This is a genomic window from Nostoc sp. (assembly GCF_036917635.1).
Classification (GTDB): Bacteria; Cyanobacteriota; Cyanobacteriia; order Cyanobacteriales; family Nostocaceae; genus Nostoc.
Map to the genome: position 1 here is coordinate 115344 of NZ_JBALCW010000098.1, position 112971 is coordinate 228314.

At 41.2% G+C, this 112971-nt stretch carries 92 protein-coding genes, 1 other RNA gene and 4 pseudogenes (1 of these 97 cut by a window edge); 48 read left to right on the forward strand and 49 right to left on the reverse strand.

Annotated features, from left to right (window positions below):
- Together V7K32_RS23980 and V7K32_RS23985 are read left to right on the forward strand one after the other, a co-directional pair.
- On the forward strand, positions 1 to 301 hold the 3' portion of the coding sequence (locus V7K32_RS23980) for a Uma2 family endonuclease (protein WP_334996637.1). The gene continues 263 nt to the left of window position 1, outside the view; only the last 301 of its 564 coding nucleotides appear in the window; its start codon lies beyond the left edge, outside the window; its stop codon occupies positions 299 to 301.
- A 163-nt stretch (positions 302 to 464) separates the two neighbouring features.
- Positions 465 to 923, forward strand: a complete 459-nt coding sequence (locus V7K32_RS23985; protein ID WP_334996639.1) for a cobalamin biosynthesis protein — start codon at positions 465 to 467, stop codon at positions 921 to 923.
- A gap of 81 nt (positions 924 to 1004) precedes the next feature.
- Here the strand turns inward: V7K32_RS23985 and V7K32_RS23990 are convergent, their stop codons facing one another.
- From V7K32_RS23990 to V7K32_RS24030, 9 genes are all read right to left on the reverse strand, one after another.
- Complete coding sequence (locus tag V7K32_RS23990; RefSeq protein ID WP_334996641.1) at positions 1005 to 1358, reverse strand: phage holin family protein; 354 nt, start codon at positions 1356 to 1358, stop codon at positions 1005 to 1007.
- A gap of 29 nt (positions 1359 to 1387) precedes the next feature.
- Entirely contained in the window at positions 1388 to 1510 is a 123-nt protein-coding gene (locus V7K32_RS23995) for a hypothetical protein (protein WP_334996643.1), read from the reverse strand.
- A gap of 213 nt (positions 1511 to 1723) precedes the next feature.
- Positions 1724 to 2743 carry a peptidoglycan-binding domain-containing protein gene (locus V7K32_RS24000; protein ID WP_334996645.1) on the reverse strand — a complete coding sequence of 340 codons (1020 nt, stop codon included), beginning with the start codon at positions 2741 to 2743 and terminating at the stop codon, positions 1724 to 1726.
- Positions 2744 to 2832: 89 nt separating this feature from the next.
- The gene (locus tag V7K32_RS24005) at positions 2833 to 4104 is read right to left on the reverse strand and encodes a M16 family metallopeptidase (RefSeq protein WP_334996810.1); all 1272 of its coding nucleotides are present in this window, start codon (positions 4102 to 4104) and stop codon (positions 2833 to 2835) included.
- 189 nt (positions 4105 to 4293) lie between these two features.
- Positions 4294 to 5559 carry a M16 family metallopeptidase gene (locus V7K32_RS24010; RefSeq protein WP_334996647.1) on the reverse strand — a complete coding sequence of 422 codons (1266 nt, stop codon included), beginning with the start codon at positions 5557 to 5559 and terminating at the stop codon, positions 4294 to 4296.
- Between the two features lie 356 nt (positions 5560 to 5915).
- Positions 5916 to 6099: non-coding RNA, 6S RNA (gene ssrS / locus V7K32_RS24015), on the reverse strand.
- 61 nt (positions 6100 to 6160) lie between these two features.
- Positions 6161 to 7348 carry a 5-(carboxyamino)imidazole ribonucleotide synthase gene (locus tag V7K32_RS24020; protein ID WP_334996649.1) on the reverse strand — a complete coding sequence of 396 codons (1188 nt, stop codon included), beginning with the start codon at positions 7346 to 7348 and terminating at the stop codon, positions 6161 to 6163.
- A complete protein-coding gene (locus tag V7K32_RS24025; protein WP_334996812.1) occupies positions 7345 to 7836 on the reverse strand; it encodes a pentapeptide repeat-containing protein in 492 nt (163 codons plus the stop codon). The genes V7K32_RS24020 and V7K32_RS24025 overlap by 4 nt, the downstream gene beginning before the upstream one ends.
- A gap of 497 nt (positions 7837 to 8333) precedes the next feature.
- Complete coding sequence (locus V7K32_RS24030; protein ID WP_334883482.1) at positions 8334 to 8486, reverse strand: lmo0937 family membrane protein; 153 nt, start codon at positions 8484 to 8486, stop codon at positions 8334 to 8336.
- A 523-nt stretch (positions 8487 to 9009) separates the two neighbouring features.
- On the opposite strand from V7K32_RS24030, the gene V7K32_RS24035 reads away from it, so the two are divergent.
- The 6 genes from V7K32_RS24035 (at position 9010) to V7K32_RS24060 (ending at position 15936) form a co-directional block, all read left to right on the forward strand.
- Positions 9010 to 9333, forward strand: a complete 324-nt coding sequence (locus tag V7K32_RS24035) for a hypothetical protein (RefSeq protein WP_229462178.1) — start codon at positions 9010 to 9012, stop codon at positions 9331 to 9333.
- Positions 9334 to 9518: 185 nt separating this feature from the next.
- Positions 9519 to 11549, forward strand: coding sequence for a DNA cytosine methyltransferase (locus V7K32_RS24040; RefSeq protein WP_334996651.1), 2031 nt, complete (start codon positions 9519 to 9521; stop codon positions 11547 to 11549).
- Between the two features lie 7 nt (positions 11550 to 11556).
- The gene (locus V7K32_RS24045; RefSeq protein WP_334996653.1) at positions 11557 to 12867 is read left to right on the forward strand and encodes a hypothetical protein; all 1311 of its coding nucleotides are present in this window, start codon (positions 11557 to 11559) and stop codon (positions 12865 to 12867) included.
- 223 nt (positions 12868 to 13090) lie between these two features.
- Positions 13091 to 15145 (forward strand): FAD-dependent oxidoreductase, encoded by a 2055-nt coding sequence (locus tag V7K32_RS24050; RefSeq protein ID WP_334996655.1) that lies wholly within the window; start codon positions 13091 to 13093, stop codon positions 15143 to 15145.
- A gap of 135 nt (positions 15146 to 15280) precedes the next feature.
- The gene (gene clpS / locus V7K32_RS24055; RefSeq protein WP_334996657.1) at positions 15281 to 15607 is read left to right on the forward strand and encodes an ATP-dependent Clp protease adapter ClpS; all 327 of its coding nucleotides are present in this window, start codon (positions 15281 to 15283) and stop codon (positions 15605 to 15607) included.
- A gap of 5 nt (positions 15608 to 15612) precedes the next feature.
- Positions 15613 to 15936, forward strand: a complete 324-nt coding sequence (locus tag V7K32_RS24060) for a DUF2103 domain-containing protein (RefSeq protein ID WP_334996659.1) — start codon at positions 15613 to 15615, stop codon at positions 15934 to 15936.
- 27 nt (positions 15937 to 15963) lie between these two features.
- Here the strand turns inward: V7K32_RS24060 and V7K32_RS24065 are convergent, their stop codons facing one another.
- Positions 15964 to 16284 carry a hypothetical protein gene (locus tag V7K32_RS24065; RefSeq protein ID WP_334996661.1) on the reverse strand — a complete coding sequence of 107 codons (321 nt, stop codon included), beginning with the start codon at positions 16282 to 16284 and terminating at the stop codon, positions 15964 to 15966.
- Between the two features lie 565 nt (positions 16285 to 16849).
- Positions 16850 to 17335 (reverse strand): molybdenum cofactor biosynthesis protein MoaE, encoded by a 486-nt coding sequence (locus tag V7K32_RS24070; RefSeq protein WP_334996663.1) that lies wholly within the window; start codon positions 17333 to 17335, stop codon positions 16850 to 16852.
- A 277-nt stretch (positions 17336 to 17612) separates the two neighbouring features.
- On the opposite strand from V7K32_RS24070, the gene V7K32_RS24075 reads away from it, so the two are divergent.
- On the forward strand, positions 17613 to 17975 hold the full coding sequence (locus V7K32_RS24075) for a response regulator (protein ID WP_334996665.1): 363 nt from the start codon (positions 17613 to 17615) through the stop codon (positions 17973 to 17975).
- 25 nt (positions 17976 to 18000) lie between these two features.
- Here the strand turns inward: V7K32_RS24075 and V7K32_RS24080 are convergent, their stop codons facing one another.
- Both V7K32_RS24080 and V7K32_RS24085 read right to left on the reverse strand, forming a co-directional pair.
- Positions 18001 to 18429 carry a KTSC domain-containing protein gene (locus tag V7K32_RS24080; protein WP_334996667.1) on the reverse strand — a complete coding sequence of 143 codons (429 nt, stop codon included), beginning with the start codon at positions 18427 to 18429 and terminating at the stop codon, positions 18001 to 18003.
- A 215-nt stretch (positions 18430 to 18644) separates the two neighbouring features.
- Complete coding sequence (locus V7K32_RS24085; protein ID WP_334996669.1) at positions 18645 to 19499, reverse strand: class I SAM-dependent methyltransferase; 855 nt, start codon at positions 19497 to 19499, stop codon at positions 18645 to 18647.
- A gap of 74 nt (positions 19500 to 19573) precedes the next feature.
- Here V7K32_RS24085 and V7K32_RS24090 point away from each other — a divergent pair, with 74 nt between their 5' ends.
- Positions 19574 to 19912, forward strand: a complete 339-nt coding sequence (locus V7K32_RS24090; RefSeq protein WP_334996671.1) for a cupin domain-containing protein — start codon at positions 19574 to 19576, stop codon at positions 19910 to 19912.
- An 82-nt stretch (positions 19913 to 19994) separates the two neighbouring features.
- Here V7K32_RS24090 and V7K32_RS24095 read toward each other — a convergent pair whose 3' ends face one another.
- A complete protein-coding gene (locus V7K32_RS24095; RefSeq protein ID WP_334996673.1) occupies positions 19995 to 21617 on the reverse strand; it encodes a 2-isopropylmalate synthase in 1623 nt (540 codons plus the stop codon).
- Positions 21618 to 21694: 77 nt separating this feature from the next.
- Between V7K32_RS24095 and V7K32_RS24100 the strand changes: the two genes are divergently transcribed.
- The gene (locus V7K32_RS24100; protein ID WP_334996675.1) at positions 21695 to 22375 is read left to right on the forward strand and encodes a GntR family transcriptional regulator; all 681 of its coding nucleotides are present in this window, start codon (positions 21695 to 21697) and stop codon (positions 22373 to 22375) included.
- Between the two features lie 90 nt (positions 22376 to 22465).
- Complete coding sequence (locus V7K32_RS24105; RefSeq protein WP_334996677.1) at positions 22466 to 22909, forward strand: (2Fe-2S) ferredoxin domain-containing protein; 444 nt, start codon at positions 22466 to 22468, stop codon at positions 22907 to 22909.
- Between the two features lie 280 nt (positions 22910 to 23189).
- Here V7K32_RS24105 and V7K32_RS24110 read toward each other — a convergent pair whose 3' ends face one another.
- A complete protein-coding gene (locus V7K32_RS24110; protein WP_334996679.1) occupies positions 23190 to 23726 on the reverse strand; it encodes a nucleotidyltransferase family protein in 537 nt (178 codons plus the stop codon).
- Between the two features lie 688 nt (positions 23727 to 24414).
- Here V7K32_RS24110 and cobO point away from each other — a divergent pair.
- Entirely contained in the window at positions 24415 to 25092 is a 678-nt protein-coding gene (gene cobO / locus V7K32_RS24115) for a cob(I)yrinic acid a,c-diamide adenosyltransferase (protein WP_334883461.1), read from the forward strand.
- An 8-nt stretch (positions 25093 to 25100) separates the two neighbouring features.
- On the opposite strand, the gene V7K32_RS24120 is transcribed toward cobO, so the two are convergent.
- The gene (locus V7K32_RS24120) at positions 25101 to 25802 is read right to left on the reverse strand and encodes a hypothetical protein (RefSeq protein ID WP_334996681.1); all 702 of its coding nucleotides are present in this window, start codon (positions 25800 to 25802) and stop codon (positions 25101 to 25103) included.
- Between the two features lie 834 nt (positions 25803 to 26636).
- Between V7K32_RS24120 and V7K32_RS24125 the strand changes: the two genes are divergently transcribed.
- Both V7K32_RS24125 and V7K32_RS24130 read left to right on the forward strand, forming a co-directional pair.
- Complete coding sequence (locus V7K32_RS24125; RefSeq protein ID WP_334996683.1) at positions 26637 to 27932, forward strand: ATP-binding protein; 1296 nt, start codon at positions 26637 to 26639, stop codon at positions 27930 to 27932.
- Positions 27933 to 28371: 439 nt separating this feature from the next.
- A complete protein-coding gene (locus tag V7K32_RS24130; RefSeq protein ID WP_442938800.1) occupies positions 28372 to 29298 on the forward strand; it encodes a tetratricopeptide repeat protein in 927 nt (308 codons plus the stop codon).
- Between the two features lie 653 nt (positions 29299 to 29951).
- On the opposite strand, the gene V7K32_RS24135 is transcribed toward V7K32_RS24130, so the two are convergent.
- The 3 genes from V7K32_RS24135 to V7K32_RS24145 all read right to left on the reverse strand — a co-directional run bounded on the left by V7K32_RS24135 (position 29952) and on the right by V7K32_RS24145 (position 34097).
- Positions 29952 to 30935, reverse strand: coding sequence for an RNA polymerase sigma factor, RpoD/SigA family (locus V7K32_RS24135; RefSeq protein ID WP_334996687.1), 984 nt, complete (start codon positions 30933 to 30935; stop codon positions 29952 to 29954).
- 547 nt (positions 30936 to 31482) lie between these two features.
- Positions 31483 to 33225 (reverse strand): ATP-binding protein, encoded by a 1743-nt coding sequence (locus tag V7K32_RS24140; protein ID WP_334996689.1) that lies wholly within the window; start codon positions 33223 to 33225, stop codon positions 31483 to 31485.
- Positions 33226 to 33302: 77 nt separating this feature from the next.
- Complete coding sequence (locus V7K32_RS24145) at positions 33303 to 34097, reverse strand: glutathione S-transferase family protein (RefSeq protein WP_334996691.1); 795 nt, start codon at positions 34095 to 34097, stop codon at positions 33303 to 33305.
- A gap of 726 nt (positions 34098 to 34823) precedes the next feature.
- Here V7K32_RS24145 and V7K32_RS24150 point away from each other — a divergent pair.
- Complete coding sequence (locus tag V7K32_RS24150; RefSeq protein WP_334996693.1) at positions 34824 to 35681, forward strand: fasciclin domain-containing protein; 858 nt, start codon at positions 34824 to 34826, stop codon at positions 35679 to 35681.
- A 271-nt stretch (positions 35682 to 35952) separates the two neighbouring features.
- On the opposite strand, the gene hemL is transcribed toward V7K32_RS24150, so the two are convergent.
- Positions 35953 to 37251 (reverse strand): glutamate-1-semialdehyde 2,1-aminomutase, encoded by a 1299-nt coding sequence (hemL, locus tag V7K32_RS24155; protein ID WP_334996695.1) that lies wholly within the window; start codon positions 37249 to 37251, stop codon positions 35953 to 35955.
- A gap of 217 nt (positions 37252 to 37468) precedes the next feature.
- Between hemL and V7K32_RS24160 the strand changes: the two are divergent.
- Positions 37469 to 37655: pseudogene (locus tag V7K32_RS24160) on the forward strand (ChaB family protein).
- A 100-nt stretch (positions 37656 to 37755) separates the two neighbouring features.
- Positions 37756 to 38406 carry a bifunctional phosphoribosyl-AMP cyclohydrolase/phosphoribosyl-ATP diphosphatase HisIE gene (hisIE, locus tag V7K32_RS24165; protein WP_334996697.1) on the forward strand — a complete coding sequence of 217 codons (651 nt, stop codon included), beginning with the start codon at positions 37756 to 37758 and terminating at the stop codon, positions 38404 to 38406.
- 30 nt (positions 38407 to 38436) lie between these two features.
- Here hisIE and V7K32_RS24170 read toward each other — a convergent pair whose 3' ends face one another.
- The gene (locus V7K32_RS24170; protein WP_334996699.1) at positions 38437 to 39693 is read right to left on the reverse strand and encodes an MDR family MFS transporter; all 1257 of its coding nucleotides are present in this window, start codon (positions 39691 to 39693) and stop codon (positions 38437 to 38439) included.
- A 488-nt stretch (positions 39694 to 40181) separates the two neighbouring features.
- Here V7K32_RS24170 and V7K32_RS24175 point away from each other — a divergent pair.
- Positions 40182 to 40373 (forward strand): annotated as a pseudogene (locus V7K32_RS24175) (DUF2811 domain-containing protein); the annotation flags it as partial.
- A gap of 373 nt (positions 40374 to 40746) precedes the next feature.
- Here V7K32_RS24175 and V7K32_RS24180 read toward each other — a convergent pair.
- On the reverse strand, positions 40747 to 41466 hold the full coding sequence (locus V7K32_RS24180; protein WP_069071980.1) for a response regulator transcription factor: 720 nt from the start codon (positions 41464 to 41466) through the stop codon (positions 40747 to 40749).
- Positions 41467 to 42112: 646 nt separating this feature from the next.
- Here V7K32_RS24180 and V7K32_RS24185 point away from each other — a divergent pair.
- Entirely contained in the window at positions 42113 to 42739 is a 627-nt protein-coding gene (locus V7K32_RS24185) for a CPP1-like family protein (RefSeq protein ID WP_334996701.1), read from the forward strand.
- 296 nt (positions 42740 to 43035) lie between these two features.
- Here V7K32_RS24185 and V7K32_RS24190 read toward each other — a convergent pair whose 3' ends face one another.
- From V7K32_RS24190 to V7K32_RS24255, 14 genes and pseudogenes are all read right to left on the reverse strand, one after another.
- Positions 43036 to 43716 (reverse strand): HAD family hydrolase, encoded by a 681-nt coding sequence (locus V7K32_RS24190; RefSeq protein WP_334996704.1) that lies wholly within the window; start codon positions 43714 to 43716, stop codon positions 43036 to 43038.
- A gap of 72 nt (positions 43717 to 43788) precedes the next feature.
- Positions 43789 to 44874 carry a 4-hydroxyphenylpyruvate dioxygenase gene (gene hppD, locus V7K32_RS24195; RefSeq protein WP_334996706.1) on the reverse strand — a complete coding sequence of 362 codons (1086 nt, stop codon included), beginning with the start codon at positions 44872 to 44874 and terminating at the stop codon, positions 43789 to 43791.
- A 106-nt stretch (positions 44875 to 44980) separates the two neighbouring features.
- Positions 44981 to 45685 (reverse strand): SDR family oxidoreductase, encoded by a 705-nt coding sequence (locus V7K32_RS24200; protein WP_334996708.1) that lies wholly within the window; start codon positions 45683 to 45685, stop codon positions 44981 to 44983.
- 210 nt (positions 45686 to 45895) lie between these two features.
- Positions 45896 to 46294: a hypothetical protein gene (locus tag V7K32_RS24205; RefSeq protein ID WP_334996710.1), complete on the reverse strand. Its 399-nt coding sequence runs from the start codon at positions 46292 to 46294 to the stop codon at positions 45896 to 45898.
- Positions 46295 to 46339: 45 nt separating this feature from the next.
- Positions 46340 to 47179: an IS1/IS1595 family N-terminal zinc-binding domain-containing protein gene (locus V7K32_RS24210; RefSeq protein WP_334996712.1), complete on the reverse strand. Its 840-nt coding sequence runs from the start codon at positions 47177 to 47179 to the stop codon at positions 46340 to 46342.
- A gap of 100 nt (positions 47180 to 47279) precedes the next feature.
- Positions 47280 to 48059: a phosphate ABC transporter ATP-binding protein gene (locus V7K32_RS24215; RefSeq protein ID WP_334996714.1), complete on the reverse strand. Its 780-nt coding sequence runs from the start codon at positions 48057 to 48059 to the stop codon at positions 47280 to 47282.
- 203 nt (positions 48060 to 48262) lie between these two features.
- Complete coding sequence (gene pstB / locus V7K32_RS24220; protein ID WP_334883423.1) at positions 48263 to 49042, reverse strand: phosphate ABC transporter ATP-binding protein PstB; 780 nt, start codon at positions 49040 to 49042, stop codon at positions 48263 to 48265.
- Positions 49043 to 49160: 118 nt separating this feature from the next.
- Positions 49161 to 50042, reverse strand: coding sequence for a phosphate ABC transporter permease PstA (pstA, locus tag V7K32_RS24225; protein WP_334996716.1), 882 nt, complete (start codon positions 50040 to 50042; stop codon positions 49161 to 49163).
- 62 nt (positions 50043 to 50104) lie between these two features.
- Positions 50105 to 51106 carry a phosphate ABC transporter permease subunit PstC gene (gene pstC, locus V7K32_RS24230; RefSeq protein WP_334996718.1) on the reverse strand — a complete coding sequence of 334 codons (1002 nt, stop codon included), beginning with the start codon at positions 51104 to 51106 and terminating at the stop codon, positions 50105 to 50107.
- 382 nt (positions 51107 to 51488) lie between these two features.
- A pseudogene (gene pstS, locus V7K32_RS24235) lies at positions 51489 to 52533 on the reverse strand (phosphate ABC transporter substrate-binding protein PstS).
- Between the two features lie 231 nt (positions 52534 to 52764).
- A complete protein-coding gene (locus tag V7K32_RS24240) occupies positions 52765 to 53055 on the reverse strand; it encodes a DUF6745 domain-containing protein (RefSeq protein WP_334996721.1) in 291 nt (96 codons plus the stop codon).
- A 140-nt stretch (positions 53056 to 53195) separates the two neighbouring features.
- Positions 53196 to 53609 carry a hypothetical protein gene (locus V7K32_RS24245; RefSeq protein WP_334996723.1) on the reverse strand — a complete coding sequence of 138 codons (414 nt, stop codon included), beginning with the start codon at positions 53607 to 53609 and terminating at the stop codon, positions 53196 to 53198.
- Positions 53610 to 53652: 43 nt separating this feature from the next.
- Positions 53653 to 54222 carry a Uma2 family endonuclease gene (locus V7K32_RS24250; RefSeq protein ID WP_334996725.1) on the reverse strand — a complete coding sequence of 190 codons (570 nt, stop codon included), beginning with the start codon at positions 54220 to 54222 and terminating at the stop codon, positions 53653 to 53655.
- A 100-nt stretch (positions 54223 to 54322) separates the two neighbouring features.
- A complete protein-coding gene (locus V7K32_RS24255) occupies positions 54323 to 55276 on the reverse strand; it encodes a stage II sporulation protein M (protein WP_334996728.1) in 954 nt (317 codons plus the stop codon).
- 80 nt (positions 55277 to 55356) lie between these two features.
- Here V7K32_RS24255 and V7K32_RS24260 point away from each other — a divergent pair, with 80 nt between their 5' ends.
- On the forward strand, positions 55357 to 56202 hold the full coding sequence (locus V7K32_RS24260; protein ID WP_334996730.1) for a hypothetical protein: 846 nt from the start codon (positions 55357 to 55359) through the stop codon (positions 56200 to 56202).
- A 48-nt stretch (positions 56203 to 56250) separates the two neighbouring features.
- On the forward strand, positions 56251 to 57036 hold the full coding sequence (locus V7K32_RS24265; protein ID WP_334996732.1) for an RDD family protein: 786 nt from the start codon (positions 56251 to 56253) through the stop codon (positions 57034 to 57036).
- Between the two features lie 198 nt (positions 57037 to 57234).
- Here V7K32_RS24265 and V7K32_RS24270 read toward each other — a convergent pair whose 3' ends face one another.
- A complete protein-coding gene (locus V7K32_RS24270; protein ID WP_334996734.1) occupies positions 57235 to 58023 on the reverse strand; it encodes a DUF1868 domain-containing protein in 789 nt (262 codons plus the stop codon).
- A gap of 200 nt (positions 58024 to 58223) precedes the next feature.
- Here V7K32_RS24270 and holA point away from each other — a divergent pair, with 200 nt between their 5' ends.
- Positions 58224 to 59213, forward strand: coding sequence for a DNA polymerase III subunit delta (gene holA / locus V7K32_RS24275; protein ID WP_334996736.1), 990 nt, complete (start codon positions 58224 to 58226; stop codon positions 59211 to 59213).
- A gap of 110 nt (positions 59214 to 59323) precedes the next feature.
- Positions 59324 to 59806: a DUF4168 domain-containing protein gene (locus V7K32_RS24280; RefSeq protein WP_334996738.1), complete on the forward strand. Its 483-nt coding sequence runs from the start codon at positions 59324 to 59326 to the stop codon at positions 59804 to 59806.
- 236 nt (positions 59807 to 60042) lie between these two features.
- Here the strand turns inward: V7K32_RS24280 and V7K32_RS24285 are convergent, their stop codons facing one another.
- From V7K32_RS24285 to V7K32_RS24300, 4 genes are all read right to left on the reverse strand, one after another.
- Positions 60043 to 60654: a helix-turn-helix transcriptional regulator gene (locus V7K32_RS24285; RefSeq protein ID WP_334996740.1), complete on the reverse strand. Its 612-nt coding sequence runs from the start codon at positions 60652 to 60654 to the stop codon at positions 60043 to 60045.
- 688 nt (positions 60655 to 61342) lie between these two features.
- On the reverse strand, positions 61343 to 65302 hold the full coding sequence (locus tag V7K32_RS24290) for a PAS domain S-box protein (RefSeq protein WP_334996742.1): 3960 nt from the start codon (positions 65300 to 65302) through the stop codon (positions 61343 to 61345).
- Positions 65303 to 65489: 187 nt separating this feature from the next.
- Positions 65490 to 67871, reverse strand: a complete 2382-nt coding sequence (locus tag V7K32_RS24295; protein ID WP_334996744.1) for a glycoside hydrolase family 31 protein — start codon at positions 67869 to 67871, stop codon at positions 65490 to 65492.
- A gap of 108 nt (positions 67872 to 67979) precedes the next feature.
- On the reverse strand, positions 67980 to 68231 hold the full coding sequence (locus V7K32_RS24300) for a hypothetical protein (RefSeq protein ID WP_334996746.1): 252 nt from the start codon (positions 68229 to 68231) through the stop codon (positions 67980 to 67982).
- A gap of 434 nt (positions 68232 to 68665) precedes the next feature.
- Here V7K32_RS24300 and V7K32_RS24305 point away from each other — a divergent pair, with 434 nt between their 5' ends.
- From V7K32_RS24305 to V7K32_RS24320, 4 genes are all read left to right on the forward strand, one after another.
- Entirely contained in the window at positions 68666 to 70195 is a 1530-nt protein-coding gene (locus V7K32_RS24305) for an FAD-dependent oxidoreductase (protein WP_334996748.1), read from the forward strand.
- A 1056-nt stretch (positions 70196 to 71251) separates the two neighbouring features.
- The gene (locus V7K32_RS24310) at positions 71252 to 72082 is read left to right on the forward strand and encodes a phytoene/squalene synthase family protein (protein ID WP_334996750.1); all 831 of its coding nucleotides are present in this window, start codon (positions 71252 to 71254) and stop codon (positions 72080 to 72082) included.
- 677 nt (positions 72083 to 72759) lie between these two features.
- Positions 72760 to 74364, forward strand: coding sequence for a serine/threonine-protein kinase (locus V7K32_RS24315; RefSeq protein ID WP_334996752.1), 1605 nt, complete (start codon positions 72760 to 72762; stop codon positions 74362 to 74364).
- Positions 74365 to 75077: 713 nt separating this feature from the next.
- Positions 75078 to 75797 carry an FHA domain-containing protein gene (locus V7K32_RS24320; RefSeq protein WP_334996754.1) on the forward strand — a complete coding sequence of 240 codons (720 nt, stop codon included), beginning with the start codon at positions 75078 to 75080 and terminating at the stop codon, positions 75795 to 75797.
- A 227-nt stretch (positions 75798 to 76024) separates the two neighbouring features.
- Here V7K32_RS24320 and recA read toward each other — a convergent pair whose 3' ends face one another.
- Positions 76025 to 77104 (reverse strand): recombinase RecA, encoded by a 1080-nt coding sequence (recA, locus tag V7K32_RS24325; RefSeq protein WP_334996756.1) that lies wholly within the window; start codon positions 77102 to 77104, stop codon positions 76025 to 76027.
- 490 nt (positions 77105 to 77594) lie between these two features.
- Here recA and V7K32_RS24330 point away from each other — a divergent pair, with 490 nt between their 5' ends.
- The 5 genes and pseudogenes from V7K32_RS24330 to xseB all read left to right on the forward strand — a co-directional run bounded on the left by V7K32_RS24330 (position 77595) and on the right by xseB (position 81251).
- On the forward strand, positions 77595 to 79148 hold the full coding sequence (locus tag V7K32_RS24330; RefSeq protein ID WP_334996758.1) for a GmrSD restriction endonuclease domain-containing protein: 1554 nt from the start codon (positions 77595 to 77597) through the stop codon (positions 79146 to 79148).
- 47 nt (positions 79149 to 79195) lie between these two features.
- Positions 79196 to 79489 (forward strand): type II toxin-antitoxin system Phd/YefM family antitoxin, encoded by a 294-nt coding sequence (locus V7K32_RS24335; RefSeq protein WP_334996760.1) that lies wholly within the window; start codon positions 79196 to 79198, stop codon positions 79487 to 79489.
- Positions 79476 to 79701 (forward strand): annotated as a pseudogene (locus tag V7K32_RS24340) (type II toxin-antitoxin system RelE family toxin). The gene V7K32_RS24335 and the pseudogene V7K32_RS24340 overlap by 14 nt, the downstream one beginning before the upstream one ends.
- 60 nt (positions 79702 to 79761) lie before the next feature.
- A complete protein-coding gene (xseA, locus tag V7K32_RS24345; protein ID WP_334996814.1) occupies positions 79762 to 81000 on the forward strand; it encodes an exodeoxyribonuclease VII large subunit in 1239 nt (412 codons plus the stop codon).
- Between the two features lie 23 nt (positions 81001 to 81023).
- A complete protein-coding gene (gene xseB, locus V7K32_RS24350) occupies positions 81024 to 81251 on the forward strand; it encodes an exodeoxyribonuclease VII small subunit (RefSeq protein WP_334996762.1) in 228 nt (75 codons plus the stop codon).
- Positions 81252 to 81461: 210 nt separating this feature from the next.
- On the opposite strand, the gene V7K32_RS24355 is transcribed toward xseB, so the two are convergent.
- Positions 81462 to 82466, reverse strand: coding sequence for a chemotaxis protein CheB (locus V7K32_RS24355; RefSeq protein WP_334996764.1), 1005 nt, complete (start codon positions 82464 to 82466; stop codon positions 81462 to 81464).
- A 300-nt stretch (positions 82467 to 82766) separates the two neighbouring features.
- Between V7K32_RS24355 and V7K32_RS24360 the strand changes: the two genes are divergently transcribed.
- From V7K32_RS24360 to bioF, 4 genes are all read left to right on the forward strand, one after another.
- Entirely contained in the window at positions 82767 to 86492 is a 3726-nt protein-coding gene (locus V7K32_RS24360) for a PAS domain-containing protein (RefSeq protein ID WP_334996766.1), read from the forward strand.
- Positions 86493 to 86731: 239 nt separating this feature from the next.
- The gene (locus V7K32_RS24365; protein WP_334996768.1) at positions 86732 to 87490 is read left to right on the forward strand and encodes a sucrose-phosphate phosphatase; all 759 of its coding nucleotides are present in this window, start codon (positions 86732 to 86734) and stop codon (positions 87488 to 87490) included.
- Complete coding sequence (ruvA, locus tag V7K32_RS24370) at positions 87490 to 88122, forward strand: Holliday junction branch migration protein RuvA (RefSeq protein WP_229453137.1); 633 nt, start codon at positions 87490 to 87492, stop codon at positions 88120 to 88122. The genes V7K32_RS24365 and ruvA overlap by 1 nt, the downstream gene beginning before the upstream one ends.
- Before the next feature lie 44 nt (positions 88123 to 88166).
- Positions 88167 to 89351 (forward strand): 8-amino-7-oxononanoate synthase, encoded by a 1185-nt coding sequence (gene bioF, locus V7K32_RS24375; RefSeq protein ID WP_334996770.1) that lies wholly within the window; start codon positions 88167 to 88169, stop codon positions 89349 to 89351.
- A 47-nt stretch (positions 89352 to 89398) separates the two neighbouring features.
- On the opposite strand, the gene V7K32_RS24380 is transcribed toward bioF, so the two are convergent.
- Positions 89399 to 90037, reverse strand: coding sequence for a histidine phosphatase family protein (locus V7K32_RS24380; RefSeq protein ID WP_334996774.1), 639 nt, complete (start codon positions 90035 to 90037; stop codon positions 89399 to 89401).
- Positions 90038 to 90450: 413 nt separating this feature from the next.
- Here V7K32_RS24380 and V7K32_RS24385 point away from each other — a divergent pair, with 413 nt between their 5' ends.
- Positions 90451 to 94707, forward strand: coding sequence for a PAS domain S-box protein (locus V7K32_RS24385; protein WP_334996776.1), 4257 nt, complete (start codon positions 90451 to 90453; stop codon positions 94705 to 94707).
- 66 nt (positions 94708 to 94773) lie between these two features.
- Here V7K32_RS24385 and V7K32_RS24390 read toward each other — a convergent pair whose 3' ends face one another.
- Together V7K32_RS24390 and V7K32_RS24395 are read right to left on the reverse strand one after the other, a co-directional pair.
- The gene (locus tag V7K32_RS24390) at positions 94774 to 95382 is read right to left on the reverse strand and encodes a hypothetical protein (RefSeq protein WP_334996778.1); all 609 of its coding nucleotides are present in this window, start codon (positions 95380 to 95382) and stop codon (positions 94774 to 94776) included.
- A gap of 183 nt (positions 95383 to 95565) precedes the next feature.
- Positions 95566 to 96153 (reverse strand): thylakoid membrane photosystem I accumulation factor, encoded by a 588-nt coding sequence (locus tag V7K32_RS24395; RefSeq protein WP_334996780.1) that lies wholly within the window; start codon positions 96151 to 96153, stop codon positions 95566 to 95568.
- A 560-nt stretch (positions 96154 to 96713) separates the two neighbouring features.
- On the opposite strand from V7K32_RS24395, the gene V7K32_RS24400 reads away from it, so the two are divergent.
- The 4 genes from V7K32_RS24400 (at position 96714) to V7K32_RS24415 (ending at position 100322) form a co-directional block, all read left to right on the forward strand.
- Positions 96714 to 98072, forward strand: coding sequence for a Mur ligase family protein (locus V7K32_RS24400; protein WP_334996782.1), 1359 nt, complete (start codon positions 96714 to 96716; stop codon positions 98070 to 98072).
- A gap of 42 nt (positions 98073 to 98114) precedes the next feature.
- Positions 98115 to 98933, forward strand: coding sequence for a type 1 glutamine amidotransferase (locus tag V7K32_RS24405; protein ID WP_334996784.1), 819 nt, complete (start codon positions 98115 to 98117; stop codon positions 98931 to 98933).
- Between the two features lie 89 nt (positions 98934 to 99022).
- Positions 99023 to 99646, forward strand: coding sequence for a Uma2 family endonuclease (locus V7K32_RS24410; protein WP_334996786.1), 624 nt, complete (start codon positions 99023 to 99025; stop codon positions 99644 to 99646).
- A 52-nt stretch (positions 99647 to 99698) separates the two neighbouring features.
- The gene (locus V7K32_RS24415) at positions 99699 to 100322 is read left to right on the forward strand and encodes a Uma2 family endonuclease (RefSeq protein WP_334996788.1); all 624 of its coding nucleotides are present in this window, start codon (positions 99699 to 99701) and stop codon (positions 100320 to 100322) included.
- A gap of 568 nt (positions 100323 to 100890) precedes the next feature.
- On the opposite strand, the gene hetF is transcribed toward V7K32_RS24415, so the two are convergent.
- Positions 100891 to 103368: a cell division protein HetF gene (gene hetF / locus V7K32_RS24420; RefSeq protein WP_334996790.1), complete on the reverse strand. Its 2478-nt coding sequence runs from the start codon at positions 103366 to 103368 to the stop codon at positions 100891 to 100893.
- A gap of 1759 nt (positions 103369 to 105127) precedes the next feature.
- On the opposite strand from hetF, the gene V7K32_RS24425 reads away from it, so the two are divergent.
- Positions 105128 to 105451 (forward strand): thioredoxin family protein, encoded by a 324-nt coding sequence (locus V7K32_RS24425; RefSeq protein WP_334996792.1) that lies wholly within the window; start codon positions 105128 to 105130, stop codon positions 105449 to 105451.
- Here V7K32_RS24425 and V7K32_RS24430 read toward each other — a convergent pair.
- Positions 105448 to 105672: a hypothetical protein gene (locus V7K32_RS24430; protein WP_334996794.1), complete on the reverse strand. Its 225-nt coding sequence runs from the start codon at positions 105670 to 105672 to the stop codon at positions 105448 to 105450. The two genes, V7K32_RS24425 and V7K32_RS24430, sit on opposite strands and share 4 nt — an antisense overlap.
- A 268-nt stretch (positions 105673 to 105940) precedes the next feature.
- Positions 105941 to 107791: a S8 family peptidase gene (locus tag V7K32_RS24435; protein WP_334996796.1), complete on the reverse strand. Its 1851-nt coding sequence runs from the start codon at positions 107789 to 107791 to the stop codon at positions 105941 to 105943.
- A gap of 113 nt (positions 107792 to 107904) precedes the next feature.
- On the opposite strand from V7K32_RS24435, the gene V7K32_RS24440 reads away from it, so the two are divergent.
- From V7K32_RS24440 to V7K32_RS24460, 5 genes are all read left to right on the forward strand, one after another.
- A complete protein-coding gene (locus tag V7K32_RS24440) occupies positions 107905 to 108339 on the forward strand; it encodes a hypothetical protein (protein ID WP_334996798.1) in 435 nt (144 codons plus the stop codon).
- Between the two features lie 320 nt (positions 108340 to 108659).
- Positions 108660 to 108992: a hypothetical protein gene (locus V7K32_RS24445; protein ID WP_334996816.1), complete on the forward strand. Its 333-nt coding sequence runs from the start codon at positions 108660 to 108662 to the stop codon at positions 108990 to 108992.
- A 400-nt stretch (positions 108993 to 109392) separates the two neighbouring features.
- On the forward strand, positions 109393 to 110085 hold the full coding sequence (locus V7K32_RS24450) for a prolyl oligopeptidase family serine peptidase (RefSeq protein WP_334996799.1): 693 nt from the start codon (positions 109393 to 109395) through the stop codon (positions 110083 to 110085).
- 466 nt (positions 110086 to 110551) lie between these two features.
- Entirely contained in the window at positions 110552 to 110857 is a 306-nt protein-coding gene (locus V7K32_RS24455; RefSeq protein ID WP_334996800.1) for a hypothetical protein, read from the forward strand.
- A 136-nt stretch (positions 110858 to 110993) separates the two neighbouring features.
- A complete protein-coding gene (locus V7K32_RS24460; RefSeq protein WP_334996802.1) occupies positions 110994 to 112340 on the forward strand; it encodes a GTP-binding protein in 1347 nt (448 codons plus the stop codon).
- Positions 112341 to 112971 lie beyond the last annotated feature (631 nt).

Sequence of the window (112971 nt, forward strand, 5' to 3'; positions counted from 1 at the left end):
AATACCTCGCAAAGAAAATGGCAGGGTCGCAAATTTATTTTCAGTAGCTCCCGATTGGACTATCGAGATTCTATCACCTGACCAAAGACAAACAAAAGTTACAAAAAATATTCTGCATTGCCTGAATTATGAAACACAAATGGGTTGGCTGATTGATCAAGAAGAACAAACGGTATTCGTGTACATCCGTAATCAACAGCCAGTTATGTTAGATGAATTAGAAGCTTTACTTCCTGTGCCAGATTTTGCAAGTGAATTGAGGCTGACAGTCGGAAATTTATTTGGTTGGCTGTTGGAGTAAGGGACATCCAAATAAAAAAATGTCCCAAAATTGACGCAAAAACCCTCTCTATTTCTCCTCACTCTGTGTTCTCTGTGGCTAATAAGGTTCGTTTCTTTGGATAATTTATTTCTTGGAAGTCCCTAAACCAAATCTTGACGAATTGAATAAGGAAATACACCAAGTGCAACAGGTTTTATGGGTAGGAATTGGTTGTAAACGGGGAACCTCATGGCAATTGATTGATGGGGCGATTGAGCAAGTGTTTGGAGAAAATCAACTTTTTCAAAGTGCGATCGCAGGGATTGCTACTATTGACACTAAAGCCTCAGAAGTTGGTTTAGTAGAACTTTGCAACCTACGCAATTTGCCCCTAAAAACCTTTTCTGCCCAAATCCTTCGCTGTGTCTGTGTCCCCAACCCTGCCACAATTACCAACCACAAAGTAGGTACACCTAGCGTAGCAGAGGCAGCTGCTATTCTTGCAGCTACTCAAATCCCATTGTTGAATGCTTCCCCTTTTACCAGCACAGAAGCATTGGGAGTGACGTTCTTAGTTCCTAAACAGATTTTCCAGCTAAAAGGGCAACCAGGAGCAGTAACGCTAGCTGTTGCCCAAGGCTCAAATATTATTAGTCATTAGTCATTAGTCATTAGCTAAAGTAACACTAGCTGTTGATCAAGCTTCAATTATTATGAGTATTACAAAACTTAACTAATTTTTCTAGTCAACAACTCTCAAAAAATAGTTAATTACGCTAGAAACAATAGCTAACACAATTGAACCTAACAAAGCAGGTAAAAAGCCCTGAATCTCAAAACCAGAACCAGGAGTTAAGGCACTTGCTAACCAAAGGGTTAAGGCGTTGATTAACAATGTAAATAAACCAAAGGTGAGTAAGGTAATTGGAAAGGTCAAAATTTGCAAAATTGGTCTAACAAATGCATTAACCAGACCAATAACAAGGGCAGCTATCAAGGCAGTCAAAAAATTCTTGATAAAGAATCCCGGAACGATATTAGCAGTCAGAAATAACGCCACCGCAGTACCGAGCCAAGTTAATAAAAAGTGTTGCATAAGTTTTTTTAGAGGAATTAGCAGTAAGTTTAATTAATTTCACTATTGACAGTTGTGATCTGTAACACTATCAGGTGTTTTTGTGCTTGACTCGTAAAGTTGCCATCATCTTTTGTCAGCCTAAAAGCAATGTAATTTTTCAGTGCTGGCATAGAGAGATACTTTCAATCGGTGTATCTTTATCGTATTGCAGGATGTACCAGGAATTAAATTCATCAAAAATGAAATGAGCCGCAAAACTCTTACAGAGGTTTCCTCCATCGAGAAACCCCTGTACCTAAAAGAGGATATTTAGCACTAGCAAGTTCCATCATTAAGGGAACTACCAAATTTGCACTATAGTGGATGGCAACTTTAGTATCAGCCTAACGCTGTTGGGGCTGACGCCGCAAAAGAACCTCCCAGGTAGAGCCACCAACTACACCATCAGCTTCTAAACCATAGCGCGTTTGTGCGGTTTTTACAGCTGCTTCGGTTGTCTCGCCAAAGTCTCCATCGGCATCGCCTTTTAATAAACCAAGCTTTTTCAGTTGTTGCTGCAACTTAACAACTTCAGAACCACGTAATCCTATACGCAAAATTGGCAATCCTTCTGAGGTGTATTGAATACCAGGGGTTCGGTTAGTAGTTGTGTTTGTCCCAGTTCGAGTAGTTTGCCCAGTCTGTGTAGTTGACTTTCGAGTAGTTGATGTAGTCCGATTCGGCGTTTTTTGTGTGCTTGAAGTTGTAGTTTTTTTTGGGGTAGCAGGTCTTGGCTCAGGGCTAGTCGCAACTCGTGTTACAGCTTTTTTTGGGGCTGTAGGTCTTGGTTCGGGGCTAGTCGGAACTTGTGTTACAGCTTTTTTTGGAGGATTGGAATTTACAACGTTGGTGACATTGCTAGCCTGGGTTGGAACAGGAAAATTGGTAGCTGAGTTAAATCTTGGCTGGGATGAAGGAACGGTTGATGCTGCTACTGGTTGATTAGGGAAAAGTCGTTGCCAAGTGCTGGCGTCAACAATACCATCTGGATTCAAGCCAGCTGCTTGTTTAAATCGGGAAACAGCATTGGCCGTATTCTCACTATATGTACCATCTACGGCACCAGAATAAAAACCCAAAAGTTTTAGAGCTGCCTGAAGTTCAGATACGCGTTCGCCTTGGCTACCCACTTTCAGGATAGGGCGGTTGATGCTATCTTCAGGATTTACTTGGGCAATTTGTGGCGCTGCTATTGATACTACAGCCGTTGAGGTAATAAGCAAAGGCGTAGTAAAGAACAAGAGTATTTCAATGGCTGAGAAAGATTTAGACCTCTTTGGCCGTTTTTCCATTCTACAGCGATTTACAGTTGGGTCTAGTAATTTTAAGTAACTCAAAATACTTGCTGTCAGGCTGCTTTGCATGGAATTTACTCCCAGAATATTCTCATGCTAATCGTACAGCCGCTTGGTCTAAAAAACAGCTGCTGTATTTTACGATTCTACATTTTCAGTTATGCGATCGCTCGATTAATTGCTTCTTCTTGACCAACTAAAGACAAGTAAGGCTCTTTTAAATACTTACAAGCTGAAGCGATGGCATCCTTGGCACTCACAGCTGCAATCAATTCTTGGAACTTGGTATCAAAATCAATTCCTAAGCCCAAAATTTCATACCAACCGTATATCTGAGCTATTTGCCCATTCGTTTGTTTACCCAAGGCGTACTGCCCCAGAATCTTGTTTTTAGCAGCTTGGAGTGCGCTTTGGGATACTTCGGTGGTAGATAGCAAATCTACTTCTGTACGCAGTCCTTCTAGGGCGATGCTGGTATTTTCTGGTGCTGTACCCATGTAAACCACAAACGACGCTGGAAATAGCCTTGTGGAGTAAAAGGCGGATACTTCGTAAGCTAAACCGCGCTTTTCGCGCAATTCGACAAACAAGCGACTAGAAAGCCCATTCCCCAAGTAGGTACACAGCAACTTCAGGGCGGCGTAGTCAACAGAACTCACCGATGTTCCCAAATACCCAAGCATCACGATTGATTGTTGTGTCTGTACTGGCTTAACCCTTACCTGCGGTTCGGACTTAATCTCAGGTAAATTCAGTATTGGTAGTGCTTGGGCTGGCGCTTGCCAATCAGCAAAAACTTCTTCCACCAACGCTGCTGCATCTGTGGGTGTAATTCTACCTGCAATACTAATTACTACATTATCTGGACGGAAATAAGTTTGGTGATATTCCACTAAATCCGCACGAGTTAAGCGGCTCATAGTGGTTTCATTTCCCAGCACTGACATAGAGTAGGGATGATTTTGGTACATTACCTGCCGCATTTGTTCAAAGGCGACATTGAATGGTTGCTCTTTTTGGGAACGAATATCTTGGAGTGCTAAACGCCGTTCTAGTTCCACTTGAGTTTCGGGGAAAGTAGGCGATCGCAAAATCCGCCCTGCTAATGTTAAAATTTCCCCAAAATCGGATGTTACCGTTTTGAAAGATAGCAAAAAATAATCAGTGCCAGCATCTGTACTCAAACTCGCTCCTACAGACTCGACAATTTCAGCAATTTCTAAACTAGAAAGACCATCGCATCCCTTTGTCATCACTGCTGAGAGCAAATGTGCCAACCCTGCTTGCTCTCGGTTTTCGTTACAACTACCAGCACGCACAAAGATTCGCGCCGCAATAATATCCGCAGCAGGATTTTCTGCCACTAGCACGACAATGCCATTGTTCAATACAGTACGATGGATAGGCGATTTTTGCAGCAAGGTTGTCATTTGTCCTTTGTCCTTTATCATTTGTCATTTGTCCTTTGTCCTTTGTCATTTATCTTTTGCTAATGACTAATAGACATCTCCAGAAATTAAATATGCGTAACCTGAAACCCTTGTAGAGAGGCTAAATTGCACTTCGTGCCGCTATGCGCTTTCGCGTCTCTACATTCATTGTCACCAGATGTCTAATGACTAACACGGTTTAAGTACAGTAACCGCGTAATTCTCCGGCGATAGATAGTGTTTAGCTAATTTTTGCAGTTCTTGGGCATCAAAAGACTGAATCTGCTGGGGATATGTCACAGCTAATTCAGCTTGGGCGATGGTATTGTAATATCCATAAAGCCCTGTAAGCTGATTTGGCGTTTCGGTAGAAAAGGCATACTCATTACATAGCAGCCTCCGTGTACGAGCAAGTTCCTGTTCACTAATTCCTGTAGTCTGCAAATCATCCAAATGAGCGCAAATTAAGGACTCAACTTCCTCCAGATTTTCTGGTTCCAACCAGGCAGTTATTGTAAATAAACTCGATTCTCGTTGTAGAGAAAAATTACTGTAAATCCCCTGTACCAATTGCAAATCTTCTCGTAAATCACGCACTAAACGCGAAGTCCGCCCTTCTGCTAATAAGACTGACAATAAATCTAAACCATAGCCAGCGCGAATTTTTTCTACTCCAGGTACCAGCCACGCCATCAATAATCGCGCTTGTTCTATGCGTGGTAAATACAGTTCTTGACGATGAATTCCTGTTATTACTGGCTTTGTTACTTTCTCAAACTGCGGACAATTAGAGCGTTCGGCAAAATCAGCAAATGAATGATTTACCATTTCCCAAGCTGGTTGCTGGGCTATACCCCCAGCAATTACCACCGTCATGTTTTCCGGCTGGTAGTGAGTGCGGTGAAAACAGCGCATTGCTTCTGGCGATTGCTGCATCAGTTCTTGCTCAGTACCCAACACCGAACGTCCATAAGGGTGATGCGGATAGATGCTTTGAATCAGGGCTTGAAATCCTATCCAGTCAGAATCGTCCTGATAAGAGCGAATTTCCTCTAGCACCACGTCTCGTTCGCGGCTAAATTCATCTTCTGGAATTGCCGCATTCAGCAGTAGTTCTCCCAAGTAGGGCAGGGTATCTTTTAAATAAGGGGCAGCTGTGGTAAGGGAATAATGAGCATAATCATAGCTTGTCGCCGCATTACTTACGCCTCCCCGGTTTTCAACTTTAGAATCGAACATCCCAGGGGGTAGCGTCGCAGTACCTTTAAAAATCATGTGTTCTAAAAAGTGCGCCATCCCAAACCAAGGTTCTGGCTCTAGGCTTGCTCCAGCACGCACCCAAACATCTGCCACAACTACAGGAGTAGTGGGAATCTCTTGATGAATAAACGTTAAACCACTGTCTAGTCGGAAGACCGAGGCTGGAAATACTGTATTAGTTAGTTGCTGTGACAATTTTCTGTAGCTTTAACCACAATTTCAGATAATTTTGTCATCTTAACTCTGAACGATACCTAATTTAGAATCAAGTTATACAAATTTTTTTTTATCTCCAGGTATTACTAATTTATAATTAAATTTATTTGATTAATACAGGCAAAATGCTGAATCTGCGTTGTTTCAGATTTTTAGTTTGCAATTTATTATTTATCATATAAGTAATACTGATTTAAATAATTGGCGTTGGATATTTGTCGAGATGATTTAGCAACTTCCAAAATTCTCCCCCTGCTCTCACTGTTTCCACTGTTCTGCAATGCCAAACGATTAAAGCTCCTAAGTTCTAACTGACTTTAGGAGCTAATAATTTTAAGTTCACCGCGACGCCGTTTTACCTAAGTTTATGACCTGGGTTTATCCAGGTGGGAACCTAAATTCCTCGTTTAAAGTTTCCGGGTACATGCCCGGTATACTGCCACGAGAACAGTTGACTCCCTTGTCATTAAAGGCATAGATCAAAAAACTTGATGGCAGTCACCAACGTCGTAGTGCAACTTCACTCATTATAGCTTTTCAAAAGATGTTGTGTGTTCAACATGGAAAATTTCTGAAAAATTTACCTGTGATACCAGATAGATTCTATGTTGTCGGCGATGTCGTTGGCGATGGCTGCGCCGACGCCAAGGGCGTACGCACTTACCAATTCTCGATTCTGATTATCTAGCAAAACGGTGACATGTCCCAATTTCCGCCCAGGACGTGATTCTGTCTTGCCATACCAGTGAAGGTGCGCTTGGGGAATTTCGGCTATTTGTTGACGCTGGCTTTGGTAGTCGCTATGAGAATTTTCATACCCCAGTAGGTTTACCATCAGTGCGCTGACGCACTGCAAAGCCGGATTCCCTAAAGGTAAACCACAAACGGCTCTTAGGTGCTGCTCAAACTGCGAAGTTTCACAAGCGTCAAGGGAAAAATGCCCAGAATTGTGGGTACGGGGTGCAATTTCATTTACCAGAATTTTGCCATTAGTACCCAAAAATAGCTCAATTCCAAAAATGCCTACTACTTCTAGGCTATTTAATAGAGTATGTGCGATCGCTTGAATTTCTGCTACTTGATTAGGTGTAATTTCAGCAGGCGCAATTACCCGCCGACACACTTGTTGTTCTTGTTGGGTTTCTACCACTGGATAAGTGACAATTTCTCCCTCTACAGAACGAGCTGCAATAATTGCTAGCTCTCTTTCAAAAGGGATAAATTCTTCTAACAAAAAAAGTGATTGATTTAAAGTTTTTCTAGTTTCATCACTTAGCTTTTGCTCTAAAGTAGCAAAATCCTGAATTATGAAAGTACCTTGACCATCATAACCGTGCCGGCGGGATTTTAAGACTGCGGGAAAACCTAAATATTCTATTTTTGATTTGAGATTTTCTCCCTCTTCAAGGGCTAAAAATTGGGGAACAGGTAAGCCCAAGTCGCGTAAATAGCAACGCTGATGATATTTATCTAAAAGAGGAACTAAAGCTTCCAATCTGGGACGAAAACAAACGCCTTGGTGTGCTAAAATGGATAAAGCATTTAAGTTAACAAATTCGTTTTCAAAGGTGATGACATCGCATTTGTTAGCTAATATTTCCGTAGCAGCTGCATCATCAACTGAGGCGAAAACAGTTTCTTTAGCAATTGACACGGCCGGATCGTGTTTACTAGGAGTTTGTACTACTAATTCTACTCCTAGCTTCTGTGCTGCATCCGCCATCATCCAGGCAAGTTGTCCGCCACCAATTACACCAACACGTTTCATTGACATCCTAAAGAATCACGAGTTTGCACGCTTGTTTTGGAATTCACACCACTGGCTTTAGTACACAGTTCTTTGATTTGCGCTCTATCCAAAATTGCATCTGTAAAATCTGCACCGTCTATATTCACATCATTAAATATGGCGCCCAGCAAAAGAGCTTCTTTGAAAACTGCATCACTCAAATCTGCCTTAGTCAAGTTTACCTGATCAACCATTGCATTAGTTAAATCTGCTCCGTGGAGATTTGCTTTTGTCATCACCGAAGCACTCATGACTGCTCCCCGCAAGTCAGCCTTTGTAAAGTTAGCTAGTTCCATATTGGCGTTAGAAAACTCCGCAGCTTGCAAACTTTCACCAGAAAAATCACGTCTTGACAACTCTGCATTGCTAAATGAAAGCGGATGAGTCCAGTCTACTGCCAGTGCGGGATCAGACACGCACCATATAATTATTCCGAGAAGGAACGCCAACCCTTGCCGCCATAACATATTGAGAGTCAATTTGGTGTCTAATCGCTGCATTTAATTACCGCATTTGAATATTAGCAAGACTGAATTATTTTATACCAATTCACATAAACTCTGATACATATACATTTATCGTAAGGGCTAGGCATTGCCCATTGGTGTCAATTTAAGCTAAAAATAGCAAAACTTTTGGCTTGACTTACCCGCCTAGAACTAAAGTTCTTTGGCTTTTAGTAAAAGTCTACTGAAGTAGACTAAAGATTTTTAGCTATATTTAGTCATCAAAAGGAGACTTTCGCTATAAAAGAAGGAACTGAAGTTCCTTGCGGGACATAGCTTTTACGTTAAGTTGACACCAATGAGCATTGCCTACCCCTTACTAGCGTATTTGTATCAAGTGTGGTATTAATTAAGACTCTTAATCTAGCGTTTCCTAAGCAGATGAGGTACACTCAAGTCTTTTTTAACAAGCTTAGTAAGTTTGAAAACCTACCTTACCAGATCGGGAACCACTATATTTACACATCACGCGATTTGAAAAAATTATAAATAGCAAGAGCGATCGCTAAAAGCAACACTGCATGAATTAAATTTCCGGCAATATGAAGTGCCAGTCCTAATCCCCAAAAAGCAACCAGTACAACAACAATACCCCAAAGTATACTCAACATATATTTGCTCGGAATCAAGTAAGTTTTTATTTGTTTAGATATTTTACTCCTAGCTTCACCTTGAGTCTATTTATCCTCAGAGAGGTCTATAAAATTAAATCATCTTTCTTGAGAAGGAAAATTAATTAAAAATTTACCTTTTGCCCTTACCCGCAATTCCATTTCACTTTAACTGAGCCTACGCTCGGTGATTTGTTTACAATTCTTCATTTTTAGATTTGAATTTCAGCATATAAAGAGTTTTATTAAGCAGTAATACTCATGGGCTTATTTACAATTCTTGACTTTCAATATTTGAAGTAAAGTTTATTGTCTTTTAAATTCAACAGCCCCCATCAACTGTTAGTCTTTTAATTAATGAAAGCAAGGTTTGAGCGTAATTATATGCGTCTCAACTGCTTAACAAAGCTTAAAAGTTGGATAATTAGCGTTAATTTTATAGCGATTAGTTAGTTGTTCAGGAATCTCCAATAGTTTACATTCACCAAGTACACAACTTCCATAAACCGAACTCCGAAACCCGATGATGAATCATTACTCACTTCAATGGATTGAGGCATGGTGCCAAGAAAATGGCTGGACAGATTTGTTTGTCGAGCGGCGTAATAACTTCTGGGCTTTCCCTCCGGGTGGGGTAATGCCAGAACCAATTCCAGTTCACGTTCTCAGAGTGATTAAAGCCGAGAAGGGATTGACTTTTGAAGAACGATTGTGGTCGATGTCCGCAGTAATTGGCACAATTTTAGCTGTTCTTTTTACCTTTTGGTTGCAGTCGCCGATGCCATTAGTTTTAGCTTTCGCTTTTAACGCCGTTACGGTGGCTCAATTTGAGCTTGAAGATGCCTAAATTATTATTTTGGATTTTGCGATTAAAAACTGCTCTTGTCTACTTTTAGCAAGAGCAGTTTTTAATTTTATAAAAATAGATGAAATCAGGACAAATTGGTTTAGCTTTCGGGTAGGGATTGAAGTTGGGAAGATTTTTCGCGGGTGGATGGATGGAATACACTATTCTAGTCTTTAGGCAACTTTGTGTTACCAAAGAATATTGTACACAACCTTCAATCGCTATATTTAGATTACGCAATGCAACAGTTGTCTCTTTTTCTAGATTTGTCTACCTCCGAGCCAATTAATACAACTTGGTTCCAAGATATTTTAGCCATTCTTAGAGTCAAGCAAGAACCAGCATGGACTGACAATTTTGGTAAATCTCTCCGCCAATGGCTGATGGAACAGGGACATACTCCCATTAAAACACTCAGCTTATTTTCTGGTGGTGGTGGATTAGACATTGCATTTCATGATGCTGGGTTTGAAATCATTCAAATGGTAGAGCTTGAAGCCAAGTATGTTCAGACTTTACAAAGGAATTCTTTACCAGAGAAATGGCTAGAAGGCTCTGAAGCTGTCTGCATTGATATTAGAGATTATTTACCTGAATCTCATCTGACAGTAGACTTTATTATTGGAGGCCCTCCTTGTCAAACTTTCTCTGCTGCCGGGCGTAGAGCTGCTGGAGTCTCTGGAACAACAGATGCTAGAGGTACACTATTTCAAGAATATGTTCGTATTCTCAATGTACTTAAGCCGAAAGGATTCTTATTTGAAAATGTATATGGAATAACTGGTGCTAATGGAGGAAAAGCTTGGCAAGAAATTCAAAAAGCTTTTAGAGAAGTTGGCTACAATATTTATTTTCGGATTCTTGATGCTGCTGATTATGGAGTACCTCAACATCGAGAACGTTTATTTATTGTTGGATTAAAAGAAGGGGAATATTTATTTCCTTATCCTACTCATGGGCCAGATTCTCTGAATCAAAATCCTTATTATTCAGCAGGAGAAGCTGTAGAATGCGCTGATATTTCAGAAATGGAAACAGGTCTAGGCGGACGTTTTGGACATCTACTCGAACATATTCCACCTGGACTGAACTATAGTTTTTATACAAAAGAAATGGGTTATCCTAACCCAATATTTAGCTGGAGATCGAAATTTTCAGATTTTTTGTATAAAGCAGATCCAACAAATCCAGTACGGACAATTAAAGCGCAGGGAGGACAATACACCGGACCTTTCAGTTGGGAAAATCGAAAATTATCGATAGCAGAGCTAAAGAGATTACAAACTATTCCTGATGAATATGAAGTTATTGGTAATAGACAGGTTTGTATTGAACAAATTGGAAATTCAGTGCCTCCTCAACTTGGGCGGATATTGGCTCTTAGTATTTTAGAACAAGTAATTAAATTTAAATTACCTTTCCCTATAACTTACTTACCTGAAAATAAAAAACTAGGTTTTCGCCAGCGGAAAAGAAAATTAACCGAAATTTATTCTCAAAAGGCTAAGTCTGCAATTATAGATTTACGTAAAGCAGGAAAAATTTTATCTATACCTCGTTTGAAATATGAAGATAAAGGAAAAATGATCAGGTTTCTATCTGCTGATTTTTCTTGGACAACAGAACAAAGTTCTGAAGGTGTAAAAATTTATATATCCTACGATTTGAATGATTCATGCTGGGTGTTCACAGCAGGTATAAATGATAATTGTGAAGAAGAAGATCAATTCGTGATAGATATTAATCCATCTTGCGGTCACGATGAATGGGTTCTGGGAACGTGTTCAGTTAAGCTTTGTGCTAAAGCTCTTGATGCACAGCTATATACATCTCTTTGGAAAGCTTTTGAAGAAAAGTTAACTGAAGCGACAGGAAAAGCGGATTTAGTTCAGTTATCTGGATATTATCAATACAATGCCCGAATTAGTGGAATAATAACTTTTCATCCTCAGTTGAAAGTTAAACCCCTTTGGCGTGTAATCCAATGTGTGACGAGGTGTATTGGTACTGCTGCTCAACTTTCAGCTACAGAGTTTGCAGACCGATGGGGTGTGAAAGCAGAAGATATCTTCTCCTATCTTCAGTCTCTACGAGCTATGGGTTACGAAGTTAGAAATCACAATACAAATCCACAAATTCCCAAAGGTGAGTATTTAATTCCTTATGCCTTTCCTACACTAAATCCTAAAAGTGTGCAACTTCGCAAAAGTCTATAAACAGATTATGAATGAGCTACACCTGAGAGTCTATACAAATAGAAGTGAGTTAGTTTTACCTGATGGAACAATTCAATACTTTCAAGAAGGAGGAATGAATCAAGCTGCAAAGATACGCTACAAGAAAATAGCAGTAGAACTATCTACAGGTTACTTGGAAAGACAGATTTTATTTTGCAGAGATTATTCATCGAATCTTGATTTCTTGGTCTTAAACCAAGCGCATAAATATCTTTTAGATAGACTTGTACAGTCAGTGACCAGCGAAGTTGGTAGAGCTTTAGTGGGTTTGTCAATTCTACAGTTGTGCGTTAAGGCAATTGAGCCAGAGCAGAGTATTAGGTTACACAAAGGTAGTACGGCTATAAGAGACTTTTCTTGGTGTGATGGTATCTCTATGCGTTCTCTCGATAAACAATATATTACACCTGTGTTACGAAAATATGAACTACTGAGATTGAATGCGGATGGTTTCATGATGACACGCAGTTTAGCAGAAAATTACCCGTATTCATCTGTATATAAAGCCAATATGAGAGGCGCACGTTCTGAGTGGGTAAGTCTTGTTGAAGCTATTGAGAAACATGAAGTAGTTGCTGAAGTAACACTGCGCTATCTTCTTTCGCAACTACTTAATCAAGCAGATAATTTTAGAAGATTAGCTTTACAAACTATTGAGAATCTGACCTTGTTTTTGGGAGCAACAGTTGTTAACAAAGGCATTTCATTAAGTCTCATACAGCGTCACATTAATCAATCTGATTATGCCGCTCGTTTAATGGAGATAGCCATGCATAGTTTAATGCAGGCTATGCAAGAATATCAAGCTTTTCCCAAGAGTTTGCTAAAACCACTTTCGCAAATGCGTTCAGCCAATAAGAAGCATGGCAATATCGGTGATATTGAACTTTTAGAGGATAGGCAAATTGTGGAGGCTTGGGATGCTAAGTATGGTAAGTCATACTTGCGAGATGAGATTGAGGAATTATCAGAAAAACTGGAAGTACATCCCGCCGTTAAAAAGGCTGGTTTCGTTACAAGTCTTAAAGCTGAACGAATTGATGAACTGATGCCTAGATGTAATGAAATTGAAGAAATATTTGGGATATCCCTTGAAATAGTTACTTTTGAGGAATGGGTAGAGCTACAGTTTGCTCATACATTAGCAGAAGAGGTTGCAACTGAACAAGAACTTGCTTCTGCTTGGCTCATAGCTTACACAGAATCTTTAGCACAGCGACGTAGGGATATTGCTCCAATTGATGAGCCATGTTATCAATGGCTGTTTAAACTAAACGAGACTCTGAGAAGTCAATAGCTGAATGCCGCTCATATTCAAGAATTGGGTAAAGTGAGAATTGAACCAGGCGCTCACACTTATTTTATTAAGATTTTCACCTGTTCAAGCGTGCTATTCGCTTCAAAAGCTTTAATCCCACGCTACATCACGTAGATTACCTTGTGAAGAATCGCTTGAGTTAAACATTTACTAGATGCTACCTTCTACAAGGTGACACAGGATTTGGAGCGATTTTTTAACAATGAAGCACAGACACAAAGTAGCTTATGGCTTGACATCGCTGATTAGTCTTAATTTAATATCTAGTTTAATTGCATTTGATGGTGCGATCGCAGCGCCAACGCCAAAAGCGATCGCCACAGTACCGAGAACGCCAGATAAAACTGTCAATTGCGAGATTTTAGTTGTCGGTGGTGGACTCTCCGGTGTCGCCACAGCTTACGAGGGGTTACTCGCCGGAAGAACGGTTTGTCTCACGGAAATTACTGACTGGCTGGGAGGACAAATTTCTTCTCAAGGGACATCTGCGTTAGACGAACGCCCAACTCAGCGTGCTCTCAAATTCTATTCTCGCGGCTACCTAGAATTGCGAAACCGGATTGGGCGCAAATACGGTAAACTTAACCCCGGTGACTGTTGGGTAAGTGAATCCTGCTTTCTTCCCCGCGATGCTCACGCCATTTTGGCCCAGATGCTCAAAGATGCCGAAAAGCTTGGCAAAGGGAAGTTGCAATGGTTTCCCAACACGGTAATTAAGGATTTGGAAATCGCTGCTGATGGCAAAATAATTGATAGTGCGATCGCAATCCAACATCAACCAGCAAAAGGCGCACCACCCCTCAATACTTTTACTTTATCTCAAAGTATTGAAGATTCTTATAGCTACGAAAACTCATCTCGATTTACCAAAACTATTCTCCGTTTCCTCCCCAAGGCAGATAAAGGGGATGCTCCTAAGTGGTATATCGTAGACGCCAGCGAAACTGGAGAAATTATTGCCCTTGCTGATGTCCCCTACCGATTGGGTATTGATGCCCGTTCTTACCTAGAACCTTCGGCTTCTGACACCAACAACGACCCTTATTGCCCTCAAGGCTTTACCTACACCTTTGCAATGGAGGCAACTAAGGAACCGCAACCTCAGACGATGCCCCCATTTTATTCACAATACGCCCCATATTTCAGCTATGAATTAACGCGACTGGCTAACTTTGATTTAGTTTTTACCTATCGTCGCATTTTGAGTCCAAACAAAGGGAAACCAGAAAAATTCGGCGGTGTAAGTTTTGATGCTCCTACACCAGGGGACATCTCTATGCAAAACTGGACTTGGGGTAACGATTACCGCCCTGGAACAGCCCAAGATAACCTGATTTACAGTCGCCAACAGTTACAAAGTACTGGACAGTTAAACCCAGGTGGTTGGATGGGAGGATTGCGAACAGAAACCCTCCGCAAAGCTGAGGAAAATGCCCTCTCTTTTTATTATTGGTTGGTAGCTGGGATTACAGATTCCAAGTTGGGGGAGGGTGTAAAGCAGCTGCAAAGCAATAACCGCTTTGTTTCAGGTTTAAATTCCCCAATGGGGACAGTGCATGGGTTATCGAAATATCCCTATATGCGCGAAGCACGGCGGATTATTGGCCGCCCCAGTTGGGGACAACCTGGTGGCTTTGGTATTTGGGAAATTGATATTTCTCGCCGAGATTACAACGATAAGTATTATTCCCAAACTCTTCCAGCAGATATGTATCGGAGGCTACGAGCCGCACTTGCAGGTTTGGAAGCAGTATCAGTAATTGAAGGTAAAGTCTCACCAGAAAAAGCAATGCGACGGACTCGTTCTACCATCTTCCCCGATGCTGTGGGTATTGGTCACTACGCTATAGATTTCCATCCTTGTATGGTGAATAGTCCCCCTGAAGCCCCTGGTAATACAGAACGTCCGGGTGAAAGGCGTGGTGCTGGTCAAGCTTATCCCTTTCAAATTGCTCTGAGGGCAATGATTCCCCAGAAAATTGATAATTTGCTGGTAGGAGGCAAAAGTATTGCTACTAGTCATATTGCTGCTGCTGCTTATCGAGTCCATTCCTTTGAATGGTCGTCTGGCGCAGCTGCGGGAACTGTTGCTAGTTTTGCGCTTAAAAATGCGATCGCACCCTACCAATTAGTCGATAATTTACCCAACCAAGAGCCACAACTGGAAGCACTCAAACGGCTTTTGCAACAAAATGGCAACCCCACAGCCTTCCCCGATACATCTATTTTTAACGAAAACTGGGATAATTGGCGGTAGATAGTCATTGGTCATTGGTCATTGGTCATTTGTTAAGGACAACGGACAACGGACAAATGACGAATGACAACTGACAATGGACTAAACTAATTATTTGTAGTGTAGTTTTGTAAAATTATCTTGCTTAATTGTTCTATGGTTATGACACTTTCAGCAGATGTTTACGGGATGGCCACAGCACCAACTAAAGCTCCTGAACGGTCTAATCAAGTTACCCGTAAGACTTATCCGAATTACAAAGTGATTGTATTAAACGATGATTTTAATACATTTCAACATGTGAGTGAATGTTTGATGAAATATATTCCGGGGATGAGTGGCGATCGCGCATGGGATCTAACTAATCAGGTACACTATGAAGGTCAAGCGATCGTCTGGGTCGGGCCCCAAGAACCTGCGGAACTCTATCACCAGCAACTGCAACGAGCAGGTTTGACAATGGCACCTCTAGAAGCAGCTTAATTATCATGGGCAAACCCACCGTAGATTCCCTCCGAGCGGCTTCGCAAAAAGCTGGCAGACTAGTTTGGAATCACTCGACCCACCTTGATGGTCTAATTCCCATTTTAGAACGTCTTTGTCAGCAGGATAACATCCAAACCGTGACGCCGGGAGTCATTGGGCGGGCAAAAGGTCATTGTCCAAAAATGCAACTGCGCGTTTCAGTACCGATTCGGGGCGGCTATAAAGTAATTGCACGGCAGGGGAAGACGGTACAAGAGGTTTTTATTTTAACCCCTTTGGCGCAGTCAGAATTGGAAACGGCATTAGCGATCGCTATGAAATCTTAATCATTCCCAATTCCCCATGCCCCATAACTATTCTTCAACACGGTGGACTGCAAATTTGTGTAGTGGCAGACTAACAATGCAAGAAAAAGTTAAGAAATATGACAGAGCTGTAGTTATCCTCAAAGTCATTAGTAGAGATTCCCAGTCGGGTAAAACTAGTTTTTCTATCCCAAAGGCTACACAGTAAACTAGCCAGTAAGTAAAGCTCATTCTAAATAAAATCCGCTCTGTTTCTTCCACATCATTTTTTTGCTGCTTGCCGTCCCACAGTAACACCAGCCCAATAATGCAAGCTACAAAGGAAACAGCAACTACAAATTCGTGACAAAATATATTTAACGAATGCATTTGTGTTTATCCCCACATTTCTCAGTTAAAGATCAGTCTAAAGGAATATTCCTTATAGAAATACAAATTATTTACAAACCTCAATAGAGTTATGAATTTTCTGTAAACAAATGCAACATAAATTGTTGTTTTGCAAATATAAATATTTTTAATAAAAATTAAATATTTCTGTTAAGTAGGCGTTTGAAAATTAGAGATTACTAATTAGTTTAGATTTTGGACACAAAAAAGCTGCGTATTTTGTACGCAAATCAAAAAATATATCACAAATTGCCTCAGTTCGTTTTTGAACTAAAGGAAATGACAGTATTTATTTAAGGACGTTTTGTCGTTGATAAGCTAATCGGCATTTAAGTTGCATAATCAGGGCGCTCGTATTGCCCACCCCAGAAGATATTAATAAAATTTTAATATGCAAATTAGATGTGTTTTAACTTATTACTATGCTTTGGGAAACTGCCCAAATAGTAAAGTACTGGTTGATGTTATCCAGCACCTAGCGTCGCACAGATCATATTTCGCTAATTGCTGGATAAATTGAGCGTATTCAATAACCTCACAAATTTTAACAATTTTCTCCTGATGTTTCACAAGCAGCAATACTTACCCAACGGCTAGAACCATCTTCCCAATGCTCTTTTTTCCAAATGGGTGCATTATGTTTGAGGGTATCAATAGCATATTGGCAAGCTTCAAACGCCTCACTGCGATGAGGACAACCTACTGCGACTAAAACGCTAATTTCTCCAACTTGCAAACGTCCAGTGCGATGATGAATCACTACCCGATTTACATCAGGCGTAGATAAGCGAATATCAGCAGCAATTTGATAAAATATCCGTAATGCCATAGGTTCGTAAGCTTGATACTCTAGAGCAATTACAGGTTTACCATCGGTTTGATTGCGAACTACGCCACTCATTATAACTACAGCACCGTTGGCTGGATCGTTAGACAAGGCATAGATTTCTTCAAGAGACAATGGTGCAAAGCTAATGGCAAAACTATCTTCGGCTCTTGGTTTAACAGCAGAGGTAAGTGTAATTGTCATAACTGCGATCGTAATTATGTGGGCTTTTTCTATTGTCCCTGAAAACACTGCTGAGTATGTTTAGTTGCTCTTGCTATAGCGCTTCTTGTTTACGTGAGGTGTAATCCCTTCGCTCAAAATCAAAAAAAAGCAATTCAATTTGACTTTTGACTTTTGACTTTTGACTTTGATGAAAATTATTAAAGAACACGGTGGTTTTATCACCGTATCAAGTCTTGTAGGCAAGGGAACAAAGTTTAAGGTGTACTTCCCAGGAGTTAATCAAGTTCCAATCTAGTTGTTAGAAGATACGGAAATAGTAACTGGATCTGGTGAATGTATTTTGGTTGTAGATGATGAAGCTTCTATTCAAGAAATTACTAAAATATCCTTAGAAAATTATAATTATAGGGCAATTACTGCTGGTGATGGCATCGAAGCATTAGCAATTTATGCCCAGCATAAAGATAAAATTAGTGCGGCAATTGTCGATATCATGATGTCCAAGATGGATGGAGCAACTAGCATTCGGACATTGCAAAGTATCAATCCGTTATTGCCGATTATTGTTGTTAGTGGAATTGCAACATGTGAACAAGTGCCAATCGATAAAACAGATGAACATACAGCCTTTTTACCCAAACCCTACACAACACAATAATTATTGAAAACCTTACATGCAGTTATTAGTCAATAGTATAATCTGCACCATCTAGACGATCGCAGTCATATCTATTTTTAATCGCTTGATTGAAAAAGCTGCCAATTGAGTCAGAGGAATGTAAATCTGACCAAGTATCCTCGTCTACGCCTAAGTACTGATAAACACCTCCATTTTGAAACTCAACTTGCAAAATGTGTTCGTCGCGATCGTAGCCTACTGCGATCGCCATTGATGAGCTAACTGGTAACATCGCAATTGGTTCTTCTTTAAAGGGTAGCGCAGGCGTTTGGGCAATAACTTCGTTCAGTTCTTCTAATCCTTCATAAGCTTCTACTGGCGCTGGAATTTCCAAAAACTCTAGTTCGTCGCCTCGATCGAGCAACAACTGCAAATATCCATCAGAGTGAGCGATCGCAACTAAACTGCTTAAGTCTACCTTAGATAGCTTCATTTATTTTCTGTTTTCCTGTTGGCGTAGTCAAAACTGTTATCCAATACGTAAGTAGTTTTATAGTACAAAAATACTATAAAAGCATTTCTCTGTCAAGTTTTTTCTCCTAATAGAGAATTTACTGATCCCAACTATGTTAGTCTAAGTAATTTTGCACAATAAAACCCTTTTTTCCCTGCCCCCTGCAATAACTGCCTTATCCCAACCATAATTATCTACGCCGACCTACTTATTGGCTTGCGACCAAAGGTATAAAAAATTATGACGTCGTTCCAAATGCCTTGTTCCGTAACTAATGCTGCCAACTCTGCTTCAAATTCCGCTTTAACTTCTTCCAGTTGCCCAGATGAGAGTTGCTTCATGGGATTGGGAAATTGCCCAGGTACTGGATGAGAACCTCCAAACCACATCCGCTTTGCCTGTTCTAGGCTATCTAAGCTAATATAGCTACCATCTTGCTCAGACTTAATTTCAATCGCCTCAAAGCCTGCTGTTTTTAGTAAGTCATGACACTTTTCAATAGTACCTGTTGGTTTACTTAATGCAAGTGAAACGCCATATTTTTGGGCGACTTTTTGCACAGTTACCCCACCGACAAAAGCGGTGTCTGCGAATGCATGAAAGCCAATTAGTCCACCAGGTTTGAGCAATTGATGCCAAAGGCGTAATGTATTGGGAATGTCAGCCATCCAAATCAGGGCTGAGGAACATAGGACAACATCAAAACTGTTGGCTGGAAAGTTCAGTTTCTCAGCATCCGCGAGTACAAGCTCAATATTATTCAGCCCCAGCGCCTCAATCTTGCGTTTTGCCTGCTCAAGCATCCCAGTTGAAATGTCCACTGCAACAACTCGACCTGCAAAACCGACAAGCTGTGCTGCTTCAATCGCCACCATACCTGTTCCCGTTGCAATGTCTAAAACATGCTGTCCTTGGCTAATCTGTGCATGTTCAACCAGACGATGAGCAATTCGAGGATGCCAATCGCCCTGATCATAAGTTTGGCCTCTGCGACTGTATAAATCGGCAATCTGTTGCTTGTATTCATTTAAATCGAGTTGTTTATTCATAATTCTCTTGCAAACAGTGTTTTTTGTCTTACATTTACATAATGCTAAAACACTGATTCAAAGAGGTAAAGTATATGTCAGAACAGACCTTTATTCAAACTGACTCTGAGCGATCGCTGGACATTGAGCAGTTTCCTGGTGCTAAGTTTTTCCCCTTAGCCGAGCCTGTATCACAAGGTTCAATACACTTACTGACAATGAAGGCGGGTACAACGATTCCTATTCATACTCATCCTTGTGATGAGTATGTTTATGTGATGAACGGAGTAGTGGAAACTGGAGGAAAGAGTTGTTCTGGTGGAATTTTTTGGTTCACGCCAGCCCACACCCAACAAGGACCCCACATAGCCATCACGGATGTGGAAATACTCACGATTCGGCTTGGGCCAATGGGCGTGTTTGAGTCACCTTAGTTGTGCAACCAAAAACCTTGTAGAGACGTAAAATTTTACGTCTCTACATGATTCATACCTGTATTCAGTAACGCATCTGAATCTAGCCAGAGACAACAGCAGAGTTCATATCATGAAAATGGGATCTCTCTGTTTGCAAGTAACGATAAAGACGATTGAGGGCGTTGATATGAGCATAAGCTGCGGCGACCACAATATCAGTATCAGATGCTTGTCCAGAAAATATCCTCTCTTGATGCTTTAAGCGAACTGTAACGGTTCCTAGTGCATCAATTCCTTCAGTCACAGATTGGACGGAAAATTCAATTAGTTGATTGGGTATTTCCACTAATTGATTGATTGCTTGATACACCGCATCTACTGGGCCAGTGCCTACACTCGCATCTGTGAGAATTTTGCCTTCAGGAGTGACAATTGTAATAGTTGCAGTTGGGCAAGTGCAGTCACCGCAGATTACCTGGACGTGTTCGATTTGGAAGCCACTTTCTACTTGAATCTGCATTTCATCTCGAACGATCGCTTCTAAATCCCAATCTGATATCTCTTTCTTCTTATCGGCGACATCTTTAAATCGATTAAAGGCTTTATTCAAGTCTGCTTCATTCAATTCAAACCCCAATTCCTTGAGCCTGGTACGGAAAGCATTCCTTCCAGAGTGCTTGCCCAAAATAATGCGATTTTCTGGCAAACCGATCGCAGCAGCTTCCATAATTTCATAAGTCTCGCGGTGTTTGATAATCCCATCTTGGTGAATACCAGACTCATGGGCGAAAGCGTTTGCTCCCACGATCGCTTTATTGGGTTGAATCAGCATTCCGGTTAATTGAGAAACCAAAGATGAGGTTTTGTAAATCTCCTGAGTCTTAATATTAGTCAAGGGTGTATCGGCATCAACCGCACGACCAAAGTAAGGATTGAAAAAGGATTTGCGAACCTGCAACGCCATTACAATTTCTTCTAATGCTGCATTCCCGGCTCGTTCCCCAATACCATTAATCGTACACTCCACCTGACGCACACCATATTCAATCGCAGCCAAAGCGTTAGCTGTCGCCAAACCCAAATCATTTTGAGTGTGAATTGAAAGAATCACCCCATCGATATTAGGAACATGTTCTCGAATTCCTTGAATCAGAGTTCCGATTTCTTTTGGTGTGCAGTAACCAACGGTATCAGGAATGTTAATTGTAGTCGCACCTGCTGCGATCGCTCTTGACAAAACTTCATAAAGAAACTCTGGCTCAGTGCGGCTAGCATCCATCGGTGAAAATTCTACATCGTCTACAAACGACTTGGCATAAGCAACCATTTCTGATGCGATCGCTAATACTTCGCTGCGAGACTTTTTTAATTGATATTTCAGGTGAATATCAGAGGTAGAAATCATTGTGTGGATTCTGGGATGAGCCGCGCCCTTCAAGGCTTCGGCGGCTGTGTGAATATCCTGGCGAATCGCTCTAGCTAAACTGCAAATGATTGGCCCACCCGGTATTCCCACTTGTTGGGCAATGGTTTTAACAGCTTGAAAATCTCCCGGACTAGCAACGGCAAAACCTGCTTCAATCACATCGACACCAAGGAGGGCTAGTTGATGAGCGATCGCTAATTTCTCTTCTACATTCAGGGTTGCGCCCGGTGACTGTTCGCCATCCCGTAGCGTGGTGTCGAAGATGATAACTCTATCTGGTTGAGATGCAATGCTCATAACTGTCTCCCGTAGTATTGAAGGGATTACTTTGGATATTGTATACAATTTTTCTAATTTTGTATACAATATCCAATATGAATTTAAATGACTTAGCAGCGAATGTGCTGCAACAACAACGCAGTACCCCAGATTTAATTGCTGATGCTTTGCGGGAAGCGATTCTGCGCGGCATATTTCAGGAAGGACAATCTCTGAGACAAGATGAAATCGCTACTCAGTTTGGAGTTAGTCGCATTCCCGTGCGTGAAGCGCTTAAGCAGTTAGAAGCAGAAGGATTAGTGACACTACATTTAAATCGTGGTGCTTACGTATCGGTGTTGACAGCTCAAGAGGCGCAAGAAATCTGTGAAATTCGCAGCGCCTTAGAAGTGAAAGCGATGCAATTGGCAATACCCAAGTTCAGGGAAACAGATATAGAAAAAGCTGCTGTGATTTTAGAAGCGACAAATCAAGCAACTGATGCAGGTGTGTTGGCAAAACTCAACTGGGAATTTCACGCGACGCTGTATGCTACTGCTGAACGTCCTCGGTTGCTGACAATGATTAAAACTTTACACGTTAATTGCGATCGCTATGTTCGTATACAATTAGCGCAGATGGATTACCAAGAGCGATCGCAAAAAGAACACTATCAACTCTTAGATGCTTGTCAAAAGCAGGATACAAAAGCTGCTGTCAGACTACTAAAACGACACATTGACACAGCAGGACAACAGCTAATTGCATACTTGCAGCAAATTGCTCAGAAGCGCTGATTATTAGATGATATAGCAGAACAGACTAAACGGTAAATTTCCACTATTCTGTTCAACAAACCTCTCCCTCCCTTGAACTAAGGTTCAATCATGAAAAAACTGATCAAGCATATTAAAAAATTGCTGCAACGTATCTTCAAGAGGTTTGCATCCAATTCTCAGCAAACATCGCCCTTAATAAATTCTCGTCCATTAGAAACTTCTATCAAGAGTGTTTCTCCCCGATGGGAGTCTGGTTTAGTGCTTGTATGTTCACAATGTGCAAACGAGCGCTCAAATAGTTTTCATCCAACTAGCAAAAGCTCAACAGCTTCGGAAGACTTAGAGAATTGGTTAAAATCTCGTTTAAAATTTGAGGGATTATGGGGAGAATTTCGGGTTGTTAGCACCAGTTGTTTAGGGATTTGTCCAAAATCCGGCATTACTGTCGTTATTGTAAGTAATGGAAGTGGCGGTAATAGTCCATGCTTAATTGTAAATCCTCACAGCGATCGCGAACTTCTCTACTCACGCATCAAACAGAATAAAGGATGACTTTACAGCTTGGGTAACGCCCAGATTAGGATATTATTCACTAAATTATTGAATAAGCTAAAAAACATCTAACTTGCATAACCCTTATTAAATATAACTCTTGTGGGGTGGGCATCCTGCCCGCCCAACTTATGCAAGTTTATTTGTGGAACAGCTTACTAAACTGTATTTTGTATTGCACTAAGTAAGTCGGCCATAAATGAATCGTTCCAGAGTTTTTACAAAACTCAACATACCTTGCTTTTATCGTCCCGACTTACTTACAACCCGACTGTAACTTTTACGCCAACCGCAGATAAGGACACTTTTGTAAAAACCCAGATGCCTTATTTTTGGCATCTAAGTTATGAGTATGTGCTGGCGTAGGTCGAATAATGCCACCAAATAGGTCATCTAACGCGTAGGGAGTAAAAAATTGCCATTGACCTTGTGCATCTAGTCGAACTCCTACAGCAGTAGCAGTGTGCAGCCACTCTGCGATGCCATCCTCTGTACTAGTGTAGGGTCTGCTACCAGGCCGCCAACGAGCAAAACTAGCTTGATTTTTTACATCAAACTGTTCATGAGGAAATTGTTCTGTGAGAGTCGCCTTTGCTGCTAGTTCTTGAGAACGGTTTCCCTCTATATCAAAGAATGCAATATCAAAATCTTTAATACGTAATTTACACTCATTGCCAAAAATTGTAGACCAAACAGTGTTTCGGACTGCACCCCCGGCTAACCACCAGTTAGGTAGATTTAGTTGAGCGATCGCTCTTAATACTGTATCAATAGGTGTATCAGCTAAAATCATCTGTAGACGAGTGTTACTATTCATATCAAATTCCTGGGACGATCAACTAGAAGGTGAAAATATTATCATTCACATCTCATTAGGGACTTCCAAGAAATAAATTACTCAAATAAACGAACCTTATTAGACACAGAGAACACAGAGGAATAAGGAGGAGAAAGTTTTTTCGCCACTTTTTTGAGTATTTTTTTATTTGGAAGTCCCTTAAGCTTACGGTCTTGATAGTCCTACTGTGACACTTGGCGGGTTAAGGTTTTTTCGGGTAACAGCTGAAGTCAGAGTATAGAGAACAGGGTTTTACGGAAGGTTAAATAATTCGTAATTCGTAATTCGTAATTCGTAATTAAGTTTTGTAATGGCGAGTTTTCGAGCGTCTGGGTATTTGAAATGTAACTTTCTAAACAAGTGATGAAATGATAATCTTTATTTTAAGCAACTGACCTGTCGAAGGAAATCTTAGTAAAATGATTTAATAAACCGATCAAATTATTTAAAATAGCTATATTGAACTCAAATTATAACCTTATTTTGTATATCATATAGTTTTACATACCTGTCTGCAAATTATGTTAAATAAAGCTAGCACAGGATCAATATTTTTCTATAAAATCTTACTGGAAATATTCAATTATGTGATTTAGCTAAAATCAAATTCTAAACATAATTTCGGTTTACTGTCGAAAGTTTTAACAGTTATTTGCACACAAAATTGATGAAAAACGATACACCAGAAGAATTAAATCCAGATAAAGAGATTGGGCGCTTGATTGATCAGGTAATGTCTTCATCTTTGACTGATGAACAGTACCGCAAAAAGATGCAGCGACGCAAAGAAGTGCAGGATCAACGTATAGCACAAGCTGTACCAGAAAAAGGATTAATTATTGTAAATACTGGTAATGGTAAAGGTAAAACTACTGCGGCTTTGGGGATGGTGTTACGATCGCTAGGTCACGGGTATAAAGTAGCGATCGTTCAATTTATCAAAGGTAGTTGGGAACCTTCAGAAAAACGGGTTTTCAGTAATTGGGAAGACCAGTTAGAATTTCACGCAATGGGCGAAGGCTTTACCTGGGAAACTCAAGACCGCGATCGCGATCTCGATAAAGCTAGCGCCGCTTGGCAAAAATCATTAGAATATATTCGCAACCCAGACTTTCACATGGTGTTGTTAGATGAAATCAATATCGCGCTGAAAATGTCTTACTTAGAAGTAGACGATGTTTTAGCAGGTTTGGCGCAAAAACCAGCCGATAAGCACGTTATTCTCACAGGTAGAGGCGCACCGGCTGCAATAATAGAGCGTGCTGACCTCGTAACTGAAATGACCCTAGTTAAGCACCCTTTCCGCGATCAAGGTGTGAAAGCGCAACCAGGAATTGAGTATTAAATTGAAGATTACTTACACATTTGTAATGTGCGGCGATCGCTAGCAGTGATAGAATTTAAATGATAAAAGTCTTGCAGAGCCAGCGAGTAAGGATAACTGCTTAACTCATCTTCACTCACTTGAGGCAGTCTATTGCTTGCAGCTACCTGATTCGACCCAGGAGAACTGGCTTCATTTGACGAACTATTAACCGTCATCGCCAACTCTCCTGATGGGTTGAGTGTACCCTGAAAACAATTAAACTCTGAGTGGGGCATAAACAATGCACCCGTTACCTTATCCTGCTGCTTTTGAAATATGATATAACCTTGACCAAGCTGGTTTGATTTTGGGGATTGACCATAGAGGTAAATCCCATCTTTTACAGGAAAATCCACTTTTGGTAAAACTCCTGCGTCTTTTGTAGCTCCTTGAGAATCTGGAACCAACGCTGTGGTTGTAGGTAATGTTTTAGGGTTCTTATGACCAAAAAACCCTCTATCTCCAGAAGCTGCGTTGAGTTGACTTCTCTGCTCTCGAACTCTTCTTAACTGCGACAAAAGAGAGTTTTCGCTGGTTTTATGAATTTGAGCCGATGATAATGAAGAATTTGTAAATGGTACTACTTGAGTCTGCTTGGCTATAAAGCCCAAACCGAGAAGTAAGCCTAAGCCTGCGAGGGAAATTCCCCATTGACGGGGAGATAAGAACTGATGAAGGTTGTTAAGCACCCTACTTCTCCTGTTAAAAAAACGAACTAAGTTCTTTGTAATTTACTTAAATTATCACTAAGTCTTAATTATCAAAGACTTTGTTTACAACTTATATTACTATTGTCCAAAAAAGAAAACTGTCAAAAACTAAAGTTTTTATTTAATTTAGCTCAACAACCTTAGATTACCATCACTTAGAGTCTTTTTTCTTCATTCAATAGATTCATGCCATTGGGTGAGGTTAATCACAAATTAAACGTTCTCAATTAACATTAAACTTTTTGATATCTTGCTTTTGAGATTTTTCAGGTGATAAAAATGCTGATTTCATCAGTCTTTCAGCAAGTTCAGCCCTTGTTGCTTTCATAGAAAAGGATTGCCCCTTAGCTGAGTACTGAGTTTTGATGATAACTTTTTTTACTCGATTATGATTAATAGTCCTACAGTCAAAGTAATTCTGGCACTTGCAGGTAGTCCCGTAAGTAGGTGGGTGGGAAAATTTATAACTATGTCATTGCGTTGGCTTAAGCCTTCCCGTAGGGTACGGAGCGTCTCCAAGAGTTGCAATTCGCTTGCGGTTTTGAGGATTTTACATTTTGTTACATAGTTCGGTTTATTTGAGCTAACCTATTTAGATCAAGGAAGACTGCGCCTAGACGTGAAAGTGCGTCAGATTTAAAAAGGGTTGCAATGGTGTAAATATTGTGACCAAATTAAGTTGCAATTTTGATGGGTTGTGGGGGTTTGGATAAAATTATCCCTCTACCCAGAAACAATTAGTTTGGATTTCCATCTGTGGGGAAATGGGTGATAATTAACTGTGGTGCAGGTTAATTATATTTACCCTATTCTATGACTGAAGATTTGCTCAAGTCGTTTCAACAAGCTTATCGTAATTTGGAACTGTTACCCTTAATTGAAGAGAATGATTTACGAAGGTTTCGGGTAGAGTATGGCGAAGATACTATTGATGAATTGATACAGTTGATTGAAGATAGTCCCAATTCAGATGGTAAGGTTGTTTTTACCGGACATCGGGGGTGTGGTAAGTCTACTTTGTTGGCGGAATTTAGCCGGAGAATAGAAGATAAATATTTTGTTGTTTTATTTTCTATTGCTGACACTATAGAAATGTCTGACGTAAATCATATTAATGTCCTGTTTTCTATTGCTGTTAATTTAATGCTAGAAGCAGAGGCGCGTCAAATTGATATTCCTGCTTCTACTAAAAATGCCATTGATAAATGGTTTGCTACCCGCGTCCGCACGGAAGAAACCAATATTCAAAGGGAAGCTTCTAAAGATTTTAATATATTGAAACTATTTAGTGTCAAATTAAAAGTTGACTCGAAAATACGTTATGAGCTAAAACAAGAATTTGAGCGGAAAATTTCTGAATTAATCGCTCAATTAAATATTATCGCCGCCGCAATCCAAGTGGTTACAAAAAAACAAATATTAGTAATTATTGATGATTTAGATAAGCTTGATTTAGTAGTAGTCAATAATTTATTTAAAGATAATATCAAAGCTCTCTGCTTACCTGGATTTAGGATTATTTATACTATCCCTATTGCGGCTTTGCGAGAAAAAGACCTCAAACCAACTATTGAAAATGAAACTAACGATCAAGTTGTGGCAATGCCTGTTTTAAAGTTATTTAAAAAAGGAGAGAGTCATTTAGCAAATGCTACACCATTTCCAAAAACTTTGAATATTCTTTGTGAAATATTGACTAAACGAATCTCAGATAATTCACTTGAATCATCAACAGCAGAAAAAATAGTTTTAAATAGTGGTGGCGTGTTGCGGGAATTAATTCGCATTTCTAATGAATGTTGTCGGATTTGTCTGCGGTTAATTCGCCGGAAGCCAGAAGATAAAGTAATAATTAATGATGAAATTTTAGACCAAGCAATTAATAATATTCGCAATGACTTTGCTATGCCTTTAGGTAGTATAGATTATCGGATATTGCAAACAACTTATCAAAATTTTAAACCAGAAAATCCGAAACAGCAAGAATTTCTCGACTTACTACATGGGCTTTATGTACTTGAATATCGCAATCGTCAAAATTGGTATGATGTTCATCCTATTGTTGTCGAATTGTTGCGTGATGAGGGCTTAATTGATGACAACAAATAATCAAAATAAAAATATTAACCCTGATAAAAAAAATCAAGATGCTTTTGATGATTTAATTGTCTCCATTGAAGCGGGAGAAGGTAAATTTAATTTACTCATTGGTGTTTGTGATAATGCTGATTTTCGGAATCAAATAATTAAGCGCTATGAAACAGAATTAAAACCTCATTTTTGTACCTATAGTGTTACATTAGACGAACAAGAACCTAATTTAAAAGCTGCTATTCAACAACTCTTAGAAAAGGAAGAATGTCTACAACAGTTTGAACCAGGAGTGATAACTGTTACGGGTGCCGAAAAGTTGCTATTTCTCAGGCTGGGGGAAGAACAATCAGCACAAGAAAAGTTCTTTGGTTATTTGCAGTGGACAAGGGAAGGCTTGGGGAAATTTCCCTTTGCGATTGTCCTGTGGGTGACGCATCAATTGATGATTAATTTAATGAAAAAAGCGCCGGATTTTTGGAGTTGGCGTAATGGAGTATTTCGGTTTGTTTCCCATGCTAAAAATGTGATTTCTGCGAGAGAAGTTGAGGAGATACGTTTTGCGTTAACAAGTACGGAATTAGAAAACTTTAATAGTGATAATGACTATTTTTTACCCATTGAAGATTTACAAAGATTAATTAAGCAAATAGAAGAACAAAGCGAAATTAAAGACGCAAAATTAGCAAGTTTGTATATTACATTGGCGAACATTTACAAACAGAGATTAGACAGAGGTGAAGCCCAGGACTATCAACAAGAATTAGATTTAGCAATTAAGTATATTTATAAAGCGCTGGAATTGCAAAAAGAATTAGGGTTAGAGGAAGATATCGCCTCTAGCCTCAACAACCTAGCCTTACTCTACAAATCCCAAGGCAGATACAGCGAAGCCGAACCCCTTTACATTCAAGCTTTGGCACTCAGGCGCAAGCTGCTGGGTGAAGAACATCCAGATGTCGCACTTAGTCTCAACAACCTAGCGGCACTCTACTACTCCCAAGGCAGATACAGCGAAGCCGAACCCCTTTACATCCAAGCTTTGGCACTCAGGCGCAAGCTGCTGGGTGAAGAACATCCAGATGTCGCACTTAGTCTCAACAACCTAGCCTTACTCTACAACTCCCAAGGCAGATACAGCGAAGCCAAACCCCTTTTAATCCAAGCTTTGGCACTCAGGCGCAAGCTGCTGGGTGAAGAACATCCAGATGTCGCAACTAGTCTCAACAACCTAGCGGGACTCTACGACTCCCAAGGACGGTACTTGGAAGCAGAACCACTGTATCAAAAGGCTTTAGAAATTGCTGAACTTAGTTTAGGGGTAAATCATCCCAACACAATTACTATCCGTAAAAATCTGAAATTATTGTGTGATCATGCTTAAAGGCTATTTATAATTTTGAGTAGGTTTAGATTTTGCAGCGTGTTGTTACTCCTCATCAAAAAGTGCATCTAAATTGCGATAACCGCTAACTATCCGTAAAATTTCAATCCCGCCTACGATCCCACTAATACTTGATTTCTGAAAAGATACGTAGGGTGCGTTAGCACGGAGAGTACGGCACCATCATTAAGGGTTTGGTGCGTTACGAACTGCGTTCTAACACACCCTACAATACCTAATTTTGTTCAAAAATCAAATATGATTCCTATATATACCATAGTATGTGCCTTTATGCTCCTATTTTAGAGTCTTGCCAGATTTGGTAATTAATGATGGGCTTGCATCCGGTGACAATGCGATCGCATCCTACCTATAACCCAATACCGTTCAGTTAAGCCCAAAATCCTTGTAGAGACGCGAAATTGTACAACTCTTGGAGACGCACTCGCGTTCGTCCCGCTACGCGCTTTCGCGTCTCTACAGGTCTAAAATCACTACCAAAAATCCTTAACTGAACTGTATTGACCTATAACCATTAAATCAGTAGGGGTAACCCAAGCGTATTGAGTTACCAGCATAAAAAAATAGCCCCCTGAATTCAGGAGGCGCATCACCAAGGTGCTAGAAAGACGCGAAACGCCGCGTCTCTCATTTTAACTAGCAACGTATTCTTGAACATTGGCACGACGGCGACGCAGATGAGCCAAAGCTTGATGCTCTAACTGGCGGACGCGTTCCCGGCTGAGATTCAATTTCTCACCCACTTTCGCCAATGACATTTCATTACCATCTTCTAAACCAAAGCGCAGGGCTAAAACTTGTCGCTGTTGCGGAGTCAGTTCTGCTAACAGGTTGTTCAAGTCTTGGCGTAAGAATTCCTGGTTGGTGTAATACTCTGGTGATGGTCCGTCATCTTCGAGCATTTCTTGCAACTCAGTATCCTGGTTCTCGCCAACTTTAACATCCAAAGATACTGGTTGACGCGCCATGTTCAGGTACTCGCGGATTTGAGCCGGTTCTATTTCTAGTTCTTTGGCAATTTCGGCTGGAGTAGGCGATCGCCCCAAGGTTTGCGCCAATTCGCGCTGCACTTTTTTGATTTTATTCAGTTTTTCGGTAATGTGGATCGGTAACCTGATGGTGCGACCTTGTTGAGCGATCGCCCGAGTAATCGCTTGGCGAATCCACCAGTAAGCATAGGTTGAGAACTTATAACCCCTCATTGGGTCAAATTTCTCCACACCCCGCTCTAATCCTAGTGTTCCTTCCTGGATTAAATCCAGAAACTCCATATTCCGCTTTTGGTACTTTTTGGCAATAGCAACGACCAAGCGCAAATTCGCTTCGATCATTTTTTGCTTCGCCCGCTTCCCTTGCGCCACCGTTTGTTGGATCTCGGTTTCCGATTGTTGAACGTGGTCAGCCCACTCTGACATATCCGGTTCGCGGTGCAGTTTCTTCGCTAAAGCTTCTTTAGCGTCGATGAACTTCATCATTTGTTGCACCTGCTTTCCATAGACAATCTCTTGTTCACGGGTTAGCAGTGGTACACGACCAATTTCTCGCAGATAGGTTCGCACCATATCAGCCGTGAATTTGGTATTGAGGTTTTCCGTTTGGGTGTTGACAGTAGGCATTGGTGCGTTATCCTCTACTCCGTAAACACAATGTATGTTTTCTTACTAAAATAAATTGATGAAGGTAGTACATCTATCACAAAATATAGAGAGCTATCAAAAGTAATTATCAATTGATCTAGCCGTTGGTGAGACGTAAACTCTCAATGATAGGTTCCCCTACCTTCCCTAAATTTTCAATCTCTTAAATTTTCAATCTCTATATAAGCACACTGATTGTTTTTGAGAATTCTTCTTTTAGGCAGTTACGAATAGTAACTGTAAATCTGAAGTCGGTATGAGTTCCACTTACTCTTTATAGTAAGATAAATTAGGCAAAGAGTAAAGTATTTTTCGACAAAATGTTTAATTATAATTCAAAATTGCCGATTTCCCAAAAAAAATTAAACTTCCTTGAAATTACTTACTATATCTATAGTGACGCCAAAAACCCCTCTTCTGTTGCCCAAAACTAGCCAGATAACCGAACTTAATTTCCCGTGAGAATGGAGGGATGTTACGAATTGGGCATGGGGCATAGGGCATTGGGAAAATAACAAATGACTATCTAGAACCCAAGGTCAGCCTTGGCTAGTTCAGCAGCAGCGAATACTTCCGCGTCTGGTTTTTCTTCCCAAGCTGGCTCTCCAATTTCTTCGTAAAAAGTTGCATCATAAGGACGGGTACGGACTACTACTGGCATAGGAACAGCATGACCCAAAATTAAAGCTTGTTGCTTAGAGTCTAACTTTGCCAAAACCGATCGCAGTCCGCTACCACCAGATACACCTGTAAAAATCGCGTCAATATCTTTATCATCATTAAGCAAAGCGGTAATCCGAGTCCCAATCTGGGACATGACTTCATTATCAATACCCGATGGACGTTGATCAACTACCAAAAGTGTGACGAAATATTTTCGCAATTCCCTGGCGATAGTCCCAAAGATAGTACTTTGTACGATAGCTGGGTCAAGGAAACGGTGCGCCTCTTCAATGGTAATCATCAATGGCGTGGGGCGATCGCAAGGGTTTTTGCTTTGCAGGAATTTATCTGCTTTCTTGACGTAATGCTCATGAATCCGTCGGGTGATCATATTCGTCACCAACATATAAGAGAGCATATTAGACTGGGAACCAAATTCTATCACAACATTCTTCCCAGATTCCAGGCACTGGACAATTTTACTAATATAATTCTGCGGGCAAACCGCTCGCATATACTTCAAGCTATCCATCCGCATAAGTTTGCGCTGTAAAGAGTTAATTGAACCTGGGTGTCCCGGCTTTTCCTCACAGAACATCTTAATGTCCTCACCAGTCATATTTAACAGCTGGACAATCCAAGACTTACCAAACTCATTAAACAAAATATTAGCGTTATCCAAGGCTGCGTCAGAAAGTCCTAAATCTCGACCACATAACTTAATATCTTCAACTTCAATTTGCTCATAGCTCAAATAGAGTTCTTGAGCATCACGCACACCCCGGCGCTTTGTCGATTCCGGGTCGAGGGTGTAAACTTCTACTTTGCTAGGAAAAAGTTGCTTTAAACCTTTAACTGTACTTACATTCTTCCCTTCTGCAACGGCTTCCCAGCCATACTCAGAGTGCATATCAAAAATCAAATTTACTGCCGCGTTTTTACGGATAACGCCAGCTAAAAGTAACCGTGTTAAAAAAGATTTACCAGTACCAGATTTCCCAAAAACCCCATTACTCCGTTCCACGAAGCGATTTAAATCGATGCAAACTGGCACATCCATATCCAAAGGTTTACCGATGGAAAAATTACGCCTTTGGGGGTCATCTTCCCAACCAAATACCCGGCGAAAATCGTCAACACTGGCATCGTAAACTTGGCTAAAGTGGCTAGGAATAGTTTTAACAGGCAACAATTCCATTGTAGTACTGGTTTGTGGCACAAATGAAGCCAAACCCGTCACTGATGGCAGAAAGGGATTTGCTGATTTGCCATTTGTTGGGGAGAAAGATTCTTCCGATTCGGGAGTGAACATCAACATCGGCGCGAGGTTGATAGTACCATAAGTACCACTTCCGGCTAAAACATCTCGTAAAAAAGTGTCTTCCCAACTAGGGGGACTTGCAATAATTCGGGCATTAGCAGCCCCCAATGCTACATCTGTCAGCATACAAAAAAAGCGCGATCGCATCCCTTGCACAACAAGAAACTTACCCACCCGCATATCTTCCACAGAAATGTCAGGATGCAATCGTACTTCTAAGCCTTCAGTTAGAGAACCTTGAATGACCGAACCTAATGGCTGTGCCGAATTTATCTGATTAGTCATTTGTCATTTGTCATTGGTCATTGGTCATTTGTCTTGAGTTATTATCTCCCAGTCACCAATCCCCAATCCCCAATTACCTAGTCAATCTGAATCGAAGTTGGCGCACTTCCTGTTGGTGGAGTGGTAGTGATTAATGGTTTGCGGAATTGGGCGTAAAGGCGATCGCGCCAGGTAAAGAATGGTTCATAATTTATATTCTCTGAAAAGATTGGTAATCCTTTACCTCTAATAGAAGCTGGTAAATCCAGATAGGGACCTGAGGGGAACTTGAGCAATATCGATAACCCAGCTACTGCCAAGTCAGCTAAAGTTGGCTCATCTCCAGTTAAATAAGGACTATCTGCCAATAATAACGTTACCGCTTCCAAGTCTTGTTTTAAAGATGCGATCGCTGACTTTATCATATCTGGGCTGTAACCTACGCCAGAACCCAGCACTGTCAGTAAGTCAGTTGGTACTCCTTCAACCAGACTTTTAAATATATCTGGTGTTGAGGTGGGTAATAAAGACTTGCGGAAATTTTGGTCTTGACTTATGGCTGCAAATAGCGCTTTGCGACCTTTGATACCTATGGACTCATCCGCCCATTCTTCGATTAATAAAGTTAAACCCCGTTTTTTGGGATCTTGCGGTATTATCGGGCGATCGGGATACTCTAAGTCTAAATACTTAGCTATTTCCGTAGAATCCGCAATATATCTATTACGATCCTTTAATACCGGAACTTGTTTCTGACCAGTCAGCCGAAACAGTTCTACTTGTCCAATCCCAGGCGTAACCTCTATTTTGCGGTAATCTAGTCCTTTAAAATCTAGAATTAGGCGCACTTTCTCTGAGTATTGAGATAGTTCCCATTGGTATAATTCCAACATGTTGTATACCTTATAACTGGTCAACTTCTTAACTGTACAATTGTATCTTTAGTTAAAGTAATTTTTCTTTACATTATTTGCTTTTTGTCTATTTAATTGAAATTGTGCTTCAACTTATGCCTGATTTTTAACAAAATCATCGATTTAAAAAGATTCTTTCTGATTAAAATATAAAATTGAATAATTTAATTTGGCATATATCAATAAACTTAAGCGCTCAATTGTAAGTCTTCAGCAGTTACTTTAATTTCCGTCACTGTTTAGACTGAGTTAAGATATCTAAGTAATTAATTTCTCTATTTTTGCTGAAATAATTAATGGTTAATTCAAAGATATCGCCTTATTTATTATGGGATTCAGTATTTTTTAATCATTTATTCATTTACATAGAGCATTGTATATAAATTTACTTATTACCAAATAAAATATTTTTCACAGCTTATTGTAACTCATACCTTGTAGATGTAAGTTTTTCAGACGTTTTGAGAGTTGACGTTACAGCAAATGAGGCTTTTTAACTGTTTTGGCGTCAAAAAAAATACTCATTACAGAAAATATGTGCTAGATATATTTCATAATTGCCAGTGTAAGCCGACGTTTGATATTTTACCTGACCAGCACAAACTCTTTTAAGGAAAAATTTTACTTCCCTCTTAAGTTAGATTTTGTGTATAGCAAAATGTTATAAATCTTTATGTAATGTGTGGACAAAAACAAACAAAATTTATGAAGACAAATTACAGCAAATTGCTGATCGCGTTGGCAGGCATAGCAGGATTTAGTAGTTTAAGCCTGATTATTACTTTACCATCTGAAGCTAAACAGACACTAAATCCTAACCCTAGTATTTTTAACGAAGCCCCTTATAACAAGGGTCAACGTCTTCAAGTAAATACTCAATACACACCTGTTGAAGCTGCTTCAGAAATAGAAAAGGGCAATACCAAACCCAAACAAGTAGCGCAGAAAGGTAGTGTAACAAATCCCAGACCAAGTATTTTCAACGAACCGCCCTATAACCGTGGTGGTGGTGGTGGTGGTAGTGTTACACCTAGTGAAGTTCCAGTTACACCCCGCCCTCCACGTCCTACCCCTCCTACCCCAGGAACTGAACCCTCCAACACACCTACTACAACTCCACCAGGGCCAGGTTCAAGCGACAATCAAGGTAAAAACTTATTAGGGTTGGCAGAGTCAAACGCTTCTTTTAAAACCTTAACTAGGGCTTTGAAAGCAGCAGGATTAACTGGAGCTTTGCAAGGCAAAGATAACTTAACCATTTTTGCACCTACTGATGCAGCTTTTGCTAAGTTGCCACAAGATGCTTTGCAAGAATTGTTAAAACCAGCCAACAAAGAAGTATTGCTGAAGATTTTAACTTACCATGTAGTACCGGGTAAGATATTGTCCACTGATTTGAAGTCTGGTGAAGTTAAAAGCCTTGAAGGTGGCGCAATCAACGTTAAAGTTGATCCTACGACCGGTGTAACTGTCAATGAAGCTAAAGTGACACAGGCAGATATCACAGCCACTAACGGTGTAATCCATGCAATTGATCAGGTGATTTTGCCTCCTGACTTGTAGCTTTTAGGTACAATCTGTAACAGACTAGTAGTCTGTCAAGCTAGTGCAAGAGGGTTCGTAGTAAGCACAAAGCGTGCTTAAAAATTTAAGAATAAAGTCCTGACTACGAACTTGTTTACCCCTCAATTCAAAGCTGACAGACTACTAAGTAAGTCGGCCCAAATAATCATCACTGGAAGGAGAGAGACTTTGAATTTTCCCCCTTCCCGACGCGGGAAGGGGGTTAGGTTAATGGTTAGCTTTTCCACATAACTTGAATTGTCAGAACAGGTTATAGGCTAGACATTACATCTCGTGCAACTGCTAAAGTCTGATCAATATCTTCTTCAGTGTGAGCAAAAGACGTAAACCCAGCTTCAAATTGAGAGGGTGCTAAGTAAACACCACGCTCTAACATCCCCCGATGGAAGCGTCCGAATTTGGCTGTATCAGATTTTTTGGCATCTTCATAGTTATGAACTGGGCTAGAGGTAAAGAATAAGCCAAACATGGCGCTGATTTGACCACCGCATACCCCATGACCAGTTTCTTTGGCAATTTGCAGCAAACCATCTGCTAGCTTCTTAGTAATCCGGTCAAGATACTCGTAAGTACCTGGCTTTTGCAGCAATTCTAAAGTCTTAATACCAGCAGTCATCGCCAAAGGATTACCAGAAAGAGTCCCAGCTTGATATACGGGTCCGGCGGGGGCAACCATTGACATAATATCTCGGCGACCGCCATAAGCTCCTACTGGCAACCCACCGCCAATCACCTTACCCAAGGTTGTTAAGTCAGGAGTCACACCAAATTTTTCCTGAGCGCCACCGTAAGCAATACGAAAGCCTGTCATCACTTCGTCAAATACCAATAAAGCTCCATGTTCGTGAGTCAGTTCTCGTAATCCTTCTAAGAAGCCAGCATCAGGTGCAATAAATCCAGCATTGCCGACAACTGGCTCAAGAATCACACCAGCAATATCGTTGCGGTTTTCTTCAAACAAGGCTTTGACGGATTCTAAGTCGTTAAAAGGTGCGGTTAGAGTGGTGCTAGTTGCCGCTTTCGGAACTCCTGGTGAGTCTGGTAAGCCAAGTGTGGCAACACCAGAACCCGCCTTCACGAGAAAGGTATCGGCGTGTCCGTGATAGCAGCCTTCAAACTTGATGATTTTATCTCGTTTTGTGAAAGCCCGCATCAGCCGCAAAACTCCCATACAGGCTTCAGTTCCAGAGTTGACAAATCTGACCATTTCGATGCTAGGAACGGCATCGATAACCATTTCTGCCAAAACATTTTCTAGGACTGAGGGAGCGCCGAAACTGGTGCCTTTTTCTAAAGCTTCATGTAAGGCTGCAATTACTTCTGGATGAGCATGACCGCAAATAGCTGGTCCCCAAGTGCCTACATAGTCTATATATTGGTTGCCATCTACATCCCAAATATATGCCCCTTTAACACGATCAAAAACGATGGGTTGTCCGCCCACAGACTTAAAGGCACGAACCGGAGAACTCACTCCTCCGGGCATCAGGTTTTGAGCAGCAGCGAAAACTTCTTGTGATTTCGTTGTTTTAATTGTGGTATTTACCAAGGTTCTCTCCTAACAGTGGGCAATAAAAAGCTATATCTTAGGATAGGGTCAAAAAGTGCTTATAATTTCTATCCTATATAATCAGCTGAACTAAAAAATAACAATATGTTATGCAAGTGGAATAAAGACTTGCCTCTAGTAGTCTGTCAATTTGATTTTGTTAAGCTTGTTTGTACTATCCAAAACCTTGTAGAGACGCGAAATTTCGCGTCTCTACATCCGTCATTTTTATGTTGACAGACTACTAGATATTCAAACTCGATTATCTGAAGCATACCAGGATCTTTAGGAAGCAGCTTTTAATTCGGCGATTCATTGGTATGGCGAGGCATCAAGAGCTTTACAAAGTCGCGTTGAGTGCTGTAAAGATGCAGTCTGCTATGGAACGGAATGCTTTTGTTTAGAGCTAGATAAGATAGTTCAATTAAAAAAACATGCCAGTTGCCCTATCGAGAATGGTATCGTGAATCCATGAATTATTCTCATTAGAGCAAACTAGCTGGTATGTCTTCTAACGATTCGCACTCACTGCATGACGCTATCCCTGTTGAGGAAATTCGCTACGATGAACGAGGTCTAGTGCCTGCAATTGTCCAAGATTATTTGGATGGTACTGTCCTGATGATGGCGTGGATGAATCAGGAGTCGTTACAAAAAACTTTAGAAACTGAAGAAACTTGGTTTTGGAGCCGTTCCCGGCAAGAGTTATGGCACAAGGGGGCGACTTCTGGACATATCCAAAAAGTGCAGAGTATCCGTTATGACTGCGATAGTGATGCGCTGCTCATCGGGGTTGAGCAATTAGGAGATATTGCCTGCCACACTGGAGAACGCAGTTGCTTTCACCAGATAGAAGGGAAAATTGCCCCGCCACCAGGGGATACATTGTCACAATTGTTTGAAATAATATGCGATCGCCGCGATAATCCGACAGAAAGCTCCTACACCTGTAAACTATTTGCAGGTGGCGATAACAAAATTTTGAAAAAGATTGGTGAGGAAACCGCCGAGGTGGTAATGGCCTTTAAGGATGATGATGCAGATGCGATCGCAGGTGAAGTCGCTGATTTGCTATATCATACTTTGGTTGCCTTAGCTCACCATCAAGTTGATTTAAAATCTGTATATCGGAAGTTGCAAGAACGTCGCCAATGAGGAGGAAAAATAAGCGCACAGATGACGCCCCTACTCAGCTAAAATTCGATTGAGATATTGTAAAATTGCCAGAGCGATCGCTACACTCAAAATGAAGCATAACCAGTAACTATTGGTAATAATTTCTGGTTGATCTAATGCCCATCCACCCAAGGGATGACCAATAAATGAGCCAACAGCCCAGCACAAAGCGTTGATGGAAAAATAAACGCCGCGTTGATTTTCCGGGGCTAACTCAGTCACTAAAGAAGCAGCAGATGGGGTATAGGAGACAATCGCCACCGCAAATACTCCTAATGCCAATATTACCCAAACTAGATGATCAGATGGGGCAGTGCCGCTTACCCAAATCAGGCCAAAACCAATTGCCCAGAAAATAGCGGAAACAGTAAGCGCGAGTGTGTGTGAGCAGCGTTTTAAGATGCTAGTTACAGGCAACTGGCAGATGATGGCGAACACCAGATGCCAAGCAAATAGAACGCTAATCGTAGTTTGAGCAAATCCTTCACTACTACTTTTTATAACAAAGTTTTTGAAGTAAAGCGGCAGGGTGCTATGGATTTGAGAAATGTAGATTGTAAAGAATATATTAACTGCTATGTAGACCAGGAAACGGCGATCGCTCAGTACTGCCATCCAAGAAGCAAAAAGTTCTATCTTTTCAGATTCCCCTATTTGCTGTTGTTCAGTTTCACTAATTCCCACATAGACAACCCCAAAAAAAACCAAAAAAGAGATAGCATCAATCACAAATAGCCATCGATAACTCCCAATTACCGCGATCAAAAACCCAGCTAGCGCAATTCCGATCGCTAACCCAAGATTATCAGCTAGGCGAGCGATCGCAAAAGTTTCGCGGCGATTGTCAATCTGGCTGGCGTCAGCAACAACAACTTCAGCCGCCGGCCAATAAAAACCTATCCCTAAACCGCTAATCAAGCTACCGATTACCAAAATCGTAAAATTATCGGTTCCAGCTAAAACCAGAGAACCAATTGCGGAAATCGCCGTGGCTAGCAACAAAGTGCGGCGGCGTCCCCAGTGTTCAGAATCAGCCAAAGAACCACCTACAATCCGCCCTACAATGCCGGAAATCGAAGCGCTACCCAAGGCTACCCCAACACTGGTTGCAGATAAACCAACTTGATTTACAAAAAAGATGGGGGCGTAAAACAGAGTACAGCCAGTACCAACTTCCGACAGAAATCTACCAATTGCAAAAACCCATATCTGGGGATGTATCGAGGGCAGCCACGATGATAACTGCGATTGCGAAGCTAATTTCATGAGTTTAAATGTCATGGTTATGTGACATTTTGGTAATTCTTATCATTGGGTGCTATTTTTATAACTCATTCCACAGGGTTTCCACAGGGATTTTAGCAGTTTTCCACAGGTTCTCTACGAGCTAATGGGCTTCTTACCCTCTTGTTGGGGATTGTTAATTAACAGTGGGAAGGAACTTAAAGGACTGAGTTATTATAAAGTTATGTAACGAAAAATAGCTTTAAATACCTATTCTAGCGTTCGCATTTATTTTTTATACAATCGTTTTTAACATTTCGCAGCATTGACAAACCCACCCCCTCTTGGCGCACAATGATTCGGCTTGCTTTTGTAATCCGTTCAACCGTTAGCACCAAATGTGTAAAATATATTACCATCAGATGTGGGCGGAGATTGGCGGGCTGGCGAAAGAGCGTGTGAAGTAGCCCTAAGCCGCTTCAGCGCAAGCAACTTGTCCCTCTTGATTATCCTCATAGGAGGAAAATCTCATGAAATCAACGGTTAGCATCTTTACAGAAATTCCCGAAACACTCCACGAATCCTTAAAAAACTACTTAGAAACCCATCCCGATTGGGATGAAAACAGAGTATTGACGGCGGCTTTATCATTGTTTTTACTCCAAAATGGAGATAGCGATCGCCGTGCTGCTCGAGTCTATCTGGAAACTTTGTTCCACCACTCCTCAGTAGAAATACCCTGTACTGACTCACCCGCAACAGCTAATTTACTAGACACCCCATAGGTACTGGTATCAAGCCCTAATACGGGTACGGCAAACCGTACCCCATTAACGGACTTCAAAATAAAAAAATAATCAATCGTTTTGGTCAAAACGGTCAAACAAATGCAAAAAAATATTTTCCAGTAGACTCTCTTTGTTGTCTACTGTTTTAAACGCATAAATAAAAATCTCAAATAACCACCTGGTGTGTATTTGAGCAATATCTACCTATTTTGATTGTCTAAATTTGTCTTTTATTCAAGCCAAATAAATTCAATAATCCCTCCCCAAGAGTTAACAGTCAAGAGTTAAAAAACTCTAGACTGTTAACTTAGGACTTAGCTTCCAAGTGCTGGGGATGAGCAGGAGATTCAAACTTATACCCTACGCCACGTACAGTTTGAATTAATGCTGGCTGACTAGCATCAATTTCAATCTTCTTGCGAATTTGCCCAATATGGACATCTACAACCCGTTGGTCGCCGACATATTCATAGTCCCATACCTCTTGGATTAGCTCCGCACGCCGCCAAACTCGACCTGGATGACTGGCTAAAAAATGCAACAAATCAAATTCCAGAGCAGTTAAAGGTACTGCTTGGTTATTAAGCGCCACCTCCCGCCGCACTGGGTCAATCATAAGTTTTTCAAATACCAAGCGTTTTTGCTCGGCAGTAGTTATCACTCGTTGACGCCTCAAAATCGCTCCGACTCTGACTTCTAACTCTCCTAACCCAAAAGGCTTGGTGAGATAATCGTCAGCACCTTTAGCAAAGCCGCGAATTTTGTCAGCTTCGTCAGCACGGCTAGTCAACATCAAAACAAACACACCATTACGACTTTGCATCTCTTGGCAGAGGTTAAACCCAGTTACATCTGGTAGATTCACATCTAGAATCACCAAATCAGGGTTAAATTGCTCAAATAGAGTTAAGGCTGTCTTTCCATCTTCGGCAGCCTCCACCTGATAGTTCTGCTTAATCAGAAAGCGTTGGATTAAATTCCGAACCGCAGGGTCGTCGTCAACTACAAGAATCTTGGCAGGAGCCATGACCATTACTTTGCACAAAAATTCGTAAGATTAACAAAAGGTTTGCGTAAAAACGCAGCTGCCACTTAGGGGCTAACTAAGAATCTACATGGCTAGGGTATGAGATTCCTGATTATTCAAAAAGAAATACTCTAATCAGGATTGTGGGCGATGAGAACGCGAAACTTGTGTTAGCCACAGTATATAAGCGCTCTGACTTTAGCCGCAACAGTTCTTAATACCAAGACACGTTCGCGATCCGAGTTAGGTGGTAACTAAAAACGTCTCAATTCTAAATCGATATGCGGATATATACCACAAGCGATTATTCAGTATAATTAAAAAAATTCTATTAAGGCACAGTAAGTTGCCAAATTTGAAACAGTAAAGTTGATATTTTCATAAAAACTATGTGTTTTAGGTACTCTCCGTTCAAATTCTAGATTAGAGCCAGAACTAGACAACGACATGAGGGTATACACGGAGTTATAGCGATATGTTAAAGTGGGTATAGTTAAAATTACAAAGTCGATTAAACTAACCCGTGCTACTATCCTGTTAGGGCATAAAATAAGTCGAAACTTTAGTTTCGATTAAAACAAAACCTAAAGCTGTTTTTTATTCGACAAAAGACTGCCGCTGACTGAGGCTGAACTAACAAACTCCCATGAGCGATCAAAATCCCTACGAAAAACTTGGGGTATCAGAAGAGGCTAGCTTCGATGAAATTCAGGATGCTCGTAATCGCCTATTCGAGCAACATAGTGGCGATGCCAAGCATTTAGAAGTAATTGAAGCGGCTTACGATGCGATTTTAATGGATCGCTTACGGATGCGCCAAGAAGGTAAAATTAAAGTCCCTGAGCGTATTCGGTTTCCAGAGTTGCGAGTGCAATCGCCTCCAAAAGAAAGTCCAACGCCTCGTGAGCAGTCGCCTGCATGGCTGCAACGGATGCTGGATCAGCCAACACCTGCTGATATATTCTTACCAGGAGCTTGGTTTCTTGGTTTGAGTTCTATCAGTGTGTTTTACCCAGAGGGAGGCGATCAGGTTTTGCAGTTAGCATTGGTGGTTGGGGTAGGCGCTAGTATTTACTTTCTCAATCGCAAGGAAAGTAAATTTGGGCGAGCAGTTTTGTTCACCCTGGTCAGTTTAATAATTGGCTTAATCGCTGGGGGACTAGTTGCTAGTTTGCTGTCACCACAAATATCATTCCTGAATTTGTCATCGAATCAGTTCTCTAGTGTAGTAACGTTTATATTGTTGTGGTTGGTTAGTAGCTTTCTACGGTAAACCACTACCCATAAACAAGTTTTTATAAAGAAGACATGGTTTATGTGTGTTCTTCTCAAAATTTGAGAATCAGGAGTCAAAATACCTATTTTGACTCCTATTTTGATTTGCTATCTGAATGCCGATTAATTCAATCAGTTACAGCTTAGAGACTGACAACAAATAAATTATCTAATCTTGTGGGGTGGGTGTCTTGCCCGCCCTAATCATGGGCGGACAAGATGTCCACCCCACAAGAAGTAGTTGAGTATTTTTTTATTTGGAAGTCCCTTACAGAGATTTTCTAGACAAGCTGTTTAGGTTTTAAGACATAAATCTACAGCAGTGCTGAAATCTTTAACGATTAAGTCGGGGTGGTAAAGTTCCAATTGGGTGCGATCGCGGATGCCAGATTCCACAGCCATCACCTTAATGCCATAATTTTTAGCTGCGGTGATGTCGGCTTCGGTATCTCCCACCATCCAGGTATCAGTAGCCGGGGGCAGTTCTTTTAATGCCCTAGCCATTAGCAAGGGTTTATCTTCAATATCACGAGTCTTCACGTAGTCGTTACTCAAGCAATAACATCGATTTTCTGGGAAAAATCTTCCTAAATCATATTTTTTAAAAGCATAATCTAGTTCTCGAACTCGGCGCATAGTCATCACTGCTAAATCAATTCCAGCTTCTTGAATTTTTAAGAGTGCATCCACAGCACCAGGCGCGAGAATATCATAGTTGAAATAAGCTTCTGTATGCACAGTTTTCCGCCGCAACTGGGCAAATTCTTGGGCTTGGGCTTCGTCTAACCCTGAATTTAAGGCGATTTGTTTTTCGGGAACGCGCGATCGCTTTAATTGCCAAAATTCCGCTTTCGGAAGTTCTTGCACTACTTGGTCTGGGCGACGGGTTTTCTCTAAACAGAATTGATAAACACGGTAGTACCGTTCGGAAACATCAATAATGGGGCCGTCGAAGTCAGTAATAAGTCTTAGCATCGGCGGTAAAAGTTAATTTTTATTAAGTTTATCTCACATGTATGGCTATTTTTCGAGAGTATTATGAGCATTTTATTGCAGAGTACCGCGTTTGATTTGTTCGCTTTCAATGGCTTCAAATAAGGCGCGAAAGTTACCTTCGCCAAAACCTTGAGCTTGGTAACGGCGTTCTATAAACTCAAAGAAAAATGTCGGTTGTTCAAATATTGGCTGGGTGAAAATTTGTAGTAATAAGGGTGCAGTATTTCCTCCCTCTAAAGAAGTATATTCTTGCCAGTCTACGAGAATTTCTTGTTGAGCGATCGCTTCTAGTTCTAGAGGTGATAGGGTGAGTCCTGGACGCTGTTTTAGTTGTGTGTAATAGGTTTGGGGAACTGAGAGTAAGGATAAACCACTGGCACGAAATTTAGCGATCGCACTCACAAGATTAGTCGTCCGCAAGGCAATATGTTGAATTCCTGGTCCTTGATTGACATCAAGAAATTCCTGAATTTGAGAATTTTTGGTAGCCGGTTCATTAATTGGCAATTGGACGCTACCGTTGCGCGAAACCATCACCTGACTGTGTAAAGCAGAACGATTAGTTTTAATTTTAAAAGCTTGCTGGGGTTGAAAATCTAGGATATTTTCGTACCAAGCCACAGCATTTTCCAATTGACCAACTGCGACGTTTAATACTACGTGATCTATGGCGGTAAAAGTGTTGTCCGTTGTCATTTGTCCTTTGTCATTTGTGTTAGTTACAAATGACGACGGACAAATGACCAATGACCTTTCGATCAATGTATGAGTCAGTCCACCCCAGGCGGAAATTTTGCCACACTTGAGGAATTCTGTACCCAGCTGGCGTTCTTGGGTGGGTTGTAGGATTGTAGCACCGTGTTTTTGAGCTAGTGCGATCGCGCTTTCTAAATCTTCCACAGCAAAAGCGACATCTGCCACACCAGGTGGATATTGACGCAGAAACTCAGCTACTGGACTTGTGGGTAACACTGGTGAAGACAGAAAAAAGCAGACAGCACCATTTTTTACCACTTCTGTAGAAGTGTGAAATGAAATGCTGCGATCGGCTACTGCATGAAAACCAAGATGGTGTACAAACCAATCCCGCCATACTTTGGCGTCTTCTACATAGAAATGAACGTGATCAATTTTCATAGATATTGAAAATCCAGCATAACAGTTTATATATCTGTAAATTTTGCCTTTTTTGCTAGATTTTCACGTCCTTCCTAAGCAAGAATTATGTAGACGCACTCTTACTTTAAAAGAACAAATGACTATCAGGTTGAATGTTAATTTCCATTGGCACAGCTTGCGGTTCGGCAGAAAGGGCAAAGAAAATCGCATTGGCAGCAGTTTCAGGACTAAGCATTTTTTTCCGGTCTACTTTTAGGTTGACGTTATCCCAGAAAGGAGAATCTACCCCACCAAAGTAGAATAGCGTGAACTTGATACCAAAACGCTTGAGTTCCTCTGCCATGCACTTGCTGAAACCGACAACACCAAACTTAGAAGCAGAATAAGCCGCGGCCATTCCCATCGAATGCTTGCCCAGAATTCCAACCACGTTACAGATGTGACCAGACTTGCGCTTTTGCATCTCTTCAGCAGCCGCTTGAGTGGTGTAAAAGCTGCCTTTTAAGTTGACATCTAGCATCTTGTCTAAATCAGCAGGTTCTAGGCTGTTGTAAGGCTTGAGTATACCAGCACCGGCGGCATTCACTAAAATATCGATTTGACCAAACTCAGCGATCGTCTTTTCTATCAAAGTATCTACCTGTTGCGGGTCAGTAATATCGGTGGGAACGCTCAAAACTTGCCCTGGTAAATCAGCAGCCAATGTTGTCAAACGAACCGCATCTCTGGCAGCCAGTACTAACCGGACTCCGCTAGGCGCAAGTTTGTGTGTTAACGCTGAACCAATGCCACCAGTAGCACCTACAACAACAACGACTTTATCCTGCATTGGATTATTTACATTTCTTTACATCTTTATACATAATACTGAATTACAGACTCAGGGTGTACGTAAACATCCAGAAAGTATTTAAGTAAGTAGGCGCAAATAATCATCACTGGCTCGTAGTTGCGCTAAAGCGCAAGAGGGCGCAACTACGAGCCAAATACAGAGATTTTACTTTTCGTTACATAGTTTGGTTTTATCTTGCTTACCTACTTATTCACATAGCGGTATTACCTGATATTCCTTGCCACTCGCCTTTAATGTAAATGTGGGAGATAATTCTAGATATTTGGTAAAATTGGAACCTAACTTTAATTTTTTAATAATTGAATTAGGAGATTTTCCGGTTATTTTCTGCAACTCTGAACCTAGCTTTGACACAGATAATTGAGTTTGTGGAGATTTGATTTGTATATCTTGAATAATTTTCAATAGTAATTTATTTAATGTTTCTCCACTAAAAATTTCCGCAGAGCCTTCTTTTGCTTCTTTTTGAAGAGATTGTGCAGATGAGTTCTCTATAACAGGGATTATTTCCTGAATTTCTGGTTGCTTTGAATGATGTTTAATATTGATATCACATCTTTCTTGAAATAAAGTTGCAACAGCCACTAAACTGTTTAATCGAGTATTGATTGATTCTTGTTCACTTTTGATTCAATCTTGAATTTTATCAACCACTTCTTCAAAAGATGGAACTTCTGTTGCCATAGGTAAGGAATAATGAGTTAAATTGCCAGTATTCCGGTTTTCTATTTGCAAATTTTGTCCTTGTCTACGTACCCAGTAAACAATTAATCCTTGATTTTGAAGTTCGTTACAGAGGTGGTTCAAAATTCCATCGCCAGAACAGACCAAGATTTCTTTAACTGTTGGATAAGAGCGTAAGACACAAGCACCAAGTGCGATCATTTTTGCATCAGCACTGTCTTTACCCCCAGGCACATGGACAAGCTGATAGCCACGATTGTATAGTTCAATATCTTGCTTGCCAATGCTGGGATTTCTCCAGTTAGCAAATGCAATTTTAACTTGGAGAGGATACTTACAGACACTGGCTAAAAATAATTCAGAATTAACATCTAATTTTAAGTTTTCTGCATCTAAAAGCAGAAGTGACATTCCTGTTTCTAATTGATGTTTAATTTCGGTTTGTTGTTGAAATTTTTGGATAAATTGGCTGAAGGCAGCAGATTCTAGCCAATCAGGTGATAATATAGTTTGCAGCAGTTCTTCAGCTAATGTAAGACTAAAAGAGCCAAAACTGTTCTCTGTAATTTTTTCTTCTGGCAAGTCTTTTACTAAAGGAACTTCTGTAGTTTCGGACATAGATACTTTAGTATTTCCATTGCTGTTAGCAAGCAACTCATCTTCCAGGGAACGAGGGAATGCAGGCTCAAGAAATTGTTTACCACAATTTTTGCAGAGGTAATTCTGCTTGTCATTCCGACGACCATTTTTCCGAGATAAAGTAGATTCGCATCGAGGACATTTCATTTTATGATTCAGGTGGTCTAGAGCAGATACTTGCCTCTAAATATACAGTATCAAAAACTACTGTCAACATCACTTTAAATTGCCCAACACAAGAAAAACTTCAACTAACGCGGGCGAAAACATAGTCACGGGTGCGAGAATCCACGGGGTTAGTAAAGATTTTATTTGTACTACCAAATTCAACCATTTGAGTAATACGATTTTCATTACTATAAAAGAAAGCCGTAAAATCAGATAGGCGAGTAACTTGCTGCATATTGTGAGTAACTATCACAATTGTCAACTCAGAACGTAAGTTATGGATCAGATGCTCAACTTTCATACTACCAACAGGATCAAGACCTGAACAAGGTTCATCCATTAACAGAACGTTCGGTTTAACTGCTAAAGCACGGGCAATACACAGTCTTTGTTGTTGGCCGCCAGAAAGCTCTAAAGCAGATTTGTGCAGCTTATTTTTCACTTCATCCCAAAGTTCGGCAGCTTTAATGGCAGATTCAACGATTCCATCTAATTCTACTTTTGGATGCCATCCAATTAATTTCACCCCATAGGCAACATTATCGTAAACACTCATGGGAAAAAGATTTGGCTTGGGAAAAACCATACTGACTTGGCGACGTAAGCGATTGATGTTGACACGACGCTCATAAATACTTTGTCCAAAAAATTCTACTTTTCCTTCAACTTTCGCATCTCCTTCTAATTCACTCATGCGATTTAACGATTTAAGAAAAGTAGACTTGCCACAACCACTAGAACCAATAATTGCCGTGACTTGGTTTTGGTAAATATCCATTGACACGCCTTCAACTATCTTTTGAGTGTCGTAAGAGAAGCTGAAGTTTTTGACTCTGATGGCTGGAGTTAGTTTACTCATATTCCCAAAACGTGTGAAATAAAAGTTGACGAAGTAAAGTAGTGCAAATCAGCAGCGCTGTTTCACTATGTTACTGCCAAAAGGAGATATTCATGGAAATTACGTAGTTATACAGTAGCCATACAGCAGATAAACTGTTAATAAATACTTTTATTAAGATTATGTAATCTTTTATAGACCTTATTTCAGTACTGGGGCATACCTTAACCGAAACGCCCTGAAATGTAGTCGCGGGTACGGGTGTCTAGTGGGTTGTTAAAAATTTGCTCTGTAGCGCCAAATTCAACCATTTGACCTATCCGACTTTCATCGGTGCTGAAGAAAGCCGTAAAATCAGAGACGCGAGCGGCTTGCTGCATGTTATGGGTAACGATCGCAATTGTCAACTCAGACTGCAAACTATGGAGTAGTTCCTCAACTTTCATGGTAGCAATGGGGTCAAGAGCCGAGCAAGGCTCATCCATTAGCAGAACTTTTGGCTTGACTGCTAAAGCACGGGCAATACATAATCTTTGTTGTTGACCACCAGAAAGCCCTAATGCTGATTTATCCAACTTATCTTTCACTTCATCCCAAAGAGCAGCGCTTTTAAGTGCAGATTCCACAATCTCATCTAATTCTAATTTTGAATACCTGCCTGCTATCCTCATCCCGTAGGCAACATTTTCGTAAATGCTTATGGGAAAAGGATTCGGTTTTTGGAACACCATACCAATTTGGCGGCGTAACCGATTGATGTTGACACGAGGAGCATAAATATTTTGACCAAAAAATTCTACATCTCCTTCAACTTTCACAGGTCCTTCTAATTCGCTAATGCGATTCAGAATTTTGATGAAGGTAGATTTACCACAACCACTAGGGCCAATAATTGCGGTTACTTGCTTTTGGTAAATATCTATTGACACCTTTTCAATCGCTTTTGTTGTGCCATAGTAAAAGCTGATATTTTTAACTTTGATAGCTGGAATTAAGTTACTCATGCTAATTCGTAATTCGTAATCGGAATTAAGACATATAAAACAAATCCTGATACTGGCAGATTACCATTTTAAGGTCATGCTTTGCTATAATGCAAAAGAATATAAAAAATTATTTATTTTACTTCAATCTTCTTTGCCTAATAACTAAGCGAGAGAAAATATTCACACATAAAATTAAGCCGAGTAGAACTATAGAAGTAGTCCAGACTAATTGGTTTTTTTGCGGGTCGGGGTCGTTGTAGAGGTTAAAAATCAATACTGGTAAGGAAGCTGTGGGACTTAACAATCCTTCTGACCAATCTAGACTAAATAAAGCAGTAAAAATTAAGGGTGCTGTTTCGCCAGCTGCACGAGCTACAGCTAATAAAATGCCTGTAGTAATTCCAGGAATTGCAGCAGTAACAACAATCCGAAGAGTAGTTTGAAAGCGAGTTCCGCCTAAAGCAGCAGAGGCTAGACGTTGAGGTGTGGGAATCAGTTTTAAGGATTCTTCTGTTGTCAGTATAATTACAGGTAGCATAATTACGGCTAAAGCAAAACCACCTGCGATCGCACTAAATCCTTTAGTTACCAAAACTATCACACCGTAAGCGAATACGCCTACAACTATTGAAGGAACGCCTGTTAGAATACTGCTGATAAAACGAACAATACTAGCGATTGAGTTGGTTTGACCAAATTCTGCCAAGAAAATTCCTGTCATTATCCCTGTGGGAATGCTTAAAATAGCACCAATTATCACCATGATTATGGTTCCTAATATGGCATTGCCAAAGCCATTATCAATAACTGCTTTGACAAACATTTCCGATTTGAGTCCAGATATTCCCCGAACGAAAATTTCCCACAAAATTGATAATAAAGGAATTAGTGCTAAACCTGTAAAACCAAAGGCGATCGCATTCATTGCATAGGTAAATATTACTCGCTCTTTTGGCAGAGGACTGCATAATTCTGTCGCCAAAGATTCATCAGTTTCTGACTGAATGTAACCACTCATGTTTTTATTAATTTTGATTGATAAATGTCTTATTACATTGAGGTATTTAGATTAAGATAGTGCTATTTATTTATCCTGCCAACCCATTTAACCAAAAGGACAGCGCCAATATTTACAGCTAGAGTCAACCCAAACAAAATCAACGCCAAATAGCTTAAAGCGCCTATATGCAAACCCGGTTCAGCTTCGGCAAATTCATTAGCTAATACAGAGGGAATTGTATAACCTGGATTGAGTAAAGAAGCACTAATTTGAGCAGAGTTACCAATTACCATAGTGACAGCCATTGTTTCACCCAAAGCACGTCCCAAGGCGAGCATTGCTGCACTCACTATTCCAGAAAATCCAGATGGTAGCAAGACTCGAAAAATTGTTTCCCAACGAGTACCACCTAAAGCCATAGATGCGCTACGTAATTCTTTAGGGATAGCCATTAAAACATCACGAGTAATTGCTGCCATTGTGGGTAAAATCATGATAGCTAGAATAATTCCAGCAGTCAACATATTAGTCCCAGAAGGGTCTTCTGTATTAAATAGTGGTATCCATTTAAAAGTGCTGGCTAGCCATTTTTGTAGAGGTTCTAGAACTGGAATAAAGACAAAAATCGCCCACAAACCAATAATGACACTGGGGATTGCTGCAATTAATTCAACAACAAATGCTAAGGTTGTTCGCAGCGATGAAGGTAAAAAATTTTCACTCGTGACTAAGGCTACTGCTATTCCGACTGGGATAGCGAATAAAATAGCGATCGCACTACTTACCAAAGTTCCATAAATATAAGGTAATGCACCAAAAATCTGATTACCTGTATCCCAATCTTGACCCCACAAAAACCCCAATCCAAACTGCTTAATGGCTGGTAGAGCTTCGTGTAAAATTACCCAACTCATCAAAAATAGCACTGCAACGGTAATCACGGCAAAAAAGTATACTAGCCGTGTAAAACCTTGGTCAAACCAGAGATTTGTGCCGCCAATAGCTGTTAGATTAAAATCTTCATCGCCTAGATTAGAATCATGTGATGAATTTCTGTCGGCTGGTTCCGATGAATTTGCCATTACAAATTAATCAAATAGATTTTTTATTGCTAGTAGGCTAAGTTGTTAACTCAACCTAATTAGGAGAGGAAATTAGTAAAATTCAGGACTTAAGCATTGAAAATCTAAAACCTTGATTCACCCTAGTAGTCTGTCAACATAAAAATGACGGATGTAGAGACGCGAAATTTCGCGTCTCTACAAGGTTTGGGATAGTACAAACAAGCTTAACAAAATCAAATTGACAGACTACTAGAGCATATTTTCAAACTACTTGTTTAGTTTCCTAAATTTTTATATCCCCCTAAATTCCTCGATAAATTGGGGGACTTTAAGAGACTCTTAGCCCCCTTTTTTAAGGGGGTTGGGGGATCTCTGATGGATAAGTCTTAAAAATTGTAAATTAAGGCTTCACAGAGCTATTCACTGTCTGAAGCACCCGATTTGCCACATCAGATGGAATTTTGGTGTAGTTAAGGTCATCGTTATACTGTTGACCATCTTTCAATACCCAATTAATCCATTTCTTAATAGCATCAGCTTTAGAAGCATTAGCATACTGTTTGTAAACCATAATCCAGGTAAGACCGACAATCGGATAACCTTGTCCTGGATCTCCTACAAAAACGCGGTAGTTGTCTGGGAAAGTGACAGTTGATAAAGCTGCGTTTGCAGATTCTAAAGAAGGAGCAACAAATTCTCCTCTCTTATTTTGTATTAGCGCTGATTTCAAATTGTTTTTGACAGCGTAGGCATATTCAACATAACCAATAGAACCAGGAGTACGAGATACTAATGCAGCTACGCCTGGGTTACCTTTGCCTTTGAGGACATTTGGCAGAGTCCATTTGGGAGCAGTGTTAACTCCAACTCTGCCTTTAAAATAACCGCTAGTAGCACTTAAATGGTTAGTAAAAATAAAAGTTGTACCGCTACACATCAGCGCGAACAACAAACTTAATTGCTTGATTTGGTAGATTGACACCCGGGTTATCAGCTTTAATTTTTGCGTCATTCCACTTGGTAATCTGACCTGAGAAAATTGCCGGTAGTGTAGTGCGGGATAATTTTAGATTATTAACACCTGGAATATTGTAAACAACAGAAACAGCACCGCCTGCTGTGGGTACTAAAATTACACCGTTCTTGACTTTAGCTATTTCATCATCCTTCATTGCAGCATCACTACCACCAAAGTCAACGGTTCCAGCAGTGACTTGACGAATCCCGCCGCCGCTACCTATTGCTTGGTAGTTAATTCTCAAATCTGGATACTTGTTTTTTACTTCACGAGCATAACGTTCGTAAAGCGGAGCCGGAAAAGTTGCTCCTGCACCGTTCAAAGTTTCAGCTTGTGCGATCGCACCCAAAAATGGACTAAGTGCAATAGAAGTTGTCACCACTGAAGTAGCGACGACACGATTCAAGATGGTGGTCGAAAAAATCATATTAACCCTGATTTAAGGAATATTTGTACTGCTGTTATTCCAGCCTTAGATAGGCTACATTTTTTATAGTTAAGTTTTATTTAACAAATGATAAAGAAATAGTTAAAATGTGTTTAAAACTTACTTTTAAATATTTTTTACTTCTTGAGATTTGATTGAGTAGTCTAGGTTGCTGATGAAAATTTTATGTTTAATTTAAATAGGTAAAAATGAGTAAACTATACTGTGTATCTACACAGAATCAGGATCTTTGTCCTCATAATATCGCTCTCGTTCTTCTTCATAAGAATGTCTTCCGTGGCAAGCATAAACACTATAGCCATCAGTAAATTTAAGGGCAGCTTCCCCTTCAGCATGAAGCATATTTTCTTCGTCAAAAGACAACTGACAAGGGCGATCGCAGACTATACAAACCTTTTCAAATTGGAACATAAAACCACAATGTTGCATCAACTCTTTAAGTACATTCCATTTTTTCTTATCATGTTGAAGCTCAAGAACTGAGATACAAAAATCTAACATACAACCCAAAATTGCCCATTCTGCTGGTCTAGTGAGGTTGTTTGTAAAATATAAAATATCAGTAAATTCAAGTTCAAGCTTCTCGATATCAGCAGTTAATTGATGTTCCAGACATCTTCCTGTGTAGGGAAAGTATGAAACTAATGGATGACTATGAGTTGAGAGTATGGAAATTCAGGGTGTTGAACTTGGTTCCGCAATCTGATAAGGAGATGCTCGTCAAGTTGTTGCGCTATTCCATGTTGAACGTGATCTACTACTCTTTTAGCGAATTTCATGTGGATATCGCGCCCTAGATAAGCCTTAAAGTTTTCAATAGTAAGAATTTTCTCAATTGCCGTCATAGGACTGCTATAGAATAATATCTCAGGCTCAGGATAATCACTCACCGCATAAGCAGCTTTGATTACTACTGCGACTTTTTCTTGCTTAATTGATTCAGTTGATATTTGTATCGAGCGCCACTTGTCTCTATAAATAGGAAGCATTGCCTCTTGTTCATCAGATAGTTCGGTGATGATGCGTTTTGGCATATCATTTGTGCGTCTTGGCATATTTCAGTGTAAAAATAGTAAGTTGGCTTGAACTAAATATTTGTTACGTAGTCACCTTTAACCACCCAAAAATATCACCGACCGTCAACTGTAAACCCTGACAGAATTCTGGCACTGGTAAAACAGACTCAATTTCTTCAAAAGGTAAAGGTTGTTGTCTTGCAGGATAAGCAGCAATGAATCGCTCATCAGGGTCAATTAACCAACCCATTTGAGTCCCATGATTGAGAGCGTGTAAGATTTTTTTTGTAACTTTTGTATGGCTTTGTTCGGGCGAGAGAATTTCGATTATCCAGTCGGGTGCTGCGGCAAATGTATTGGCAATATCACCATTCTCGTCTACAGGAAGCCTTGCCCAAGAGAATACAGCGACATCGGGAACTATAGAACGTCCTGCAAAGGTGCAACGTAATTCTGGAAAAGCCCAACCCATTTTTTGGACTTTGATAACAGAATTGATTGTGGGACAGAGTTCTCCTTGAATAGTGCTATGTTTTCCTTGAGGCATAGGTTTTGAAATTATTTTACCGTCTATGTATTCGCAATACGGTTTAGTTTCTGGTAATGCGAGAAACTCTTCTAGACTCAATATTTTATTTGATGTTTGTACCATGATTATCCTAGCTTAAACTTGTAATATTTTTTACATCGTTAGTGTTTACCTTATTTTAAAATATTTTTCAATTTACCAATCTGCTAAAATATAAATTATTTCATGTTTGCTTGCGGCTACAATACATTACCAAAAGTATAAATAATCCTATGCCTGCCAAATATTTAATTGCATCAGGTACGCTGGGATTAGGCGAAAAAAAGCCTTCGATCGCACCAGCAATAACCAACATTGGTACAATCCCAAATATTAACTGCACCGCCTGAGAACCGTAAAATTTTAGTGCATCCCCACGGCGATATTTACCAGGAAATAAAATTGCTCTTGCTAACAAAAATCCCGCACCCCCAGCAAAAAAGATGGCGGGTAATTCTAAAGAACCATGCGGTAACACAAACGCCCAAAAAGGATAAGCCAGATTATTTTGACCAACTAAAGTACCAACAGCACCAATCAATAAGCCATTAAAAATCATCAAATAGGCTGTGTATAACCCAGCCGTCATGCCACCAGCAACAGCCCCAAAAGACACCGACAGATTATTGATCATAATACTGCTGGATGCCAGAGGTTCAACGCCAACAATTGACCCCATCCATAATTTATGCTCATCTCGCACCTTGGTAATCAAACTTTCAGGGACGATCAAAGGCATAAAGCTGGGGTTTTGCCAAGAATACCACCAAGCCACTAATGCCCCTACTAGAAACAGCGCCGTTGCAGCAGCAATATATGCAAATGTTTTCTGAACTACAGATGGTAATCCCCAGCGATAAAATTTTAAAATTGCCTGCCATTCTTGTCGCCGCGAACCTTGGTAAATCTGCGTATAAGCACGAGTTGTTAAAGATTGTAAACTTTGGATTAAAGTATTGCCGATTTGCTGAGTGCGAGCACGGGCTAAATCTGCCGCTACCGAACGATACAAACTCGCTAATTCTCTAATTTCTGCTGCTCGTAGGGACTTTAACCCTTTTTTTTCTATCTGCCTTAATAGGGCATCCAAACGCTGCCAATTTGGTTCTCGTCGCGCAATCCAACGTTGAATATTCATGACTTTTGGGAACACTGAGTTTAACTTAGCTTAAGATAGCTTCAAATTCATCTCCGTAGTTTCAAGGGAAATTTACCATTATGTCTGAAAGTTTTGGATCTCCCGGTCAGATACAACCACTGAGTATTGGTAACGTTGTCAGTGCTGCCGTGCGGTTGTATCGTTCTCATCTGAAGACTTATCTGAATTTGGCTGCGATCGCTCACTTGTGGCTTTTAGTTCCGATTTATGGTTGGGCAAAATATGCAGCTATTTCTGGACTCATTTCACGCTTGGCTTTTGGAGAATTAATTTACCAACCTGAAAGCGTCCAAGCCGCCAGCAGCCATGTTAATGGGCGTTTGTGGTCATTTTTAAGAGTTGGTTTTCAGGTAGGAATATCTTTGGTTTTAATTTATTTTGGATTAGCGATCGTCGGTGGTATTGTGGGTGGCTTGCTGGGAGTGGTATTAGGAAGCATATTAGGTACTACAGGCGTTGTAGTCGCAACCACATTGGGAATAATCTTAATGGTATGTATTTTGCTGTTGGGGCTAACTTGGTGCTACTCGCGTTGGGTGATAGCTGAAGTACCCTTAGCAGTTGAGGAAAATATTAATGGTGGCGAAAGTGTTGCCAGAAGTTGGGAGTTAACTAAAGGCTCGGTATTTCGCATTCAAGGCGTTGTTTTAGTTGCTTTTATCGTTACATTACCCTTGGTATTTGTATTAAACTATGTACCTAGCATATTCCTTATAAGGCTTGAGTCAGGTTCTACTATCTACTCAATTGTGTCTTTTATTTCTTGGATTGGAAGCTTGATAGGTGGAATTTTAATCATGCCATTCTGGCAAGCGCTAAAAGCTGTTTTATACTTGGACTTACGTAGTCGGCGTGAAGGTCTAGGTTTGCAATTAAGAGAACCTCCCTTGCCAAATTTTCGTTAACTCAACACCTTAATTCAACTCTATTAATTTTGAATTAGTTAAAATATTATGCGCTTTTTTAATCGCATCACATTCCAGACTCCAGAAAGTGTAGAGTTGGAATTTACTTTAGCGGGAATCGGTAATCGAGCTTTGGCACTGCTGATTGACTACACAGTTTTGGCTGTAACATTGCTTGTATTTCTCCTTACTTGGACTGTCTTTTCGACGCAACTGTTCAATTTTTTTGAAGACTTGATTACGAATGCTCAAAATTTAGGAATTTGGTTAATAGCAATTTTCTTCCTAATCGCCTTTGCAATTTACATCGGCTATTTTGTATTTTTTGAAACCTTATGGTTTGGGCAAACCCCTGGTAAACGGGTTGCTAAAATTCGCGTGGTTCGAGATGATGGTAGACTAATCGGGCTACAGCAAGCAACGCTACGGGCTTTACTACGACCCTTTGATGAAACTTTGTTTATTGGCGCTTTTTTAATTATGTTGAGTCGTCGAGAAAAGCGTTTAGGTGATTTAGCCGCTGGCACAATTGTAATTCAAGCCGAAACACCCACTGCATCCGCGACATTGATAATTTCAGAACAGGCAAAAAAACTTCATGAACAGTTAATCCAAATTGCTGATTTATCGCAATTGATGCCAGATGATTTTGCTGTGATTCGTGAGTATTTACAGCGACGTGGTGCAATGTCGTTAAAGGCAAGAGCATCACTATCTTTAAAGCTAGCCGAGCAAGTTAAAGCTATTATTAATTTAGAAAAATTGCCAGAAGCTGTTACACCTGATGTATTTTTAGAAGCTATTTATCTTGTTTATCAGCAACCGGAATTTTAGGCTAGAGATTTTATTTAGAGCATTGGCAAAAAATTAGGTTTACCTAAAAGACAATTTATCTTTGAGCTTATTTTCTCTGCTATGTCTACAACTAGCGCGTAATTACGGGTTCTCGCTTTTTCGATAACTAATAATGAGTAGTCAGTAGTCAGTGAGTCGAAACTACTAACTACTAACTACTAACTACTAACTAATGACTTAAAAATCTAAAATCGGCCAGTCTGGTTCACGATAATAGCGTGTCATGTTGTCAAATTTTCGCAATTCGACGCGATTAATGAAAACTTCTGGTAAATTCAACAGCCATTGATCATTCAATTGAGAAAGCATTGTGCTGAAACTTATGCGGTCTAAGTCAGATGAAACCTCCCCAAAATAGGCTAATGTAACATGGGCTGTGAAGTGATAATGCTGCTCAATACCCAAAGCAATTAACTTGGGATTTTGATAAATTGTTCGGCGAAATTTAATAATTTCCTCGTAACAACCTTCATCTTTTGGTACTAAACAAACGGCTACAGCCCTTGGCATCAGTATCAGTCCCAGCATTTGCCATTTAATCGGATGACTCCTATTTGTCATCAATTGTTGATATTGCTGAAAGGTTTCTGCTAAACAAGAGTGTAACTCTTCGTCAAATTTGGGATTTTTTTCGCAAGCGTCAAGGTAAGCATTGTCCCAAATTAAATCCGCTAAAGTCATGTGGAAGCTAGCAGGAGGTAGAGGCACAATCAAATCATGGCTTACAGGCAACTGCAAAAGTTCCTGTTGGTAAGTCTGTAATTTGTCATAGAAAGCAGAATTTTGCGATTCTTCTCCTGCTGGCGGGGTAATTAACGTATAGCCAGGAAAGGACGCTGCTTGTCTCAACCCAGAATCTGGCTGAAATTTAGAAGATTCCTGGATATGCTGGACTTGGGATCTGTAGGCTTCTGGCAGCGTCAGCCGTGCTAACCGATTTAAGTAAGTTTGATAGTTGTCGTCCAATCTTCATAGCCTCATGCTCTCACTTGATAGATTTTAGGGAAAATTACCTTAATTAACAGAATGATTTTAAAAGTATTTAATTTTGGGAGTCGGGAGTGGGGAGTTAGGAGTTAGGAGTTAGGAGTTAGGAGTATAAATATTAACTCTTGACCAATGCCCAATGCCCAATGCCCCTCCCTCATCTACTAACAGGTTAGTCTATGCCAATTTATGTTTACTGGGGTGAAGATGATTTTGCTATGGAAAAGGCGATCGCTATGCTGTGCGATCGCGTCCTCGATCCCCAATGGATTAGTTTTAATTACACTGCATTCACCCCAGATCAAGCTGATGCTGCTATCCAGGGGTTAAATCAGGTCATGACACCCACTTTTGGCGCTGGTGGGCGCTTGGTATGGCTGATAAATACTACTTTGTGCCAGCAGTGTCCAGAGAATGTGTTAGCAGAACTGGTGCGATCGCTAAGAGTCATTCCCGATAACTCATTTTTATTGCTCACCAGCCGCAACAAGCCAGATGAACGCCTCAAATCCACAAAATTGTTAAAACAATTTGCTACCGAATTCCGAGAATTTCCCCTCATTCCCCCTTGGAAAACCGAATTGCTGGTGCAATCTGTTAATCAAGCTGCTCAGACTGTGGGCGTAAAACTAACTGCCAATACTGCCCTGTTGTTGGCAGAATCTGTAGGAAATGATACACGGTTGCTATACAATGAGTTAGAGAAACTGCGGCTATATGCCCAAGGTAGCAACAAGCCTTTAGACACAGATACTGTTACCAAGTTAGTAAGAAATACTACTCAAAATAGTTTACAATTAGCGGCAGCAATCAGAACAGGAGATACACCTAAAGCTTTGACGACACTGGCAGATTTGAGCAATGCTTCCGAGCCGGGATTACGGATAGTTGCCACATTGATTGGACAATTTCGCACATGGCTGTGGGTGAAGATTATGATAGAAAGTGGGGAGCGCAATCAACAAGCGATCGCTAGTGCTGCTGATATCGGTAATCCCAAACGGATCTACTTCTTACAGCAAGAAATCAAGCTTCTTTCTGTACAACAGTTAATCTCTTGCTTACCCCTATTACTGGAATTAGAAGTGAGTCTCAAACAAGGAGCATCAGAAATCCCAACACTCCAGACTAAGGTTATCGAACTTTGTCAATTATGCCGAGGTAATTGACAAGTAAATATAAAAGCTTGATGTATTAGAGCAGTTGCTGGAACTTCCAACTCTGAAAATAATTCAACGTTCTTATAATATCCCTAATGTAGTTCTGTGTCACACACTATATGAAGAAAATTTCTGATTTATTTTCCCGATCTAGCCGAAAGCGAATCCTTTCCCAATCATTCTTTTTCGGCGCGATCGCCACTGTGGGTGTAATTTCCAACGCTTTTTTATTGAGTTCAAAAGCTTCTGGTCAAACTCCATCACCAATAGTTAACAATACTCAAATCGACAGCTACGCTCAAGCCGTGCTAGCAATGGAACCAGCCCGTCAAAATGCCTTTGAAGAAATTAAAAAACTTATTGGTAATGGAGAAATTCCCAAGATTGTTTGCAACGACTCTAACAGCATAAATGGTCTTCCGAGGAAGGCTCAAGATATTGCAGTGAATTACTGTAACCGCTCTCAAAAAATTGTCCAAGATAATGGTTTGAGCATTGATCAGTTCAACAAGATTACTATAGAATTACAAAATAACAATATCTTAAAACGGCAGGTTTACAATAGCTTATTACGCTTGCAAAAAAGTCCTGACTCTCCTTAGTTAAAACTTGTATAAAAATTAGAGAGTAACACGTTAAATTATTCGTACCTCGGCAACGCTTGGCAACCTAATTCCCCACTCATTGAATAATAATTATCGCTTGCAGAATTGTTATTCCACACTTTTGGGTAAGTTCCAAAACATCTAATTTGCATAATCGAGTTAAACATAACTCTTGTGGGGTAGGCATCCTGCCCGCCAAGCTTATGTAATTTAAATGTGGAACAGCTTACTATTCAAACATAAGACATATTTGCTTGGCGCTTGGTGTGAATATTTTTCATGTGCTTCTTCACGGTGTTTATGGTGATGTAAAGCTTAGTAGCAATTTCTTTGTAGCTGTAATTGCTTCTATAGAGAAACCAAATTTCAGCTTCTCGCGGCGTCAGGTCAAATTTTTTAACTTCAGTGAGTGCTACATTTTTCACAGATTCATATTGATTTTCTATAGTCACCAATAAGCAAGGCACTTCAAACCCCTCTAAATCTAACAGTCTCACCCTAATCCGAAAAATATTGGACTTATCAAGTACAATTTCATCCGACAGAATTAGAAGTCTATCAGAAAACAAATACCGACTATTGAATAACGATTCACAAAGATTCCAGATGACTGGTGGGACAAAATTTGGGTTGAAGTTGCCTTGATTAAATTGACAACAAACACGACGAGCCGATGCATTAGCATGAACTACTTCACCAGTTTGGCTTAAAATTAATATACCGTCTTCTAAGCCTTCAATTACTTCTTGCAAAAAATCAGCTCGTTTCGAGTCATGTAAGTCAATACTATCTAGCTTTTGTGGTTCAGCTATTGCTTTTACTAATGTCTTTGTTAGGGCGATCATAGGAAAGGTTCCAATGTAGAAAACACTGCTGATTAGTGATTAAGGGGAGTTGAAAGATGCACCATCTATTTTTTTGATGATTATCTGAATAAATTGGGTGAATATTACAGAGCAATCATGCTAATGGCAATAAACCAAGTGTTTTTTAACACTATTTTCTTGAAATATTAAATTTCTAATTTATGTAGTCTGTTTGCATTAGATTAAGTTACATGCTTTAAATACAACTCTTAAATTGCCTATTTCGGAATTCCCTCCCAATAAGCTTTAAATAAGGGACTTCCAACAAATAAATTACCCAATCTTGTGGGGTGGGCATCTTGCCCGCCCTTGTATATGGGCGGGCAAGATGCCCACCCCACAACAAGTAGTTGAGTATTTTTTTATTAGACATCTCCGACAATGAATGTAGAGACGCGTTAGCGCATAGCGGCACGAAGTGCAATTTCGCGTCTCTACAAGGGTTTCAGGTTACGCATATTTAATTTCTGGAGATGTCTATTTGGAAATCCCTAAGTTCTTCTTGCCTAGTGACACCCTTAAATCAATTCGCACTCTTGCCTCCGGCACGCTTTATGTTAAGCCAAGCGTTACCGCAGTAGACAATTAGGTTTTGTGTCGGGGATTTAAATTAGGCATTCAATTCGTCTTAGCCCTGTCTTGCTGGGGAATTAAACCCTAAACTTTGTTAAAGGGGAAGAAGGGGAGAGGGTGGGAGGGGCGGACTCTTCAGAAGTGGTAGTTTGACTGTAAACGTCGCCCCTTGTCCTTTTCCTGGACTATTTGCGTGGATAGTACCGCCATGTAATTCTACTAAATTACGCACGATCGCTAATCCTAGTCCTAATCCGCCATAGGTTCTAGTGCTAGAACTATCAGCTTGACGAAACCGCTCAAAAACGTAAGGAAGAAAATCAGGGCTGATACCAATACCTGTGTCAATTACCTGAATCTGGGCATATTTATGCGTTATCTGTTGTTTTTCTTGGCCAGCAACTACAGACAATTCCACCTCTACCCGTCCTCCTGTGGGTGTGAATTTGATGGCATTGGATAGCAGATTCCAAATTATTTGCTGCAAGCGCTCGAAATCACCCGATACTAAGAATTGAGAATTTTCGCCCAACATACTTTGAGATTGTGCTTCTCTTGATTCTAGATTTTCCTGATTGATTCCTAATTCCAAATCTGAATTTGGCGCGAAAGTGACCACGGGGAGTATCCCCGGTGGGGCATTTCGCGTTTCTTTTGAGGGAATAAGGGAAAATCTTAAATCGATTTCCTTGGATTGGGCGGCTAGGCTAACAGTCTCTAGGCTCGACTGAATCATTGGAACCAAATTACAAGTACAGACATTAAGGCGTAACTTGCCTCTCATCATCCGTGATATATCCAGCAGGTCTTCAATTAGCTGGGTTTGCGCTTTTGCATTGCGCTCAATTGTCTCCGTAGCTCTAGCTATTAGGGTTTCATTAAGCTTGCTTCGTTGCAGTAATTGCGCCCAGCCAAGGATGGCATTGAGGGGCGATCGCAATTCGTGAGATAATATTCCCAGAAACTCATCCTTCATCCGGTTAGCCTCTTGCAACTGCTCAGTTTGTTGTTGCAAAGAAGCAATTAAACTAGCTCGTTCCATTGCGATCGCTATTTGGTCGGATACTGCTTGCATCATCCCTTTTTGATTCTCGGTGAAGCTTAACAGAGTGCGGCTGCCAAAAGAAAGAGTACCCAACAAGCGTCCTTGGGCGATCAATGGGTATGCATAATAAGCAGTAATCCCTAAAGAGCGAATCAATTCTGTTTGCGAGTCAGTGGATTGCTGCACATTCTCTACAGAATCGGGATGCCGTTTTTGCGCTACACCACCAGAAACTCCTTCACCAACTGCCAACGACTCAATTTCCTTTGCCATCTCCTGAGAAATACCACTGTAAGACCCCAACCGCATTACTTGAGAGTTATCCTCAACCAAATAGTTTAAATAAACATCTATTCCAATTTGCTCTCTTAGTTTTCGGTAGACGCTATCGATTAGTAGTACTGGTTCTTGGCTTGATAGTAAATCGCTGGCTGTGTCAAATAGTAGGTTTAGCCTTTTGTAACCTAACGAGAGGGCTTTTTCTACCTGTTTGAGGTTGCTAATTTCTTGGAACACTAAAATACAGGTAGCTGGATGACCGTGCATTGCTGGTAAGGTATCAGCAAATACTAGTAGAGAGCGGACACCACCGGGGGTATGCCAGTCTACTTCCAATCCATTCAGGCGTTCGCCAAGGGCAACCCGTACTCCTGGCATTTGCTGATTGGGGATGCGATCGCCAGCCGCATCTGTATAATGATAAAGTGTGTGATAGTCTGCGGCTGCTACACCTTTGGGAAATTCGCCCCCAGCTAATTCGTTAGCAGAGCGATTGGCAAAAGTTACCCGCGCTGTTCCTGGTTCGATAAACAGCAAGGGTCTTGGCATCAGATTTAACACATTCTCTAGCCATTTTTGCTGATTTAGGAGTACTTCTTGTGCCTGTTTACGCTCCGTAATATCTAAAAATGCACCAACGCTTCCTCTGGTTTTACCCTCTTCGTCAAATAAAGGTGCAACGTACTCCAACAAGTTGACGATTTTTCCATTTTCATGAACAACATCGACTTCACAACCCAGAACTTCAACACCATGACTTGCAGAGTATTGCATCGGGAGTTCTTCTGCTGACAGTTCCTTTCCCTGGCGGTAGATTTTAAAGCTTGTCGGTTTTTCGCCCAAGGGAGGGTTGAGGGAGGCATTTGTATCTGAGGATATTCCTAACTGCTTGGCAAAAGCAGGGTTGACTTTGATATTTTGGCATTCGGGATCTTCGGCAATGCCAATTCCAATAGGAATTACCTCTAATAGAGTTTGTAATTCAGTAATGCGGCGCTGTAAATCCTTGTTTAGTTGTAGAATTTGTTCCTTAGCCACTTTTTGCTCGCTGATGTTGCGAGTCACAGTTGCTAAGGCAATTGGCTCACCTGTGTTTTTGTCTGTAACAGTGAAGATATTGTAATCAACTGGTATCGGTTGACCTGTTTGGAGATGCCGAAAACAGAATTCTCCCTGCCAACGCCCTTGTTGCAGCACAGTCGGCAATATATATTGTTGAAAATAGGCTTTGTCTTTGGGCATGAAGTAATCTAATACTGCCTTTTGTCTGACTTCATCAAGGCTGGAAAGACCTACCAGCTTTTGACCTGCATCATTTATGTAGAGTAATTGACCCTTAAGGGTGGCGATGCCAATAAAGTCAGAGCTATTTTCTACCAGCGATACTAATTTTTGTTGTTCTGCTTCTGCAAGCTTACGATCGCTCAAGTCGAGGATAAACGCTACTGACTCCTCGCGGTTTTCTCCTAGCAGCACGTAACCAACTAAAACCGGGATGCGGCTACCATCTTTGCGAATGTATTCTTTTTCGTAAGGCGTACAAGCAGCGTTGGTATTTCCCTTTGCTTCGGCGACACCTTGCTCATCCAAGTATAAATACTCTGGTGGTGTGATATTGCTCCAACTTAACCTACCTGCTAACAAATCCTCCTGCGTGTAACCAATCATCCTCAAAAATTCGTCGTTTGCCTGTAGGATACCCCCATAAACATCGCCAAGCAGAATGCCGATAACGTTAGAATCTACAAAACTTCCCAGTTTAGCTTCGTAGGTTCTCAGTGCTGACTGGGCAAGATCGCGCTGATGGCTGAGGCGTTCAACAACACTGGCACTTTGCCAAATCAAAATAGTAAAAATTACAATCAAAACGATCGCAAATACCGATACTGCAAAAGCCGGATCGTATTTTTCTGCCCGTTGACCTTCAACAATTACCCACCCCAATATAGAAGGTACTGCGATCGCGGCAATTAATAAACGACGTGCAAGTAAGCCGCCGTAACTATCACTTGTAACTACCCTCATTAGCCCTTGGTCTGCCCGCGCCCACAGAATGCCTATAGTTAATAAGCTGAACAACAGCGCTGTATGTAAAGCCATTGATGTTGTATAAGGGGCAAGTCCGTAGAGAACTTTCACTTTATAGGCATAGCCCATGAGCGCCTGAAAGGAAATTAAAGTAGCGATCAGAGTGATAATCTGAGCATACCAATAACTGCGGTGGGTTTTTGGATGAATCAAAATCTGTAGGGCGACGCTAACCAGCATAAAATTAACTGCTGTGTTCACGCCCATTCGCCCCGGATGCGATGTCGCTATAGTAGTTGACAAATCACCAAACAGTAGCTCGTCAATGCGGAGATTCCAGCCAAACAGATATTCACAAAGTGTAAGCGCAGCTATTGTAGTGACAGCTATTGCACAGACTCTAGAAATTAGAAGGGTATGGGGGGAATTTTCAATTGTTCTTTCCCCGCTGCTCCCCTCCTCCCTTGCTTTTAAAAATAGCCACAGCGACACACCACACAGTATAAAACACAGGGCTGTATTCACTTTCATCGTGGCAGGACTACCAAAGAAGCCGCGCTTGAGAACTTCAATGCCAAGACACCAACCAACTAGTACCAAGCTGCCAACAAAAACAGCGATCGCACCTGCTACTTTTGCCACAAGTGAATTTGTAGGCATTTTAAATATATCTTGCCACCGCAAGCGGTTAATATTTAACATTTATTGTTCTCTAACCGCATCTATCTAGTGTAGTAAACTTACCTATTTCTTACGGTTTAACCATTTCTATCCTTTGTATTGTAAGTTAACCATTGACTTGCTTTTCATCTACCTCTATACATATTTTTTCTTGGACAATTTCGAGTAAAAAATAAAGGTGGTTTTTTGAGCCACCTTTGTGAGTATTTTAAAATTGCAGAGTATGTTGCTTACCATCATCTTGGAAACGTTGCTCTCCAACCCCAACAAGTTCTACAATCACCTCACGCCGTGGAGGTGTCCATTCCCCAACTCTTGCTTTAATTTCCACTACTGTTTGATTAGAGTCAGTAAACACGCTGATATTTGTTAGCGAAAACTTTTTATTTTGATACTCGTTTGTTTGTCCATCATCTTCAAATAGTTGATATTCGTTATTACCAGGCCAAATCCGTAATCGGATCTCATCGAGTGGCGCTTGATCGACGTATTGCCTGACAGGTTGCATAGGAACGATCGCACCGCTACGGACATAGAGTGGCATTCTTTCGAGTGGTGCATGAGCAAGAATATGAATCGGGCCTTCGTAGCGATCGCCACTCCACCAATCATACCAAGTGCCAAGGGGTAAATAGACAGATCGATGCTCAACTCCAGGGCGGTAAATTGGTGCAGCCATCAGCGATGCACCTAGCAATACTTGATCGTAGAGGCTATAGGTTTTCGGATCGTTAGGGAAATGGTATAATAATGGTCTTAAAATCGGTGCGCCTGTTGTTACCGCTTCCCAAAAAAGAGTATAGATATAGGGAAGTAGTTGATAGCGTAGATTAATGTATTCTCGACAGATATTTTCAACGCGATCGCCAAATACCCAAGGTTCATGCCGAGCAGTAGACATTGCCGAATGACCGCGCATCAATGGGTAAAGCATTCCTACCTGCATCCACCGAGCGAATAATTCAGCGGTAGCATTACCAGCAAACCCGCCAATATCGCAACCGACAAACCCCACACCCGAAAGTCCCATATTGCAAAGCATCGGCAGAGACATTTCTAAATGCTCCCACAACGATTGGTTATCCCCCATCCACACAGAAGACCAGCGTTGCACACCAGCATAACCCGATCGCGTTAACACAAACGATCGCTCTGAACTTCGATGCCGTTGCAACCCTTCATAGCAAGCTTTAGCCATCATCAGCCCATACAAATTATGCACTTCGGTATGAGTCACATCAATTTTAGATTTTAGATTTTGGATTTTGGATTGAGAATTATCCTCATCTCCCCCTGCTCCCTGCGGTGCATCCAAAGGAAACCAAATCTTTTCACCATCATCGCCGAAAGGGCGATCGTTTATGGCAGGTTCATTCATATCATTCCAAATTCCTGCCACACCAACATCAGTTAAGCTTTTGTGTAAATCAGCCCACCAGTTAGCCACATCAGGACGCAAAAAATCAGGAAAGACAGCTTTCTCAGGCCAAACGTAGCCGTGGAACAACTCGCCATCAGCTTTCCGCACAAAATAGTCGTTTTCTAAGCCTTCGTCAAAAACATGATAATTTCCTTCTGGTTCATACTTCACACCAGGGTCAATGATTGTTACTGTTTTAAAACCATCCTCTGCTAAATCACTAATAAGTTTTGCTGGGTTGGGAAAGCGTTGAGGACTCCAAGTGAATACCCGATAACCCCGCATATAGTCAATATCCAAGTGAATAACATCACAGGGAATGCGACGCTGACGAAATTCTTGCGCCAGTTCCCGCACAACGGTTTCTGATTCGTAACTCCAGCGACATTGATGATAACCTAGCGCCCATTTCGGCGGTAATGGCATTCTCCCAGTTAACTGAGTGTAAGTCTCCAAGATTTGGGCAGGTTCGGGGCCATAGATAATGTAATAATCTAATTCACCGCCACGAGTTTCCATCTTCCAAGTACCTGGTTGTTCAGCACCGATATCGAACTGACTCCAAAAAGAGGTGTTGAAAAAGATGCCATAGCCTAACTCTGGGCGCAAAGCCATAAAAAATGGTATTGCTTGGTACATTTCATCAGTCAGTGCATCATAATCTAAGGTATCCGTTGTCCAGTTGGTTTTTACCTGGCTGAGTTTATCCAGAAAGCCTGTGCGTTCACCAAAACCATAGAAATGTTCATCGGCTGCAATTTCTTTCCATCCTGCAACTGCACCCATCCGCCAACCTATACCCATCTCTGCATCTTGGGCAAACGGGCGATTATTTTTGTCAAAACAAGCAATGCGGCACTTTTCTCGCTGGACGCACACACGAATCTGCGCTGTTTCAATTTCTACCGTTGCTTCATTTTGTTGCACACTAAAAGGTATTATTGCCCATTCTGTATCATCTGGCGCCACTGCCCAAGAACGGCGGGGCATAAATTCTCCAGTTGGTGCAAAACGCACGCGGATTAAATTGGGCGCAAGGACGCTGATGGTAAGGCGTGAGTCGCCACAGTCAAAATTAATAATATTATTGTCCCAGGTTACAGCTTTTACATTGCCGATGGTTGTCCAAGGTTGGTTAGTAGTGGGTAGTTTTCCGAAATATTGCGGCATATCAGTTATTCAGCAGGTAAACACTTGTCCGTATTCATAATTACAGAGATACTCAACCTCAAACTCTTTCTTTCGCTAGAGGTTGGGTGAAAGATTAGCAGATATTTTTTAGCATAGAGTGGTTTGGGCGCGTACTTCCTCAATGCGTCCAATGGCTTTACCAGTTGAGTCTAATACTGCTTTACCCAGCAGTAATTTTAGATGAATTTCACGAGTTTTCATTATCGTCCCCCTGGAATTCGTGCGATGATGCGATCGCGCAGCCATTTTTCCTAGTTTAAGGCTGCTACAAAAACTCTCTACAAACCTCTTTCCTTTGAGTTCTTTGCGGACTTTGCGGTTCGTTATTTTATTCTCCACCTAAATCCAAATACCGTATAAAAATAAACTTGTACATTTGGGATGCCCCCTATTTTTAAAATTTATTATATTAACATAAATTAAGATATTACTTTCATTTCTAGTAAATTATGACGGTTCCAATGTCAAAGGTTTTACAAAAGACTTTAAAATATTTTTAATTTAAAAAATATTTGACAATTACATCCCCTATTAAGCATATCTTGATGTCTATCATGATGCAGATACTTTATTTAGAATTAATAGTCTAGGCTTATACAATAACAAGCTGGAATACACATATTAGCTTGGTTGTGGCAAGGTTGAAAGACACATAAAAGCACAATCTTAGAAGGGAAAATATTTTGAGATTTTCCCTTCTAGTTTCCCATTACTCTTACCTTCATAACCTTCTTTCCAGCAGAATTAAGTTAGGCTTAAAACTCTAAAAAAATATGCAAAACGACTCTGGTAAAACTATTTCTATTTGGATGACAACGGCAGAAGTCCCAGAACAACCCGTACTTACCGAAAATACTCATGCAGATGTGTGCGTTATTGGTGCTGGAATAGCGGGGATGTCAACTGCCTATATGTTAACCCGCGCAGGTAAATCAGTGGTTGTGCTGGATGATGGCCCCATTGGTGGCGGTCAAACAGCAAGAACAACGGCACACGTATCGAACGTGCTGAGTTATCGTTACTACGAACTGGAGCAAATGCACGGTAAAGAGGGCGCAAAACTGGTTGCTCAAAGTCATACAACAGCAATTAATACTATAGAGGCGATCGCTACCCAAGAAAATATTAACTGCGACTTTGAGCGACTTGACGGCTATCTTTTTCCGCCAGACCTGAAATCAATAGATGAGATTCAGCAAGAGTTAGAAGCAGCACACCGCGTTGGACTCACTAATGTTGAAATGGTGAAAAAAGCCCCGTTGAGTGGCTTTGATACAGGAGTGTGTCTACGCTTTCCCCAACAAGGGCAATTTGATCCATTAAAATATCTAGCTGGACTGGCAGAAGCCATACAAGGCCGTGGCAGTAGAATTTATACTGGGGCGCACGTAGAAAAAATCACAGGTGGTTTACCCGCTCGGGTTGAGACAAGCAGTGGTAAAATTGTAACGGCCGATGCTGTGGTAGTAGCAACCAACTCACCCATCAGTAACTTAGCTACTATGCACTTTAAGCAAGCTCCATATATAACTTTTGTCATTGGTGCAAAAGTGCCTCGTGGTTCTGTTTCTAAAGCACTTTATTGGGATACCCTCGACCCCTACCACTACGTAAGATTACAAAGCATTAACGAACAATATGATGTATTAATTGTTGGTGGCGAAGACCACAAAACCGGACAAGCTGACGATGCTGATGCCCGCTATGCCAGACTCCAAACGTGGACGCGAGAACGTTTCCCGATAGCACAGGAGGTTTTATTTCGCTGGTCAGGCCAGGTAATGAATTCTGATGATGGTATTGCCTACATAGGCAAAAACCCCTTTGATAAGGAAAACGTTTACATCGCCACCGGTGATACAGGCATAGGAATGACCCACGGCACAATCGCGGGGATACTGTTAACTGACTTGATTTTAGGGCGAAACAATAGCTGGGCACAGCTTTATGAGCCATCGCGTGTAAAAATTGGTGGAGTCGGCGATTTTATCTCTGAGAATCTCAACGTAGCTGCCCAGTATTTAAAGTGGGTGACACCAGGCGATGTTGATTCCGTTGAAAAAGTTGCTCCCGGTACAGGTGCAGTGGTGCTACGTGGTTTGACAAAAGTCGCAGCTTACCGAGATGAAAACGGCACACTGCACGAACATTCGGCAATCTGTACTCACCTCAACTGTATCGTCGCTTGGAATTCCTCAGAAAAGACCTGGGATTGCCCATGCCACGGTTCGCGGTTTGATACGCAGGGAAAAGTAATCAACGGCCCAGCCATTAATGGGCTGGCACCATTGGAAAACAAGTAAAAAGTGGAGACTATAGCTTTAGTCTGACTCGAAAGAACTGCTTAAATTTCCATATATGTGATATAATATCCGCATAATATAGTTATTCTAATCACAGCTATTACACACCCCACCCCTAACCCCTGCCCCCTCTTCGGGCTACGGTGTACATACAAGTCCAATTACCCCCCTCAATCCCCCTTTATTAATGGGAGAAACAAGATATCTAGTTCCCTCCCCAATATATCGGGGAGGGTTAGGGTGGGGTAAAACCTTGGTTAATCAGCTATTTCATACTTATGTGTACACCGTAGCCTCTTCGGGAGGGGAGACAAACCATAGCTTTGGCTCTTTAGGGTTCTTCGGGCTTAATAAGCAATCAAGCGAACATAATATGAGAGGTCAAATATTGACAAATAGTTGATTTAGTGGGCTGTTTGTCCACTTTTTTCTTGTCAATCTCGTAAATATACGGGAACTTCTTGTTCTCAGTTATGGTCACCTTATGTCACCTTGAACAGTAAGCAGGTTCCCCCACTGTAACCGATCAAGCGTGGACGTAGCCCAACCCAGTCATCGCAAACCTCTATGTCTAATTTAACTTACCCTAACTCTCCGACAAGCCACCGTTCGCATCTAAAGGTGCGTACACTTACTGTTATTCATTACCAGCTTCTCCTAAGATTGTCTTTATATATACAATAATTATAATTTTTTAGTCAAATTAACGCAGACTTAAAACATTTTCAAATCCCGACAATGGAAGTTTGCTAATGGAAAAATTTCGCGCTAATAGACCAAATATTAGCATAATTCTTTATATATACACTAAAACTTCATGATAGCTATATCAAACGGCATATTAAAGATTTTTGCGACCAAAACCCTATATACTAAATTAGACTTTGATAAATTTGAGAGTTTTGTTAATTGCAACACCAAAAACTATTAATTTTTAGATGAAATACTAGCGTATCTTATAGTCTATAGTTTTTAAGGTTTAGTCAAAACTATATCCAGTATCATCAAAAAACTGCAAACTTCATGTGGTGCAAAAATCAATCGGGGAGTGAAAACATGAATTTACGTAGAGATGCATTGCAAATCCTCAAAGAAACTAGCCGAACTTTTTATATCCCAATTAGTCTTTTACCGCCAGGATTACAAGAAGCAGTAGCATCAGCATATTTGTGTATGCGTGCCATTGATGAAATAGAAGATCATCCTGAACTAGATAACGCTACTAAAGCAAAGCTGTTAAGAACGATTAGCCTGACATTACAGGCAGGGGTTGATGGCTTCGCGGTAGATGCTTTCTTTGCAGGATTTAGTGGGTATGAGAATACCTTAGAAGAAGTCACAGTGAGGATTAGAGAATGGTCGATACTAGCACCAGAGACCATTGCACCTCGAATTTGGGATGCTACTGCTGCAATGGCAGACCGGATGGCTTACTGGGCAGAAAGAAACTGGAAAATTTATACAGAATCTGATTTGGATCGTTATACCTTTGGGGTTGCAGGTGCAGTCGGATTGTTACTATCGGACTTATGGGGTTGGTACGATGGAACGCAAACGAACCGTACCCAAGCGATCGGGTTTGGCCGCAGTTTACAAGCAGTTAATATTCTGCGTAACCATACTGAAGATTTAGGGCGTGGGGTAGACTTTTTCCCAGAGGGTTGGAGTGCAGAAAATATGCAAGAGTATGCTCGGCGCAATCTAGCCCTGGCAGAAGCTTACACCAAAAACCTTCCTACAGGGCCTGCCTTAGATTTTTGCCAAATTCCTTTAACCTTGGCTAATGGCACTCTTGACGCCCTTGCTAATGGTAAAGAGAAACTCAGCCGCAGTGATGTTTTTGCACTTCTCGAACAACTGATTAGTGTAAACATGAAAGCCAGCTAATAGTCTCTTAACGACTAATGGAGACGATTCTAAATTGCCTCCAAACTTGAGCATCCAAAATTCTACAGCAATTTTCTGTAAGGGAGTCAGTGTGGTCTTATATCAGGTTTGGTTAAACACTTAATAATATCTGTTCTGTAGGTTGGGGAGCCATTGCGAAGAAAGCGGTTTCCCGGCGAGCCTTGCAAGTGGCGTTTGAGGAACGTAAATCAGAATGCGAATAGCATCTGTCTGCAACACGCTGTTCGCGTTCGTATAGAAGGGGCTTAAGGCAGGGTAACCCAACATTTTATCCTTGCTTATGTTGGGTTACACTGCCGTTCAACCCAACTTACATCTTAACATTGATAGATTTTACTATAAGTTATCACCCGAACTTGATATTATCCCTTGTTGCTAGCCTTTCCTTTTGGCAGAAGGGGAGATGCCGGAAGAAGGTGTAGGTTGATAGCGCAGCATTTTGGTATATGCTATAAAGTAATTTAAATAGTTATTTAAGATTCTAAGTATAATAATTTTCTTGTTTGACCAACAGTTTACGTAATATTAGCTAAACTTTAGAAAATCTTCAAACCATTTCCAGCAAAAATTACCTGGCAAGAGTTGATTAATATCTAAATAATTGAAAGAGAGTATAACAACTCACCGTGATTATTCGTGCAGCGAGTTGACAGCGCATGAGCTACTGCTTAAATCCCACCTGCCCCAATCCAGAAAATTTGGTACATAGCCAAAAGTGCCGCTCTTGTGGCTCGCAACTACTGTTGCGCGATCGCTATCAAGCGATCAAACCATTAGGTCAGGGTGGCTTTGGAGCAACCTTCTTAGCCAACGATCAAGGCTTACCAGGAGAACCGAGCTGTGTAATCAAACAATTACGCCCATCAGGAAGCGCCCCACACGTTTTACAGATGGCCAGAGAACTCTTTGAACGAGAAGCCAAAACTTTAGGTAAGATTGGCAATCATCCCCAAGTACCAAGATTGTTAGACTATTTTGAAGATTATGAGCAATTCTACTTAGTTCAAGAATACGTCAGTGGTGATACTTTGCAGGAAGAGGTCAAACTTAACGGCATCTTAAGCGAAACTGGAGTCAAGCAATTTTTAAGCGAGATTCTGCCACTACTGCAATACATCCACGAGCAAAAGGTAATCCACCGTGATATTAAGCCAGCCAACTTAATTCGCCGCACTCAAGATGCCAGAATGGTACTCATAGACTTTGGGGCCGTCAAAAACCAAATCAGCCAAGGTGCGGTAAATCAATCAGGACAGACAGCATTAACTGCCTATGCCATTGGTACTCCTGGTTTTGCACCTCCAGAGCAAATGGCTATGCGTCCAGTCTACGCCAGTGATATCTATGCAGTGGGAGTGACATGCATTTATTTACTAACTAGCAAAACTCCTAAAGATTTAGATTACAATCCCAACACTGGCGAGATGATGTGGGAGCAACTTGTGCAAGTGAGTGACCACTTGAGCAATGTATTGCGAAAAATGTTAGAGGTGTCTGTACGTAATCGCTATCAGTCAGCGACAGAAGTTCTCAGAGCTTTGGAAATAGAACCATATTTAGAAAGTTTAGCCAAGGGTTTACTAATTAAATCAGACACTGGGTCTAAAGAGCGAACACCCAACCACCCGGAAAATTCTGCTGTTTTATGTAACAACTCTTCTGCTGCTGCTAGTACAGGAGTGGCACAGGTAGCGGCAGCAATTCGCGCTAGACGAGCCAAGGCAGCAGCAGAAGCAGCTGGATTACAGCAGGCTTCTGGGATGGCCAAATCAGAGACTTTAACTAATAGCAACAGTAATAGTTCACAAGTTAAAAGTTCTAAAGTTGAGCGTAAATTAGATACCCAAGGTTTATTAACTGCCTATCAGAAGGGAAGACGAGATTTTGCTCTACACAATTTAAAGTTGCTGAATCTGCAAGGTGTTGACTTATCCCAAACAAATTTCCATTCCACTCAATTGCAAAATACCAATCTCCAGGGAGCTAATCTTTACAATAGTGACTTTAGCAGGGCCAGTCTCACTCGAGCAAATCTCAAGGATGCTAATTTGAGCAAAGCATACCTTAACCATGCTGATTTAGAAGGGGCAGACCTGCGAGGCGCAGACCTCAGCAATGCTTATCTCACTAATGCCAACCTCCGAGGAGCTAATCTGTGTGGTGCTAATCTCACCAGTGCCAAAATTTCTGATGAGCAGCTAGCACTAGCAAAAACAAATTGGATGACCATCCGCCCCAGTGGTAAACGAGGCTTGTTGTGAGTTAAAAGTTTAAATTTGATAGTTACTCCTTGCTCTGGCTCCCAGACTAGTACCGCAAGGCAAAAGTCAAAAATCACGGATTCACGCATTCAAAAGTATTATGAAATAAGCTTTTTAGGGGTTTGAAATGGTTGCTCTATTTATTTCGTTCTGTACTAGTGGCCTGTCCTATTAGTTATGAGGGGTGAATAAGTTCGTAGTCAGGACTTTAGTCCTGGATTTTTAAGCACGCTTTGTGCTTAGGGAATTCCAAGAAATAAATTATTCCAATAAACGAACCACTCCAGACACAGAGAACGCACAGAGAATAAATAGAGAGAGTTTTTGCGTCAGTTTTAGAACATTTTTTTATTTGGAAGTCCCTTACTACAAACTCATGAAAATTAATGGGATAGACCACTAGTACTCTGTCAATTCAACTTTGACAAGGAGATAAATTCTTCAATTTCTCTTCTTTCCTTCTTCCAACTCTTGGAGACGCACTCGCGTTCGTGGTTCGTTCCTTTCCCCTTCAAACTTCGCTTGACAGACTACTAATTCCCTCTTTTTTAAGGAGGCTTAGGCAGGATCAAGTCTTAAACTCAACTGTATTATTTTATAAAGTTCACAAGAGTTCTATTTTTTCATGAGCTTAGATAAATCAGCCCTTATTCTTATCGATAAAACTCAGATTTATTCAAAACCGAAATCAGGTAATACAAGGTTTACGTATAATGACTGACTTTGCACAAATGGAAATAGAACGGAGATTAACTTTATATCAGGTATTTCTTAAGTTGTATGAACACCACAGCGGCCTTCTAGATGAAATTCTTCAGCTAGAAAACCTATCTCAACCTTCGTTGACAAGAGTGAAGAGATGTTACGTACATGGTGTAGTGGATACTTCTGCTGTTTATTTGATGACTAATTTGTGCGACAATCAGACCCAAAGTTTACGGCAGCCTCAGCAAATCTGGACAATAGGTCGTAATCGCAGCAGTGGTATTTGCATTGTTGATAGTTATATGTCTCGTCGCCACGCTGCTATTCAATATATTGACGATCAAGGCTTCTACTTTATAGACTTCAACAGTACCAATGGCTCATTTGTGAATGGCGATCGCGCTTTTGTCCCGATCAAGCTCAAAGATGGCGATCGCATCCGTCTAGGTAGTATGACTTTTGATTTTTTCATGAATTCTACAAGCCGCGTTTTGCCAACTGTAGCAATGGAGTTATTGATGCAACTTATGCATCGAAAGAGGGATAATCAAGTAGAAATACTTACTCATCCCCAGAATCGACCAAAACTTTTACCTGAAAAACCACATGATAATTCAGAAATTAGAAATTATAGACTAGTAGAGAAGTTAGAAGATTGCTCTGACAATTTCAGTTCCGAACAGAAATCAGAAATTTTAGACCGCTTTTTTAGCAGACAAATACCATAGAATCCCAGCTAAAAAATTGGAAATCATCTAGCGCTTTTCGTTTGCATAAAGTATATTTTTAAACCTCACCCCCACCCCCTCTCCGATGCTTTGCAGAGGGGAGTGTAAGTTTCCTCAAATACGGGGTGAGGTTCAGACTGCAATAACTCATCAATACTTTCAAAAAGGTGGGTTAACTCTCTATGTAACCCACTACAGATTAAAAGTTGCAGATAAATCCGCATTCCTTATTCTTCTGGCTCTAAATCGACTTCTTCCTCTTCATCTTCTTCACTGGTTTTAGCTACAGAGTTAGCAGAAACAACAGCACCTTTATCTAGTTTTTCCCGCACCAGTTTCTTAATTTCTTCAGCAAATTCTGGCTTTTCTTCTAGATATTTAATGGCGTTATCTCGTCCTTGGGAGATATTATCGCCATTGTAACTATACCAAGCCCCCTTGCGGACAATAATGGAAGTTTCTTCTGCCAAGTCTACAATACAACCCAAGGTTGAAATTCCCTTGCCAAAAATAATGTCAAATTCCGCAATCCTAAAAGGCGGAGCTACTTTGTTTTTAGCTACTTTAACTTTAACGCGGTTCCCAAATTCATCTGTACCTTTTTTCAAGGTTTGAATCCGGCGAATATCCAAGCGCACCGAAGCGTAAAATTTTAATGCGTTACCACCAGTAGTAGTTTCTGGGCTACCGTAAGTAACACCGATTTTTTGCCGTAACTGGTTAATGAAAATTACTGTACAACCGGATTTACCAATATTACCCGTAATTTTACGTAGAGCTTGGCTCATTAACCGCGCTTGCAGACCAACGTGAATATCACCCATATCCCCTTCAATTTCCGCGCGAGGAACCAGTGCTGCTACTGAGTCAATGACTACAATATCAACCGCAGCAGAGCGAACGAGCTGATCGACAATTTCCAAAGCTGATTCGCCTGTGTCAGGTTGGGAAATCAGCAAATTGTCAATATCTACACCCAATGCCGCAGCATAAGTAGGATCAAGGGCGTGTTCAGCATCAACAAAGGCAGCAATACCGCCATTTCTTTGCACTTCGGCGAGCGCATGTAGCGCTACTGTAGTTTTACCAGAACTTTCCGGCCCATAAATTTCAATTACCCGCCCCTTGGGTAAACCACCACCCAATGCTAAATCTAGGGTGAGCGCCCCACTGGAAATTGTTTCCACCCGCATCCGGGTAGCATCGCCCAGGCGCATGATTGCTCCTTTACCAAAGCTGCGCTCAATCTGGTTGAGTACCATAGTCAGCGCTTTTTGCTTGCCTGAAGTATCGGTGTTGATAGCCATTCTTGCCTCTAAATATATGGTTTTAAGGAGTGTTGCTCTGGGAATTTGAGTAGAACAGATATACTATTTTAACCAGAAAATTCTGGAATAGGACTTCTCAAATCAAAAAAGGGGTGTAACAAGATCGTAACTCGATCGCTACCAGATTAGGGTAGTTCTGCACAATGATACCAACTTGCATTCAGAGATAGCTTTTTTTGGCTGGGTAAGCAAGGGTTTTCAACAAAAAATCATCTAAACAACCTCGACAGTAGAAGCGTACTGGTGAGCATTTGTGGAGGTTGCTAAATTAGGAGCGATCGCTATGCCACTCATGACATCATCTACAGGTGCTGTATAGGGTCGGGATCATCTGTAAAAAGTTTCTATGGGAATAGTAAAGGGATTTTTAGCTTTCAGGGTCTATGATGCTCAATCTTACTTGCTGCCTATCGGCTTAACGTATAATTACTATTTAAATAGTATACAGCACCAGTACAGGGGAAACGTTATGGCTAAAGTTAATTTAGATGCTCTAATTCCACGAGAAGATTTTGATGTGGAAGAAAATATTAATCTAGGTAAGAAAAAAGAAACGATTTCTATTGAAGACCTTAAAATAGACTCATTCTTCTTTTCAAACATCAGAAAACCTGATTTTCAAAGAGAAACTAACGAATGGGATAAAAATAGAATTTGTGAATTTATCAAGAGTTTTATTGAAGGAGATTTAATACCAGCAATTATTTTATGGCGAAGTACAGGTGGCTACTTGTTCGTAATTGATGGTAGTCATAGATTGAGTGCTTTATCTGCCTGGGTAAATGATGATTATGGTGATGATAAAATTTCAAAAGATTTTTATGATGGGGTAATTTTTGATGAGCAAGTAAACATTGCTCAAGAAACACGAAAATTAGTAAACAAAACGGTTGGTTCCTATTATGATTTTAGGTTGGCTTCCACATCCCCTGAAAAAGTTAAACCCGAAGTTGTCAAATACGCTAAAAATCTAGCAGCCCTGGCAATTCAACTTCAATGGGTTGAAGGTGATGCAACTAAAGCAGAAAGTTCATTTTTCAAAATTAATCAACAAGCTGCACCAATTGATAAAACTGAGCTAAAACTCCTTGAATCTAGGAAAAAGCCTAACAGTATTGCGGCACGTGCAATTATTAGAAGCGGCAAAGGACATAAATATTGGTCATCTTTTTCAAATGAGACACAAGATCAAATACAAGAAATAGCTAAAGAGATTAATGAAATACTTTTTGCGCCTAAGTTAAAGACTCCTATAAAAACTTTGGACATACCAGTTGGAGGAAAACTATATTCATCGCAAACATTACCATTAATTTTAGATTTTGTGAATGTTGTTAATAATCTAGATTTTAATAATAAGGGAATTAATGATGACTTAACTGGTGAAGCAACAATACAGTTTTTAAAGAAGACCAGAAAAATTGTGTATAGATTAAATAGTAATCATTGCTCATCATTAGGATTACATCCAGTTATATACTTTTACTCAAAAGAGGGACGACATAGAACAGTATCTTTACTCGCTGTAGCTAATTTTGTAATGGAACTTGACAAAAGAAAAAAAATAAATGACTTCATTCAAGTACGAGAGCCATTTGAGGAATGCCTCATAAAATATGATTACTTGATTCAGCAAATTTATTTAAAATATAGGTCTGTTAAAAAAAGCTACAAGGATGTATCAAAATTATTTCAGAGAATTGTAACTAATTTACAAACTGAAAAAACAATTGACAATGTTATACATGAGATTATATCTAGCAATGATTTTCAATATTTGACTATTCTTACAATAAATAAAGAAATAAGTTCATCCACACAAGACTTCAATACAAATAAAAAAAGTGAAATTTATATAAAAGATGCATTAAAAAACGCACTAAAATGTAAAATATGCAATGGCTTTATCCATAGAAATTCAATTTCGATTGATCATATCCAGCGTAGAGAAGATGGCGGACTAGCAAGTGTAGATAACGGACAGATCACTCATCCATACTGTAATACAGGATATAAAAATTAAGTGATTAAAATATTTTTACTTAACCAAAATGCTAAAATATAGTCAAAATGTCTAAAATAGTCAAAATTGCTATGCAGAGCTACACTTTAACTGATGCTCGGAACAAACATGGTGAGGTTTTTGACAAAGCTGCTACTGAGCCAGTTCTACTAACCAAGCAATCACGGCCTAGTCATGTGATTATTTCAGCCGAGAGTTACCAAAAATTAATTAATCGGCTGCAACAATTAGAGGATATGGTTTTAGGCCAAGCAGCTGAAGTTGCTCTGAGTCAGTCCAAAATGATTGGTACAGAAGCTTTTACATCTGCATTAGAGCATTTAGCTAATGGCGAAACTTGATGGACTAGCAACTGTTCTTGATTTTCTGAACGGTTTACAGCCTAAAATAGCAGCACAGATTGCAAAAAAGGTTTTGGCTTTGAATGTTGAGCCTTTACCTAGTGATAGTGAGCAGCTATCTGGTTATCAATCAAGATTTAGTAGAAGTGATTTTAGTCGGTAAGCGCAATGATGATGATGTCTACAAAAGATTGAAGCGTTTATTGGGTTAATCTTTGGTTTTCATGAAAATGCTAAAATTTCTCCAGCACCAATGCTTTCAGGCATCTTTGATGACTTTCGACCTTCCCGACTCTCTGATTCTCCATACTGCACTTTCAGTTTCTGGATTAACTGACTATATCCGCTTGCTGTTAGAGCAAGATGAACAATTACGGCAAGTTTGGGTAACTGGCGAAGTCTCCAGTGCTAATCACCATCGGAGTGGTTTGTTTTTTACGCTGCAAGATACCGATCGCACCGCCGGAATTAAGTGTGTAGTATGGAATAGCCAATTGCCAAAACTAGCTCAGATACCCGTTCCCGGTGAGCAAATAATCATTTTGGGTAGTATTCGCCTGTATCCGCAACGGGGAGAGTATCAGTTATCAATTTGGCAAACTCTACCTGCTGGTGTTGGTTTACAGGCGCTACGCTATCAACAACTCAAAAATCGCTTGCTGGCTGAGGGATTGTTCGACACACAAAGAAAGCGATCGCTCCCCACCCACCCCCAAACGATCGCTGTCGTCACTTCACCAACGGCTGCTGCTTGGGGTGATATTCAAAAGACTCTCAGACAAAGGTATCCAGGTTTACATGTTTTGTTTTCTCCGGCTACAGTACAAGGTGAGCAAGCGCCAGAATCTATCGTCAAAGCAATTGAGCGGGTGGAAAAGGATGGACGCGCCGAAGTGCTAATTTTATCGCGGGGTGGTGGCGCGGTTGAGGAATTGGCTTGTTTTAATGATGAACGTGTGGTGCGATCGCTTGCTAGTTGTTCTATTCCCGTAATTACTGGTATCGGTCATCAACGAGATGAAACTTTGGCAGATTTAGTCGCAGATGCTTGTGTGCATACACCCACTGCGGCGGCGGAAAAAGTTGTGCCAGCACTTTCAGAGTTGTATACTGAGCATCGGGGGCGAGTTGTGGCTTTACATGAGGCGGTGCATGACTCTGGGGAAAATGCTCTTAATAAACTGCAAGGATTGCGAAATCGTTTGCGACGTTTGCGGTTAGACCGGCAAGTGCAGCTGGAGGTGGAAAAGCTAGCTTGGAAGCGTCAGCATTTGGTGCAAATTACGACGGGGCGATCGCAGCAAGCAACGCAGCATTTAGAATTATTACGGCAAAAGTTAGCTAGTCTTGACCCGAAAGCGGTGTTACAGCGTGGTTATGCGGTGGTGAGACAAGAAGATGGAGCGATCGCTCGTTCTGCTGCTAAGTTGGCTGTGGGGCAAGATTTGTTGATTCAGTTGGGGCAGGGTGGGGTTAAAGTGAAGGTTATGGAAGTAAACGAACCTTATTAGGCGCAGAGGACACAGAGAGGTTAATGGTTAAACGTAAGAGTGCTTCTAGTTCTGAGGAAGGTTGGAATTATGAGGCAAAGGTTATTGAAATAGAGGGAATCATCGCTCGTATTGAATCGGGTGAGTTGGAATTGGAAGCTGTGTTTGAGCAATTCGCAAGTGCTGTTGAGTATTTGCGTCAGTGCGAAAGTTTTTTGCAGCAACGACAGCAACAGGTAGAGTTGTTGATTGAAACCTTAAGCGATGAGTAGAAGCCAGAGCCGGCTGGTGCGGTTCTTCGGGTTTAAGGGACTGACAAGAAATAAATTATTCTAATAAACGAACCACAGAGACAAGGCAGCGCGGTCTTGGGGGTTTCCCCCATGAGCGACTGCCGCACAGAGAACGCAGAGAGAAGAAATAGAGAGAGTTTTTGCGTCAGTTTTGGAACATTTTTTTATTTGTCAGTCCCTAATAAGTAATCAACCTTTGTTTACATCGTCTTTCAATAGCACTTCTCGAATAATGGCGGAGCGCTCAAGAGCAGAGTGCGCCTCCTCTTTCAATCTTTGTGCTGCCAATGGGAGGTTGCGAGCCTCCATCCTTAAAGCCAAGCGATGTGATAAAGAAGCTTTCTCTTCCAATGCCCTCAAAGCAATCCATAGCGCCTCCTCTATGGCATCAGACTGCGTGGCCAGCAAAGTTCTTGCTGAATAAGCATGACCCGTGCGGCACCGGAAGCGCAACAAATTTCCCTCTTCGACTTCCCAGAGGATACCACCGCAGTCAGGACAGCCAAAGGTTGATGCTTTACCGGGTCGATGGCTTTCATTTTCTACTGCTTCTAAATTCAATTGCGCTATTTCAGTTTCAAACTCCATCTTCCTAGGTATGGGGTTTTCTGGTTCTATTTCGATTGGTATATTAACTAAAGCTACCAAAATAGAAGGAATATCTGAAAGTGGCACAATATGGTCAATATCCTCTACATTTTCGATCGCATTACGTGGCATATCAGGATACATTGCATCGTCGGGATTTTGGATAATTGCCACACCGCCCCGCATTTTTACAGCCATTAGTCCGGCGGTGCCGTCGTCAAGCATACCTGTTAGTAGCACAGCAATCACTCGCTGCCCATAGGTTCGCGCTGCACTGCGAAACAATGGATCAATGGCAGGACGACAACGGTTTTCTTTTGCTCCTCGCGCCAAACGCAAATATCCTTGTTGTACCAGTAAGTGGTAGTCAGGCAAAGCTACATAAATCCTACCATGAACAATAGCTTCGCCGTCATGAGCATGAGACACTGGTAAGTTGGCAGCGCGACTTAATATTTTTGGTAGAACACTCGTACCGTGACTGGATACATGAAGAACTATAATCACAGCAGCATTGAGATCGGGCGGCAAATTCTTGACTAAATAAGTCAGCGCCTCAACTCCACCTGCTGATGTTCCAACAACTATAATATTCTGTTCAAGCATTAATGTAACGATTTCACTAGCATAGCAGGGCGGGCAACAAAAGCACATTTACTGGTGGTAAGGATCATAACGCAGCCAAAGAATTTGCTCATCTAGCTTTAAGAGAATTTATTCTTCATTTGAGGATTGACACTCTCCAGTCCTAAAAGACTCAGCTAACTTTCATCCCGTGGCTGAAGTCCGAAGCTCTGGTAAAATCTTTACATAAATGAGGATTTTAGGGCAATTTTCAAAACACTGATTTGTCTATGATAATCTGCGGAATGTGGGCTTTAACTCTATCCGCTCAATTAATTTACGATGTCTCAGCAACAGCGCATCCTCCTAATTGTCGATGATTCCCCAGAAGATCGAAAACTGTATCAGCAATATTTGCTGCGCGATCGCAAATATTCCTATACTATTCTGGAAGCAACGTTAGGAGTGCAAGCATTAGAACTGTGGCAGCGAGACCAGCCAGATGCGGTTTTACTTAATTATCGACTATCCGACCTGGACGGACTGGAATTTCTGGCTCAATTGCAACTCTTGACCCCACAGCCTTGCCTACCTGTGATTGTCGTCACCGGACAGGCCAATGAAGCGATCGCACTTCAAGCGATCAAAGCGGGCGCACAAAATTATATTGTCAAAGAGCAAATTACCCCAGAAGGGCTGCAAATAGCAATCAATGGGGCAATTGAAACAGTGCGACTACACACCCAACTACAACAGCGGATTGAACGAGAGCGCGTAGTCTCATATATTATCCAGAAAATTCACCAGTCGCTGAATCTGGATGAAATTCTCCAGACAATCGTAACCCAAGTCAGAGAATTTCTTCACACCGATCGGGTTTTGGTTTTTCGGTTCAAACCTGACGGCAATGGTACAGTCGTAGCAGAATCGGTTGGGGCAGAGTGGCGATCGCTGCTTTCCTCGACTATATATGATCCCTGCCTCGCTGAAAACTACCTTGCATGGAATCGACAAGAAATAAGCTACGATCCCGCCTTTATTGAAGATTATATCCAACGCTATAGTCAAGACGTAACAGCAATATTTGATATTCAGGATAGCACTATTGACCCGTGCGACCTTGAATTGTTAGCTGATCAAGTGAAAGCTAATCTGGTCGTACCGATTATTTATGGTAACTACTTTTGGGGGTTGCTAATTGTGCATAAATGTGTTTCTTCACATAGGTGGCAGCCCTTAGAGATTGACTTGGTTAAAGAAGTGGCGAGTCAAGTTGGCATTGCAATTCGGCAGACGGAACTCTATGAGCAGGTACAGAATGGGCTGACCGAGCGCAGACGGGTAGAAACGCAACTACGGTCAAGCGAAGAACAGTTGCGATTGGCACTGTTAGCTTCTCGGATGGGAACGTGGAACTGGAACATCCAGACGGGAAAAATTTCTTGGTCAGATAACCTAGAAGCCTTATTTGGACTGCAACCAGGAGAGTTTGACGGCTCATTGGAGATGTTTGTGGCGCGGTTACACCTTGACGATTGCGATCGCGTGCTGGCAGATGTAGCTCATGCTGTCGCCACTGGAGAAGACTATGACATTGAATTTCGGGTAGTATATCCCAACGGTAAGATTCGGTGGACACTGAGTCAAGGCAAGGTGTTCTACAACCAACAGGGGCAACCGATGCAGATGGCTGGTATTGATATAGATATCACCGAACGCAAACGGTCAGCCGATGCTGTGCGCGAGAGTGGGGAACGTTTCCGGCAACTTGCAGAAAATATTGATGCAGTATTCTGGATCACAGAAGTGTCGGAAAATCGAGTCAGCTATGTCAGTCCTGCTTATCAACGCCTGTGGGGATTAAACCCGGAAGAATTGTATCAAGGAAAACAATCATGGGTCGAGCGTATCCACCCAGAAGATCGAGAATCGACTGATAGAGCGTTTCATGAAAAAGCTGTCGTAGGTAAATTTGATCAGGAATACCGGATTATTTTACCCGATGGTAGTATTCGCTGGGTTCACGATCGCTGCTTTCCACTTCGAGATGAAACAGGAGAGATTTATCGCTTTGCAGGTATTGCCGAAGACATCAGCGAACGCAAACAGGTAGAGCAGTCCCTGCGAGACAGTGAAGAACGCCTGCAAATGGCACTGGAAGGTTCTGGTGGCGGTTTATGGGATTGGAACATTGTTACCAATGAAGATTATTTAAGTTCCCGATGGCTGGAAATGCTGGGATATGAGCAAGGAGAGTTACCTGGGAACTTTAGCAGTTGGGAGCGACTGATTCATCCTGAGGATAAAGTTTGGGTGATGGAACGCTTGAATGCTCATCTTCAGGACGATTCGGTGTCTTACAAATTTGAATATCGGATGTTAACCAAGTCTGGGGAGTGGAAATGGATTGCCAACCACGGAAAAGTGGTTTTGCGCGATCAACAGGGCAATGCACTTCGGATGGCAGGCATCCATCATGATATAACTGACCGCAAACAAGCAGAGGAAGCATTACGCCAAAGCGAGGAACGCTATCGCTGCTTGGCAGAATTAATCCCGCAATTAGTCTGGACAGCCAACGCAGAAGGAGCGTTAATCGATGTCAATCAACGTTGGTTGGAATTCACAGGATTAACGCCAGAACAAACCCACAACATCTGCTGGAAAGAGGTTATCCATCCAGAAGATATAATTATTCTGGCTCAAAAGTGGAGCGAGGCAGTACAACAGGGTACTTCTTATCAAGCCGAAGGTCGGATGCGGCGGGCAGATGGTGTCTATCGCTGGCATCTACACCAAGCAATTGGGCAAAAGGATAAGCAAGGTCAAATTCTCAAATGGTTTGGCAGTGCAACTGATATCGAAGCGCAAAAACAACTCGAAGCTGAACGCGATCGCCTATTCCAGCTAGAGCAAACAGCCAGGGCTGAAGCAGAACGCGCCAATCGGATCAAAGATGAGTTTTTAGCTATCTTATCTCACGAATTGCGATCGCCTCTCAACCCGATTCTTGGCTGGACAAAACTGCTGCAAACTCGCAAATTTAATGCAACTAAAACAGCTGAAGCTTTAGCCACCATCGAACGCAACGCTAAACTGCAAACTCAACTGATTGATGATTTGCTCGATGTCGCCAAGATTCTGCGCGGCAAACTCAGCATCGATGCCGCTCCTGTCAATCTGGCATTTGTGATTGAATCTGCGATCGACACGGTAAGTACAGCAGCTATTGCTAAATCAATACTATTACATCCAGTACTGCCGAATATTGGGCAGGTTTCTGGAGATTCCAACCGCTTGCAACAGATCGTTTGGAATTTACTTTCTAATGCTATCAAGTTTACTCCCAAAGGCGGACGCGTAGAAATCCGACTAAAGCAAACCGACGATCAAGCGCAGATTATCGTCAGCGACACTGGCAAAGGTATTAGCCCTGACTTTCTCCCCTATATTTTTGAATCATTCCGTCAGGAAGATGTCTCAATTACTCGCAAGTATGGCGGGTTGGGATTGGGGTTAGCGATCGTCCGGCAGTTAGTTGAGGCTCATGGCGGCACGATCGCGGCTGATAGTCCAGGTGTTGGCTTAGGAGCCACCTTTACAGTCCAGTTACCATTGCTGAATGTTCAACCGGAAATCAACCAGAGAGATGAGTTGTCACAACAAGCACTCGAACTTACGGGGATTAGAGTGCTGACAGTTGATGATGATCCTGATGCGCGTGAGCTATTAACAGTATTGCTGGCTGAATACGGAGCGCAAGTCTTGACTGTTTCCTCTGCGGCAGAAGTGTTAACAAACCTAGAGTCCTTTCAACCCGATGTCTTAATCAGTGATATTGGGATGCCCGAAGTCGATGGTTATTCCCTGATTCAACAAATCCGAACTTTAACCCCCGAAAAAGGCGGAAAGATTCCCGCGATCGCTTTGACTGCTTATGCCAGAGTTGAAGATTATCAGCAAGCCATAATCAGTGGCTATCAACGCCACGTTATCAAGCCCCTTGATCCAGAAGAGTTAGTTCAAGCTGTGGTAGCACTTGCACATAGTAAACCATCCCCTTCCTGAAAATAATTCGGTTGCCCTCATCGCCCAACCGCGAATCCCAGATTTGAGATTCGGGGAGCCAGAATTTCAAACTCCCTCTCCCAGATTTGGGAGAGGGATTTAGGGAGAGGGTGAAAACTACGGTTCTCAACTCTGTCTGCTGAGTTTTTTGTTAAGCCAGACTACATCTATCTTTTATTTAGATAAGTGCAAAAAGGACATAAACTTTTTGATGTAAAACGAAACATTAAAAGGTGGTTATGGCTAAATTTCTTTTTGTCACTGACTTAGATGATACCCTCGTGTATCGCACTGTGGGCGATGACAGCGCTTTGCCAGAACTAAATCAACTACTAAGTCAACATCGGCAAGAATACGGTACGAAAATTGTTTATTCTACTGGGCGATCGCCTGTACTTTACAAAGAACTCCAAGCTCAAAAAAATCTTTTGCAACCCGATGCCCTCGTCCTGTCTGTAGGTACAGAAATTTACCTTGATGGTACTGATACTCCCGACTCCGGCTGGTCAGAAATTCTCTCTCCGGGATGGGAACGGGAAACTGTCTTATCTATTACAAAAAAATATCCTGAATTAGTTCGTCAACCAGATTCCGAACAGCGTCCCTTTAAAGTGAGTTGTTTTCTAGAACAGGATGCATCTGCGAATGTTATACCACAACTTGAAGCAGAGTTGCAGAAATCTAATTTAAATGTAAAGTTAATCTACAGTAGCGGTATTGACCTTGACATTGTACCCCATAGCAGCGATAAAGGTCAGGCAATGGAGTTTTTACGCCAGAAGTGGAAATTTGCAGCAGAACAAACAGTTGTCTGTGGTGATTCGGGTAATGATATTGCTTTATTTGCTGTAAGCAACGCACGGGGAATCATTGTGGGGAATGCCCGAAAAGAGTTACTCCAATGGCACAATGAGCATCCCTCTGAACACCGCTACCTGGCTTCATGTTTTTGTGCGGGTGGAATTATCGAAGGATTAAATTATTTTGGTTTTTTGTAATGATTAGTTATTTAAAAGGTATAGTCGCTGGTATCCAAACAATTGGCGCTAATCGCGTGATTCTGACTCTGGAAGTGAATGGCTTGGGGTATGATTTGCAAGTTCCCCAACGGCTAGCAAACCAGTTACCAGAGTCGGGAGGAGTAACGCAAATTTTTACCCATTTCCAAATTCGTGAAGAAGTGCCGTTACTTTATGGCTTTGCTTCCCCAGCCGAACGCGATTTATTTCGTCACTTGCTGACTGTTACCGGTATTGGTGCAGCCTTAGCGATCGCCCTCTTAGACACCCTGGAACTACCAGATTTAGTCCAAGCAATTATCGCCGGCAATACACAAATATTAATTCAGGCTCCCGGTGTCGGTAAAAAAATCGCTGAACGCATCTGTTTGGAACTGAAAAGCAAATTAGTCGAGTGGCGCAAATCAGCCGGGTTCTTCGTCGCCACAGGTGGTCCAGCACCAGGAATTCTCGAAGAGGTGCAAATGACCCTCTTCGCCTTAGGATATACTGCCCATGAGGTCAGTCACGCCCTGCATGTCGTCAGCGAAGACATTGGACTACCCAAAGACGCCTATGTAGAAGATTGGATTAAACAAGCGATCGCTCATCTTAGCAGCGAACAAGTTTAATTGTCATTTGTCATTTGTTATTTGTCATTCTCCCCCCATCCCCCATGCCCACCAACCCCTATGCTTGGCTAGAACAGTCCTTAGCAACAATTCATCGGGCTGACTGGTATCGTTCAGTACAAACAATCCACGGTCGTCCGGGTGCAACGGTGGTTTTAGCTGGGCAAGAGGTAATTAATTTTGCCAGCAATGACTATTTGGGATTAACTGGGGATGAGCGGTTAATGACAGCCGCAACTGCTGCGATCGCAAAATTTGGAACTGGTAGTACTGGTTCTAGATTACTCAGTGGACAACGACAATTACACAGAGAATTAGAAGAGGCGATCGCATCTACCAAACAAACAGAAGATGCCTTGGTATTTAGTTCAGGGTATCTAGCCAATTTGGGTACAATTACTGCCCTTGTAGGCAAGCGTGATTTAATTTTATCTGACCAGTACAATCATTCCAGTCTGAAAAATGGAGCGATTCTCAGTGGTGCAGTATTAGTGGAATACCCACACTGTGATATGGCACTATTAAAAACTCAGTTGAGTCAACAGCGACAAAACTACCGACGCTGTTTGATTCTTACTGATACTGTTTTCAGCATGGATGGCGATTTATGTCCGTTGCCAGCACTGTTGGCGATCGCTGATGAATTTAACTGTATGCTGCTAGTTGATGAAGCTCATGCCACTGGAGTACTAGGAAAAACTGGCGCTGGGTGTGTCGAACATTTTGGATGTACGGGAAAGCAGTTAATTCAAGTTGGCACTTTGAGTAAAGCTTTAGGTAGTCTAGGCGGATATGTAGCAGGAAGTAGCGCCCTAATTGATTTCTTACGGAACCGCGCACCCACTTGGATTTACACAACTGGACTTTCACCGGCTGATACGGCGGCGGCTTTAGCAGCAATCAAAATAGTCCAACAAGAACCGCAACGCCGTACCCAATTGTGGCAAAATGTACATTACTTGAAAAATTTACTGCAACAATTACCTAATTTAAAATTACTGCCTTCGGAATCACCTATATTATGTTTTCAATTGTCCAGTGCGACAAATGCACTCATTGCTGGAAAACAGCTAAGAGATGCTGGCATTTTTGCCCCAGCAATTCGCCCCCCCACAGTGCCTATAAGTCGAATTAGAATATCTTTAATGGCAACTCATGAAGCAGCACATATTGAAAAATTGGTAGCAGTGCTGAAGGATGTCAATTACAGCGCATATTATGTGAATTGATCGCAGTAGGTTGGGAACTAATTGAAGAGAGTCCTGTTGATGCTGTATTATGTTCCCGGACGAGAGCGAATATGATCGGGTATATGATAGCGATCGCCTAATATTTCTAACAAAGGGCCATTAACGTCAAATTTAACCATACTTACCGACGCGACCAAAATATTCACCCGATAGCGATAGCGTCCCAAATCAATTCCCAGTAAACTGCAAAGCATAATCCGAATCGTAGCTTTATGGGAAACTACTAAAACATTACCTTGGGGATGTTTTTCTTGAATTTCAGCAATTACAGGCATAGAACGGTTAGCAATATCTACCGCAGTTTCTCCACCAATAGGTGCATTCCAAGCCGGTTCTGTCAACCATTTTACATAGTTTTCTGCGTAATTCTCTTGGGCAAACGATTTACTCTTCCTTTCCCATTCGCCGTAACTACCTTCTTTAAGTCCGTCACGCAACTGCATATCCATACCGATAGCATCACAAAATGGTTTGGCAGTTGCAATTGCGCGCTTCATTGGGCTAACATAAACTGCTTCCCACAACAAGCTTTGATAAACATCGGCAAAACCAGATGCCATCTGCATCCCCTCTGTTGTCAACTCCGCATCAGTTTCACCGCAGAAATTACCACTTTGACTAAAACTAGTTTCTCCATGTCGCAGTAAATATAAATTGAGTGTCATAGCTTGTATCACGATTGGGAAAAAGGAGTGCAAAAATAAAATACCATCAATCTCGCAATCGAGTATGTGACAGAAGGACAAAGTAATCAACTAAAAAAGTCAATCAACCACAAACTTTTGAAAGCAAAGACAAAAGTAGGGGTTTTAGCTATTTATTTTGATAGTTTTTATAAACTTGGGTAACAGCATTTCTTGGAATTTAGTATTTATCAGCAGCAAACCGATGTTATGGATATAGAATATTAGTAATAAATTTTGGCTTTAAATACTATATTACCAGGTAATTAACCTCTGACAAAAGAAGTTTTCTAAATAAATAAAAATCTATCTACAGATAAATTACTAAAAATTGCAAACTAGCTTAGGGTGTATAGAGCCTTTGCAATAAGTATTGGTTATTCCAAAACATTTTCATGCCCCATATTCGTTATTCCCAGTTACTGCGTTATAGCATTGTTGTATTAATTGTCGCACTTGCATTAGTGCTGATGTTGATGCTAGACCCCTGGTTAAGCATGAGTGGAACTCCTTTCTTGCTGTTTTTTAGCGCTGTAATGGTGAGTGCTTGGTATGGTGGTTTGAAATCAGGGCTGTTAGCAACCGGCTTGTCTGCGTTACTGAGCGATTACTTCTTTCTCCCCCCAGCTTACGATCTGAATTTTGACTTATCTAATTTTCTGCGAATTGGGTTGTTTGCATTACAAGGATTGCTCTTTAGCATCTTATGTGAGACATTAAAAACTGCTAAAAGTCGGGCTGATGAAAATCTGCAAAAGCTGAAAGTTAGTGAGGGACGATTTCGATTAGCGTTAAGTAGTTCAGATATCGCTATCTTTCAGCAGGATCGCGATTTACGATATCAGTGGATTCATAATCCTCAAGGTCTAGACATTGCTGAAGAAATGCTGGGTAAGTCTGATGATGAATTATTTCCAGCCTTAGTAGCAGAGCAATTGAAGGCAATTAAGCAGAAGGTACTAGAGACTGGTGTTTCAACCCGCCAAGAGGTTTATCTGACAATTGGTGGAGAAAACCGTTACTACGATTTGCTGGTTGAACCATTAAGGGATGTAGACAATAGCATTCAGGGTATTACCTGTGTAGGTGTAAATATTACTGAGGGCAAACAGGCTGAAGAAAGACTCCGCTATATCGCCCAAATTACTAGTTTACTCTCTACTTCCCTAGATTACGAAGAAACCTTACAACAAATCGCCAAAATATCAGTTTCCCAGCTAGCTGATTGGTGTAGCGTTGATATTTTAAATGAAGATGGTTCTATTCGCCGTCTACCCATTGCCCATGCAGACCCATCGAAACCGGAGTTGGCGCGTAAACTTCAGGAGTATGCCACAGATTACAAGCGTGTAAGTGCAATTACTAGAGTATTGCAAACGGGGCAAAGCGAATTAATAACAGAGGTATCTGACTCGTTATTAATGGCAGATACTCAGAATCAGGAACACTTAGAACTGGTTCGGCAATTGGGGATATCTGTGATGATTGTGCCGTTAATTGCACAAGGGCGAGTCCTCGGCACTATTAGCTTTGTCAGCACCCAATCAAACCGTCGCTACGATCGCACTGACCTAACGGGAGCAACAGATATTAGCCATCGGGCTGCCTTAGCAGTGGAAAATGCCCGACTTTATCGAGATATCCACAAGGCTTTAGTTGATTATGCCGAATCTCTATCTCTTCTAGATGCGTTCTTAGAAGCTGCTCCCGTTGCCGTATGCTTTTTAGATAGGGAATTGCGATATATCCGAATTAATCAAGTTTTTGCTGACATTAATGGTTTGACCATAGAAGAACATCTAGGACGCAAATTTGGCGAAGTGTTGCCAAAGATGGCGGGTAAGGAGGAGCTACAGTTACAGCGCGTGTTGGATACTGGAGAACCCCTGCTGAATGTAGAAATCAGTGGTAAGACAAGGGAACAACCAGAACGTTATGGCTACTGGCTGGGCAACTATTATCCAGTCAACAACGCAATGGGGGAAACGGTAGGAATTGGGATTATTTTGGCAGATGTGACAGCAGCAAAGCAAACAGAAGGTGCTTTGCGAGAAAGCGAAGAAAGATTCCGAACAATGTTCAACCAGGCAGCTGTCGGGATTACTCTGGTAGCGTTGGATGGGCAATTTCTGCAAATTAATCCTGCCCTATGTGAAATTACTGGATACAGCCATGAAGAGTTAATCCAATTAAACTTTCAGTCCCTTACCCACCCTGACGATTTAGAAGTTGATTGGGAAAATGGACGGCGAGTTTTGGCCAAAGAAATTAGTGGTTATTCCCTAGAGAAGCGCTACATCCGCAAAGATGGTTCTATTGTTTGGGTAAACCTAACTTCATCAGCAGTTTGGGATACTAAGGGACAACCAAAGTATGCTTTGGGCATTATTGAGGATATTAGCAAACGCCAAGTCGCGCTGCACGAGCGCAAACAAGTTGAAACCACACAAAAGTTTTTAGTCGAAGCCAGCACCCTACTAGCTGCCTCATTGGATTATGAAATCACCTTGGAAAGTGTGGCTAATCTAGCAGTTCCAACCTTAGCCGACTGGTGTATTGTAGATGTTTTCCAGAAAGATTGGTCAAGTAAACAAATTGCGATCGCAATTGCCGATCCCACCAAACTAAATACTTTAGACCAAATCCGACGGCGTTATCCACCCAAAATCAAAGCCAAACAGCTTGTACAACAGCTACGCTTAGGAATATCTGTCTTTTATCCCAAATTATCTAACTCTCATCTTCTACAGATGGCTGAAGACGATGAACATCTGCAATTGCTGCAAAGTCTGGGTATTCATTCTCTCATGGTGATTCCAGTTCGTTCCCGTGGGCAATTATTTGGAGCAATTTCTTTTTTTACCGCCGAGTCAGGTCGGCAATACGAACAAACAGACTTAGCTTTAGGAGAAGATATTGCTCGGCGGGCGGCGACAGCCATTGACAACGCTAGATTATACCAGGAAACTCAACGGTCTGTCAATCGCACCATACTTTTACAAAGAATAACTGCTGCCTTCTCAGAAGCCCTAACTCCACAACAGGTAGCCGATGTAGTGGTGAACCAAGGCATTACCGCCTTAGAAGCTACTGGTGGTTCCGTTGTCTTACTTACTGAGTCCGGTACTACCCTAAAAGTTGTGCAAGCAATTGGCTATCCGCAAACACTTATAAATACTTGGACAACTTTTCCCATCACAGCATCTAACCAAATAGCAGAAACAGTCAGAACTGGGCAGCCGATTTTTTTAGAAAATTTAGCAGCCATGATTGCTAGATATCCCGACTTAGCAGATGTTGTGACTGTTATAGGGAATAATGCCTGGGCTTCTATTCCCTTGGTAGCAGAAGGTAAAGTAATTGGGGCTTTGGGATTAAGCTTTACTACTGGACAAATATTTAACGAAGAAGACCGGGGTTTTATGTTGACACTGGGGCAACAGTGTGCACAAGCGATCGCCCGCGCTCAACTTTACGAAGCCGAAAAAACTGCCAGGGCGCAAGCCGAGACAGCCAACCGAATTAAAGATGAATTCCTCGCTGTCCTTTCCCATGAACTTAGAACTCCCCTAAATCCCATTTTAGGATGGGCGAAGTTACTTAGAACCCGCAAATTTGACGAACCCACGAGAATCCGGGCATTGGAAACAATCGAGCGTAATGCCAAGTTACAAACCCAACTGATTGGAGATTTACTTGATGTTTCGCGGATTTTACAAGGTAAAGTCAGGTTAAATCTTTATGCAGTGGATTTGAAAGTAGCGATCGCAGCTGCACTAGAAACAGTCCGTTTAGCAGCCGAAGCCAAATCAATTGAAATTAAAACGGTGCTAAGTCCTAATATTGGCAAAGTTTTGGGTGATGGCGATCGCTTGCAACAAGTAATGTGGAATCTCTTTTCCAATGCCGTTAAATTCACACCCACAGAAGGACGAGTAGAAGTGCGTCTAGAGCAAGTTGGGTTAGAAGCCCAAATCCAGGTGATTGATACAGGTAAGGGAATCATGCTGGAATTTTTGCCCTACGTCTTTGATTACTTTCGACAAGCAGATGCCAAGACAACCAGGATATTTGGGGGACTGGGATTAGGGCTAGCAATTGTGCGTCATCTAGTAGAACTTCACGGTGGTACAGTTCAGGCAGATAGTCTGGGAGAAGGACTTGGGGCAACATTTACAGTCAGACTACCTTTGCTCAAAAATTCTGAGTTGCGAGTTGAGAGTGGTGAAGCTTCTCAAGCAGAACTTAGCACTGACGACACATTACTTGCTGGAGTAAAAATCTTGCTTGTGGACGATCAAGCAGATGTGCGAGAGTTTTTTAGCTTTGCGCTAGAACAATATGGCGCAATTGTAACAGTAGCTGAATCAGCAAGTGAAGCGCTGGAAATACTTGTGCAATCAAAGCCAGATATTTTGTTAAGCGATATTGGAATGCCCTTAATGGATGGCTATATGCTGCTGCGCGAGATGAGAAAATTACCACCAGAACAAGGCGGGCAAATTCCTGCGATCGCATTGACAGCTTATGCTGGAGAAATTAACTACAACCAAGCAATGGCAGCAGGATTTCAAAAACACCTATCTAAACCCGTTGATCCAGCAGATTTAGCTACTGCGATCGTTAATCTCATCGGACAGAATCAATCTTAAAAGAGGCAGGGGGGCAGGGGCTAGATGAGAATGAAATAGCCCTATCTGCCCCCAGCAAGAACTGCCTCAACCAATAGGACGATTACCAGGATTGACTGCATGAATATATTCACTACCCGATTGCGGTCTTCCTCGCTTATAACAAGCTTCTTCTGGTTTACCCCATCCTAGCTGCAAAATTATTTCCAAAAAGCTAGAATTTTCCCACTTGCACAAACCTGCCCATTCTGTTCTTTGAACAATTCTTTCTACATCAGATATGACAATTTGTTGGTACTGTTTATTATTATTGAAACTCAAGTATAAATCCATCCCCATAGAGACTTCATACCAAAATTCTACAATAGAATTTCTAGCAGTTTTTAATATCTCTAAGTCACTGTTTAGAGCTATTAACTCGCTGTCTACTTCGGGATAGTTCAAGTTTTTACCTTTGACTGTTACCTCACGCCAAATAATACCTGAAACTTGATTTTCCCTCTGATATTCATGAATTGCAGCTTTGAAATCTTGATAGGCGGTGAACTGTTGCAGCCCATCAGTCATGAGAAACTGGTCAATTACAGGATTACCAGAGACTGGTATTTCTAATTTTAGGCGTTTTCCCTTGAGGCAGGCTTGGCGTTCGGCTGCCAAAATTTGAATTAGCTCCTGGGCGGTGTAAACTTTTGACATTAGAATACACTCTAGTTAGTCATTAGTTATTAGTCATTAGTCATTTGTTATGGACTATAGACTATGAATTAACTTTCTAATCTGTAAACACGGATATTTTAATATTATGCTTTGATATCGGCGGCAATGTAGTAACAGATATCACTAAAAAGTAGGGCAGACCAACTTGGCCTACCCCATAAGTTATTTAGCTAACTCACTACTAAACTCATTAAAGGCTCGCCGTTTTAGCTGTGCTGTTTCAGTGCGTGGTACTAAATCAAAGATTTTACGAAATTGATCGTCTATCTCTTCAAAAGGTACTTGACCTTTTTTATTTAAAACTACCTCACCTGATTTATTAAACACCACGACTTGAGGAACACCCCCAGAATAGTAATATCCTGCTTCTGTAGGATTATAGGTCTGTTTAAGCGGGATAGCATCTACATTAATAGGCATAATCTCTGCTACCCGACCATAGAATTCCTGTACCCGTGAAATGGAAATGGCATATCTTTTAGAATCGCTGCTGTCATCCAAATAAAAGGCCAAAAATATGGGTTTATGTTCCGCTAAAGCCTGTGCTAGTGTCTGTCTGGGAGGAACCAATGAACCATTGCCAGCATAAACGACAAAGATATTGCCATCATATAAATCATTATTAAGACCAGCATAAGCAGGTTGCATACTTATAATGAAAAGACTTGCAAGCAACAACAGGCATTTGGACAACCACCTTCGCCAGCCAGTAATTTGTTTATGTAAAAAAAGAAACTTTGTGCTATTCATCAAAAGGAACCTTGCAAGCTACTACTTGTTGTGAGTTTGTGCTGAATTCGGCAAACTGGGCTGGATATGTAATTACGCCCACGCACTACTTTTTAAGATAACGCCTACTGAGATTATCTCTCGCAAGTGGATCAAGGAGATGGGGGAGATGGGGCAATACGCTTGGGTTAAGCCCGAAATCTTTGGTAGAGACGCGAAATTTCGCGTCTCTACAGGTTTAACCCAAAATCCTTAACCCAAGCGTATTGGGAGATGGGGGAGATGAGGGAGATGGGGAGTCGAATTATTAATTATTCCATCCGCATCTTTTTTTTCGTAATGTCAAGGCTGGCTTTTTTAGCCAGGATTCGCTAAACTCACGCATATTAAATTTGCACTTTTAACAGTGAATAGTTTTCAGTAGAGAGTAGAAAGTGATGTATTTATCTTGGATTGAAGTAAGAGACTTCTCACAAAGACAGTAGGTAACAGTTAAGGTCAAATCCCCAACAGGTATACTGTGATAACTGATAACTGGTAACTGATTTAATTAGCAACTGCCATTCGACTAGGGTACAGATGTGGGAAACAAAATACAATTCATAGATAGACTGCGATTGGGTTTCGCGGTGTCAGTGGCAAAAAGTGTGACGTTTATTGTGCGATGTCTTCGACGGGCTGCGCCTACGCTCCGTCTGGGTGCTGGTAGTGTATTACCAGGCTCCATCGCTCGTCGCATTGAACCCCGCATTTTACAATTATTGAGTCAGCAAGTTAAAAACGGGGTGATTTTAATTGCTGGTACTAATGGCAAAACCACTACAGCGCTGCTTTTATGCACAATCCTAGAACGCAAAGGCTACCACATCGCTCATAATTCTACAGGTGCAAATCTCGAAAATGGCTTGATGACTGCGCTGTTAGAAAGCACGAACTTACTAGGTACGCTAAATGCTGATTACGCCATTTTGGAAGTTGATGAAAATATTGTACCAAAAGTATTAACGCCACTCCAGCCGCAAATTATTCTCTGTTTAAACTTGTTCCGCGACCAACTCGATAGATATGGCGAAGTAGACACAATTAGTAAGCGTTGGACAAAAGTTATTTCTACCCTACCAGCAGAAACGGTGGTAATTCCCAATGCTGATGACCCAACTTTATCTAACCTTGGTCAGCAGTTACCCCAACGGGTGTTATTCTTTGGCTTGAATGAACCAGAACATTATCTAGAAGCAATTCCTCACGCCGTTGATTCTATTTATTGTCCAAAATGTGGACATTCTCTAGATTACAAGGGTGTTTATTTGTCTCATTTGGGAGATTTTACTTGTCCAGAGTGTGGTTTTACTAAAAGTAAACCGACTCTAGAAAGTAGTGAATGGTCGCAAATTCTAGTTGGTTTGTACAACAAATATAATACTTTAGCGGCTGCTACTGCGGCTATTGAGTTAGGAGTTGATGAAGTAACAATTAGAGATACTATTAATACCTTTCAAGCTGCCTTTGGTCGGGCTGAAGATTTGGTAATTAACGGTAAACGAGTGCGGATATTATTATCAAAAAATCCTGTGGGAACGAATGAAACCATTCGCGTAGTTACTCAAAGCACAGATAAAACCACACTGCTAGTCTTGAACGATCGCACGCCCGATGGTACTGATGTATCCTGGATTTGGGACGTGGATACCGAGAAATTAGTCGAACGTGGCGGGACTTTAGTAGTTAGTGGCGATCGCGTCTATGATCTGGCACTACGTCTACGTTACAGCCAAAAGTCCCCTGATAGTAACTTAAATTTAATTGTGGAAGAAGATTTGCGACAAGCGATCGCTACTGCATTACAACATACACCAGAGAATGAAACCTTGCACATTCTGCCCACCTACTCAGCCATGCTAGAAGTGCGAGAAGTCTTGATTGGGAGGAAAATTCTTTAAATTTGTCATTTGTCATTTATCATCGCCCCATTCCCTAAATTTATGAGTTCTGAAAATTTAGAATTAACAATTGGTTGGTTATATCCAACACTGATGAGTACCTATGGCGATCGCGGTAATGTAATTACTATAGAACGTCGCGCCGAGTGGCGGGGATATGATGTTAAAGTGTTACCCCTAGATCAAAATGCCACAGCCGCAGATATTAAAACTGTAGATGTCATCGTTGGTGGTGGCGCACAAGACCGTCAGCAAGAAATTGTCATGCGTGATTTGCAAGGTGCGAAAGCTGACGCCATGCGTGAGAAAATCGAAAATGGAACACCAGGAGTATTTACCTGTGGTTCCCCCCAATTACTGGGACATTATTATGAACCAAGCTTAGGACAACGGATTGATGGTTTAGGAATACTCGATTTGGTTTCCGTGCATCCTGGTGAAAATACTAAGCGCTGTATTGGTAACTTGGTAATTGAAGTGACAGCTTCACGCCTAGCGCAAGATTTAAAAGAGATGACGGGTAGCACACCATATTTGGTAGGCTTTGAAAATCACGGCGGACGCACCAAATTGGGAAAAGTGGAAGCATTGGGGCGAGTGGTATATGGTTTGGGAAATAATGGTGAAGATGGGACAGAAGGAGCATTTTATCAGAATGCGATCGCTACTTATTCTCATGGGCCTTTATTACCGAAAAATCCCTTTGTTGCCGATTGGTTAATTCAAACAGCCTTGCGGCTAAAGTATCAGCAGGAAATTACCTTAGAACCTTTTGACGATAGCCTTGCTATACAAGCACGAGAAGCGATGTTTAAACGGTTGAAAGTCAGTTTACCAAGTGCTGCTACCACGAAAGTTTAAATTTTCGGGTTTTTCTCGTTCCCTGACTTTCACAGGGAACGCAATTCAGGAGACTCTGCCTCTAATTTTAAATTAACAAAGGGCAAAGCATGACTCAAGCCTTAACTGAACAAGTAACATTTGATGAATTTATCGCCTGGTATCCCGAATCTTCAGACAGGCATTATGAACTACATGATGGGGTAATTGTTGAAATGCCTAAGCCAACAGGAATGCACTCAGAGATAGCTGGGTTTATCAATGGTTCTTTGTTTATTGAAATCACACGTTTGTCTATTCCTTGTTTTATCCCTAAAGAATGCGTCATCAAATCAGTTAACACTGATTCAGGTTATGAACCAGATGTCATTGTTCTGGATAGACAAGCTGTTAGCAATGAAGCACGCTGGAAAAAAGAATCTATCATTACGCGGGGTAGTTCAGTTAAGTTGATTGTAGAAGTTGTTTCTACCAACTGGAGTGATGATTATGCTTTGAAGCTAGAAGATTACGAGTCTTTAGGTATTTCTGAATATTGGATTGTAGACTATCTAGGTTTAGGTGGTAGGCGCTTTATTGGCAATCCTAAACAACCAACTATCTCGATTTACCAACTAATTGAAAATGAGTATCAAGTTAGGCAATTTCGGGGAAGCGATCGCATTCAGTCGCTAGCCTTACCAGATTTGAATTTAACTGCTGAACAGATTTTTCGGGCTGGAGAAGTCGCATAATTTAGGTCGCTAAGGTTTAAAATTTTATCTGACTTTAAAGTAAGAGCAAAGTATGACTCAAACCTTACGCAAACTAGTAACATTTGATGAATTTATCGCCTGGTATCCAGAAAACCCACAACAACGCTATGAACTGCATGATGGGGTAATTGTTGAAATGGCTCCTCCCACAGGTGATCATGAACAGATTGTTGGATTTTTAGTTGGGGAAATAGTTACAGAATACAAATGTTTAAAACTACCTTATTTCATCCCCAAAACAGCATTTATTAAACCTAATCAGAGCGAAGCAGCTTACTTACCAGATGTACTGTTGTTAAATAACTCTAATTTAGTAAATGAACCTCTGTGGAAAAAAGAATCTACTGTAAGCCAAGCTGCATCAATTCCTTTAGTAATTGAAGTAGTAAGTACCAACTGGCGAGACGACTATTTTACCAAAGCAGGTAAATATGAAGATGTCGGAATACCTGAATATTGGATTGTAGACTATCTAGGTTTAGGTGGTAGGCGCTTTATTGGCAATCCCAAACAACCAACTATCTCGATTTACCAACTAATTGAAGGTGAGTATCAAGTTAGGCAATTTCGGGGAAATGATCGCATTCAGTCGCCAGCGTTCCCAGATTTGAATTTAACTGCTGAACAGATTTTTCGGGCTGGAGAAGTCGCGTAAAAAACAAGTAAAAAAGTAAAATAGTCATCAAAGACTCGTTCACGAGTATCAAAGACTCATTCCAATACGGTTCGGTTAAGCCCAAAAAATGAAAATAATGTGTAGGTTGGGTTGAGGAACGAAACCCAACATCTTGTGGAGTTTGTTGGGTAACACGAATGTTCAACCCAACCTACAAATATTCTTAACCGAACCGTTTTAAATTTAAGCAACAATGAATTAACGACAGTGCCAGAAGCGATCGCCCGCCTGCCTCACCTCCCTGAATTTAAGCGGCAACCCGATCGAAAAGCCGCCGCCAGAAATTGTTGAAAAAGGCATTGAGGCAATTAGGGATTATTTTCGACAACTAGAAGCAAAAGGCTGGAACAGTTGCCTTTAATTAGCAATATTATTAAGCAGTTTCAAGGCAACAAATAAAAGCCCCGGCGAATGGAATTCGCGGCTATACAAACAAAGTCCGCCTCCGCGGACTAAGAAAGAATTGAAGGTTTGAAACCCACGGAGCTGGGTTTTGCCTGTGTAGACGCGGTTTCTAACCGCCCTTTTTACTTGCAACGAATTACGATTACCGTTCTTCACCTTTCTGCTGAAGGAGCGATCGCCAATCTTCAATCGCCTTCTCTGTCCACAGCCAATTTTTAGCTAATTTATCTACCTGAAAGTTGACTGGATCAGACTTAATTACCAATTGTCGCAACTTGATCGCTTCATTTAAATATTGTGTCTGCTTACCATTAGATTGACTCAGTGCAGATTTATACAATCCGAGAGCTAAACCAGCATAAGAAGTTAAAGCATCTTGAGGGACTGTAGATGTTGAGTTTGTGTTCTGCTTTTTAAGAGCTAAATTCAAAGCCTTAAACCAAGAGTCATTACCTCGATTTAGATCGCCTTCAGTGTAGTAAGCAAATCCCAAAGCGTTATTATATAAAAGCGATTCGGGGTTAGCTTTTGCCGCAGTTTCCCAGTAACGGCGGGCATCATCGACGCTATAATTACTGTTTCCGGCTTGGATAGACTGCCATGCTAATCGTCCCTTGTAAAAGTTGACAGATGGATCGTCAGCTTGTTTACTTGAAATCAGTTTCAGGGCAGTTTCAGCCGCAGTCAGTGCGCCACGATTGAGTAGTTCTTCTACAGCCAATAACCCACTTTGCAAGTCGCCCTGACTCAATTTTTCTGTAGCGGTGGCGGTGACAATTCCAGTCTCTGCTGTTTGTAAGTCGGCATTTTGCTGCTTTTTAATGGGTAAAGGCTGGGTAGGAATTACTGGTATATTAGGCATTAGCTGCTGGGGTCGATGCCACCACGAATTTAAAGCGATCGCAGCTACTAACGTACTAATTGCTACAATACCCACAAGCGGCCACAGCTGGCGGCGTTCGGTACGAGGTCTTGCTGGCGGTGGTTGCGAGCGCAAAAAATCAGCAGAATTTTGCCTATTTCTTTCAAAGTTTCCAGCAGTTTGAGGTGGCGGCGCTGGGGCTTCTCCCCACAAGTCTGCTTCCTCTTGCGAAGAAGTCATTTCTTCTGAAACCTGGCTTTGCTGAAAACTATTTTCTGAAATTTGTTGATCCACTTCAGTTGGATCTTTTTGATTATCTAGCTGACGAAACAAATCCGAAACTATCGCACAATCTTCTGCATAGCTTGGGTCATCATACTCAATTTCATCAACAAGATCGCCCCAAGTATCTTCACCTAGCCAGTCCAACCCAGAATCACGCGCCAAACCAGAAGGAATCATATCCTCCATTCCTAAAGGCATCTCGCTATCGTCTGCCATAGCAGAGTACATTGTAGAAGTTATACCTAAAGGCGAACCATACTGGTTGGGCTTTGCACTTTCCGATAACTCAATTTCCTGGCTCAGAAAACCGTCAAATTCTGGCTGGAGATACAAAATCGGTAATGCCCAGTACATCTGGTGAGAACCATAGGCAGAAATTAATCCTTGGCGTACCCGACTAACGCACAAATCTACTGGATATCCCTGACTCAAGTTGCGGTAAAACAATTGTGTGAGCGTCAACGCCACTTCATCAGGAATCCGTTCTGACATTGCCAAAACGCTTCTAATTCCGCGCTTCACCAGACTTTCTGCCAGATTTCGTTCCCCAGTATCTCCAGAGGGATCGGATGCAGCTGTGTACGCCCCCAAGCAGGAGTTAAACACTGCCATTTGGATATTATTGTTGACCAGCAAACCAGCCAGATCGTCTCCAGTCAAGATTTCCGTTAAGCCAGTTCTGCGACTAGCAAGATAAATTTCTCCACCATTGGAACCTAAGTTACTATGACCAGAGTAGTGGAGAACATGGTATCTACCTTGTTCTAAAGCTTGCGTCAGTTCTTCCCGCCCTGGTTGGTCTAAGACAGTGAGTTCAATTTCTGGAAAACGATTGCTATTTTCAGGAATTCGTGGTATCCGGTGGAGTTCTGCTTGCAGTTTGATAGCTTCCTGTTTCTGTAAGTCAAGGCGGACTTGATCTGAGGGAGAAGCGATTACCATCAATACTTTTACACTACCTTGTTGTAGTGGTGTGGGCATATTTTGGGATAGCATTGGCGAAACTCCCAAAATTCCACTTTGGAAGCGAGAAAAAGCGACATAAGACCCAGTAGCCAGAGGCCTATCGCCTGCGTGCATTACTTCCCAAGGCAGACGAGCTAGCCTAGTGTCTTTTAGCCCCAACCGTAAGCGTAGTACTTGTTGATGGTTCTGGGCAATACCTTGAGCAGTAATCCAACTATCCCTGAGAGTGCCTTGAAATAGGGCGTTATAAAATTGTTGACCCAAGGCCACCAAATTAACAGAGTTTTTGGCGATATCGCTTTCGTGTCCGCCAGAGGTGAATAAATCTCCCTGTAACACCGAGTTCAACGGATCATTCATCAAATGTCCAGCAGTTGTCAACCAATCAGCTACAGGCCAAGTCACCAATTCTTCTGCCAATGGGACTCCAGGCGCGACTTGTTCCGTCCGCACCAAGTAGTCATTTCGCCCTACAGGAGTTACCGAAATGTGGAATTCCTGGGTCACAGTTTCTCCTGTTTGCCTCCTAAATCTGGTTTGAAACGCGAAAGTTTCAAGTCGATTTTTCGCTCCCTCTGATAAATTAGATGCATCCCACCCCTAAATGTTTCTGAATTCTAGTTGTTTTGCTTTTTCTGCCTTTACAACTTTATCCGGATTGGATTACTTGCGACTAGAACACTTAATTGGTAGATGCACCTTGATCTTCAACTCCCCTAGTTGGCTAAAACCCACTGGGGGTTTTTTTTATTTTGGCAAACAACAGCAACTTCTGACGCAGATATTCTCTACCAGAAAATAGTGCTTAACCCTAGAATACTTGATTAGTAGATAGGATGTCCCTTGATTTTTAACTCCCCTAATTTAGTTAATATCCACTCTTGTTTTTTTGACACAGGAGAACAATCAATTTTCTCAGAAATTTATCCGGAGCATGGTGGTTAAACCTAGAACATTTAATTGGTAGATGCACCCTGATAACTAGCTCCCCTGGTTGGCTAAAACCCACTGGGGGTTTTTTTATGAAGCAAGTAAGCACAAAACTTACGCACTAAAAACCTGAAACCTATATCTAAATAAGCTTACGCCAGTTGCTTCTCTTGTTCAAAGACGCTCTTGCTAGCAAGCTTTAATACCATTTCAGTTTAATAATGATACAAATACGCTATCTTGGGGCATGGCATTGCCTGGCCTTTACGATAAATCTATATAGTATCAGGATTTTCGTAAATTGATATAATAGTCCGCAGGGAACCCTTTCAGTAGTTCCATACCCTACACATTCCTACGTTGCGATCGCTACGCTAAGAGCAAGGTACTGGCTCCCCTGAAAAAGGGGGAACTCTAAGAGCCAACTTTTTCAGGGGTTTGGGGGATATCTTGTGCGTAATTCTTAAAGCAGCAATTATCCCTAACACACCGATTATTTAGGGCAGCACACCAATCATTTAATTGGCAAATTAGTCCTGATAACTAACCCCTCTGAGGTTTTTCTTTGATAAACAAACAGTAACAACTTTAACCTCTGCTAATTTATCCGGTAGCGACCCATTTACAGCAGAAAAGATTATTAGTAGATGCACCCTGATAACTCACTCCCCTAGTTGGCTAACACCCACTGGGGGTTTTTTCTAGTTGCTTTGGCATAGCCCGTCCTAGACATTGCTATCAACCCCAATTTTGACGATTTTTTCCCGAAGATACTGGCTGCCCCTAGAAAAGATTACTGGTAGATGCACCCTGATAACTCACTCCCCTAGTTAGGTTAACACCAACTGGGGTTTTTTATTTAAAAAAATAACTGACCTTTGTACAAATTTATCCGGAGTATGGTGTTGAACCTGAGAACATTTAATTGGTAGATGCACCCTGATAACTAACTCCCCTGGTTGGCTAACACCTACTGGGGGTTTTTTTTGGCTTAGACGCGTAGCAGCTTGTCCTTAGTCATCGCCTAAATAACTGGAGTCAATTTACCTTCTGTTACCACGATAAAGCATAACGCGATCGCCCCGTCCCTGAATCGCTTTCTTTTTATTATGAGCTAGAGATGCCATACCAAAATGATTGCTATGATATTTAATCATAATTCTTAATTTTTTTTCTACATTTTGACCCTTACTCCCAAAAATTAAAAGCAGGGAAGGACAAAAAGATTATTAGTTCAGGATTTTACTATTAAGTTGCCCATAATGACCAGCTATATGGTAATATGTCATGGCATTATGCTAAAAAAGTTTGCCTAGAATCAAAGAGTCCCCAACCCATGAGTTTAGCTGTAATTAAGTTCTCTTCTGAAGAGTGCGGCATCTGCCACAAAATGTCTTTTTATGACAAAAAGGTGGCACAAGAACTGGGTTTAGAATTTATTGATGTAAAAATGCAGGATACCGCTACTTACCGTAAGTATCGCAAGATTTTATTAAGTCAATATCCCGATAAATCAGAAATGGGATGGCCTACTTACATCATCTGCAATTCTCCAGAAGGGGAATTTCAGATTGTGGGTGAAGTAAAAGGAGGCCATCCCAAAGGGGAGTTTAGAAGCCGTCTTCAAGAGGTTCTAAATTCCCCAGCTAGTCAAAACTAAATTAACTCAAAAGATTTAACCTCTAGGACAGGGCCAATCATGGCAGCTGTCATGATATCTTCACGCACCTGTGCTTTAACTTTTGCTTTTTGTCCGGCTTTGAGCAAGTCTTTGTCAGCCCCTCTGAGGATTTCGTAAGTAACGCCCTCTTCTGTAACTAACGCCCATGCGCCTGTGCCAATGTCACGGCGTTCGATTGTACCTGTAAGTGTAATGCTCATAAATAGTGCTGAGTGCTGATTGGGGGAGTTAGGAGTTAGGAGTTAGGAGTTAGGAGTTTGGAGTTAGGAGTTAGGAGTTTGGAGTTAGGAGTTATTAAGAACTCTTCCACCTATTCCCCATGCCTAATTCCCAATTCTCCATTTAGGGACTTCCAAATAAAAAAATATACAACTATTTATTGTGGGGTGGGCGTCTCGCCCGCCCATAGTCAAAGGCGCTCATGTTGTCCACCCCACAAGATTGGATAATTTATTTCTTGGAAGTCCCTTATGCTATTTTTTCTTCGTTTTTCAATGCTAAACGAGCTAGTCCATAACAGATTAGGGCATTAGCAATGAGGAAGAGGCGTGCTAGGTGACCACTTCCTAAACCCATAACTGCTGGATCTAAAAATGCACTTACTGTCAAGCACGCTGCTACACCTAAGGTTGAACCAATGGCAAACCATCTCCAACTAGGATGTCCCAGCAGCAATGCCATTAACACAACGGGAATCAGTACGCTAGCAAATAGGGGATTCAATGCATCGGTTCCTTGGAGGGTATTGCCGAGTTCGGGAATTGAACTGCCCAAAACCCGGAAAGGCCATTGGGGAAGATCGAAAATATAGATTCCTTTGAGGAAGAATAACCCAGAACTGCCAGCGATTAGTCCACTAAATAAAGACCAACTCCAAGTGAAGGGGAAGTAAACCCGTAAGAACCAAGCTAGTAGATAGGAACCAACTACCATTAAAATCTTAGGTAACAGTGCGATCGCACCACCATCAATCCAAAAGCCGGGGTTAAGATAGCCGCTATCCCGTAACCACCGGAAGAAATCTGGAAAACTGATTTGCCCCTGGAAAGCTAGTTTTACTGCTGCTTCTGCATTGAGTTGTCCAGCGCCATAATAGTTTAAACCATCATCCTGGATAACTCGCGCTGACTGCTTGAGGACTTTTAAAACTTCATCTGGTTCTTTGATGCCAGCAGCTTTGATTAATGCCGCAACACCAGCAACGTGGGGAGAAGCCATGCTTGTACCCTGAAAGCCCAGAAATACTCCTTCGCCCTTTTCGTCAATAGTTTCTTGGAGAATCTTACCAGCTTCACTACCGCCAGGAGCAGAGATATCTACCCCAGCACCAAAGTTAGAGTAGGGCGCTCTTTCCCCATCTGGTCCAATTGCGGAAACGCCGATGACGTAAGGATAGCGGGCTGGATAGCTTGCCCCATTAGTGTTTTCATTTCCGGCTGCGGCAATGATAACTACGCCTTTTCTATGGGCATACTCGATCGCTTCTTTCATCAACTGGCTTTCACCGCCACCGCCTAAGCTCATATTAATCACATCTGCGCCTTTATCAGCAGCAAATTTAATCGCTTCGGCAATATCGGCAACAGTACCGCCACCATAAGAACTGAGTACCTTCAACGGCATCAAACTGGCTTCGTAAGCAATTCCAGCTACGCCATATTTGTTATTTGTGGCTTGGGCAATAGTTCCGGCAACATGGGTACCGTGACCATTATCGTCTGTGGCTTCTTCTCGATCGTTAACGAAATCATAGCCTTTGACGAATTTCGTCTCATACAAGTCCCGCACCTTGGTAATACCGGTGTCTATTACTGCAACTGTGATGCCACTGCCTTTGGTTTGACTCCATGCGCCTTCAATGCCGATTTTGTGCAAGTTCCACTGCTTGCTGTAATATTGGTCATTGGGGCCAGTTAATGAGGGGGTTGTCTCATCATCTTCTTGGGGTCTTAAAAATTCTCCCAGCCAAGCTGGTTTACCTGGTTGAGGAATCTTGCTGTAGATATAGTTTGGTTCTATGAATTCTGTCGCTTGGGCAAACTGAGATTTTTTCAGTTCTCGGAGGCGTTGCCGATCGCCTTTGATAATATACACATTATCTTTTTTGGAAAACTTGTTGTCTAATTGGGGTGTAACGTTGTATTGTTTGGCGATCGCTTGTAGATCCTGTTCCACCACCAGTGATGGAATATCTTCCCGAAAATCAAGCACAATCGTCTCAAACTCTCCTTTAGCTGCCAATCCCTGAAAATTCAGGAAACCAAATATAGCAGATCCTAGCCCAATGACAAACAAGCACAATAATATAAGCTTTCTCATATTAACTCATCACCGCTTTTTGCCAGTTTGCTCACTACCATAACTTATCTCCATCCTTTAGTGGTGGATTTTGCACTTTTAGTTACAACTTTCACTCAGGAATTTTTTAAATCATGGAACGTGGTCTTTTGTGGTTGCCGTTATTAGTAATGTTTGTCTGGTTGGCTTGGCAAGGCTCGAAGGAATATCAAAAGGTTGAAGCCTATCGCGCTTGGGCAGAGCAATTTGAACGGGCTAAGTACGATATTTATTCAGTATTAGGTCAAAAAGGCAATAATCTAACTTGGGGAAAACCCACGCCTAAAGGGCCTGTTAAACTAGAAACATTCTCTTTGCTTGATCTTAAAGAAATATATCTTTTAGTAGATGACAAAAAAGTAGATTTAGATAGTATACCAGAAAAAGGTCGTTCTATAGAGTTAGAATTTCTATTTTCCAAATCTACTGATTCAGTGCGGGTTCCGTTTACAGAAATCCCTTTGGCAGCAGAATGGGGTAAGTTTTTGCAGGGGGCGTTAGAAAGTTTGCGATCGCAAGGGAATCAGTAGTTATATCAATTGTGCAAAATATTCTCCTTTTTTGTCCTTTTAGAATACGGAGAAGTTGTGCCAGAACCGCACGTTTGGGGTAGTGCAGACGGAGGCGATCGCAATGCGGATTTTGATTAAAATATCACCTGAAGATAGAGAAAAATTGTAGAAGCATTTTGGGTAAATATACCCAATTTCCACTAAAGAAGTAAATTCATCAAAGTAAATATCTAACCTAAGACGTGTTCTTCTGAAAGTCTCTCCAGAGAAAGAACTCTTTGTATCCTCGATTTTTTAGAATGTTAGTAAAGCTAGATTTTTCCCTACCTGAAAAAGCCATGACTGATAAAAATCAAGAAAATCAAATTAATCAACCAGTAAGTGAGGATACACATTTACGCCAAGAACCGAACGTTAATGAAAGAAACTTAACAGCAAATCCAGGAGATAAAATTGCTGATGAGTCTCAATCGGTTGAAGAAAAAGCTAAACAAGTAGCTGTGGATGATGTACCAGATATTACAGGCGACAAGATTACAGTCCCAACTTATTTCGTTGTAGATGAACCCGATGGCACAAAAAAAGCACTGCACCACGTTAAAGATGCTGAAGAGATTTCTGACGTAATTCGGGCAGCACGACTTGACGAAAATGGCAATCGAATTTGGTAGTAGCCCTTCACTAAAGAGACGTGGGGACACAGAGATAGGGAGAATTGTTTCTTTGCGTCCCCGTATCTGTAATATAGATAATGACTTTCGGTTAGTTAAGACTCAACGAGAAGCAACACAGCGACCAAGTTATAGAATAGCTGTTCGCAAAGATTGAACTAACAAAATTTTCTAATGCTAAGTAAGTGGGCGCAAATAATCATTACTGGCTCGTAGTTGCGCTTTAGCGCAAGAGGGCGCAACTACGAGCAAAATAGACATCTCCGACAATGAATGTAGAGACGCGAAATTTAGCGTCTCTACAAGGGTTTCAGGTTACGCATATTTAATTTCTGGAGATGTCTAATACAGAGATTTTACTTTTCGTTACATAGTTTGGTTTTATCTTGTCTACCTACTTATGCTGCCACTACAACAACAAGTTAGTTCTACTGACAGCTACAACTATCTGCTATTTTCGCCCAATGGGGTACATGCAGACGGAGGCGATGTCTACGACGGGCTAGTCCTACGCAACGAAATACAACACCTACTTTTGCCAACAATCCTATTTTTACATGGTGCGGGTCAGAGAGGTTCTAACTTAGATGATGTGAAAAAGTACGGTGTTGCCAAGATTGTAGAACAACAAGCGGATTTTCCTTTTATTGTCATTTCACCCCAATGTCCACGCGGTGAATATTGGAATATAGAGCGATTAAGCGCCCTTCTGGATCGGGTTATCGCATCCTATCCTGTCGATCCAGAGCGAGTTTACCTGACCGGCTTAAGCATGGGTGGTTATGGAACATGGCATTTAGCAGCAGCACAGCCAGAACGATTTGCTGCGATCGCCCCTATCTGTGGCGGTGGGAACCCAAAAGCCGCACGTAATCTAAAAAATCTTCCTGTGTGGGCATTTCACGGAGCCAAAGATAATGTAGTTCCCTTAAGCGAGTCTGAAATCATGGTTTCTGCACTCAAAGCCCGCAACGGGAATGTGAAATTTACAGTTTACCCAGAAGCTAATCACGACTCGTGGACGCAGACATATAATAATCCAGAGTTATATAAGTGGTTTTTACAGCATCGACGGCAGGCGGCTGTAGGTTAAAGATATTTATTCTCTGCATTGGAGTGAAATCTGTCGGTATTTATGCAGGGACGAGTACTAAAACTTCAAAATTTTTTCATTAAAAATATTTTTTAGCCCTCGAAGATTAAAACTTCTAAGAAGTTTTTAAGTACCAGGGTGTAAATAATTAAAGGTTTGTAGTAAGCGGTTCTAGTCCTAAAGGTAGAGCTAGAGCCACTTACTACAAACTAATCTCAATATTTTTGACATTAATTAATATAGTTTCGATTATTCTCACCGATTTACATATTTACACCTTTGACATTAGAGAATATAGCTTTAATAATGTTATTACATTAAAAAAATTGATTCTCATATAGAACTCCTATTTGATTTTTGCCAAATTTACTGAGAGCAAAAGCCCGATCCGGCTAGCTCTCAGTCAGCTTTGCTTTGAAAAATAAAATGGAATTGCTATATAACTTGACATTAATAGGGTTGCATTATGCTTTTATCTAATTCCAAAGCCAGTTTAAAAAGTCGCCAAAAAAATCATAAAATATCTAGAAGCTTTTGGACACCTACTAACATTGTGCTGCTCAGTGGATCTTTAACCATTCTACCGATTTGTACATTCATAATTTTATCCTTCTTATTGCCTTTATTCACTGCTAGCTTATCGGCTTCCACTGGAACCTCGCATTACTCTACATCGATTCCTTGGATAGATAATGTATCTGAATGTGAACATACTGGGAGAAACTGGCGCGATCGCAAGTGTTGGGATAATGTACACGATCCTACGTTCTAAATGGACATGGCATTAAAAGCTATGCAAATGATCAGAACAATTGCCTAAGAAAGACAAAACAGGCTAACAGTCTTGGAATTAGATCAAAATAGATATGTAGCTTGTTGTTTGTCCAACCTTGAATCAACCTAACTTCGTGCGAAATCTGCAAGAAACTCACCTAAATCGTGCCCGCGCCAGTCTCAGACAAGCGCTGTCTTGGTATGGATATCTTCGTAAGTCAGGACAGCTTTCATCCAACCCGGAATTAGCAGGTTTGTTGAAACCAGAATTGGAAGCTTTGAATTCCACACTCAAGAAGTTGGACTCTAACGTTATTAGAATTGCTGCCTTTGGTTTGGTGAGTCGGGGTAAATCGGCAGTTTTAAATGCCTTACTGGGAGAGAAGATTCTGCAAACAGGGCCTCTAAACGGTGTCACTCAATGGCCCCGTTCCGTCCGTTGGCAGCCCGGTGGTAAGGTACTAGTAGAGTTAATTGATACCCCTGGATTAGATGAAATTGAGGGTGAGTCACGGGCGGATATGGCGCGAGAAGTAGTGCATCAGGCTGATTTGATTTTGTTTGTCGTGTCTGGTGATATCACGCACACTGAGTATCAAGCACTGCTGGAATTAAGGCGATCGCAAAAACCCCTGATTTTAGTGTTTAACAAGATAGACCTTTATCCAGATACAGATAAGTCGGCGATTTATCAAAATTTGCAACAACTGGGTGCAGGAAATTTTGCAGCAAAGCCTCTACTACCTGATGAAATTGTGATGGTGGCGGCGGAACCAGCAGTAATGGAAGTGCGGGTTGAGTGGCCTGATGGTCGTGTCAGTTATGAATGGGAGACACCACCACCGCAAGTAGACGAACTCAAAGAGACAATTCTGAATATTCTGAATCGGGAAGGGCGATCGCTTCTGGCTTTAAATGCACTGATTCAAGCACGAGATGCAGAAGCCGCCATCGCTCAAAAAACTATCGACTTACGCGAACAAGAAGCCGAAAATATCATTTGGCAATTTACTAAATACAAAGCTTTGGCAGTAATGGTCAATCCCATTGCTTTTTTAGATATCCTTGGTGGAACTGTTGCCGATTTGGCTTTGATTCGCGCCCTAGCTAGATTATATGGTTTGCCGATGACTAGTTACGAAGCCGGGAAAATTTTAAAAACGATTTTATTTAGTTCGGGTGGTTTGCTGCTGGGAGAATTAGGTAGTAGTTTGCTTTTAGGTTTGGGTAAAAGTACGGCTGCAATCACCAGTGGTGACAATCCTAGTAATATTACTGCCTTTGCTGGCAGTGCGATCGCTCAAGCTGGTATCGCCGGTTATGGTGCCTACTCGGTTGGCAAAGCTGCCCAAGTCTATCTCGAAAAAGGCTGCACCTGGGGACAGTTGGGTGCTAGTAGTGTCATTCAAGAAATTCTCTCTCAAGTTGACCAAAACACAATTCTGTATCGGTTGCGACAAGAGTTAGGCATAAAATATTGAGAATAAATAAGAATTGTTTTAACTTTGTTGCCGTTTATCAAGTTCTATCAAACTCTTCTGACAATTGACTGACATTGCCAACTTGGGATGCAAAATTAAATCAGTCAACAGCCAATAGTTCAACAGCCAATTATTTATCAGTTATCACGGGTTTCAGTGCGAGGATTTGAAGAAAGACACCAAACACACCATTTGTTAACCGCCCAGAACTGAAGTTCCGGGCTAATAGCTAAAGTCCGTTAAAACGGACTATAACTTTTTATCAGTCGTCTTTAGACGACTTTCGCTATTAGATTCAGAATTCATTCTGAGGCGGTCTAAATGAGAATGAAATAGACCTGGATAATGCGGATAGTTGATAAGTGTTGAGAAAATGACCATCTCTACTAGTTAACGCAACTAGTGGAATTTGCTTACCTTTTTCAATCAAAGATGACAAGACGGTAATTCCCACTTAATTTGGCTAAAAAAATGGCGGTGTTTAGCACTACCTGTTGTGGGAAGCCTATCTAAACTGGAAATGTAGTTAAAATCTATCTCTATAGAACCCATTTGACATCTTTTACTGTGTTGAAGTAAAGTGAGCGCAAAAGTTGTATAAAGTAGTAATGCCATACTCTAGCAGCCTCAC

What these genes read in the sequence shown, in the direction of transcription:
- V7K32_RS23990 (WP_334996641.1), bottom strand. Translation starts at nt 1,358, where the DNA reads ATGCAACACTTTTTATTAACTTGGCTCGGTACTGCGGTGGCGTTATTT.
- V7K32_RS24355 (WP_334996764.1), bottom strand. Translation starts at nt 82,466, where the DNA reads ATGCTTGAACAGAATATTATAGTTGTTGGAACATCAGCAGGTGGAGTT.
- V7K32_RS24030 (WP_334883482.1), bottom strand. Translation starts at nt 8,486, where the DNA reads ATGTTGAGTATACTTTGGGGTATTGTTGTTGTACTGGTTGCTTTTTGG.
- V7K32_RS24440 (WP_334996798.1), top strand. Translation starts at nt 107,905, where the DNA reads ATGGAACGTGGTCTTTTGTGGTTGCCGTTATTAGTAATGTTTGTCTGG.
- V7K32_RS24260 (WP_334996730.1), top strand. Translation starts at nt 55,357, where the DNA reads ATGTCTGAAAGTTTTGGATCTCCCGGTCAGATACAACCACTGAGTATT.
- pstA (WP_334996716.1), bottom strand. Translation starts at nt 50,042, where the DNA reads ATGAGTGGTTACATTCAGTCAGAAACTGATGAATCTTTGGCGACAGAA.
- V7K32_RS24210 (WP_334996712.1), bottom strand. Translation starts at nt 47,179, where the DNA reads ATGAAATGTCCTCGATGCGAATCTACTTTATCTCGGAAAAATGGTCGT.
- V7K32_RS24240 (WP_334996721.1), bottom strand. Translation starts at nt 53,055, where the DNA reads ATGTTAGATTTTTGTATCTCAGTTCTTGAGCTTCAACATGATAAGAAA.
- cobO (WP_334883461.1), top strand. Translation starts at nt 24,415, where the DNA reads ATGAAAAACGATACACCAGAAGAATTAAATCCAGATAAAGAGATTGGG.
- V7K32_RS24190 (WP_334996704.1), bottom strand. Translation starts at nt 43,716, where the DNA reads ATGCTAAGACTTATTACTGACTTCGACGGCCCCATTATTGATGTTTCC.
- hppD (WP_334996706.1), bottom strand. Translation starts at nt 44,874, where the DNA reads ATGAAAATTGATCACGTTCATTTCTATGTAGAAGACGCCAAAGTATGG.
- V7K32_RS24215 (WP_334996714.1), bottom strand. Translation starts at nt 48,059, where the DNA reads ATGAGTAAACTAACTCCAGCCATCAGAGTCAAAAACTTCAGCTTCTCT.
- V7K32_RS24305 (WP_334996748.1), top strand. Translation starts at nt 68,666, where the DNA reads ATGCAAAACGACTCTGGTAAAACTATTTCTATTTGGATGACAACGGCA.
- V7K32_RS24265 (WP_334996732.1), top strand. Translation starts at nt 56,251, where the DNA reads ATGCGCTTTTTTAATCGCATCACATTCCAGACTCCAGAAAGTGTAGAG.
- V7K32_RS24070 (WP_334996663.1), bottom strand. Translation starts at nt 17,335, where the DNA reads ATGACAATTACACTTACCTCTGCTGTTAAACCAAGAGCCGAAGATAGT.
- V7K32_RS24025 (WP_334996812.1), bottom strand. Translation starts at nt 7,836, where the DNA reads ATGTTATGGCGGCAAGGGTTGGCGTTCCTTCTCGGAATAATTATATGG.
- V7K32_RS24000 (WP_334996645.1), bottom strand. Translation starts at nt 2,743, where the DNA reads ATGCAAAGCAGCCTGACAGCAAGTATTTTGAGTTACTTAAAATTACTA.
- V7K32_RS24290 (WP_334996742.1), bottom strand. Translation starts at nt 65,302, where the DNA reads ATGTTAAATATTAACCGCTTGCGGTGGCAAGATATATTTAAAATGCCT.
- pstC (WP_334996718.1), bottom strand. Translation starts at nt 51,106, where the DNA reads ATGGCAAATTCATCGGAACCAGCCGACAGAAATTCATCACATGATTCT.
- V7K32_RS24385 (WP_334996776.1), top strand. Translation starts at nt 90,451, where the DNA reads ATGCCCCATATTCGTTATTCCCAGTTACTGCGTTATAGCATTGTTGTA.
- V7K32_RS24090 (WP_334996671.1), top strand. Translation starts at nt 19,574, where the DNA reads ATGTCAGAACAGACCTTTATTCAAACTGACTCTGAGCGATCGCTGGAC.
- V7K32_RS24330 (WP_334996758.1), top strand. Translation starts at nt 77,595, where the DNA reads ATGGCTAAAGTTAATTTAGATGCTCTAATTCCACGAGAAGATTTTGAT.
- V7K32_RS24455 (WP_334996800.1), top strand. Translation starts at nt 110,552, where the DNA reads ATGCTTTTATCTAATTCCAAAGCCAGTTTAAAAAGTCGCCAAAAAAAT.
- V7K32_RS24020 (WP_334996649.1), bottom strand. Translation starts at nt 7,348, where the DNA reads ATGAAACGTGTTGGTGTAATTGGTGGCGGACAACTTGCCTGGATGATG.
- V7K32_RS24435 (WP_334996796.1), bottom strand. Translation starts at nt 107,791, where the DNA reads ATGAGAAAGCTTATATTATTGTGCTTGTTTGTCATTGGGCTAGGATCT.
- V7K32_RS24285 (WP_334996740.1), bottom strand. Translation starts at nt 60,654, where the DNA reads ATGATCGCCCTAACAAAGACATTAGTAAAAGCAATAGCTGAACCACAA.
- V7K32_RS24105 (WP_334996677.1), top strand. Translation starts at nt 22,466, where the DNA reads ATGAAAAAACTGATCAAGCATATTAAAAAATTGCTGCAACGTATCTTC.
- V7K32_RS24255 (WP_334996728.1), bottom strand. Translation starts at nt 55,276, where the DNA reads ATGAATATTCAACGTTGGATTGCGCGACGAGAACCAAATTGGCAGCGT.
- xseB (WP_334996762.1), top strand. Translation starts at nt 81,024, where the DNA reads ATGGTTAAACGTAAGAGTGCTTCTAGTTCTGAGGAAGGTTGGAATTAT.
- V7K32_RS24150 (WP_334996693.1), top strand. Translation starts at nt 34,824, where the DNA reads ATGAAGACAAATTACAGCAAATTGCTGATCGCGTTGGCAGGCATAGCA.
- V7K32_RS24100 (WP_334996675.1), top strand. Translation starts at nt 21,695, where the DNA reads ATGAATTTAAATGACTTAGCAGCGAATGTGCTGCAACAACAACGCAGT.
- V7K32_RS24310 (WP_334996750.1), top strand. Translation starts at nt 71,252, where the DNA reads ATGAATTTACGTAGAGATGCATTGCAAATCCTCAAAGAAACTAGCCGA.
- V7K32_RS24180 (WP_069071980.1), bottom strand. Translation starts at nt 41,466, where the DNA reads ATGGCTCCTGCCAAGATTCTTGTAGTTGACGACGACCCTGCGGTTCGG.
- V7K32_RS24050 (WP_334996655.1), top strand. Translation starts at nt 13,091, where the DNA reads ATGAAGCACAGACACAAAGTAGCTTATGGCTTGACATCGCTGATTAGT.
- bioF (WP_334996770.1), top strand. Translation starts at nt 88,167, where the DNA reads ATGCCCACCAACCCCTATGCTTGGCTAGAACAGTCCTTAGCAACAATT.
- V7K32_RS24320 (WP_334996754.1), top strand. Translation starts at nt 75,078, where the DNA reads ATGACTGACTTTGCACAAATGGAAATAGAACGGAGATTAACTTTATAT.
- V7K32_RS24045 (WP_334996653.1), top strand. Translation starts at nt 11,557, where the DNA reads ATGAATGAGCTACACCTGAGAGTCTATACAAATAGAAGTGAGTTAGTT.
- V7K32_RS24425 (WP_334996792.1), top strand. Translation starts at nt 105,128, where the DNA reads ATGAGTTTAGCTGTAATTAAGTTCTCTTCTGAAGAGTGCGGCATCTGC.
- V7K32_RS24430 (WP_334996794.1), bottom strand. Translation starts at nt 105,672, where the DNA reads ATGAGCATTACACTTACAGGTACAATCGAACGCCGTGACATTGGCACA.
- V7K32_RS24445 (WP_334996816.1), top strand. Translation starts at nt 108,660, where the DNA reads ATGACTGATAAAAATCAAGAAAATCAAATTAATCAACCAGTAAGTGAG.
- V7K32_RS24125 (WP_334996683.1), top strand. Translation starts at nt 26,637, where the DNA reads ATGACTGAAGATTTGCTCAAGTCGTTTCAACAAGCTTATCGTAATTTG.
- V7K32_RS24035 (WP_229462178.1), top strand. Translation starts at nt 9,010, where the DNA reads ATGATGAATCATTACTCACTTCAATGGATTGAGGCATGGTGCCAAGAA.
- V7K32_RS24390 (WP_334996778.1), bottom strand. Translation starts at nt 95,382, where the DNA reads ATGTCAAAAGTTTACACCGCCCAGGAGCTAATTCAAATTTTGGCAGCC.
- holA (WP_334996736.1), top strand. Translation starts at nt 58,224, where the DNA reads ATGCCAATTTATGTTTACTGGGGTGAAGATGATTTTGCTATGGAAAAG.
- V7K32_RS24140 (WP_334996689.1), bottom strand. Translation starts at nt 33,225, where the DNA reads ATGACTAATCAGATAAATTCGGCACAGCCATTAGGTTCGGTCATTCAA.
- pstB (WP_334883423.1), bottom strand. Translation starts at nt 49,042, where the DNA reads ATGAGTAACTTAATTCCAGCTATCAAAGTTAAAAATATCAGCTTTTAC.
- V7K32_RS24170 (WP_334996699.1), bottom strand. Translation starts at nt 39,693, where the DNA reads ATGAAATTAGCTTCGCAATCGCAGTTATCATCGTGGCTGCCCTCGATA.
- V7K32_RS24380 (WP_334996774.1), bottom strand. Translation starts at nt 90,037, where the DNA reads ATGACACTCAATTTATATTTACTGCGACATGGAGAAACTAGTTTTAGT.
- V7K32_RS24395 (WP_334996780.1), bottom strand. Translation starts at nt 96,153, where the DNA reads ATGAATAGCACAAAGTTTCTTTTTTTACATAAACAAATTACTGGCTGG.
- V7K32_RS24110 (WP_334996679.1), bottom strand. Translation starts at nt 23,726, where the DNA reads ATGAATAGTAACACTCGTCTACAGATGATTTTAGCTGATACACCTATT.
- V7K32_RS24145 (WP_334996691.1), bottom strand. Translation starts at nt 34,097, where the DNA reads ATGTTGGAATTATACCAATGGGAACTATCTCAATACTCAGAGAAAGTG.
- V7K32_RS24410 (WP_334996786.1), top strand. Translation starts at nt 99,023, where the DNA reads ATGACTCAAGCCTTAACTGAACAAGTAACATTTGATGAATTTATCGCC.
- V7K32_RS24315 (WP_334996752.1), top strand. Translation starts at nt 72,760, where the DNA reads ATGAGCTACTGCTTAAATCCCACCTGCCCCAATCCAGAAAATTTGGTA.
- V7K32_RS24365 (WP_334996768.1), top strand. Translation starts at nt 86,732, where the DNA reads ATGGCTAAATTTCTTTTTGTCACTGACTTAGATGATACCCTCGTGTAT.
- V7K32_RS24185 (WP_334996701.1), top strand. Translation starts at nt 42,113, where the DNA reads ATGAGCGATCAAAATCCCTACGAAAAACTTGGGGTATCAGAAGAGGCT.
- V7K32_RS24405 (WP_334996784.1), top strand. Translation starts at nt 98,115, where the DNA reads ATGAGTTCTGAAAATTTAGAATTAACAATTGGTTGGTTATATCCAACA.
- V7K32_RS23995 (WP_334996643.1), bottom strand. Translation starts at nt 1,510, where the DNA reads ATGCCAGCACTGAAAAATTACATTGCTTTTAGGCTGACAAAAGATGAT.
- clpS (WP_334996657.1), top strand. Translation starts at nt 15,281, where the DNA reads ATGGTTATGACACTTTCAGCAGATGTTTACGGGATGGCCACAGCACCA.
- V7K32_RS24060 (WP_334996659.1), top strand. Translation starts at nt 15,613, where the DNA reads ATGGGCAAACCCACCGTAGATTCCCTCCGAGCGGCTTCGCAAAAAGCT.
- ruvA (WP_229453137.1), top strand. Translation starts at nt 87,490, where the DNA reads ATGATTAGTTATTTAAAAGGTATAGTCGCTGGTATCCAAACAATTGGC.
- V7K32_RS24005 (WP_334996810.1), bottom strand. Translation starts at nt 4,104, where the DNA reads ATGACAACCTTGCTGCAAAAATCGCCTATCCATCGTACTGTATTGAAC.
- V7K32_RS24095 (WP_334996673.1), bottom strand. Translation starts at nt 21,617, where the DNA reads ATGAGCATTGCATCTCAACCAGATAGAGTTATCATCTTCGACACCACG.
- V7K32_RS24335 (WP_334996760.1), top strand. Translation starts at nt 79,196, where the DNA reads ATGTCTAAAATAGTCAAAATTGCTATGCAGAGCTACACTTTAACTGAT.
- xseA (WP_334996814.1), top strand. Translation starts at nt 79,762, where the DNA reads ATGACTTTCGACCTTCCCGACTCTCTGATTCTCCATACTGCACTTTCA.
- V7K32_RS24085 (WP_334996669.1), bottom strand. Translation starts at nt 19,499, where the DNA reads ATGAATAAACAACTCGATTTAAATGAATACAAGCAACAGATTGCCGAT.
- V7K32_RS24130 (WP_442938800.1), top strand. Translation starts at nt 28,372, where the DNA reads ATGAAAAAAGCGCCGGATTTTTGGAGTTGGCGTAATGGAGTATTTCGG.
- hisIE (WP_334996697.1), top strand. Translation starts at nt 37,756, where the DNA reads ATGTCTTCTAACGATTCGCACTCACTGCATGACGCTATCCCTGTTGAG.
- V7K32_RS24415 (WP_334996788.1), top strand. Translation starts at nt 99,699, where the DNA reads ATGACTCAAACCTTACGCAAACTAGTAACATTTGATGAATTTATCGCC.
- V7K32_RS24280 (WP_334996738.1), top strand. Translation starts at nt 59,324, where the DNA reads ATGAAGAAAATTTCTGATTTATTTTCCCGATCTAGCCGAAAGCGAATC.
- V7K32_RS24450 (WP_334996799.1), top strand. Translation starts at nt 109,393, where the DNA reads ATGCTGCCACTACAACAACAAGTTAGTTCTACTGACAGCTACAACTAT.
- recA (WP_334996756.1), bottom strand. Translation starts at nt 77,104, where the DNA reads ATGGCTATCAACACCGATACTTCAGGCAAGCAAAAAGCGCTGACTATG.
- V7K32_RS24360 (WP_334996766.1), top strand. Translation starts at nt 82,767, where the DNA reads ATGTCTCAGCAACAGCGCATCCTCCTAATTGTCGATGATTCCCCAGAA.
- V7K32_RS24245 (WP_334996723.1), bottom strand. Translation starts at nt 53,609, where the DNA reads ATGCCAAGACGCACAAATGATATGCCAAAACGCATCATCACCGAACTA.
- V7K32_RS24135 (WP_334996687.1), bottom strand. Translation starts at nt 30,935, where the DNA reads ATGCCTACTGTCAACACCCAAACGGAAAACCTCAATACCAAATTCACG.
- V7K32_RS24065 (WP_334996661.1), bottom strand. Translation starts at nt 16,284, where the DNA reads ATGCATTCGTTAAATATATTTTGTCACGAATTTGTAGTTGCTGTTTCC.
- V7K32_RS24080 (WP_334996667.1), bottom strand. Translation starts at nt 18,429, where the DNA reads ATGAAGCTATCTAAGGTAGACTTAAGCAGTTTAGTTGCGATCGCTCAC.
- V7K32_RS24200 (WP_334996708.1), bottom strand. Translation starts at nt 45,685, where the DNA reads ATGCAGGATAAAGTCGTTGTTGTTGTAGGTGCTACTGGTGGCATTGGT.
- V7K32_RS24250 (WP_334996725.1), bottom strand. Translation starts at nt 54,222, where the DNA reads ATGGTACAAACATCAAATAAAATATTGAGTCTAGAAGAGTTTCTCGCA.
- V7K32_RS24295 (WP_334996744.1), bottom strand. Translation starts at nt 67,871, where the DNA reads ATGCCGCAATATTTCGGAAAACTACCCACTACTAACCAACCTTGGACA.